Source organism: Streptomyces sp. Y309, from assembly GCF_056712025.1.
On record NZ_CM160048.1, the window covers coordinates 633,249 to 748,591 of the forward strand.

The 115,343-nt window shown below is 70.4% G+C and carries 29 protein-coding genes and 6 pseudogenes (2 of these 35 cut by a window edge); 19 read left to right on the forward strand and 16 right to left on the reverse strand.

The features are described 5' to 3' along the window. The 7 genes from AC0KTA_RS02365 to AC0KTA_RS02395 all read right to left on the reverse strand — a co-directional run. Positions 1–3,783: the 5' portion of a type I polyketide synthase gene (locus tag AC0KTA_RS02365; protein WP_481053392.1), read on the reverse strand. It extends 21,027 nt beyond the left edge of the window; the window shows 3,783 of its 24,810 coding nt (coding positions 1–3,783); its start codon is at positions 3,781–3,783; its stop codon lies off the left edge, out of view. Between the two features lie 78 nt (positions 3,784–3,861). Then, positions 3,862–18,186, reverse strand: coding sequence for a type I polyketide synthase (locus tag AC0KTA_RS02370; protein WP_481053393.1), 14,325 nt, complete (start codon positions 18,184–18,186; stop codon positions 3,862–3,864). A gap of 25 nt (positions 18,187–18,211) precedes the next feature. Continuing rightward, positions 18,212–28,342 carry a type I polyketide synthase gene (locus tag AC0KTA_RS02375; RefSeq protein ID WP_481053394.1) on the reverse strand — a complete coding sequence of 3,377 codons (10,131 nt, stop codon included), beginning with the start codon at positions 28,340–28,342 and terminating at the stop codon, positions 18,212–18,214. A gap of 82 nt (positions 28,343–28,424) precedes the next feature. Beyond that, positions 28,425–43,979, reverse strand: coding sequence for a type I polyketide synthase (locus AC0KTA_RS02380; RefSeq protein WP_481053395.1), 15,555 nt, complete (start codon positions 43,977–43,979; stop codon positions 28,425–28,427). Between the two features lie 262 nt (positions 43,980–44,241). Continuing rightward, positions 44,242–44,448 (reverse strand): ferredoxin, encoded by a 207-nt coding sequence (locus AC0KTA_RS02385; RefSeq protein WP_481053396.1) that lies wholly within the window; start codon positions 44,446–44,448, stop codon positions 44,242–44,244. Positions 44,449–44,579: 131 nt separating this feature from the next. Beyond that, complete coding sequence (locus AC0KTA_RS02390; protein WP_481053397.1) at positions 44,580–45,779, reverse strand: cytochrome P450; 1,200 nt, start codon at positions 45,777–45,779, stop codon at positions 44,580–44,582. A 657-nt stretch (positions 45,780–46,436) separates the two neighbouring features. Further along, the gene (locus tag AC0KTA_RS02395; RefSeq protein ID WP_481053398.1) at positions 46,437–49,409 is read right to left on the reverse strand and encodes a helix-turn-helix transcriptional regulator; all 2,973 of its coding nucleotides are present in this window, start codon (positions 49,407–49,409) and stop codon (positions 46,437–46,439) included. Positions 49,410–49,601: 192 nt separating this feature from the next. Here AC0KTA_RS02395 and AC0KTA_RS02400 point away from each other — a divergent pair, with 192 nt between their 5' ends. Continuing rightward, positions 49,602–52,646, forward strand: a complete 3,045-nt coding sequence (locus AC0KTA_RS02400; protein ID WP_481053399.1) for an AAA family ATPase — start codon at positions 49,602–49,604, stop codon at positions 52,644–52,646. 117 nt (positions 52,647–52,763) lie between these two features. Here the strand turns inward: AC0KTA_RS02400 and AC0KTA_RS02405 are convergent. Next, positions 52,764–53,517 (reverse strand): annotated as a pseudogene (locus AC0KTA_RS02405) (winged helix-turn-helix domain-containing protein); the annotation flags it as partial. A gap of 626 nt (positions 53,518–54,143) precedes the next feature. Between AC0KTA_RS02405 and AC0KTA_RS02410 the strand changes: the two are divergent. Together AC0KTA_RS02410 and AC0KTA_RS02415 are read left to right on the forward strand one after the other, a co-directional pair. After that, a pseudogene (locus AC0KTA_RS02410) lies at positions 54,144–54,248 on the forward strand (transporter); the annotation flags it as partial. Positions 54,249–54,405: 157 nt separating this feature from the next. Then, positions 54,406–55,308, forward strand: coding sequence for an RICIN domain-containing protein (locus AC0KTA_RS02415; RefSeq protein ID WP_481053400.1), 903 nt, complete (start codon positions 54,406–54,408; stop codon positions 55,306–55,308). A gap of 53 nt (positions 55,309–55,361) precedes the next feature. Here AC0KTA_RS02415 and AC0KTA_RS02420 read toward each other — a convergent pair whose 3' ends face one another. From AC0KTA_RS02420 to AC0KTA_RS02455, 8 genes and pseudogenes are all read right to left on the reverse strand, one after another. After that, a complete protein-coding gene (locus tag AC0KTA_RS02420; RefSeq protein ID WP_481053401.1) occupies positions 55,362–58,319 on the reverse strand; it encodes an AfsR/SARP family transcriptional regulator in 2,958 nt (985 codons plus the stop codon). A gap of 204 nt (positions 58,320–58,523) precedes the next feature. Beyond that, the gene (locus tag AC0KTA_RS02425) at positions 58,524–61,454 is read right to left on the reverse strand and encodes an AfsR/SARP family transcriptional regulator (protein ID WP_481053402.1); all 2,931 of its coding nucleotides are present in this window, start codon (positions 61,452–61,454) and stop codon (positions 58,524–58,526) included. A gap of 595 nt (positions 61,455–62,049) precedes the next feature. Continuing rightward, complete coding sequence (locus AC0KTA_RS02430) at positions 62,050–62,823, reverse strand: SDR family NAD(P)-dependent oxidoreductase (protein WP_481053403.1); 774 nt, start codon at positions 62,821–62,823, stop codon at positions 62,050–62,052. Between the two features lie 141 nt (positions 62,824–62,964). Further along, positions 62,965–67,164 carry a type I polyketide synthase gene (locus AC0KTA_RS02435; RefSeq protein WP_481053404.1) on the reverse strand — a complete coding sequence of 1,400 codons (4,200 nt, stop codon included), beginning with the start codon at positions 67,162–67,164 and terminating at the stop codon, positions 62,965–62,967. A gap of 6 nt (positions 67,165–67,170) precedes the next feature. Next, positions 67,171–73,734, reverse strand: coding sequence for an SDR family NAD(P)-dependent oxidoreductase (locus tag AC0KTA_RS02440; RefSeq protein ID WP_481056285.1), 6,564 nt, complete (start codon positions 73,732–73,734; stop codon positions 67,171–67,173). Between the two features lie 82 nt (positions 73,735–73,816). After that, positions 73,817–89,026, reverse strand: coding sequence for a type I polyketide synthase (locus AC0KTA_RS02445; RefSeq protein ID WP_481056286.1), 15,210 nt, complete (start codon positions 89,024–89,026; stop codon positions 73,817–73,819). A 125-nt stretch (positions 89,027–89,151) separates the two neighbouring features. Further along, positions 89,152–96,219, reverse strand: a pseudogene (locus tag AC0KTA_RS02450) (SDR family NAD(P)-dependent oxidoreductase); the annotation flags it as partial. Between the two features lie 416 nt (positions 96,220–96,635). Continuing rightward, positions 96,636–96,908: pseudogene (locus AC0KTA_RS02455) on the reverse strand (FCD domain-containing protein); the annotation flags it as partial. 40 nt (positions 96,909–96,948) lie between these two features. On the opposite strand from AC0KTA_RS02455, the gene AC0KTA_RS02460 reads away from it, so the two are divergent. The 16 genes and pseudogenes from AC0KTA_RS02460 to AC0KTA_RS02535 form a co-directional block, all read left to right on the forward strand. Further along, positions 96,949–97,365: a hypothetical protein gene (locus AC0KTA_RS02460; RefSeq protein WP_481053405.1), complete on the forward strand. Its 417-nt coding sequence runs from the start codon at positions 96,949–96,951 to the stop codon at positions 97,363–97,365. Further along, the gene (locus tag AC0KTA_RS02465; protein WP_481053406.1) at positions 97,304–97,501 is read left to right on the forward strand and encodes a hypothetical protein; all 198 of its coding nucleotides are present in this window, start codon (positions 97,304–97,306) and stop codon (positions 97,499–97,501) included. Before AC0KTA_RS02460 ends, AC0KTA_RS02465 begins: the two co-directional genes overlap by 62 nt. A 90-nt stretch (positions 97,502–97,591) precedes the next feature. Then, positions 97,592–98,575, forward strand: a complete 984-nt coding sequence (locus AC0KTA_RS02470) for a LacI family DNA-binding transcriptional regulator (RefSeq protein WP_481053407.1) — start codon at positions 97,592–97,594, stop codon at positions 98,573–98,575. 313 nt (positions 98,576–98,888) lie between these two features. Then, positions 98,889–99,989, forward strand: a complete 1,101-nt coding sequence (locus AC0KTA_RS02475; protein WP_481053408.1) for a glycoside hydrolase family 62 protein — start codon at positions 98,889–98,891, stop codon at positions 99,987–99,989. Between the two features lie 32 nt (positions 99,990–100,021). Further along, complete coding sequence (locus AC0KTA_RS02480; protein ID WP_481053409.1) at positions 100,022–100,930, forward strand: alpha/beta hydrolase family protein; 909 nt, start codon at positions 100,022–100,024, stop codon at positions 100,928–100,930. A gap of 64 nt (positions 100,931–100,994) precedes the next feature. Next, positions 100,995–102,038: an endo-1,4-beta-xylanase gene (locus tag AC0KTA_RS02485; protein ID WP_481053410.1), complete on the forward strand. Its 1,044-nt coding sequence runs from the start codon at positions 100,995–100,997 to the stop codon at positions 102,036–102,038. 107 nt (positions 102,039–102,145) lie between these two features. Then, positions 102,146–102,445 (forward strand): annotated as a pseudogene (locus AC0KTA_RS02490) (alpha-galactosidase); the annotation flags it as partial. A 90-nt stretch (positions 102,446–102,535) separates the two neighbouring features. Next, the gene (locus AC0KTA_RS02495; RefSeq protein WP_481053411.1) at positions 102,536–102,661 is read left to right on the forward strand and encodes a hypothetical protein; all 126 of its coding nucleotides are present in this window, start codon (positions 102,536–102,538) and stop codon (positions 102,659–102,661) included. Between the two features lie 145 nt (positions 102,662–102,806). Next, positions 102,807–103,781: a glycoside hydrolase family 6 protein gene (locus tag AC0KTA_RS02500; RefSeq protein ID WP_481053412.1), complete on the forward strand. Its 975-nt coding sequence runs from the start codon at positions 102,807–102,809 to the stop codon at positions 103,779–103,781. A gap of 666 nt (positions 103,782–104,447) precedes the next feature. Then, on the forward strand, positions 104,448–105,926 hold the full coding sequence (locus tag AC0KTA_RS02505) for a sugar transferase (protein WP_481053413.1): 1,479 nt from the start codon (positions 104,448–104,450) through the stop codon (positions 105,924–105,926). Positions 105,927–106,008: 82 nt separating this feature from the next. Next, entirely contained in the window at positions 106,009–107,334 is a 1,326-nt protein-coding gene (locus AC0KTA_RS02510) for a nucleotide sugar dehydrogenase (RefSeq protein WP_481053414.1), read from the forward strand. Then, positions 107,291–108,600 (forward strand): annotated as a pseudogene (locus tag AC0KTA_RS02515) (glycosyltransferase family 4 protein). The gene AC0KTA_RS02510 and the pseudogene AC0KTA_RS02515 overlap by 44 nt, the downstream one beginning before the upstream one ends. Continuing rightward, positions 108,597–110,003 (forward strand): Wzz/FepE/Etk N-terminal domain-containing protein, encoded by a 1,407-nt coding sequence (locus AC0KTA_RS02520; protein ID WP_481053415.1) that lies wholly within the window; start codon positions 108,597–108,599, stop codon positions 110,001–110,003. The pseudogene AC0KTA_RS02515 and the gene AC0KTA_RS02520 overlap by 4 nt, the downstream one beginning before the upstream one ends. Beyond that, positions 110,000–111,517 carry a Wzz/FepE/Etk N-terminal domain-containing protein gene (locus AC0KTA_RS02525; RefSeq protein ID WP_481053416.1) on the forward strand — a complete coding sequence of 506 codons (1,518 nt, stop codon included), beginning with the start codon at positions 110,000–110,002 and terminating at the stop codon, positions 111,515–111,517. Before AC0KTA_RS02520 ends, AC0KTA_RS02525 begins: the two co-directional genes overlap by 4 nt. 3 nt (positions 111,518–111,520) lie before the next feature. Continuing rightward, a complete protein-coding gene (asnB, locus tag AC0KTA_RS02530) occupies positions 111,521–113,437 on the forward strand; it encodes an asparagine synthase (glutamine-hydrolyzing) (protein ID WP_481053417.1) in 1,917 nt (638 codons plus the stop codon). Next, positions 113,434–115,343, forward strand: partial view of a bi-domain-containing oxidoreductase gene (locus AC0KTA_RS02535; RefSeq protein WP_481053418.1) — the 5' portion only. Its footprint extends 262 nt past the window's final position; 1,910 of the gene's 2,172 nt are visible here — the first part of the coding sequence; the start codon lies at positions 113,434–113,436; its stop codon lies beyond the right edge, outside the window. Before asnB ends, AC0KTA_RS02535 begins: the two co-directional genes overlap by 4 nt.

Genomic DNA, 115,343 nt, shown 5'->3' on the forward strand with positions numbered 1-115,343 from the left:
GCCGAGTGCCTCGAGTTCCGCGGTGAGTTCGGAAACGCCGTCGGCCGACGGGCCTCGACGGCTCGTCAGCACCAGGTGTTCCGCGCCCTCGCGCACGGCCCAGCGCGCCACCTGGGCGCCCAGGGCGCCGGTGCCGCCGGTGATCAGCACCGAGCCCCGGGGGCGCCACACGCGCTCCGCCGACCCGTTGCCGACCGTGACGCGGGTCAGGCGCCGGGCGTACGCTCCGGATCCGCGTACCGCCACCTGGTCCTCGCCGTCTCCGGCGGACAGTGCCCAGGCCAGTCGCGCGGCGGCGCGCTCGTCCACGGTCTCGGGCAGATCGACCAGACCGCCCCAGATCCGGGGGTGCTCCAGGGCGGCCACCCGGCCGAGGCCCCAGCTCTCCGCCTGCACGGCGCTGGTGAGCTGGTCGGAACGGCCCACCGACACGGCACCCCGGGTGGCGCACCACAGCCGGGCGCGGATGTCCGCCTCGGCCAGGGCGCGCACCAGCGTCAGGGTCAGCGCGAGGCCGCGCGAGACCACCGGGTGCTCGGTGCAGGGCCGCTCATCCACCCCCAGCAGGGACAGCACACCGCCGAGCCCGGACGGCTCGGTGGCTATGTCACGCAGTCGCCCGGCCAGCGCACCGGGGGTGAGATCGGCCTCGTCCGCCACCAGACGAACGACATCGGCGCCGTGCCGCTGGAGTGCGGCGGACACCGAGTCAGCGAACGTGTCGGCGACACCGGACGCGGGAACGACCATGAGCCAGGTACCCGACAGTGTGGCCGCGGGGGTCTCCGAGACCGGCTTCCACGAGATCCGATAACGCCAGCCGTCGACCGTGGCCCGGTCGCGCTGCTGACGACGGTACGAGGACAGCGCGGGCAGCAACTCGCCCAGCGAGCCGCTCCCGTCGACGTCCAGCGCCTCCGCCAGCGCCTCCAGATCCTCACGCTCCACCGCGTCCCAGAACCGCGCGTCCACCGAGTCCACGGCGGCGGAGGCGCCCGAGGCTCCGCCCGTGCCCTCCAGCCAGTAGCGCTGACGCTGGAAGGGGTACGTCGGCAGGTCCACCGTCCGTGCACCGCGCCCGGCGAAGACCTGCTCCCAGTCGACCGTCACACCATGGACATGGGCCTCGGTCAGCGCGGCCATCAGGGCCTGGGCGTCGGGGCGTCCCTTGCGCAGGACCGGCACCACGGCCGGGGCCGAAGCCGCCTCGCCCGCCAGGCAGTCCCGCGCCATCGCCGAGAGCACACCGTCGGGGCCCACCTCGATGTACGCGGTGACGCCCTGGGCCTGGAGGGAGCGAACGCCGTCGGCGAAACGCACGGCCGCGCGCACATGCCGCACCCAGTACTCGGGGGAGCAGACATCGTCGGCCCCGACCGGCTCTCCGGTGACGTTGGAGACCAGGGCCAGGGTGGGAGTCTGGAAGGTCAGGTCCCGCGCGACCGCACGGAAGTCGTCCAGCATGGCGTCCATACGGGGCGAGTGGAAGGCGTGGCTGACGCGCAGCCGACGGGTCTTGCGGCCCTGCTCCGCCCACTGTCCGGCGATCTCCAGTACGGCGGCCTCGTCACCGGCGATGACCACGGCCGTCGGGCCGTTGACGGCCGCGATACTCACCTCGGCCTCACGACCGGCCAGCGATCCGGCGATCTCCTCCTCCGACGCCTGCACCGCCACCATCGCGCCACCCTCCGGCAGCGCCTGCATCAGCCGGCCACGGGCGGCCACCAGCGTGCACGCGTCCTGAAGCGAGAAGACCCCCGCCACATGCGCGGCGGCGATCTCACCGATGGAGTGGCCGATCAGTACATCCGGGGTGACACCCCAGTGCTCCAGCAGCCGGAACAGCGCCACTTCGATGGCGAAGAGCGCGGGCTGCGTGAACGCCGTCCGGTCCAGCAGTTCGGCGTCGGCACCGCCCTCCGCCGCGAACATCACGTCCTTCAGCGGACGGTCCAGTACGACGTCCAGATGCGCGCACACCTCGTCCAGCGCACGGGCGAACACCGGGAACGCCTCGTACAACTCCCGCCCCATACCCAGGCGTTGCGCACCCTGGCCGGAGAAGAGGAACGCCGTCTTGACGGCCGTCCCGGCCACGCCCTGGAGCGCACCGGGAGCGGCTTCTCCGGATGCGACGGCCTCGAGCCCGGCGAGGAGTTCCGCACGGCTCGCGCCCGACACCACCGCGCGGTGCTCGAACATCGACCGCGTCGCCACCAGCGAGTAGCCGACATCCAGTGCGCTCGACTCGACCCGCTCCAGCAGGAACGCCCTGAGCCGCGCCGCCTGAGCCCGCAGCGCGTCCGCGCCACGAGCCGACAGCACCCACGTGGCCACGCCACTGTAGGCGTCGGAAGCCGGACTCTCCTCGGCCTCGGACCCGTCCTCGTCGACCGGCGGGGCCTGCTCGATGATGGTGTGCGCGTTGGTGCCACTCACACCGAAGGCAGAGACACCGGCCCGGCGCGGCTGCCCGGTCTCGGGCCACTCCGTGGCCTCCGTCAGCAGCCGCACCTCACCCGCCGACCAATCCACCTGGCTCGACGGCTCATCCACATGCAGCGTCCGCGGCAGCACACCGTGCCGCATCGCCATCACCATCTTGATGATTCCGGCGACACCGGCGGCTGCCTGCGTGTGACCGAGGTTCGACTTGAGCGATCCCAGCCACAGCGGCAGGTTCTCCGGACGCTCCTGGCCGTACGTGGCCAGCAGCGCCTGCGCCTCGATCGGGTCACCCAGGGACGTACCGGTCCCGTGGCCCTCCACCACGTCCACATCGGCGGCCGACAGACGGGCACTCGCCAGCGCGTCCCGGATGACCCGCTGCTGGGACGGGCCGTTGGGCGCCGTAAGGCCGTTGGACGCACCGTCCTGGTTGACGGCGGAGCCGCGCACGATCGCCAGGACCGGGTGGCCGTTCTTGCGCGCGTCCGACAGCCGCTCCACCAGCAGCATGCCGACACCCTCGGACCAGCCCGTACCGTCCGCGGCGTCCGCGAACGGCTTGCAGCGGCCGTCGGGGGCCAGGCCACGCTGGCGGCTGAACTCCACAAAGGCACCTGGTGTGGACATCACCGTGGCACCACCGGCAAGGGCAAGGTCACACTCGCCCTGACGCAGCGCCTGGACCGCGAGATGCAGCGCGACGAGCGACGACGAACACGCCGTGTCCACCGTCACCGCGGGCCCTTCGAGACCGAAGGTGTAGGAGATACGGCCCGATACGACCGAAGTCGCCGTACCGGTCAGCAGGTGGCCTTCGATCTCCTCGGGGAAACCGACGATGTCCGCCCCGTAGCCCGAGGTGGCGGCTCCCACGAACACACCGCCACGCCGGCCCTTCACCGACCCCGGAGCGATGCCCGCCCGCTCGAAGACCTCCCACGAGGTCTCCAGCAGCAGCCGCTGCTGCGGATCCATGGCAAGGGCCTCACGCGGCGAGATCCCGAAGAAGCCCGCGTCGAACTCGTCCGCGTCGTGAAGGAAACCACCCTCACGGGAGTAGAACGTCCCCGAACTCTCGGGATCCGGGTCATACATCCCGTCCACGTCCCATCCGCGATTGGACGGGAAATCGGAGATGGCATCACCACCGCCGGCCACCAGCCGCCACAAATCCTCGGGGCTCCCCACACCACCCGGGAAACGGCAGCTCATCGCCACAATCGCGATGGGCTCCTGCTCTCCTGCCTCCAGCTCGCGCAGGCGTTGGCGCGCTTGGTGCAGATCAGCCGTTACCCGCTTGAGGTAGTCCCGAAGCCTATCTTCGTTCACCATGAAACCCTTGCCTGTTACGAGTCAAAGAAGACTGAAGAATGAAAGGAGGCCAGAGAACTGCACCTCGGCGCTCACGTTTTAGCTGAGCTCGTTCTCGATGAAATCGAAGAGATCGTCGTCGGACGCCCCGTCAAGCCGCTGCGTAATGCTCTCAGCGTCCTTCGCTCCGCCCTCGTCACCATTCAGTCTGGCGAGGAGTACTTGGAGTCGGGCCGCGATGGCCATTCGCTCGGCATTGTCCGGCTCAGCCGTGGAAAGTGATGCCTCGAGTTTTTCCAGATCCGCGATCAGCGGAGTGGCGGATACCCCTTCGTCGGGCAGGACACCCGCTCTTACATGCTCTGCCAGAGCCTTTGCGTTGGGGTAGTCGAAGACCAGTGTGGTTGGCAGCCGCAGCCCGGTGTCCGAGTTCAGCCGGTTTCGGAATTCTACCGCCGTGAGTGAGTCGAATCCCAATTCCTTGAAGGCTCGGTCGGATTCCACGCCTTCCATACCGGAGAATCCGAGAACCGCCGCCGCGTGACCGCGCACCAGGTCGAGCACAGCGCGCTGCCGCTCGCCCGGAGCCAGCGCGAGGAGCCTTTCCCTCAGGCGCGATCCGTCCTCGGCATGGCTCTCCTCGGCGGCACGGGCCTGCTCCAGGGCCGATACGACCTCGGGCAGTTCACCGAGGAGCGGACTGGGCCGCCCCACCGTGAACGCGGGCGCGAACCGCTCCCAGTCCACATCAGCGACCGTCACCACACCGTCATCACCCGCAACCGCTCCCTGCAACGCCGCAAGAGCCAGACCGGGCGCCATCGGGGGCAGACCACGACGGGCCAACTGACCGCCACCGTCGCCGGCCGCCATACCGCTTTCCGCCCACGGCCCCCAGGCCACAGCCGTACCAGCAAGACCCCGACCCCGACGATCCTCCACCAACGCATCCAGATAAGCGTTGGCCGCACCATAAGCAGCCTGACCACCACTGCCCCACACACCCGCGATCGAAGAGAACACCACAAACGCATCCAGCTCACGATCACCCAGCAACGCATCCAGATGCCCGGCACCCGCCGCCTTGCCCGACACCACCGACGCCGCATCCGCCAGCCCCATGCCCGCAAGCTCCGCCGCCTGCTCCACACCCGCCGCATGGAAGACAGCCCTCAGCGGAAACTCCTCCGGAACCGCCTCCAGCACCGCCGCCAACTGCTCACGATCGGCCACATCACACGCCGCCACCGTCACCCGGGCACCCAGCGCTTCGAGTTCCGCACACAACTCCGGTGCACCCGGCGCCTCAAGACCACGACGGCTGGTCAACACCACATGCTCGGCACCGTTGCCCACCAGCCAGCGGGCCACCCGGCCACCCAGCGCACCCGTACCACCAGTCACCAACACCGTGCCACGCACCCGCCACGACGCCACATCAGCAACAGACGCCGCCGACCGGGCCAGACGACGTACGAACACACCAGAGCCACGCACCGCGACCTGGTCCTCGACAGCCTCACCGGCCCCGCCGGACAGCACACCCACCAACCGCCCCACCGCACGCTCATCCAGCACCTCAGGCAGATCAACCAGACCACCCCACAGCCCCGAGTGCTCCAACCCCACCACCCGGCCCAAACCCCACACCTGCGACTGCACGGTGCCCGCAAGCCGATCCGAACGCCCCACCGACACCGCACCACGCGACACACACCACAACAAGCCCCCGGCACCCACCTCGGCACCCACCTCGACCAACGCCTGCACCAACGTCAACGTCGAAGCAAAACCAGCAGACAACTCCGGATACCCCGGACACGACCCCTCATCCAGAGCCAGCAGCGACACCACACCACCCAACTCCGGCACAGCAGCGAGGACTTCACGCAGCCGCCCGCTCAACACCCCCGACTCAAGATCCCCCTCATCCACCACCAGCGACACCACACCCGCACCATGCCGCTCAAGCCCCGAAACAACCCCCGCCACCAACTCGTCCCCGGCACACGACCCCGGAACCACCACCAGCCACGTCCCCGACAACGACCCACCGGCCACATCCCCAACCGGCTTCCACGACACCCGATAACGCCAACCATCGATCGTGGATTGCTGGCGGTTGCTCCGGTGATATGCGGACAGCGCGGGCATGACCGTACTCAGCGGTGCGTTGCCATCGACGTCGAGCGCCTGGGCGAGCGCTTCGAGATCCTCGCGCTCGACCGCTTCCCAGAACCGCGCGTCCACCGAGTCCGCGGCCGTCGAACCGGAATTCCGGCCGCCGCCGGACGCGGATACCTCAGGCCAGAACCGTTCACGCTGAAACGCGTATGTGGGCAGCTCCACCTTGCTGGCACCATGTCCGGCGAATATCGATTCCCAGCCCACCGTGGCACCGTGTGCATGCAGTTCGGCAAGCGCCGTCATCAAAACCCCTGCTTCGGGTCGCTCTTTGCGCAGCACCGGGACCAGAACCGCCGCCGAGGTGTCCTCGGCGTTTTCCGCGAGGCAGTCCTGGGCCATGGCGGTGAGCACACCGTCCGGACCGACTTCCAAGAACCTTGTCACGCCCAACGCCTTAAGCGAACGAACCCCATCCGCGAACCGAACCGCCTCACGCACATGCCGGACCCAATAATCCGGAGAACACGTCTCCCCCTCCGAGACCAGCCTGCCAGTGACATTGGAAACCAGCGCCATGGTCGGCGGTTCAAAAGAGACCTCACGGACCACTTGGCCGAACTCGTCCAACATACTGTCCATGAGGTAAGAGTGAAACGCATGTGAGACCCGCAAACACCTAGTCTTTCTCCCCTTCGCCGTCCAGGTGTCCGCCATCTCCTGGACCGCTTGCGTGTGCCCGGCGATCACCACTGCCGTCGGTCCGTTGACCGCCGCGATGCTCACCTCGTGCTCACGGCCGGCGAATGAGGCGGCGACCTCCTCCTCCGACGCCTGCACCGCCACCATCGCGCCGCCCTCGGGCAGGGCCTGCATCAACCGGCCACGGGCGGCGACCAGCGTGCACGCGTCCTGAAGCGAGAACACCCCCGCCACATGCGCGGCGGCGATCTCACCGATGGAGTGACCCATCACCACATCCGGTGCCACACCCCACGCCGACAGCAGCCGGAACAACGCCACTTCGATGGCGAACAGCGCGGGCTGCGTGAACGCCGTCCGGTCCAGCAGCTCGGCGTCCGCACCGCCCTCCGCCGCGAACATCACATCCTTCAGCGGACGGTCCAGCAGCACATCCAGATGGGCGCACACCTCGTCCAGGGCGCGGGCGAACACCGGGAAGGCGTCGTACAACTCCCGCCCCATACCCAGGCGTTGCGCACCCTGACCCGAGAACAGGAACGCCGTCTTACCGCCCGACACCGCCTGCCCCTGGACCACACCGGAAGCGATTCCGCTCCCGGCCACGGCCTCAAGACCACGCAGAAGGGCTTCCCGGTCCTCGCCGACCAGCACGGCACGGTGCTCGAACACCGACCTGGCCGCCAGCGAATACCCCACATCCAGCACACCGAGGTCGCCCCGGGCCGCCACATGCGCGGCGAGCCGCCCGGCCTGTGCCCGCAACGCCTCCTGGCTCTTGGCCGAGACCAGCCACGGCACCACTGCCGACGACCCGACGGTCGCGGAAGCGGAAACCGGAGTGGAAGCGGGAGCCACGGCGTCCGATGCCGCGGGCTGCCCGGCCTCCGGCGCCTGCTCGATGATGGTGTGGGCATTGGTCCCGCTCAGCCCGAACGAGGAGATACCCGCCCGGCGCGGACGGCCGGTTTCCGGCCATGCGGTGGCCTCGGTCAGCGGACGCACCTCACCCGCCGACCAGTCCACCTCCCGCGACGGCTCATCCAGGTGAAGGATCTTCGGCAACACGCCCTCGCGCATCGCCATCACCATCTTGATGATGCCGGCGACACCGGCGGCGGCCTGTGTGTGCCCGATGTTCGACTTGATGGCCCCCAGCCACAGCGGCTGCTCCTCGGACCGCCCCTGCCCATAGGTGGCCAGCAGTGCCTGCGCCTCGATCGGGTCACCCAGTGTGGTACCCGTCCCGTGCGCCTCGACCGCGTCCACCTCGGTGGCCGCCAGACGGGCACTCGCCAGCGCCTGCCGGATCACCCGCTGCTGAGAGGGACCGTTCGGCGCCGTAAGGCCGTTGGACGCACCGTCCTGGTTGACCGCCGAACCACGCACGACCGCCAGCACCGGGTGGCCGTTCTTCCGCGCGTCCGACAGCCGCTCCACCAGCAGCATGCCCACACCCTCGGACCAGCCCGTACCATCCGCGGCGTCCGCGAACGGCTTGCACCGGCCATCGGGGGCCAGCCCACGCTGACGGCTGAACTCCACAAAGGCGCCGGGTGTCGACATCACCGACACACCACCGGCAAGGGCCAGGTCACACTCGCCATGGCGCAGCGCCTGCATGGCCATATGGAGCGCCACCAGCGACGACGAACACGCCGTGTCCACCGTCACCGCGGGCCCTTCGAGACCGAAGGTGTAGGAGATGCGCCCCGATACCACGCTGGCCGCGCTGCCCGTGCCCAAGTGGCCTTCGAGGTCGCCCTGGGAGTCCACCCACAATCCGGCGTAGTCCTGGCCGTTCGTCCCGACGAACACACCCGCCCGGGCGCCCCTCAGCGACTCGGGAGCGATACCGGCGCGCTCGAACGCCTCCCACGAGGTCTCCAGCAGCAGCCGCTGCTGCGGGTCCATGGCCAGCGCCTCACGTGGGGAGATCCCGAAGAACCTGGCGTCGAATTGCGGGGCGCCGTAGAGGAAGCCGCCCTCGCGGGCGTAGGACGTGCCGAGCCGCTCGGGGTCGGGGTCGTACAGCCCGTCGAGGTCCCAACCGCGGTCGGCGGGGAATTCGGAGATGGCGTCGGCGCCTTCGGCAACCAGCCGCCACAGGTCCTCCGGTGTGTGGACGTCTCCGGGGAAGTGGCAGCTCATCGCCACGATCGCGATGGGGTCGTGGTCCACGGCCACCGCGTTCGGCTGGGCGGTGTCGAGGGCCGGCTGGGCCGTGCCGAACGCCTCGGCGTCCAGGTAGTCGGCCAGTTCGGCGGCGGTCGGGTAGTCGAAGACGAGCGTCGCCGGGAGGCGCAGGCCGGTCGCGAGGTCCAGCCGGTTGCGCAGTTCGACCGCCGTGAGGGAGTCGAACCCGAGGTCGCGGAAGGCGCGGCCGGGCTCGATCGAGTCCGCCGAGGTGTGGCCGAGCACCGAGGCCGCTTGGCCGCGGACCAGCTCCAGCACGGCCTCGTTGCGTTCGGCCGCCGACAGTCCGGCGAGCTTCCCGGCGAAGGTGGCCGCCTCCGTACCGGCGCCGCCGTCGTCCGTGGCCAGGTGCTTGTGCGCCTCGGGGATGCCGCTGACGAGAGTGCCGCCATGCGCGGCGGCCAGCGACGGGGCCAGGCGCTCCCAGTCGACGTCCGCGACGACGAGCGACGCCTCCTCTTGGCCGACGGCCCAGCTCAGCGCGTCCATCGCCAGCGCCGGGGCCATCGCGGACACCGCGCCACCGCGCACCCGCTCCCCGGCGCGGCCGCTCGCGGCCATACCGGATTCGGCCCACGGTCCCCAGGCCACCGCCGTACCGGCAAGACCGGCACCACGGCGCACCACGGCCAGCGCGTCCAGATACGCGTTCGCCGCCGCGTAGGCACCCTGTCCGGCGCCGCCCACCGCGCCGGCGAACGACGAGAACAGCACAAACGCGTCCAGTTCCAGGTCGGCCGTCAGCTCATGCAGCAGCCGCGCGCCCTCGACCTTCGCCCCCAGCACCCCGGCGAGCTGATCGACGGTCAGACCGTCCAGGACGCCGTCATCCAGCACACCGGCCGCGTGCACCACACCACGCAGCGGGAAGCGCTCGGGAATCCCCGCCAGCACCTCGACCAGCGCATCCCGATCGGAGGCGTCACAGGCCACCACCGACACGGCGGCGCCGAGCCCTTCCAGCTCCGCCCTCAGCTCGGAGACACCCTCCGCCGCGAGCCCACGACGGCTGGTCAGCACCACATGCTCGGCACCCTCACGCACCGCCCAGCGCGCCACATGTGCGCCCAGCGCACCCGTACCACCGGTGATCAGCACCGAGCCACTCGGCCGCCATGCCTCGCCGCCCATCGACGCCGTACGCACCAGCCGCCGGCCGAACACACCAGAGCCCCGGATCGCCGTCTCGTCCTCGCCGCCCTCCGCGGACAGCACACCGGCCAGCCGCGACACGGCGCGCTCGTCCAGCGTCTCGGGCAGATCGACGAGCCCGCCCCAGATCTGCGGGTGCTCCAGCGCCGCCACCCGGCCGAGGCCCCACATCTGCGCCTGCGCGGTGCTCGCGAGCCGGTCGGAACGACCCACCGACACCGCGCCCCGCGAGGCACACCACAGCCGAAGGCCCACGTCCAACCCGGCCGCGGCCTGCACCAGCCGCAGCGTCAGCGCGAGTCCGGCGGCGACCACCGGCTGCCCGGCCATCGGCTCCTCGTCCAGCGCGAGCAACGACAACACACTCGCGTCGGACTCATCGCCGAGCGCACTGAGCAGCACCTCGGCGAGCCCATCGCGGTCCATGTCGCCGTCGACCGACACCGGTACGACGCGAGCGCCGTACTTCTCCAGCCCCTGCGTGATCGTGACGGTGAGCTCGCTGTCCGCGAGCCCGGCGGGCACCGCCAGCAGCCAGGTGCCCGCCAGCGTCCCCGCCGCCGCCTCCGGGACCGGCTTCCAGGAGACCCGATAACGCCAGCCGTCGACCGTGGCCCGGTCGCGCTGCTGACGGCGGTAGGAGGACAGCGCGGGCAGCAACTCGCCCAGCGAACCGCTCCCGTCGACGTCCAGCGCCTTTGCCAGTGTCTCCAGGTCCTCGCGCTCCACCGCGTCCCAGAACCGCGCGTCCACCGAGTCCGCGGCGGAACCGCTCGAAGCCTGCGCACGGTCCTCCAGCCAGAAGCGCTGATGCTGGAAGGCGTACGTCGGCAACTCCACCGTCCGCGCACCGCGCCCGGCGAAGACCTGCTCCCAGCCCACCTCGACACCGTGCACATGGAGTTCGGCCAGCGCCGCCGTCAGCGCCTGAACCTCCGGGCGGTCCTTGCGCAGAACGGGTGCCACGACCGAGGCCGAACCGGCGTCCGCCCTCAGGCAGTCGCGCGCCATGGCGGACAGCACACCGTCGGGGCCGACCTCGACAAACCGGGTCACGCCCAGCTTCTCAAGAGCCCGCACCCCATCCGCGAACCGCACGGCCTCCCGCACATGCCGCACCCAGTACTCCGGCAAGCACACATCATCGCCGCTCGCCGCCTCACCCGTCACGTTCGACACCAGCGCGATCGACGGCGTCTGGAAGGACAGCCCTTCGACGACCTTGCGGAAGTCGCCGAGCATCGCGTCCATGCGCGGCGAGTGGAAGGCGTGGCTGACCCGCAGGCGGCGGGTCTTACGGCCTCGCTCCGACCACTGTTCGGCGATTTCCAGCACCGCGGCCTCGTCACCGGCGATGACCACAGCGTTCGGGCCGTTGACCGCGGCCATGCTCACCTCGGCCTCACGACCGGCAAGCGACGCCGCGATCTCCTCCTCCGACGCCTGCACCGCCACCATCGCGCCACCCTCCGGCAGCGCCTGCATCAACCGGCCACGGGCGGCGACCAGCGTGCACGCGTCCTGAAGCGAGAACACCCCCGCCACATGCGCGGCGGCGATCTCACCGATGGAGTGACCCATCACCACATCCGGTGCCACACCCCACGCCGACAGCAGCCGGAACAACGCCACTTCGATGGCGAAGAGCGCGGGCTGCGTGAACGCCGTCCGGTCCAGCAGTTCGGCGTCCGCACCGCCCTCGGCCGCGAACATCACGTCCTTCAGCGGACGGTCCAGCAGCACATCCAGATGGGCGCACACCTCGTCCAGAGCCTGGGCGAACACCGGGAACGCCTCGTACAACTCCCTCCCCATACCCAGGCGTTGCGCACCCTGACCCGAGAACAAGAACGCCATCACACCCGACGCGTTCGCGACGCCCTGAACCGCTCCGGGGGCCACTTCACCGGTCGCGACAGCCTCGACGCCGCGTAGCAACTCCGCACGGTTGACACCCGCGATCACCGCGCGGTGTTCATGCACCGCGCGGGTCGCCACCAGCGAGTAGCCCACATCCAGCGCGCCCAGCTCGGCACGCTCGACCAGATACGACCGCAGCCGCTCGGCCTGGGCGCGCAGAGCCTCCGCGCTCCTGGCGGAAAGCGCCCAGGGCACGATGCCGTGATCCTCGACCGGGGCCGCCGGGGCGGGCTCCGCCTCGTCCTCGACCGGCGGGGCCTGCTCGATGATGGTGTGGGCGTTGGTGCCGCTCACGCCGAAGGCGGAGACACCGGCCCGGCGCGGCTGCCCGGTCTCGGGCCACTCCGTGGCCTCCGTCAGCAGCCGCACCTCACCCGCCGACCAGTCCACCTGCCGTGAAGGCTCGTCCAGGTGAAGGGTCTTCGGCAGTACGCCGTGCCGCATCGCCATCACCATCTTGATGACACCGGCGACACCGGCGGCCGCCTGCGTGTGACCGAGGTTCGACTTGAGCGATCCCAGCCACAGCGGCAGGTTCTCCGGGCGCTCCTGGCCGTACGTGGCCAGCAGCGCCTGCGCCTCGATCGGGTCACCCAGCGACGTACCCGTACCGTGCGCCTCCACCACGTCCACATCGGCCGCCGACACTCCGGCGTTGGCGAGGGCCTGCCGGATCACCCGCTGCTGCGACGGCCCGTTGGGCGCGGTCAGACCGTTGCTGGCGCCGTCCTGGTTGACGGCCGAGCCCCGTACGATCGCCAGCACCTGGTGACCGTTGCGCTCGGCGTCCGACAGCCGCTCCACCAGCAGCATGCCCACACCCTCGGACCAGCCCGTACCATCCGCGGCGTCCGCGAACGGCTTGCACCTGCCATCGGGGGCCAGCCCACGCTGACGGCTGAACTCCACGAACGCACCGGGCGTGGCCATCACCGTCACACCACCGGCGAGCGCCATCTCGCACTCGCCCTGGCGCAGCGCCTGCGCGGCCTGGTGCAGGGCGACCAGCGACGACGAGCACGCCGTGTCCACCGTCAGCGCGGGCCCCTCAAGACCCAGCGTGTAGGAGATACGACCTGACACGACCGATGTCGCGTTGCCGGTCAGGATCTGCCCTTCCAGCTCCCCGGCCGCGCCGTCGTGCCCGACTCCGTAGCCCGAGGTCGCGGCTCCGACGAACACGCCGATCTGGCGGCCACGTACGGAGGTGGGAGCGATACCGGCCCGCTCGAACGCCTCCCAGGACGTCTCAAGCAGCAGCCGCTGCTGCGGATCCATGGCGAGCGCCTCACGCGGCGAGATCCCGAAGAACCCCGCGTCGAACTCGCCCCCGTTGTGCAGGAATCCACCTTCGCGCGCGTAGAACGTGCCCAGACGCTCGGGATCCGGGTCATACATCCCATCCACGTCCCACCCACGGTTGGACGGGAAGTCGGAGATGGCGTCACCACCACCGGCCACGAGCCGCCACAGGTCCTCGGGGCTTCCGACGCCGCCCGGGAAGCGGCAGCTCATCCCGACGATCGCGATCGGGTCGTCATCGACCGGGACCACCACCGCCGAAGGCACAGCCACCGCCCCCCGCGTACCCAGCACCTCGGCACGCAGATGACCGGCCAGCACCACAGAACTCGGGTAGTCGAAGACCAACGTGGCCGGCAACACCAACCCCGTCTCCGCGTTCAACCGGTTACGGAACTCCACCGCCGTAAGCGAGTCGAAACCCAGCTCCTTGAACGCCCGCCCCGGCTCGACCACTTCGGCACCCGCGAAACCGAGCACCGCCGCGGCCTGGCCACGTACGAGGTCGAGCAGGGTCCGGTCGATCTCGGCCTCGGTCAGCCCTGCCAGACGCCGTCGCAAATCCGTCGAAGTGTCGCCTGCCTGGCCGGACGAGCTCGCGGTGTCGAGTGCCCTCCGAACCTCGGGCAGGTCAGCGAGCAACGGGCTCGGCCGCTCCAGAGTGAACAAGGGGGCGAACCGCTCCCAGTCCACATCAGCGACCGTCACCACACCGTCATCACCCGCAACCGCTCCATGCAGCGCGGCAAGGGCCAGCGTCGGAGGAATGACCGCCAGGCCACGACGGCCAAGCTCCCCTTCCATCCCCTCCGAAGTGGCCATACCGCTTTCCGCCCACGGCCCCCAGGCCACAGCCGTACCAGCAAGACCCCGACCGCGACGATCCTCCACCAACGCATCCAGATAAGCGTTGGCCGCACCATAAGCAGCCTGACCACCACTGCCCCACACACCCGCGATCGAAGAGAACACCACAAACGCATCCAGCTCACGATCACCCAGCAACGCGTCCAGATGCCCGGCACCCGCCGCCTTGCCCGACACCACCGACGCCGCATCCGCCAGCCCCATGCCCGCAAGCTCCGCCGCCTGCTCCACACCCGCCGCATGGAAGACAGCCCTCAGCGGAAACTCCTCCGGAACCGCCTCCAGCACCGCCGCCAACTGCTCACGATCGGCCACATCACACGCCGCCACCGTCACCCGGGCACCCAGCGCTTCGAGTTCCGCACACAACTCCGGTGCACCCGGCGCCTCAAGACCACGACGGCTGGTCAACACCACATGCTCGGCACCGTTGCCCACCAGCCAGCGGGCCACCCGGCCACCCAGCGCACCCGTACCACCAGTCACCAACACCGTGCCACGCACCCGCCACGACGCCACATCAGCAACAGACGCCGCCGACCGGGCCAGACGACGTACGAACACACCAGAGCCACGCACCGCGACCTGATCCTCAACGGCCCCACCGACACTGGAGGCCCCGCCGACCCCGGCAGACAGCACGCCCACCAGCCGCGCGACCGCACGCTCATCCAGCACCTCGGGCAGATCAACCAGACCACCCCAGATCCGGGCATGCTCCAGCGCGGCCACCCGGCCCAGCGCCCACACCATGGCCTGCGCCGGACGGCTGAGCCGCTCGGAACGGCCCACCGACACCGCACCTCGGGACACACACCACAGCAAGCCCTCGGTATCCACCTCGACCAACGCCTGCACCAACGTCAACGTCGAAGCAAAACCAGCAGACAACTCCGGATACCCCGGACACGACCCCTCATCCAGAGCCAGCAGCGACACCACACCACCCAACTCCGGCGCAGCAGCGAGGACTTCACGCAGCCGCCCGCTCAGCACCCCCGACTCAAGATCCCCCTCATCCACCACCAGCGACACCACACCCGCACCATGCCGCTCAAGCCCCGAAACAACCCCCGCCACCAACTCGTCCCCGGCACACGACCCCGGAACCACCACCAGCCACGTCCCCGACAACGACCCACCGGCCACATCCCCAACCGGCTTCCACGACACCCGATAACGCCAACCATCAATGGTCGACTGGTCACGGCTGCTGCGCCGGTACGCCGAAAGCGCGGGCAGAACCGCGCCCAGCGTCGCCTCGTCATCGAAGTCGAGCGTCTTGGCGAGCGATGCGAGATCCTCGCGCTCCACGGCCTGCCAGAACCACGCGTCCACCTCGTCCCGGATGCCGGCATCGACACCGGGTCCGTCGGCGGACTTCTCGATCCAGTAGCGCTGACGCTGGAACGGGTATGTCGGCAGGTCGACCCTGCGAGCTTCGAGACCGTCGAACGCCGGCCGCCAGTCGACAACGGAGCCATGAACATGCAGCCGAGCCAGCGCCGTGGTCAGGGCGACGGCCTCCGAGCGGTCCTTGCGCAGCACCGGCACGACCACGGGCGCCGAGCCGGACTCGGCCCGTTCTGCCAGGCAGTCCTGCGCCATCGCCGAGAGCACACCGTCGGGGCCCACCTCCAGGAAGGTGGTCACGCCTTGCGCGTCGAGCGTCCGCACACCGTCCGCGAACCGCACCGCCTCCCGGACATGGCGCACCCAGTAGTCCGGCGAGCACACCTCCGCGTCCGCCACCTTGCCGGTGACATTGGAGACGAGATCGATGGAGGGCGAGGCGAACGACAGGGCTTCCACGACACGGCGGAAGTCGTCCAGCATCGCGTCCATACGGGGCGAGTGGAAGGCGTGGCTGACCCGCAGCCGACGCGTCTTACGGCCCTCCTGCTCCCACTGTCCGGCGATCTCCAGTACGGCGGCCTCGTCACCGGCGATGACCACGGCCGTCGGGCCGTTGACGGCCGCGATGCTCACCTCGGCCTCACGACCGGCCAGCGATCCGGCGATCTCCTCCTCGGACGCCTGCACCGCCACCATCGCGCCGCCCTCCGGCAGCGCCTGCATCAGCCGGCCACGCGCCGCGACCAGCGTGCACGCGTCCTGAAGCGAGAACACCCCCGCCACATGCGCGGCAGCGATCTCACCCACCGAATGCCCGATGAGCACATCCGGGGTGACACCCCAGTGCTCCAGCAACCGGAACAACGCCACCTCGACGGCGAACAACGCGGGCTGCGTGAACGCCGTCCGGTCCAGCAATTCGGCGTCGGCACCGCCCTCCACCGCGAACATCACGTCCTTCAGCGGACGGTCCAGTACGACATCCAGATGCGCGCACACATCGTCCAGCGCACGGGCGAACACCGGGAACGCCTCGTACAACTCCCGCCCCATACCCAGGCGTTGCGCACCCTGCCCCGAGAACAGGAACGCGAGGGTGTCCTCGATCCGTGCCACACCCTGGACGACCTGAGCCGCGTTCTCGCCGTTGGCCAGAGCCTCCAGATCGCGGAGGAGGCCATCACGATCCTCGGCGACCACGGCCGCGCGGTGCTCGAAAACCGAACGGGTCGTGGCCAGGGAAAAGGCCATATCGGCCGGCGACAACTCCGGATGCGCACTCATGTGGGCATGGAGCTGGCTCGCCTGGGCGCTGAGCCCCTCCGCGCTCCTACCGGACACCAGCCACGGCAGGACGGCGGGCTGCTTCGCCGCGTCGGCCTGGGGGGCGGTTGCCTCATGTTGTTCATCGAGGTCGGCCTCCGGCGTCTGCTCGATGATGGTGTGGGCGTTGGTCCCGCTCAGCCCGAACGAGGAGATACCCGCCCGGCGCGGCTGCCCGGTCTCGGGCCACTCGGTGGCCTCGGTCAGCAGCCGCACCTCACCGGCCGACCAATCCACCTGCCGCGATGGCTCATCCACATGCAGGATCTTCGGCAGGATGCCGTGCCGCATGGCCATCACCATCTTGATGATTCCCGCGACACCGGCGGCGGCCTGTGTGTGCCCGATGTTCGACTTGATGGCCCCCAGCCACAGCGGCTGCTCCTCGGACCGCCCCTGCCCATAGGTGGCCAGCAGCGCCTGCGCCTCGATCGGGTCACCCAGCGTCGTACCAGTGCCGTGCGCCTCGACCGCGTCCACCTCGGTGGCCGCCAGACGGGCACTCGCCAGCGCCTGGCGGATGACCCGCTGCTGGGACGGACCGTTGGGCGCCGTAAGGCCGTTGGACGCACCGTCCTGGTTGACCGCCGAACCGCGCACGATCGCCAGCACCGGGTGGCCGTTCTTCCGCGCGTCCGACAGCCGCTCCACCAGCAGCAGACCCACGCCCTCGGACCAGCCCGTACCGTCCGCGCCCTCCGCGAACGGCTTGCACCGGCCATCGACCGCCAGCCCGCGCTGCCGGCTGAACTCGATGAACGAACCGGGCGACGACATGACCGACACACCACCGGCAAGCGCCAGGTCACACTCGCCCTGACGCAGCGCCTGCACCGCGAGATGCAGAGCGACGAGCGACGACGAACACGCCGTGTCCACCGTCACCGCGGGCCCTTCGAGGCCGAAGGTGTAGGAGATACGGCCCGACACCACGCTGGCCGCACTGCCCGTCAGATAGCCCTCGAGTTCGCCTCCCACCTCATAGAGATGGGTCGCGTAGTCCAGGCCACTCGTGCCGACGAAGACCCCGACCGGCCTGCTGCGCAGGGAGACGGGGTCGATGCCGGTCCGCTCGAACGCCTCCCACGAGGCTTCCAGCAGCAGCCTCTGCTGTGGATCGGTCGCCAGCGCCTCACGCGGAGACATCCCGAAGAACTGTGGGTCGAACTCGTCGGCGTCGTAGAGGAAGCCGCCCTCACGGGTGTAGCTCGTCCCCGGGTTGTCCGGGTCGGGGTGGTACAGCGTCTCGTTCTCCCAACCGCGATCGGTCGGGAACTCGGAGATGGCATCGACGCCATCCACGACGAGTTGCCAGAGTTGCTCGGGGGTGCGCACGCCCCCGGGGAAGCGACAGCTCATACCGACGATGGCGATGGGCTCTTTCGAGGCCGCGACCAGACGCTGGTTCTGTTGCTTGAGGCGGTCGTTTTCCCGCAGAGAAGCGCGCAGCGCTTCGACAACTCTTTCGGAGGACGTAGCCATCAGTAGCTCCACACTTCCAACAACATCAAAGGTCAGCGCCGCCCAGAGCCCTCTGGACGAGGTCATCGACATCCATCGTGTCGACCGCGCTACTCAGTTCTTCTTGCGGCGCCGACTCAGAACCGCTCTCCGATATCTGAGCGAGTTCGAGCAGGGTGTCCATGAGTCCGGCTTCACGGAATCGCGCGAGCGGAATTGAAACCAACGCCTCGCGTATCCGGTCCTCTTCCGAGTCGTTCCGCTCAGCCCCACCACCTTGCGGGAACATGCCCGCTTCCAGGTGCTCGGCCAGGGCGATGAGGTTCGGGTAGTCGAATGCCAAAGTGGTCGGCAGCTCCAGGCCGGTGATCGCGCCCAGCCGGTTGCGCAGCTGAACAGCCGTCAGTGAGTCGAACCCGAGCTCTGTGAACGACCGATCGTTCTCGATGGCGTCCGGGGTCGTGTGCACCAGGACCGCGGCGACGTGCTGACGCACCAGCTTGCGCAGCTGGCGCTGACGCTTCGCCGAGGGCAGCGCCTCCAGGCTTGTGCGCAGCTCGGCCGCCGCCGACTCGGTCGCCGCCGGGTCGGAAGGCGTCAGTGATGCCGTCGGCCGCTGCGTCTCTGTCAGCTCCCTCAGCAACGCTGTCGTCCGGTCCGCTCCCAGCTCGCCCGCGAGCCGCTCCCATGCGGCATCGGCCACGAGGAGGAAGGTTTCGTCCAGGTCCAGAGCACGCTGAAGCGCGGAGATGGCCAGATCCGGGTTCATCGGGGCCATGCCGCCCCGCCTCATCTGCTCTTCGAGCTCCCCGTCAACCGCCATACCGCTCCCGGCCCAGGCGCCCCAGGCGATGGAGGTCGCGGGAAGGCCATCCGCGCGCCGCTGCAACGCCAGCGCGTCGAGATAGGCATTACCCGCCGCGTAACTCCCCTGGCCCGGGCCACCCAACGTGGCGGCCGCCGAGGAGAACAACACGAACGCCGACAGGTCCATCCCGGCGGTCAACTCATGCAGATTCCGCGCCGCATCCACCTTCGGACGCAACACCCCGGCCGCCCGCTCCACCGACAAGGCATCCACCACGCCGTCATCCAGCACACCGGCCGTATGCACCACGGCAGTCAGCGGCAACTCCCGCGGAATCCCCTCCAGCACCACCGCCAGCGCCTCACGGTCCGCCGCATCACACGCCACCACCGACACCCCGGCACCCAGGCCCTCCAGCTCCGCCTTCAACTCGGCGGCACCTTCGGCGTCGAGACCGCGGCGGCTGGTCAGCACCAGGTGCTCGGCGCCACTACGGACCAGCCAGCGGGCCACCTGCCCGCCGAGCCCGCCCGTGCCACCGGTCACCAACACCGAACCACTCGAACGCCACCCATCGACACCAGTGGCCTCAAGCGCGGAAGCCCGCACCAACCGCTTGACGAACACACCGGAGCCGCGCACCGCGACCTGGTCCTCGCCGTCCGCGCCCGCCAGCACCCCGGCCAGTCGCGATACGGCGCGCTCGTCGAGCGTCTCGGGCAGGTCGACGAGCCCGCCCCAGCTCTGCGGGTGCTCCAGCGCCGCGACTCCGCCGAGGCCCCACACCTGCGCCTGTGTGGCGCTCGCGAGCCGGTCGGAACGACCCACCGACACCGCGCCCCGCGAGGCACACCACAGCCGAGCGCGCACGCCCAGCCCCGCCACGGTCTGCACCAGCCGCAGCGTCAGCGCGAGTCCGGCGGCGACCACCGGCTGCCCGGCCATCGGCTCCTCGTCCAACGCGAGCAACGACAACACCCGGACATCGGATTCGCCGTCAACCGCGGCCAGCAGTGCCCGGGCGAGCCCGTCGCGGTCCGTGCCCGCGTCCACCGCCACCGGTACGACACGGGCACCGTACTTCTCCAGCCCCTGCGTGATCGTGACGGTGAGCTCGCTGTCCGCGAGCCCGGCGGGCACCACCAGCAGCCACGCACCCGACAGCGTCCCCGCCACCACCTCCGGGACCGGCTTCCAGGAGACCCGATAACGCCAGCCGTCGACCGTGGCCCGGTCGCGCTGCTGACGGCGGTAGGAGGACAGCGCGGGCAGCAACTCGCCCAGCGAACCGCTCCCGTCGACGTCCAGCGCCTTTGCCAGTGTCTCCAGGTCCTCGCGCTCCACCGCGTCCCAGAACCGCGCGTCCACGCTGTCCACCGCGGCGGAACCACCCGGCACGGAGCCGGCCGACGCCTCCGCGCGGTCCTCCAGCCAGTAACGCCGACGCTGGAAGGGGTACGTCGGCAGGTCCACCGTCCGTGCACCGCGCCCGGCGAAGACCTGCTCCCAGCCCACCTCGACACCGTGCACATGGAGTTCGGCCAGCGCCGCCGTCAGCGCCTGAACCTCCGGGCGGTCCTTGCGCAGAACGGGTGCCACGACCGAGGCCGAAGCCCCGCCCGCGATCAGGCAGTCCTGCGTCATCGCGGACAGCACACCGTCCGGGCCCACCTCGAGGAACGAGGTCACCCCGAGCTTCTCCAGCGCCCGCACCCCGTCCGCGAACCGCACCGCCTGCCGCACATGGCGCACCCAGTACTCCGCCGAGCACACATCGTCCGTGCCCGCTGGCTCACCGGTCACATTGGAGACCAGCGCGATGGTCGGTGGGGCGAACGACAGCCCTTCGACGATCTTGCGGAAGTCGTCCAGCATCGCGTCCATACGGGGCGAGTGGAAGGCATGGCTGACCCGCAGCCGACGGGTCTTACGGCCCTCCTGATCCCACTGCCCGGCGATCTCCAGCGCCGCGGCCTCATCACCGGCGATCACCACGGCCGTCGGACCGTTGACCGCCGCGATACTCACCTCGGCCTCACGACCGGCAAGCGATCCGGCGACCTCCTCCTCGGACGCCTGCACCGCCACCATCGCGCCACCCTCCGGCAGCGCCTGCATCAACCGGCCACGGGCGGCGACCAGCGTGCACGCGTCCTGAAGCGAGAACACCCCCGCCACATGCGCGGCAGCGATCTCACCGATGGAGTGGCCGATCAGCACATCCGGGGTGACACCCCAGTGCTCCAGCAGCCGGAACAGCGCCACCTCGACGGCGAAGAGCGCGGGCTGCGTGAACGCCGTCCGGTCCAGCAGTTCGGCGTCGGCACCGCCCTCCGCCGCGAACATCACGTCCTTCAGCGGACGGTCCAGTACGACGTCCAGATGCGCGCACACCTCGTCCAGCGCACGGGCGAACACCGGGAACGCCTCGTACAACTCCCGCCCCATACCCAGGCGTTGCGCACCCTGGCCGGAGAAGAGGAACGCCGTCTTGACGGCCGTCCCGGCCACGCCCTGGAGCGCACCGGGAGCGGCTTCTCCGGATGCGACGGCCTCGAGCCCGGCGAGGAGTTCCGCACGGCTCGCGCCCGACACCACCGCGCGGTGCTCGAACATCGACCGCGTCGCCACCAGCGAGTAGCCCACATCCAGCGCGCTCGACTCGACCCGCTCCAGCAGGAACGCCCTGAGCCGCGCCGCCTGAGCCCGCAGCGCGTCCGCGCCACGAGCCGACAGCACCCACGTGGCCACGCCACTGTAGGCGTCGGAAGCCGGACTCTCCTCGGCCTCGGACCCGTCCTCGTCGACCGGCGGGGCCTGCTCGATGATGGTGTGCGCGTTGGTGCCACTCACACCGAAGGCAGAGACACCGGCCCGGCGCGGCTGCCCGGTCTCGGGCCACTCCGTGGCCTCCGTCAGCAGCCGCACCTCACCCGCCGACCAATCCACCTGCCGTGAAGGCTCGTCCACATGCAGCGTCCGCGGCAGTACGCCGTGCCGCATCGCCATCACCATCTTGATGACACCGGCGAGTCCGGACGCGGCCTGGGTGTGGCCGATGTTCGACTTCAGCGCGCCCAGCAGCAGCGGGAGACCCTCCGGCCGCTCCTGGCCGTACGTGGCCAGCAGCGCCTGCGCCTCGATCGGATCACCCAGCGACGTACCCGTACCGTGCGCCTCCACCACGTCCACATCGGCCGCCGACACTCCGGCGTTGGCGAGGGCCTGCCGGATCACCCGCTGCTGCGACGGCCCGTTGGGCGCCGTAAGGCCATTCGACGCACCGTCCTGGTTGACCGCCGAACCCCGGACGACCGCCAGCACGGGGTGGCCGTTGCGCCGGGCGTCGGACAGCCGCTCCACCAGCAGCATGCCCACGCCCTCGGACCAGCCCGTACCATCCGCGGCGTCCGCGAACGGCTTGCACCTGCCATCGGGGGCCAGCCCACGCTGACGGCTGAACTCCACGAACGCACCGGGCGACGACATCACCGAGACGCCACCGGCGAGCGCCAAATCGCATTCGCCCTGACGCAGCGCCTGCGCGGCCAGATGCAGCGCGACCAGCGACGACGAACACGCCGTGTCCACCGTCACCGCGGGTCCCTCAAGACCGAGTGTGTACGAGATACGACCGGATGCCACGCTTCCAGCGCTTCCGCTGCCGAGAGACCCCTCGAAGCCCTCGGGAACCTGCCGCAGCCGGGTGCCGTAGTCGTTGTACATCACGCCCACGAACACACCGGACCGGCTGCCCCGCTTGGTCGTGGGGTCGATACCGGCCCGCTCGAACGCCTCCCACGAGGTCTCCAGCAGCAGCCGCTGCTGCGGGTCGGTCGCCAGCGCCTCACGCGGACTCATATCGAAGAAGGCGGGGTCGAATTGGTGCGCGTCGTAGAGGAACCCACCGTTCTGGGCGTAGTAAGTGCCTTCCCGGTCGGGGTCCGGGTCGTACAGGCGCTCAAGGTCCCACCCGCGGTCGGACGGGAACTCGGACATCGCATCCGTGCCCGCCATGACCAACTGCCACAGCTCTTCGGGGGTCCGCACCCCGCCCGGGAAGCGGCAGCTCATGCTCACGATCACGATGGGGTCGCTGTCCACCGGCGTGCCCGGCACGGCTACCGCCGCCGCGCCCGCCGACGAGGCAGCGCTGTCTCCGCCCAGGATTTCGTCACGGATGTGGCCGACGAGTGCCATCGGGGTCGGATAGTCGAAAACCAGCGTGGCGGGCAGCCGCAGACCGGTCTCCGCGGTGAGCCGATTCCTGAGATCGACCCCCATCAGCGAGTCGAAGCCGAGCTCCTTGAACGGCCGTCGTGTGTTGACGGTCTCGGCGGTGGCGTGCCCGAGGGCGGCCGCGGTCTGCACGCGGACCAGCTCCAGCAACATCTGATCCTGCGATGTCTGCGGCAGACCCGCGAGGCGCCGGCGCAGTTCATCGGGAAGGCTCTCGTCCTGCTCCGATCGTGCGACACGGCGCGCTGTCACGGTGGGCACGACGTTGCGGAAGAGGGCGGGGAGTTCGGCGCCCTGCGCACGCAGCGCCGGGATGTCCAGCCGCACCGGAACTGGCACGATCTCATCCGCGACCAGAGCCGCATCGAACAGTTCGAGCCCCTCCTGGGAGGAGAGCGGCACCAGGCCGGAACGCGACACTCGGCGCAGGTCCCTCTCGCCGAGGTGTCCGGTCATGCCGCTGGCCTCGGCCCACAGACCCCACGCCATCGACACACCCGGCAACCCCTGACCCCCCCGCCACGAGGCGAGGCCGTCCAGGAACACATTCGCCGCCGCGTAGCTTCCCTGGCCCGGCCCGCCCAACGTGCCCGCCGCCGAGGAGAACAACACGAACGCCGACAGGCCCATCCCGGCCGTCAGCTCATGCAGGTTCCACGCCGCGTCCACCTTCGCCCGCAACACCGGCTCAACCCGCTCACGGGTCAACGACGTCAGCAGCCCGTCATCCAGCACACCCGCCGCATGCACCACACCGCTCAACGCGAAGCCCGCCGGCAACCCCGACAACACCCCAGCCAAAGCCTGGCGATCCGCCGCGTCACACGCCGCGATCACCACCTCAGCGCCCGCAGCCTCCAGCTCCGCCCGCAACTCCGTCGCGCCCTCGGCCTCCGCACCACGGCGAGACAGCAGCACCAGCTTCCTGACATCATGCCGGGCCACCAGATGCCGGGCCACCAAACCACCCAGAACACCCGTGCCACCGGTCACGAGCACCGCACCAGCGCCGAACACCCCCGACTCCGGAGCGTCACCCGAAGGCAGCACCCGGCCCAGGCGCGGCACCCGCACCGCACCCGACCGCACCACCACCTGCTCCTCGCCCAGAGCCAGCACCCCGGGAAGCAGACCCTCGACTCCGTCCACGTCATCGGTGTCCACCAGCACCAGACGCCCAGGATTCTCCGACTGCGCGGACCGCACCAGACCCCACACCGCAGCCCCAGCCATATCCCGCACACCATCGCCCGCATCGACAGCGCCCCGGGTCACCACCACCAACCGCTCACCCGCAAGATCCCCATCCCCCACCCACGCCTGCACCCGCTCCAGGACCTCAAGAACCCGCCCATACACCTCACTCACCACATCCGAACCACCGGAGACCACCCGCACGACCTCAGTCCCCGACGCCACCCCACCCGCCACCACAACCCCGGGCGCATCCACCCACTCCACCCGGAACAGCGCATCCCGCGCCACCCCGCCCACAGTGTTCAGCTGATCCGCGTCAACCGGCCGCAGCACCAGCGACTCGACCGACGCCACCCCACGCCCCGACTCATCCCCCACCACCACCGACACCGCATCCGACCCAGCACCCGCCGACGCCAACCGCACCCGCAGCGACGTCGCACCCACCGCCTCCAGAGCAAACCCACGCCAGGAGAACGGCAGCAAACTCCCCGAACCACCCGCCAGACCTTCACTCACACCCATCGCATGCAACGCCGCGTCGAACAACGCCGGATGCAGACCGAACCGGCCCGCCCGCTCCCGCTCACCCTCCGGGAGCTCGACCTCCGCGAACACCTCACCACCACGCCGCCACGCACGCCTCAACCCCCGGAAAACCGGCCCGTACCCCAGCCCGTACTCCGCCGCCCGCGCATACTCACCCGACACATCAACCAACTCAGCCCCCACCGGCGGCCACACACCAAAGTCGAAGGAAGCCGCGTCGGCACCTGCCATCGGCGCGAGCACACCACGGGCATGGCACGTCCATGGCGCGTCCTCGCCCTCTGCCTCCTCCCGTGAGAACACGCTCACCTCACGGAAGCCGGAAGCGTCCGCCTCCCCCGCCTCGACCTGGATCCGCACCCCACCGTGCTCGGGCAGGATCAGCGGCGCCTCGAGGACGAGTTCCTCAATCCGGCCACAGCCGACCTGGTCCCCGGCCTGCCCCACAAGCTCGACAAACGCCGTCCCCGGCAGCAGCACGACCCCGTGGACGGCGTGATCCGCCAGCCACTCATGCGTGGCCAACGACAACCGTCCATTCAGCAGCACTCCGCCACCGCTCGCCAACGACACCACCGCACCCAGCAACGGGTGCCCCAGCGAACCCAACCCCACCGAACCCACATCACCCACACCCGCGGGAACGTCAAGCCAGTACCGCTGGCGCTGGAAGGCATACGTCGGCAGCTCAATCTGCCGACCGCCCCGGTCCTCCAGCACGGTGGCCCAGTCCACCTCGGCGCCGTTCACGAATACCTCGGCGGCGGAGGTCAGGAACCGATCCAGGCCGCCCTCGTCGCGCCGCAGGGTCCCCACAACCACGGCCTGGGCATCGGCGGCCTCGACCGTCTGCTGTACGGGAAGGGTGAGCACCGGATGCGGGCTCACCTCGATAAACACACCATGCCCGGTGCCGAGCAGCGTGCGGGTAGCGGCCTCCAGCTCCACGGTCTGGCGCAGGTTGCGGTACCAGTACTCGGCGTCCAGATCGGCCGTGTCCACCAGCCCACCGAACACCGTCGAGTAGAACGGCACTTCGCAGGTACGGGGCTTCAGATCCGCCAGAACCCTCAGCAACTCCTCGCGGATCTCCTCCACATGCGCGGAGTGCGAGGCATAGTCCACCGGAACCCGGCGGACCCGGATCTCCTCACCCTCCAGCCGCGCGACCATCTCATCCAGCGCACCCGGATCACCGGACACCACAACCGAGCCGGGGCTGTTCACCGCGGCAACCGATATCGCACCGTCCCAGGCGGCGATACGCTCCCGCGCCCGGTCGACCGGCAGCCCCACCGACACCATGCCACCACGACCCGCAAGACCGGCCGCAATGGCCTGCGAGCGCAAGGCCACCACCTTCGCGGCGTCCTCCAGCGACAGCGCACCCGCCACACACGCCGCGGCGATCTCACCCTGGCTGTGGCCCATCACCGCATCCGGCTCCACACCCACCGAACGCCACAGCCTCGCCAGCGACACCATCACCGCGAACAACACCGGCTGCACCACATCCACCCGGTCAAAACCAGGCGCACCCTCGCCACCACGCAGCACGTCCGTCAACGACCAGTCCACATGAGCCGACAAAGCCGACTCACACTCACCGACCGCCTCGGCGAACACCGGCGAGGACTCCAGCAACCCCACCGCCATACCCACCCACTGCGCCCCCTGACCCGGGAACACAAACACCGAACGACCGGGAGGCGCGCTCTCGCCCACCACCACGCCCGGAAGAGCGGACTTCTCCGTGACGGCGCCCAGGCCGGACAGCAACTCGTCCCGGTCCCGGCCCACCAGCACCGCGCGGTGCTCCAGCACCGACCGAGTCATGACCAGCGACCGCGCCACATCGGCGGCGCTCAGCTCGGGGCGCTCGGCCACGAACTCCCGCAGCCGTCCGGCCTGCGCCCGCAGCCCCTCCTGGCTACGGCCCGACACCAGCCACGTCACCGGACCATCGGCGACCTCGGCCTCAGCGTCGTCGGCCGCCTCGGCCTCCGGAGCCTGCTCCAGGATCACATGCGCGTTCGTCCCGCTCACACCGAACGAGGACACACCTACCCTGCGCCGCTCACCCGTCTCCGGCCACGGGGTCGACTCGGTCAGCAGCGATACCGCCCCCGCCGACCAGTCCACATGCTCCGACGGCTCCTCCACATGCAGGGTCTTGGGCAACACACCGTGCCGCATCGCCATCACCATCTTGATGACGCCACCCACGCCCGCGGCCGCCTGTGTGTGCCCCACGTTCGACTTGAACGAGCCCAGCCACAACGGCCGGCCGGCTCCGGAGCGCTCCTTGCCGTAGGTGGCCAGCAGCGCTTGTGCCTCGATGGGGTCGCCCAGCGGTGTTCCGGTGCCGTGTGCCTCCACCGCGTCCACATCGGCCGCGGACAGGCCGGCGTTGCGCAGCGCGTCGCGGATCACCCGCTGCTGCGAGGGGCCGTTGGGCGCCGTCAGCCGGCTGCTCGCCCCGTCCTGGTTCACGGCGGCGCCCCGTACCACGGCCAGCACCTGGTGCCCGTTGCGCTGGGCGTCGGACAGCCGCTCCAGCAGCAGCACACCGGCGCCCTCGGACCATCCGGTGCCGTCGGCGGCGTTCGAGAACGACTTGCAGCGTCCGTCCACGGCGAGTCCGCGCAACCGGCTGAACTCGATGAACACCCCTGGTGTCGCCATCATGGCCACGCCACCGGCGAGCGCGAGCGAGCAGTCGCCCTTGCGGAGCGCCTGGACGGCCAGTTGGAGCGCCACGAGCGACGAGGAGCACGCGGTGTCCACGGTCATGGCGGGGCCTTCGAAGCCGAAGGTGTAGGAGATGCGGCCGGAGGCGATACTTCCAGCGCTGCCGTTGCCGAGGTGGCCTTCGAGGCCCTCCGGTATGGCCTGGATGCGGGAGCCGTAGTCGTTGTACATCACGCCGACGAACACGCCGGTGCGGCTGCCACGCGCGGACGCCGGGTCGATGCCCGCCCGCTCGAGCGCCTCCCATGAGGTCTCCAGCAGCAGCCGCTGCTGCGGGTCGGTCGCCAGCGCCTCACGCGGGCTCATACCGAAGAAGGAGGCGTCGAAGCCGTTCGCGTTGTGCAGGAACCCGCCCTCACGCGTGTAGCTCTTGCCCGGCTTCTCCGGGTCGGGGTCGTACAGGTCCTCGTCCCACCCCCGGTCCACGGGGAAGGTGGAGACCGCGTCGGTGCCCGAGGCGACCAGCTCCCACAGGTCTTCGGGCGACTCCACCCCGCCGGGATATCTGCACCCCATGCCGACGATCGCGATGGGCTCCCGGTCCCTGTCCTTGAGTTCCTTCAGCTCTAGACGAGTTTCCTGCAGGCTGGCCGTCGCGCGCTTGAGGTAGTCGCGCAGCTTGGTCTCGCTCACCGTTTCTTGTCACTCCTCTGAGCACCCCGGACAGGGGTGGAAAGCCTTCGGCCGGTAACTTCCGGGGACGGGGGCGTCCGCGTCACGAGAGCTCCTCGTCGAGGAAGTCGAAGATCTCGTCGTCGGTCGCCGACTCGAACGTGTCGGCGGCGGCGACCCCACCATTCGCCGTCTCCGCCTGCTGCCCCGCGGTCAGCTTCGCCAGGACCTGCTGCAAGCGCGAGGTGAGACGTGCCGTGGCGGCTTCGTCCGCCACCACCTCGACGATTGAGCTCTCCAGCTTCTCCAGCTCCGACAGAACCGGCAGCACCAGCGATGCGTCCGGCTCTTCCGCGACAAGCACCTGCGCCAGGTAGCCGGCCAGCGCCCTGGACGTCGTGTAGTCGAACAGCAGGGTGGCGGGGAGCCGCAGGCCGGTCACCGTGCCCAGCTGGTTGCGCAGTCCGACCGCGGTCAGCGAGTCGAAGCCGAGCTCGAGGAAGCCACGGTCAGGGGCGATCATGCGCGGGCTGTCGTGGCCCAGCGCCATGGCCGCGTGCTCCGTGACCAGTTCGAGGAGCGCCTGCTGCCGGGCGGCGGGGTTCATCGAGCCGATACGGCGACGCAGGTCGGCGGGGTTGGCACCGGAGCCGCCCGTGGACGCCTTCGCGGCGCCGCGTCGAGCCGTGGTCCGGATGATGCCCCGCAGCAGCGCCGGGATCGGCCCGTCCTGGGCTCGCCACGCCGCGGCGTTGAGCCGTGCCGGGACCACGGTGGCCGCGTCGATGCCGCAAGCGGTGTCGAACAGGGCCAGGGCCTCCTCGGAGGACATCGGGGTCACGCCTTCGCGGGCGAGGCGCCGCATATGGGCCTCGTCCAGCTTGCCGGTCATGCCGCTGCGCTCCTCCCACAGGCCCCAGGCGAGCGACTGGGCGGGAAGGCCCTCGGCCCTGCGCCGGTGGGCGAACGCGTCCAGGAAGGCGTTGGCGGCCGCGTAGTTGGCCTGGCCGGTGCCGCCGAGGGTCCCGGAGAGCGAGGAGAAGAGCACGAACGCGGACAGGTCGAGACCGGCGGTCAGCTCATGCAGATTGAGCACCGCGTCCACCTTGGGCCGCAGCACACGGTCGATCCGCTCGGGGGTGAGGGCTTCGACGACGCCATCGTCCAGCACTCCGGCGGTGTGCACCACGGCGGTGAGCGGGTGTTCGTCCGGCAGGGAGGCCAGGAGCGCGGCGAGGGAGTCGCGGTCGGCGGTGTCACAGGCGGCGACCACGGCATGGGCGCCGAGGTCCGTGAGCTCCGTCCGCAGTTCGGCCGCGCCGTCCGCGGCGAGGCCGCGGCGGCTGACCAGCACGAGGTGGCGGACGCCGTGCTCGCCGGCGAGGTGCTTGGCGACCAGGCCGCCGAGGCCGGATGCCGCCCCGGTGACCAGGACGGTGCCCTGCGGGTCCCAGGTGACGCCGGTCGTGGCCGACCGCGCGCCGCCCTGCTCGGACGCGCTGCCGCGCGCCGCTACCCGGGCCAGCCTGCCGGCCAGGACCGTGCCGTTCCGGACCACGATCTGTGGTTCGTCGGTGGTGAGCGCCGCGGGGAGGATCCGGCGCGAGCCTTCCAGGTCGTCCAGGTCGGCCAGGACGAACCGGCCGGGATTCTCGGACTGGGCCGAGCGCACCAGGCCCCAGACGGCCGCACTGGCGGGGTCGGCCACATCGGTGTCGTCGCCCGCGGCGATGGCCCCCTGGGTGAGGAACACCAGCCGGGAGGCGCCGAGGCGGTTGTCGGCCAGCCAGCTCTTGAGCAGGTCGAGGGCGTGGTGGCCGGCTTCCCGTACCGCCTGTGCCAGTTCCCGCGTCCGGCCGGTGCGGGACACGTTCGCGGCGAGTACGACGTCGGGCGCGGTCGCGCCCGCGTCGATGGCCTCGGCCAGGGCCGCGAGGTCCGGGTAGGTGTCCATGGTGACATCGGCCGATCCGAGGACGCCGGTCAGCTCGGCCTGGTCGGGTCCGACGAGCGCCCAGCGCCCGGTGGCCGCGCCGCTCGTCTCCGGGGCGGTCGGCACCCATTCGACCTGGTACAGCGACTCGTGCGGCTGGGCGGAGTTGACCTGCTCCGGGGCCACGGGCCGCAGTACGAGGGAGTCGACCGAGGCGACGAGCGCGCCGGAGGTGTCGGTGACATGCAGGGAGACCGTGTCCTCGCCGACGCTCGTCAGCCGTACGCGCAGCGCGGACGCGCCGCTTGCGTGGAGGGTCACGCCGTTCCATGAGAACGGGAGGGTGCTGCCGTCGCTGCCGGACGGCTTGAACGCCACGGTGTGCAGAGACGCGTCGAGCAGCGCTGGGTGGAGACCGTAGCGCGCGGCCTCGCCCTTCTGCGCCTCGGGCAGGTCGACCTCGGCGAAGATCTCGTCGCCACGGCGCCAGGCGGCGCGCAGCCCCTGGAAGGCCGGGCCGTAGGCGAAGCCGACGTCGATGAACCGGTCGTAGAGATCCGCCACGTCGATGGCCTTCGCCTCCACAGGCGGCCACACGGCGAAGTCGGCGGCCACGGACTCCGGTTCCGTGGTGGACGGGTCCCTGTTGAGCAGGCCGGTCGTATGACGTGTCCAGGGGTCGTCCGGCTGGGCGTCCTCGGGCCTGGAGTACAGGTTGAGCGAGCGGGCTCCGGACTCGTCGGGCTCGCCCACGGCGAGCTGGATCTGGACCGCGCCGCGCACGGGCAGGACCAACGGCATTTCGATGGTCAGTTCCTCCACCCGCTCGTAGCCCACCTGCTCGGCCGCGCGCAGGGCCAGTTCCACAAAGGCCGTGCCGGGGAAGAGAACGGTGTCCGCGAAGGCGTGGTCGGCCAGCCACGGCTGAGTGGCGCCCGACAGGCGCCCGGTGAACAGGTAGGTGTCGGTTTCGGCCAGGGCGACGGCGGCGCCGAGGAGCGGATGGTCGGGCGAGTCCAGGCCGGCCGATGTCACATCTCCACTGGTGGTCGGCGCGGCTTCGAGCCAGTAGCGCCGCCGCTGGAACGCGTAGGTGGGCAGCTCCACACGCTGGGCGCCATGCCCGGCGAACACCGCGTCCCACTTCACCGTGGCGCCGTGGACGTGGAGTTCGGCCAGCGCCATGGTCAGCGACTGAAGCTCGGGCCGATCCTTGCGCAGCACGGCTACGAGGGCGGGAGCGACCGCGCCATCGGATTCTGCGGCCGTCAGGCAGTCCTGCGCCATCGCGGTGAGCACACCGTCCGGGCCCACCTCGACGAACGAGGTCACGCCCAGGTTCTCCAGGGTCCGTACCCCGTCCGCGAACCGCACGGCCTCGCGCACATGCCGGACCCAGTACTCCGGCGAGCACACCTCGTCAGCGTCGGCCGGGGTACCGGTGACATTGGAGACCAGGGAGATGGTCGGCGGGGCGAACAACAGCCCCTCGACGACCTTACGGAAGTCACCGAGCACACCGTCCATGCGCGGGGAGTGGAAGGCGTGGCTGACCCGCAGGCGGCGTGTCTTACGGCCCTCTCGCTCCCACTGTCCGGCGATCTCCAGCACGGCGGGCTCGTCGCCCGCGATGACCACGGCCGTGGGGCCGTTGACGGCCGCGATGCTCACCTCGGCCTCACGACCGGCCAGCGACGCGGCGACCTCCTCCTCGGGCGCCTGGACGGCCACCATCGCGCCGCCTTCGGGCAGCGCCTGCATCAGCCGGCCACGGGCCGCCACCAGGGCGCACGCGTCCTCCAGGGAAAACACCCCGGCCACGTGGGCGGCGGCGATCTCACCGATGGAGTGGCCGATCAGCACATCCGGGGTGATGCCCCAGTGCTCCAGCAGCCGGAACAGCGCCACTTCGATGGCGAAGAGCGCGGGCTGGGTGAACGCCGTCTGGTTCAGCAGTTCGGCGTCGGCACTGCCCTCGGCCGCGAACATCACCTCGGTCAGCGGACGGTCGAGCAGCATATCGAGATACGCGCACACCTCGTCCAGCGCCTGGGCGAACACCGGGAAGGCGTCGTACAACTCCCGGCCCATGCCGAGCCGCTGCGCACCCTGGCCCGAGAACAGGAACGCCGTCTTGTGCTCGGCCCGTGCCACGCCCTGGATCAGCGTGGCCGCGTTCCTGCTCTCCGCCAGCGCTGCGAGCCCGGAGCGGAACTGCGCTGGGTCCTCCGCGACCACAGCAGCGCGGTAGGGCAGGGCGGAACGGGTGGTCGCCAGCGAATAGCCGATGTCGGCGACGTCACCGACGTCCGCGGTGCGCACACCGTCGAACTCGCGCAGCCGCCCGGCCTGAGCGCTCAGCGCATCGGCGTTGCTGCCGGAGAGCAGCCAGGGAACCACCGTGATACCGGCCGGCGAACCGGTGGCATCGCCACCCGTCTCCGGCGACGGCGACTCAACGGGGTCGGCCGCCTCGATGATCGTGTGCGCGTTGGTGCCGCTGATCCCGAAGGACGACACGGCCGCCCGGCGCGGGCGGTCCGTCTCCGGCCACGCGGTCGCCTCGTTCAGCAGCGACACGGCGCCGCTGGTCCAGTCGATATGCGGGGAGGGCTCATCCGCGTGGAGGGTCTTGGGAAGGACGCCCTCGCGCATGGCCATCACCATCTTGATGACACCCGCGACACCGGCGGCGGCCTGCGTGTGCCCGATGTTCGACTTGATGGAACCCAGCCACAGCGGCTGGTCCTCGGACTTCTCCTTGCCGTAGGTGGCCAGCAGCGCCTGCGCCTCGATCGGGTCACCCAGCGAGGTACCCGTGCCATGGGCCTCGACCGCGTCCACATCGGCGGCCGACAGACCCGCGTTCTCAAGAGCCTTGCCGATCACACGCTGCTGCGACGGGCCGTTGGGCGCCGTAAGACCGTTGGAAGCGCCGTCCTGGTTGATCGCCGAACCCCGGACGACGGCCAGCACCTTGTGGCCGCGGCGCCGGGCGTCCGACAACCGCTCCACAAGGAGCATGCCCACGCCCTCGGACCAGCCGGTGCCATCGGCCTCGGCGGAGAACGCCTTGCACCGTCCGTCCGGCGACAGCACACGCTGGGCGCTGAACTCGATGAACGTGCCCGGTGTGGCCATGATCGTCACACCGCCGGCCAGCGCCATGTCGCACTCGCCCTGGCGCAGCGACTGGCAGGCCATGTGCAGGGCGACCAGCGACGACGAACACGCGGTGTCCACCGTGACGGCCGGGCCCTCGAAGCCGAAGGTGTAGGAGAGACGGCCGGAGGCGACGCTGGACGCGCTGCCGAGTCCGAGATAGCCCTGCACACCGTCCGGCGCGCTGATCGCCCGGCCGCTGTAGTCCTGATAGTTCGAGCCGATGAAGACACCGGCCTGGCTGCCGCGCAACGCCGCCGGGTCGATGCCGGCCCGCTCGAACGCCTCCCAGGACGTCTCAAGGAGCAGCCGCTGCTGGGGGTCCATGGCCAGGGCCTCACGCGGTGAGATACCGAAGAAGTCCGGGTCGAAGTCGGCGACGTTGTCCAGGAATCCGCCGGTGAGCGCGTAGGTCTTGCCCGGCTTGTCAGGGTCGGGGTCGTAGAGCCCCTCGAGGTCCCAGCCACGGTCGTCGGGGAATCCGGAGATCGTGTCGACTCCGGCGTTCACCACATCCCACAGCTGCTCAGGGGTCCGTACGCCGCCCGGGAAGCGGCAGCTCATCGCCACGATCGCGATGGGCTCGTCGAACGAGTCCGATCGGGTCGGCGTGATCTCGGCGGCGCCACCTTCCTCGGTACCGAACATCTCGCCGTTCAGGAACCGCGCCAGCACCGTGGGCGTGGGGTAGTCGAAGACCAGACTGACCGGCAGCCGCAGCCCGGTCGCCGCGCCGATCCGATTGCGCAGTTCGACGGCGGTCAGCGAGTCGAATCCGAGGTCGCGGAAGGCACGGTCCGAGGCGACCGCGTCCGCGCTGTCGTGAGCGAGGACATCGGCGGCCTGGGCACGCACCAGATCGCGCAGCGCGGCTTCGCGCTTCTCCCGGGGCAGAGCTTCCAGCCGGTCGTGAAGTTCCGCCCGCCCGCGGTCGGCGCTGCCCGGCGTGGACTGCTTCCCCGTGGCCGTGGTCCGCGCGCTGCGCAACTCGCGGAAGAGGGGGGTGTCGAAAGAGTCCGCTTCGAAACGTGTCCAGTCGATGTCCGCGACGGCGAGGAACGTCTCATCGTGGTCCAACGCCTGGTGCAGCGCCGAAATCGCCAGCTCGGGGGACATGGCCAGCATCCCCGAGCGGCTCATCTGCTCTTCGAGCTCCCCGTCAACCGCCATACCGCTCCCGGCCCAGGCGCCCCAGGCGATGGAGGTGGCCGGAAGGCCATCCGCGCGCCGCTGCAACGCCAGCGCGTCGAGATAGGCGTTACCCGCCGCGTAACTCCCCTGGCCCGGGCCACCCAACGTGCCCGCCGCCGAGGAGAACAACACGAACGCCGACAGATCCATCCCCGCGGTCAACTCATGCAGATTCCGCGCCGCATCCACCTTCGGACGCAACACCCCGGCCGCCCGCTCCACCGTCAGGGCATCCACCACGCCGTCGTCCAGCACACCGGCCGTATGCACCACGGCAGTCAGCGGCAACTCCCGCGGAATCCCCTCCAGCACCACCGCCAGCGCCTCACGGTCCGCCGCATCACACGCCACCACCGTCACCCGGACACCCAGGCCCTCCAACTCCGCCTTCAACTCGACGGCGCCTTCGGCCTCCATCCCCCGACGGCTGGTCAGCACCAGATGCTCAGCACCCGTACGCGCCAGCCAACGAGCCACATGGCCACCCAGCGCACCCGTACCACCCGTCACCAACACCGAACCCCGGCTCTGCCAGGGCCCGCGGCCCTCCACGTCCTCAGCCGCCGTGGCCCGCACCATGCGCTTGGCGAACACCCCCGAACCACGCACCGCGACCTGGTCCTCACCCTCCACACCCGCCAGCACCCCGACCAGACGGACCGCCGCACGGCCGTCCATGGTCTCGGGCAAGTCCACAACACCGCCCCAGCGCTGGGGATACTCCGCCCCCACGATCCGGCCCAGACCCCACACCATCGACTGCACCGGGCTCACCAGCCGATCGGAACGACCCACCGACACCGCACCCCGGGTACCACACCACAGCGGAGCCACCACACCCGCATCACCCAGCCCCTGAACCAGCCCCACCAACGCGGCAAGACCGCCCGGCACCACACCGAACGTCGGATGCCCGGCCTCGTCCAGCGCCAGCAGCGAGAACACACCCGCCACGCCCGACGGCTCCACCGCCGCACCGCCAAGCGCCACACGCAGCCGCTCCGCGACCGCCTCGCGGTCATCCGCCGCCCCGACGACCACGGAGACGACATGCGCACCACGGCCGGTCAAGCCATCCAGCACGGCGGCAGCCAGAGCCTCGTCACCACAGGCTTCCGAAACGACCACGAGCCAGGTGCCCGAGAGCGTCGACTCGGACGCGGATGCCAGTGGCTTCCAGACCGCCTTGTAACGCCAGCTGTCCACCGTGTTCTGCTCACGCCGCTGACGACGCCACGACGACAACGCCGGAAGCAACGCCGTCAACGACGACTGCGCCTCCTCACCCTCCACCTCCAGCGTCCGCGCCAGCGCCTCCAGATCCTCGCGCTCCACCGCCTCCCAGAAACGCGCGTCCACCGCGTCCGCGCCCAGAGCGTCGACGGTGGCCGCCACCTCAGCAGCCGAGACGGCGTCCAGCCAGTACCGCTGCCGCTGGAAGGCGTACGTCGGCAGCTCGACCCGGCGGGCGCCACGGCCCTCCAGGGTGACGGCCCAGTCGACCTTGGTGCCACGCGCGAATACCTCGGCGGCGGAGGTCAGGAACCGATCCAGGCCGCCCTCGTCGCGCCGCAAGGTCCCCACAACCACGGCCTGGGCATCGGCGGCCTCGACCGTCTGCTGTACGGGAAGGGTGAGCACCGGATGCGGGCTCACCTCGATAAACACACCATGCCCGGTGCCGAGCAGCGTGCGGGTAGCGGCCTCCAGCTCCACGGTCTGGCGCAGGTTGCGGTACCAGTACTCGGCGTCCAGATCGGCCGTGTCCACCAGCCCACCGAACACCGTCGAGTAGAACGGCACTTCGCAGGTACGGGGCTTCAGATCCGCCAGAACCCTCAGCAACTCCTCGCGGATCTCCTCCACATGCGCGGAGTGCGAGGCATAGTCCACCGGAACCCGGCGGACCCGGATCTCCTCACCCTCCAGCCGCGCGACCATCTCATCCAGCGCACCCGGATCACCGGACACCACAACCGAGCCGGGGCTGTTCACCGCGGCAACCGATATCGCACCGTCCCAGGCGGCGATACGCTCCCGCGCCCGGTCGACCGGCAGCCCCACCGACACCATGCCACCACGACCCGCAAGACCGGCCGCAATGGCCTGCGAGCGCAAGGCCACCACCTTCGCGGCGTCCTCCAGCGACAGCGCACCCGCCACACACGCCGCGGCAATCTCACCCTGGCTGTGACCCATCACCGCATCCGGCTCCACACCCACCGAACGCCACAGCCTCGCCAGCGACACCATCACCGCGAACAACACCGGCTGCACCACATCCACCCGGTCAAAACCAGGCGCACCCTCGCCACCACGCAGCACGTCCGTCAACGACCAGTCCACATGAGCCGACAAAGCCGACTCACACTCACCGACCGCCTCGGCGAACACCGGCGAGGACTCCAGCAACCCCACCGCCATACCCACCCACTGCGCCCCCTGACCCGGGAACACAAACACCGAACGACCACGCACATCGGCCACACCACGAGTCACACCCGAGGCCACCTCGTCGCCGGCCAACGCACCCAACCGCGCCAGAAGCTCCTCACGGCCGGCACCCGTCACCACCCCACGGTGCTCGAACACCGAACGCGACGACGCCAACGAGAACGCCACATCGGCGGCGCCCAGCTCGGGGCGCTCGGCCACGAACTCCCGCAGCCGCCCTGCCTGCGCCCGCAGCCCCTCCTGGCTACGGCCCGACACCAGCCACGCCACCGGACCATCGGCGACCTCGGCCTCAGCGTCGTCGGTCGCCTCGGCCTCCGGCGCCTGCTCCAGGATCGCGTGCGAGTTGGTCCCGCTCACGCCGAAGGACGACACGCCGGCGCGGCGCGGGTGGCCCGACTCCGGCCAGGCTGTGGCCTCGGTGAGCAGCGCGATGTCGCCCGCTGACCAGTCCACGTGTTGTGACGGCTCATCGATGTGCAGCGTCTTCGGCAGTACGCCGTGCCGCATCGCCATCACCATCTTGATGACACCAGCCACACCGGCCGCCGCTTGCGAATGGCCGATGTTCGACTTCACCGATCCGAGCCACAGGGGCTGGTCCGCGGGCCGGTCCTGGCCGTACGTGGCCAGCAGGGCCTGCGCCTCGATCGGGTCACCCAGCGACGTACCCGTACCGTGCGCCTCCACCGCGTCGACCTCGGCGCCCGACAGACGGGCGGTCTTGAGCGCCGCGCGGATCACCCGCTGCTGCGACGGTCCGTTCGGGGCGGTCAGGCCGTTGGACGCACCGTCCTGGTTGACCGCCGAGCCCCGGACGAGGGCCAGCACCTCGTGGCCGTTGCGCCGGGCGTCCGACAGCCGTTCGACGAGCAGCAGCCCGACGCCTTCGGCGAATCCGAATCCGTCTGCGTCATTGCTGAACGCCTTGCACTTGCCATCGGCGGACAGCGCGCGCTGACGGCTGAAGTCCACCAGCCCGGCCTGTGTGGACATCACCGTCGCGCCACCGGCGAGCGCCAAGTCGCATTCGCCCTGGCGCAGCGCCTGGACCGCGAGGTGCAGCGCGACCAGCGACGACGAGCACGCGGTGTCCACCGTCACGGCGGGCCCTTCCAGGCCCAAGGTGTAGGAGATCCGGCCCGAGGCCACGCTGCCCGCGCTGCCGGTGCCGAGATAGCCCTCAAAGCCTTCGGGGGCGTTCCCTTGTAGCCGGGTGCCGTAGTCGTTGTACACAACGCCGACGAAGACTCCGGTCCGGCTTCCCTTCGCCGACTCGGGGTCGATACCGGCCCGCTCGAACGCCTCCCACGAGGTTTCCAGCAGGAGCCGCTGCTGCGGGTCCATCGAGAGCGCCTCACGCGGCGAGATCCCGAAGAACGCCGGGTCGAACTGGTCCGCGTCGTAGAGGAAGCCACCGTTGCGGGCGTAGTACGTGCCCTCGCGCGCGGGGTCCGGGTCGTACGTCGTCTCGAGGTCCCAGCCGCGGTTGGACGGGAGCGAGGCGGTGGCGTCGGTACCACCCATCACCAGGTGCCAGAGTTCCTCGGGCGTCCGCACCCCACCGGGGAAACGGCAGCTCATGGCGACGATCGCGATCGGGTCGTCGTCCGTGTGTGCCGGGGTGTTGGCGGATCCGCCCGCCGCCGGCGCCGCGATGGCCGTGTCCTGCGCCCCGAGGATCTCCGAGCGCAGATAGCCCGCCAGTACGGTCGGGTTCGGGTAGTCGAAGACAAGCGTGGCCGGGAGGCGCAGACCCGTTTCCGCACTCAGACGGTTCCGCAGTTCCACGGCGGTGAGCGAGTCGAAGCCCAGTTCCTTGAAGGGCCGTCCCACCTCGACAGTGTCCGACTTCGCGTGTCCCAAGGCGGCGGCCGCCTGGACGCGGATCAGCTCCTCGAGCAGGAACTGCTCCTGATCCGCCTCGGACATGCCGGCCAGTCGCCGCCGCAGACGAGCGGCGATGTCGTCCACGTCCGCGGCTCCGGCGCCCACGACGCGCCGGACCGTCATCCCCGGCACGACGTTGCGGAAGAGGGCGGGGAGTTCGGCGCCCTGCGCACGCAGCGCCGGGATGTCCAGCCGGAAGAGAACCGGAACAACCGCAGCCGAGATCAGAGCCGCGTCGAACAGCTCAAGCCCCTCGTCCGTGGCCAGTGGTACCAGGCCCGAGCGGGATATCCGCTGGACGTCGTCCTCGCCGAGGTGTCCGGTCATGCCGCTGGCCTCGGCCCACAGACCCCACGCCATCGACACACCCGGCAACCCCTGACCCCGCCGCCACGAGGCGAGGCCGTCCAGGAACACATTCGCCGCCGCGTAGCTTCCCTGGCCCGGCCCGCCCAACGTGCCCGTCGCCGAGGAGAACAGCACGAACGCCGACAGGTCCAGCCCCTCGGTCAGCTCATGCAGGTTCCACGCCGCGTCCACCTTCGCCCGCAACACCGGCTCAACCCGCTCACGGGTCAACGACGTCAGCAGCCCGTCATCCAGCACACCCGCCGCATGCACCACACCGCTCAACGCGAAGCCCGCCGGCAACCCCGACAACACCCCAGCCAAAGCCTGGCGATCCGCCGCGTCACACGCCGCGATCACCACCTCAGCGCCCGCAGCCTCCAGCTCCGCCCGCAACTCCGTCGCGCCCTCGGCCTCCGCACCACGGCGAGACAGCAGCACCAGCTTCCTGACATCATGCCGGGCCACCAGATGCCGGGCCACCAAACCACCCAGAACACCCGTGCCGCCCGTCACCAGCACCGCACCGAAGCCAAACGCCCCCGACTCCGACGGATCCGGCGCCGGCACCCGGCCCAGGCGCGGCACCCGCACCGCACCCGACCGCACCACCACCTGCTCCTCGCCCAGAGCCAGCACCCCGGGAAGCAGACCGTCGACACCATCCACGTCATCGGTGTCCACCAGCACCAGACGCCCAGGATTCTCCGACTGCGCGGACCGCACCAGACCCCACACCGCAGCCCCAGCCATATCCCGCACACCATCGCCCGCATCGACAGCGCCCCGGGTCACCACCACCAACCGCTCACCCGCAAGATCCCCATCCCCCACCCACGCCTGCACCCGCTCCAGGACCTCAAGAACCCGCCCATACACCTCACTCACCACATCCGAACCACCGGAGACCACCCGCACGACCTCGATCCCCGACACCACCCCACCCGCCACCACAACCCCGGGCGCATCCACCCACTCCACCCGGAACAGCGCATCCCGCGCCACCCCGCCCACAGTGTTCAGCTGATCCGCGTCAACCGGCCGCAGCACCAGCGACTCGACCGACGCCACCCCACGCCCCGACTCATCCCCCACCACCACCGACACCGCATCCGACCCAGCACCCGCCGACGCCAACCGCACCCGCAGCGACGTCGCACCCACCGCCTCCAGAGCAAACCCACGCCAGGAGAACGGCAGCAAACTCCCCGAACCACCCGCCAGACCTTCACTCACACCCATCGCATGCAACGCCGCGTCGAACAACGCCGGATGCAGACCGAACCGGCCCGCCCGCTCCCGCTCACCCTCCGGGAGCTCGACCTCCGCGAACACCTCACCACCACGCCGCCACGCACGCCTCAACCCCCGGAAAACCGGCCCGTACCCCAGCCCGTACTCCGCCGCCCGCGCATACTCACCCGACACATCAACCAACTCAGCCCCCACCGGCGGCCACACACCAAAGTCGAACCGGGCCTCGGAGCCGGGCGCGGCCGAACCCAGCAGACCGTGGGCATGCCGCGTCCAGGCGGCACCCTCACCCTCCGCTTCCTCCCGCGAGAACACACTCACCTCGCGGAAGCCAGAAGCATCCGCCTCCTCCACCTCAACCTGAAGGTGCACCCCGCCCTTCTCGGGCACGATCAGCGGCGCTTCCAGGATCAGTTCCTCAACCCGACCACAGCCGACCTGATCGCCCGCCAGTACCACCAGCTCCACGAACGCCGTCCCGGGCAGCAGCATCACCCCGTGGACGGCGTGATCCGCCAGCCACTCATGCGTGGCCAACGACAACCGTCCGCTCAGCAGCACTCCGCCACCACTGGCCAACGACACCACCGCACCCAACAACGGGTGCCCCAGCGAGCCCAACCCCACCGAACCCACATCGCCCACACCCGCGGGAACGTCAAGCCAGAAGCGCTCCCGCTGGAAGGGGTAGGTCGGCAGGTCGATCTGGCGAGCGCCGTGTCCGGCGAACACCTTCCGCCAGTCAACGCTTGCCCCGCTGACATAAAGCTCAGCTGCGGAGGTCAGGAACCGCTCGGGTCCGCCCTCGTCCCGCCGCAGCGTGCCGACGACCACGGCCTGCGCCTCGGCGGCCTCCACGGTCTGCTGCACCGGCAGGGTCAATACCGGATGCGGGCTCACCTCGATGAACACGGTGTGGCCCTCATCGAGCAGGAGGCGAGTCGTGGACTCCAGCTCCACCGTCTGCCGCAGATTCCGGTACCAGTACCCCGCGTCCAGAGCGGCCGTGTCCACCAGCTCACCGGACACCGTCGAATAGAACGGCACCTCCGATGAGCGCGGCGCGATGTCCGCCAGTACCTTCAGCAGTTTCTCGCGGATCTCCTCCACATGCGCGGAGTGCGAGGCGTAGTCCACCGGAACCCGGCGAACCCGCACCTCCTGACCCTCAAGCTCCGCGACCATCTCGTCCAGCGCGCCCGGGTCACCGGACACCACAACCGAACCGGGGCTGTTCACCGCCGCAACCGAGATCACACCACCCCACCGGGCGATGCGCTCCCGCGCCTGGTCGACCGGCAGCCCGACCGACACCATGCCGCCACGACCCGCAAGACCGGCAGCAATGGCCTGCGAGCGCAAGGTCACCACCTTCGCGGCGTCCTCCAGCGACAACGCACCCGCCACACACGCCGCGGCAATCTCGCCCTGGCTGTGCCCCATCACCGCGTCCGGCTCCACACCCACCGAACGCCACAACCGCGCCAGGGACACCATCACCGCGAACAACACCGGCTGCACCACATCCACCCGGTCAAAACCAGGCGCACCCTCAGCACCGCGCAGCACGTCCGTCAACGACCAGTCCACATAAGCCGACAAAGCCGACTCACACTCACCGATCGCCTCGGCGAACACCGGCGAGGACTCCAGCAGCTCCACCGCCATATCGAGCCACTGCGCCCCCTGACCCGGGAACACAAAGACCGAGCGACCAGGTGTTTCGGCGTCCTTCCCCCAGACCACACCGGGGAGCTTCGCCCCCTCGGCCACCGCCTCCAGGCGCTCGAGGAGCTCCTCACGGCTGGTCCCGGTCACCACGGCGCGCTGCTCGAACGCGAACCTGGTCGTCGCCAGGGAGAGCGCCACATCGGCGGCGCCCAGCTCCGGACGCTCCGCCACGAACTCCCGCAGCCGGCCGGCCTGCGCCCGCAACGCGGTGTCGCTCTTGCCCGACATCACCCAGGCCACCGGACCCGCGACGCCGCCGTCGGCAGGCTCCTCGGCAGCCTCGGCCTCGGCCGCCTCAGCCTCCGGAGCCTGCTCCAGGATCACATGCGCGTTCGTCCCGCTCACGCCGAACGAGGACACACCGACCCTGCGCGGCTCGCCTGTTTCCGGCCACGGCCTGGACTCGGTCAGCAGCTCGATCTCGCCCTCGGACCAGTCCACGTGGCTCGACGGGGCGTCGACATGCAGTGTCTTCGGCAGCACGCCGTGCCGCATCGCCATCACCATCTTGATGACGCCGGCCACACCGGCAGCGGCCTGTGTGTGACCGAGGTTCGACTTCAGCGAGCCCAACCACAGCGGCCGTCCCTCCGGCCGGTCCTGCCCGTAGGTGGCAAGGAGCGCCTGCGCCTCGATCGGGTCACCCAGCGACGTGCCCGTACCGTGCGCCTCGACCGCGTCAATCTGGCTGGTGGTCAGCTCGCAGTTCTCGAGGGCCTGCCGGATCACGCGGCGCTGAGAGGGGCCGTTGGGGGCCGTCAGGCCGTTGCTCGCGCCGTCCTGGTTCACGGCGGAGCCGCGCACCACCGCCAGGATCTGGTGCCCGTTGCGCCGCGCGTCGGACAGCCGTTCCACCAGCAGCACACCGATGCCCTCGGACCATGTGGTGCCGTCGGCAGCGTCGGCGAACGCCTTGCACCGGCCGTCGGCGGCCAGTCCACGCTGGCGGCTGAAGGTGACGAAGCCCTTGGGGCTCACCATGACCGTCGCACCGCCGACCAGCGCCATGGAACACTCGCCCTGACGCAGCGCCTGCGCGGCCAGGTGCAGGGCGACCAGCGCCGATGAGCAGGCGGTGTCCACCGTCAGCGCGGGGCCTTCGAAACCGAAGGTGTAGGAGACACGGCCCGAGGCGATGCTGGTGGTGGCGCCGTTGTGGAGGTACGGCTCGATCTCGTCCGGAATCTGCGCGGCCTCGGAAGCGTAAGTGGTGTGCATGGCGCCGGTGAAGACGCCTGTCTGGCTGCCACGCAACGACGCGGGGTCGATGCCCGCCCGCTCCATGACCTCCCACGACGTCTCAAGCAGCAGCCGCTGCTGCGGGTCCATGGCCAGGGCCTCGCGGGGCGGGATGCCGAAGAACGCGGAGTCGAATTGATCCGCGTCGTGGAGGAAGCCGCCTTCGCGAACGTAACTGGTACCCGGATGCTCCGGATCCGGATTGTAGATCCCCTCCACGTCCCAGCCGCGGTTTGTCGGGAAGGGCGAGATGGCGTCCGATCCATCGGCGACCAGGCGCCACAGCGCCTCGGGGGAATTCACTCCACCCGGAAATCGACAGGCCATACCGATGATGGCAATGGGCTCGGTGGCCGAACTGATCAGCTGGCGGTTCTGACGCCGGAGCCGCTCGATTTCCTTGAACGACTTGCGCAGCGCTTCAACGGCTTTGTTCTGGTTGGATGCAGCAGGCATCAGAAACTCCACACTTGACGCGTCGTTCGCTGGAAGAGCGCAACGGACCTGAAAGTTACGAAAACACGCATTGCCAGACGGACACCGGCCACATTAGCTCTGGTTTCGTAAGGGAAACCCTAGAAACCCACTCAGGCATGGTTGACACCTCGGACGTGTTTCCCGGGGATTTGGTTTCAGCGGCGCTTCACCAGCCGTGTGATCCTTGCCACGTTCGCGTTCTCCGCCGGCATTCGTGCCCCCGAAATCTCAGGCCCTGTTTTCACGCGCCAGGGTCTTCTTCGAGCCGGATCGCACCGGTCGGGCAACGGGATACGACCTCGCGCAGAACGTCCAGCAGTCCGGTGTCGGGCTGTGCGTCGAGCAGCACGACGGAGCCGTCCTCGTCGCTCTGGTCGAACAGGTCAGGCGCGATCAACGCGCACTGGCCCGCCGAACAGCACACGTCACGGTCGGCGGTGATCCTCATCGGGTCTCAGTCCTACCTTGTTGTTCGAGATGGGCCGACATGTCTACGTCTTGTGGGCCCTCTTGCATGACGGTGACGGACGGTGGGAGAACATCCCACCGTCCGTCGCATTCACCGCTTGTACGTCTCGCTCAGTCGTCCCAGGTGACGCGAAGCGACCTGGGGCCGTAGTGCACGCAGTCGTCCCGCATCGGGACCTCATCGGCCGGTACGGCCAGTCGCAGCGTGGGGAACCTGTCGAACAGGGCCTCGTAGCCGACGCGCAGGATCGTGCGGGCGAGATGCTGGCCGAGACACTGGTGGACGCCGTGGCCGAGCCCCAGGTGCCCGTGATCCGTACGGCCGATGTCCAGCTGATCGGGGTTCTCGTAGCGCTCGGGGTCGCGGTTGACGGCGGGGAGGGCGACAGTGACCACCTCGCCCTTCTTGATGGTCCGACCGGCGAACTCGACATCTTCGAGCGCCCACCGGCTGGCCCCGAGGTGGGAGATGGTGAGGAAACGGAGGAGCTCTTCGACGGCCGCCCCCATGAGCTCCGGGTCCTCCTGGAGCTTGACCAGTTGATCGGGGTGCTCGAGCAGGGTGTAGACGCCCATGGCGAGCATGTTGCCCGTGGTGTCGAAGGCCCCGGTGATCAACGTGGCAGTCATGCCCATGAGTTCTTGCTCGGTGAGCTGCCCGCCGCGGATGAGGTCCCCGAGCATGTCGTCCCGGGGGTCGTCCATCCGGCTGGGGACGAAGCGGGCCAGGAACCCGCTCATCCCGGACACGGCGGCGAGCGCCGCGGGAACGGTGGAGGAGAGCCGGCCGAGTGTCTCCACATGACGCTGGAGACTCTTCCGCTCCGATTCGGGGACCCCGATCATCTCGCACATCACCCGGGAGGGAACAGATTCGGTGAAGACCTCCACCAGGTCGGCGCCCGGCCCGGCCTTTTCCAGATCGTCGAGTTGCTCGTGCACAATTCGCTCGATCATGGGGGTGAGTTGACGCGTGCGCCGGACCGTGAAAAAGCCGGTGACCAGCTTGCGATACTTGCTGTGGACCGGGTCGTCCGTCTTCGCAAAAGCACCCGGATCGGCCGGACCGTCGTACGCCAGCTCCGTGGGGACGGGGGAGATCAGCCCTTCCTGGCGCGCGCTGAAACTCTTATGGGTGAGCAGTTCCTTCGCTTCGGCATGCCGGGTGATGAGCCACCCGGGCGTGCCGCCCGGATAACTCATGCGCGTTATTCGCTCCTGCTCACGCAGCGGGGTGTAGCCATCCGGAGGATCGAAGGGGCAGCTCCGCTTGGTGGGCAGCGACACAGGGGGGTGCAGGGCGTCGACCAAGACTCCTCCATCGATTCACAGTCCATGCATCGAGGTCGTCGGCGGCTACACCGGCTGGCTCGATCTCGATGTTAGCTTCGCCGTCGACCCGATAACTCACCAAAAGGACTCTGCGGGCGCGTTCTGTGAAATTCCTTAGACAAAAGGCGGGAGCTGTTGACCCCTGCGCGCGAGTGCACTCACCGCGACGTCCGAACGCGTGGCGGCTCCACCTCTCCCCGACCCCGGGCACGCCGGCTCCGGCTGCCGCGTTCCTGTCGGCACCGACATGCGTGGGAGGGGGTCCGTCCGATGCCACCACCGCAGGCTCTCGCGCTGGGCGGACCCGGAGTTCGCGACGGAGAGGCGCAGGGCAGGGCCGACGAGGTGCGGGGCACACACCCCTCCGAGGCGGCTCGGTGCCGTGGCCATGGGCGCGATGGGCGTCCAGCGGGTGCGCACCGGCCGGCAGGTCGGGACGGGCAAGTCCGAGAAGCGGGCCCAGATCACGGCGGTCCTGCAAGGGCCCGATCCGGCTTGTCTGTCTGCCGCACGCCGGCTGCCCGGCCCCCTTCGGTTTTCCCATGTCCCAGGCGCTGGGGCGGTGGACGTCCTGTCGGTGCAATACCCCGGCAGACAGGATCGCAGGGATGAGACCGGGACCACTGACATCGATGTCTACGCCGACAGGCCGACCGGCGAACCCGCGCCATGGCTGGACCGGCCACTGGCTCTTTTCGGCCCCGGCATGGGCGCAGTTCGGGTGCCCGTGGCGGCCGTGTCCTGGGACAGTGGGCCGGGCCGGGTGAGGCTTCCGTTCAGCCAGGCCGCGGTGAGTTCTGTCCGGGAGCGGCAGCCGGTGCGCTGGAACAGCCGTGTCAGGCGCTGTTCCACGGTCTTGTGGCTGCAGGCGAGTTCTGCGGCGATCTGCCGGTTGGTCGCGCCGTTGCTGACCATGCGTGCCAGCCTGATGTCGAGTTCGGTCAGCTTGTCGTTGGGTTGGCGGAGTCTCGGTACAGGGATGTTGCGCAGCTGTGCGACACGGTTGACGGCGCTGCGGAAGGGCCGCCCGAGGGCGAGGTTGTGGGCGTTGCGCATGGCCTCGGTCAGCCAGGAGCGGGGGTCGTCGGCGATGTGCGCCAGGCCCAGGCTGGAGATGACGCTCAGGTAGACGTCACCTCGACTCTTGAGTAATCGGTGAGCGGTCAGCGCGCTGTCCACGTCGTGGTGTGCGATGCCACGTGCCATGAGGAGGGCCTCGTGGGTCATGGGTGTGGCCGCCTCCTCGTGCAAGGTTTCCAGTTCCTCCAGGGCCTGCTCGACCGTCTGCGGTCTGCCCTCGCAGGCGGCGAGCGACAGGATGCGCAGCAGCACACGCTCGACACCGGCGAGCCGGCCGCTCTTTCGTGCCTGCCGCGCGTCGTGCCAGGCCCCCTCCAGCGCCTCGTCCTCTCGGCCCGACCGGTACCGGACGGCCAGCCGTGCTCGCGCCGCCAGCGGATGGGTGACGGTGTCGGGAATCAGGCCGAGCCACACGTGGGCACGTGCGACGTCCCCACGCATGCAGTGGATTTCCGCGGCCAGCGCCCGCGCCAGGTGGGGGACGCCTGCCGCGCCGTGGGTCCGGCTGCGCACCTCGATGCGGCGGGCGCCGACCAGCGCGGCCTCCCAGTCCCCCGCCAGGTAGTCATGCATCATGCCCCGGTACTGGACGGCGATGCTTTCCGGTGCCGCGGTGTACCGGTCACCGAGGACAGCGGCGAGAGCACCGGCCAGGTCTGCGTAGGCGGCGGCGTTGCGCAGCCGGTCCAGGGCTCCCTCGTCGATCGTGCTGGGAGGCAGGCTCTGTAATGCCCGGCGCAGTTCGGTGTGGCTACCCACCGCGGCGGTCATCAGGTGCAGTTCGGCGGGCGAGGGCAACGGTGCACAGCCGAGTCCGGGACCGGTGTCCGGGGCGGGGTTCGCGGTGGATGCCGGCCGGGGCGGCAGCGGGCCGATACCGTAGACGCCGCCGAGTGCTGCCAGTCCGGTCGCGGCGGGAAGCGGTTCCAGCGCCTCACGATAGCGGGGGTCGGTGTCATCGTCGTACGGGGAGCGGTGTTCGTGAACGGCCGCCCACACCCAGGCACTGGCACTGGCACTGGCACTGGCACTGGCACTGGCACTGGCAACAGCCTGCAGGTCCGCCGGTGTCTCGGCGTCCTCGGTGATTTCGGTGTGCTGCAGGTCCAGGCAGGCGAGCAGCGGCTCGCCGAGCGCCAGAAGCCCGCCGGTGTCGCCGTGCCGCAGGCTCAGGCTGCTCGCCTCGTTGAGCACGCCTGGTGTGCGCCCATCCTGCGGCGTGAGCCGGCGAAGTGCCGCAGCGTAGGCGCGGGCAGATCTTGGCCAGTTGGTCCTGGCGTCCTCGCGGGCCGCGGCCAGCAGCAGCGGCACAGCGAGAGCGTCGTCCAGGCGCGGCCCGGCGGCTGCGACGTGGTCGGCCAGCCTCGGGTAGCCACCACCGGCGGCTTCGGCTCCGAGCCGGCCCACCAACGGCGTGACAAGCCGCGCGTGCAAGCACTGCACGCCGCACCGGTCGGACAGAGTCCGTAAGGCGGCCGCGAGCGCCGGGACGGCGAACGACACGCGGCCCTGCTGGTCGATGGTCAGTATCCGGTCCGCGACCAGCCGGTCCAGTGTGCGCTCGATGTGCTGGGCGTCGGCCGACGGCGTCAGCCGGGATACGTCGTCGACGTGGACTTCGGCGTGGTCCAGCCCATGGGCGGCGACGATCGCCGCCCGGACGATCTCGAAGCCCGCGGGCGCGTGGGGCCGGCCGAACCCGAGTAACTCGGCCAGCTCCGTGGTCAACCGCAGATGCTTTTCGGGAAGCGTGAGACACAGCCGGCCGTCGAGTTCCAGCAGGTCTTGCTCGTCCAGTGTGTCGAGCACCGACAGCACGGCCCGCGGGTTGCCCGTCAGTGTGCCCAGCGCCCGCGAGACGGCGTCCGCCAGCGCGGGTTCGGCTGGACGGCCGAACCGCCTGGCGATGTGGCCGCTGACGAGCGTGGCGACGTCGGCCGGCTGCAGTGGCGGCAGTTGGAGAATCTGGTCGGCCGCGGCCGTCAGCTGGGCGCGGCCGGGGTCCGCCGCGGGCTGCGGCCGGCCGGCCATCACCACGGGTACGCCGCGTGGGCGGGAGACCCGCAACAGCAGCACCAATGCTTCGGCGCTGCGTTGCGGCATGCGCTCGACGCCGTCGACGACCAGCGCGAACGGGGTCTGGCGGGATGTTTCGGTCAGTGCCTCGGAGAAGGCGGACAGCCCGGTGAACTGCCCCTTTCGCGCGGCGGCGCGCAACCGTGCCCGGCGGGCGGTGGTGAGAGGCGGCAGGCAGCCGTCGGGGTCCTCGACGAACAGGCCGCGCCCGGAGTCGATGACGATCGCGTTGGGCGTGTCCTCGGTGTCTTCGTCTTTCCAGCCGAGCCGAACAACTACGGCGCCGTCCTGGGCCGCCGCACGCCTCGCCTGCTCCACCACGGCGGTCTTGCCCATCCCGGCCTCGGCGGTGATGAGCAGGACACGCGCCGCGTCACCCGTGGCGCACAGGGCATCGGCTACTTCGCGGACGTCGCCGTCCCTGCCGATGACCGCTCCATGTTGCTGCTGCACAATGCCACCTCACTCGTTTTCATCAACCTGAAAGGAGGATGGCTCCCGGCTGATTTTCGTTTATCGGGGAAGGGGTGGACGGCGTTCCTATGCCGGGAGTTGGCACGTGGGCCCTGGTTGGTTCACCGCGTGGCGGCGACACTCATAATGTCAGCGGGCCAGGTCCAGAAGCGGGCGCAGCCGAAGACGGCCGTGTCCATAGCCAACCTGGGCAAACCATTGAACAAGGGGATGCACTGCACAGTGGCTTCGTGGTCGGGCAACAACCAACTGGTCCGCTGGGGTACGGCCGCGCGAGTGGACGGCACCGACGACTGCCTGCTCGGCCGCGAGCGCGAGTCGGAAGAGATCCACGACTGCCTGAGCGACCCTGACGGCCCGCGTCTGGTGCTCGTGCGGGGCGAACGCGGCGTGGGCCGCAGTACGTTCCTCAAGGCGGTCGGCGAGCGGCTGCGTGCACAAGGGACCGCCGCGACTGCCGTGAACTGTGTTCCGGGCGACGGTGCACGGCCTCTGCTGCTGGCACTGCGGCTGGTCATGGTGCTCGAAGAGCACCCATCCACTGGGGAACGCCGGCGGCCGGCCGGAGGGCTGGTTACTCGGGCACGGTCCGCCGTCGACCGGCGTGACCGGACGGCCATGGACGCATTGCTCCGCGCTGTCCTGGCCCGTTCCGCGCCGGTGACCGTCATGGTCGACGACGCCCAGCATGCCGACCCCGATTCCTTGGCCCTGCTGAGCGGGATCGACGTCTCGCGGCTCGCGCCCGATGTCCGCCTGGTGGTGTCGGCAGTGCAGAATGTCGCACCGAGCGCGGACGGCACGAGAGCCGGCGGCCCTGATGGTGTCGGCGTGGGCACCTCACCCCCTGGGCGGAAGGCCGAGAAGGCCCGGACACCAGGCCGCACGAGTATGCCCGGGACCGTCGACCAGTTGGCCGGTGCCGAAGGGACCCGCACGGTGGTGCTGCCTCCGCTGGGACCGGAAGACACTGCCGCGCTGGTGGCGAGGTGGTTGCAGGCGACGCCCGACGCCGTCCTGGCCCGGCAGACAGGCGAGTTGACCCGCGGTGTCCCGGGGGCGGTCGAGGCTCTGATCACCGGATGGGCTCGGCGGGGCAAGATCCGGGTCGCCGACAGCCACGCCTTCATCGGCGCGAGGACGCCGGTACCCGTTCTGCCGGACGACGACCGGTTCGTCTCGGCGCTGGACGCACTGGGCGAGCCGTACAGTGCGGTGGCCGCAGCGCTGAGCATCCTGTGGCCGCTCGGCCGACCGGCCCTGGAACTGACCGCGACCTGGACCGGCTTGTCCGCCGACACTGTCGTCGACGGCGTGCGCGGCCTGGTCGAGGCGGGGATCGTCGACGAACTGACCGGCCCGGACGACGCCACGGTAGCGGGCTGGACCTTCCGTCTTCCGCTGACAGCGCACACCGTCCGGGAGCGGCTGCGGCCGATGGAACGCGGCCGGCTGTCCGCCACGGCCGTCGAGGTCCTCTGGGCACACGCGGACGCGGAGCGCGCCGGACAGGTCATCCCCTCGGCGCCGGTCCTGCTGGACGAAAAAGAGGCACTGGCCTACCGGGCAGACCGGATCGCGGACGCAGGCGGCCTGGTCGACCGTGACCGTGCGGTGGCCGAACTGACGGACGCCGCCCAGCGGATGCGGCCCGGCACCGATGACCATCCGGTGCTCCGGTGGCTCAAGGCCGCCGCCCACCTGATCGAGCAGCCCAGCCACCGCGATCTTGCCCTGCAGCGGTACGCCACGGCCGCCTACCTGGCGTACGACTACCAAACCGGCCGTGCCGTCGGGGACACACTGCTGCGCAACCCACGACAAGCGCTGACCGCACTCGACCTGCAGGAGGTCGCCTGCCTTGTCGTGGCGGCCATCGCCAACGCACGGGACTGGCCCACGATGTCCCGACTCGCAACGCCCCATTGGTGGGACGAGCTACCGGTACCCGCCCTGGCCAAGGTGACCGGCCAGGCCATGGCTCTGTGCCATCTGGCGCAATGGCGGAAGACGGCGGAACTGCTCGAAAAGACCGAGGCGGTATGGAACACCAGTCCACGCGCACGTGCGGTGCCCGGCCGTTTCAGCGCCATGGCCGAACTGGCAATGGGCCGACCAGAACCCTACCGGCGCGAACTGGCCATGCAAGACGCCCCGGAGTTACCCCCTGGCAAGGTGTACTCGCTGGCCGGCGGCACGTGCGACACCCTGCTCACCGGCTACGACCTCAACGCGGCCAAAACCCTGCTGGAGACAGCCGGCCTGAGCGTGCAAGTGCTGCCCCCGCTCAGCCAGTTCCTCTTCAATCACCTCACGGGCCGGTGGGACCAGGCACTGGAATCGGCCCGCCGGTTGCTGGCCAGCGAGGAGGTCCAGTCGACTCCGGTGGCGGACCGCTCGCCGCTACCCGCTCGCACTATGGCCATCCTTCTCGCCCGAGGCCGCATCACCAGCGCTCTCCAGCTGGTGGAGGGTCTGCGTGGTCCCGAAGGGAGCCCGCCACAGTGCGCACTGCACGCATCGGAAGCAGAAGTGCTCATGACCCTCGGCGACCTGGACGGCGCCGAGAAGACACTGCGCAGCGGACTGGACACGGCACAGGCACACGACCAGATCTACGGCACAGACGAGCTGTGGGCCTTGCTGGCAGAGGTGACAGCCAAGGCGGGGCGCACCGCCGAGGCGATGGCCTGCCTGCAACGCCTGGAGCGGATCACCACGCAGACGGGCACCGACCGGTCCCGCCTGCGGCACCTGCTGGCCTCGGCCCTCACCCTGCGACATGACGCCCCCGACATCGCCCGCCGCAACCTGCGCGAGGCCGTGGACCTCGCTCGCACCCGCAGCCTGCCTTTCGAGACGGCAACCACCCTGGTGGCCGCCGCCGAGATGGGCGCCGGCCCGCCCACGCTGCTCAACGAGGCGTACGAACTGTTCGGCCTGACCGGTGCCACCCTGTGGCGCTTCCACACAAGGACCGCGATGCGAGAGGCCGGGCTCACCATCCCCGGCCGCAAGCAGGCCACCGCCGAGAACGACCACCTGCTGACCGCCCTGCTCGCCGAACAGCTCACCAACCGCCAGATCGCCACCGTCCTGTACCTCAATGAGGACGCGGTCTCCCGGCGACTGTCCCGGCTGTTCGCCCGAACCGGAAAACGCTCCCGCACCGAACTCGTCACCGCCGTACTCACCGGCACGCTTGGCTCCCTCTGACACCGCCGGGCCCTCGACCCGCGAGCCACCCGGCCGCCCACGCGGACCTTTACGCGAGCGCGTGGCTCTCTCGTCGCCGACCTGCCCGTATTCGGCATTGCAGAGGGCATCGCAGGACGGCAGTTGGTAGACGGTGATCCAGTCGTGCTCGGCGACGAAGTCCCGGAGCCCCACTGCACGGTGGATGTGGAGGTTTTCCCATATGAGGATGAATGGGGCGTCGAGCTGTTGGTGGACGGCGCTGAGCAGGTCGCGGTAGTCGGTCCAGGAGAAGCTGCGGCATCCGGCTTTCGCATGGCCGCCGTGGGGGTCGTGGAGGATGTGCCGGCAGATCAGGCGGGACCGCTCGCCGAGGCGGTAGCAGCACAGGGCAGCCACCGATACCCGGCCCCGGGACCGCCTCCTGACCCGTATCACCGGGGTGTGCCCGCGCCGGCACCAGGTGCGGGAGGTGGGCGGCGTCACCGAGAAACCGGCCTCGTCCTCGAAGACGATCCAGGCGTCGAGCGCCGCCGCGGTGCTTCCACCTGGGGCCAGGTCTCCTTCACCCAGCCGGTGACCGCCCCCCCTCGTCCCGCTCCAGCGCCCGCCGGGCCGGGACCTGGTGGCTAAACCCGTGGCGGTGCAGCATCTCCGCGATGGCCGACAGCGAGAGCGCCTTGTGGAAGCGGCGCTCGATCAACGTCTTGATCCTGGCCAGGGTCCAGGTCTGATCTCGCCACCCGTACGCGATCGACCCTCTTGCCAACTCCTGCTCCAGGACCGTGAACAGGGCCTCGCGCAGCTTTGGCCGGGCAGCCGACCCCTTGGAATGCAGAGCCTGCTGCCCGCCGTCCTGCCAGGCGGCGCGCCATCGCTGCACCGAACGCACATGCGCTCCCGAAACACCCGACGCACGGCGAAGCCACTCCCCCGCTGTCTCCGATCAAGCTACAGAGACCACACAAGCCCTGGCCCCCGTACGGCAGTTCAGCGTGCTGTTGTCGTCCAGCCCACGTGGCGCGTATCTGGCTCGACGTACCGTCGTACGCCAACTCGGGGCTTGGGGGCGGCCGGTCGAGGCGGCGGAGCACGTCGTGGCGGAACTTCCGGCTCACGCTGCGGCTCGCGCCGAGCGGGCTGCTGCGGGTGGAGGTGAGCGACGCGTGCGCCGAGCGGCTGCCACGGGCGCCGAGGGGGCGGAGCCGGACGACGAGTCGGGCCGGGGGATCGCCCTGGTGGCGGCGTTCGCGGACCGGTGGGGCACGGAGGTCGGGCCGGAGCCGCACAAGACGGTGTGGGCGGAGCTCGACCGCGTGGGCGCGCCAGGGGCCACAACGGCGCCCTCCACCGCCTTCACCAGGCCAGTCACTGCCAGCCAGTGGAGACCGTTTGGGTATCGCGGGTCCCTCGCACCGACAGCACCGCCTCCTTCGTCATCCCGACAGACGGCCACTGCGAGTGACGACAGCAGCTACCCGTGAGGCGCTCGTTGCATCCCATCCCAAGCCCATGCCCATGCCCGAGCTGAAGTGGGCGGCCGGGTATCCGTTCGCGATTCTGCTGATGGAGGTGGTGTGCGTGAGTCTGTACTTCGTGTTCAAGCGGCGGGGCTGGCTCTAGGCCGCGGAAGTGATTCCTCTCGCTCAAGGAGCACCGGCGGCGCGAGTGGTATTTGTCGGGCGTTGATCAGCTATTGATCGTCTGTTCCTAGCCTCCTCGAGACAGAGACCCGGGTAACAGCACCGGGGTCGCGATGCGAGGCAGAGGACGGGCCACCATGAGGAAGTCGCTGAGGAAGCCGCACATTTGGGGCACGTTGACCCTTGCCGTCATAGGTGTCACCGCCATGCCGTCCACGGCGCAGGCGGCTCAGTTACAGGGGCAGGTCGTCGGGCTCGGGGGCAAGTGCCTCGATGTCCGCGGCGGCAGCACCGGCAACGGCACCCCCGTACAGATTCACACCTGCAACAGCACCGAGTCCCAGAGATGGACGTACAACGAACAGCCCGGTGAGGTCGGTGCCACGATGACCGCGTTCGGCAAGTGCCTGGACGTCGCGTCCAGTGGCACCGCCGACCGCACCCCCGTACAGCTGTGGGACTGCAATGGCTCGGGTGCCCAGAAGTGGGTCCGCTACCAGGGCGACGTCCTCATCAACCCGCAGTCGAGCAAGTGCCTGGACGTCACCGGCGGGAACCCGGAGGACGGCACCCCCGTGCAGCTCTTCACCTGCAACTTCACGGCGTCCCAGGTCTGGAAGTGGGGCTCCGACCAAGGCCAGAAGCCGCCCGCCGGACTGCAGCGGCAGGTGTTCGACCTGGTCAACAACTACCGTGTGCAGCACGGCAAGGCGCCGCTCCAGTACGACGACGCCGTCGCGCGCACCGCGCAGGACGAGGCCGACGAGCAGGCCCGTCGCGGCCAGCAGGGCCACTGGACCTTCGCCAACATGAGGGACTCGCTGAAGAAGTACGGCTACTCCCGCCCGATCGGCAAGACCAGCGAGAACGCGGCCGGTGCTCGGGGCTTCTGGAAGGACGCCCCTTCGGTGGTCGACGCGTGGATCAAGGAGCCGCTGCACGAGAGGAACATCCTGGACGACAGCATCAAGTACACCGGCGTCGGCGTCACGGTCGACTCGAACGGCACCCACTGGTGGGCACAGGACTTCGTGGGCTGAGGAGAGGCCGGCAAGGCCCGGGCACGGGAGGCGTGGCAGGACCCTTCGTGGCGTCAGATCTCCCCGAGATGCCGCGCGACGTCGTCCGCGTCGGGCAGGCCGAGCTCACGGAAGACGCTCTCCGCACGGCGGTAGTGCTCCTGGGCCCGGTCGGCGTCGCCCTGGGCCCGGTGGGCGTGGCCGAGCTGTGCGAGGGCGCGGGCGAGGATGCCCGCGTCGCCGCGCGCCTCGGCGATGTCCCGTGCCCGCGCGGCGTGTTCGGCGGCCTCCGCGGGCCGTCCCGAGACGTTGTGGGCCTCGGCGATCGCGCCAAGCAGGAGGCCCTCGCGGAAGCGGGAGCCCGTCTCACGCCACAGGCGCAGGCTCTCGTGCAGGCTGTCGAAGGCCTCGGACGTCCGCCCGGTCCGCAGGCAGACCTGGCCGAGGTTGTGCAGCGCGTTGGCCCGGCCCGCGACGTCCCCGGTCGCCCGGGTGACGGCGACGGCCTCGCGGCAGCGCGCAAGGCCGTCCTCGGCCCGGCCGGTGGCCAGCAGGGCCAGGCCGAGGAAGCCGAGCGCGTACGCCTCGATGCCGCGGCTGGCCAGGGCCCTGCAGTGGGCCAGCGCCTCGGTCAGCATGGCGTGCGCGGCGGTGAAGTCGCGCAGGGCAAGGGCGCCTCCGCCGCGAGTGATCAGGACGTGGGCGAGCAGCGTCCTGTCCCCGGCCTCCCGGCACAGCTCGATGGCCCGGTCCAGGGAGGGGGCACCGAGCAGCATGGCGAAGCGGTACTGCACGGAACCGCCCAGCATGTACAGGGCGCGTGCTTCCGCGGTGCGGTGGCCGGCGGCGCGCGCGGCCTCGGCCAGGGTCCGGGCGGCGCGTTCGATGCCGTAGGGCTGCGCGCCGAGGCGGCCGAGCGGGTCCGCGGCAAGGAGCAGGTCCGCGCAGACGGTCAGCGACAGGGAGGCGTCGCCCGCCGCCTGCTCGACGAGTCCCAGGAGCGACGTCTGCTCGTCGAGCAGCCAGGCGGCGGCCTCCCGCGGGCCGGTGAAGTCCAGGCCCTCGGAGCGCAGTGCGGCTGCGTGCCCGGGGAACACGTCGTCGGGCAGCGACGCCCGGTGGGCGTCGAGGGCGGTGGCGAGGCAGAACTCAAGGAGGCGGGTAAGTGCGGCGGTTCGCTCGTGGTCCGGCACTTCGGCGAACGCGGTCTGACGGGCGAAGAGCCGGAGCAGGTCGTGGTAGCGGTAGCGGCCGGGGGCGACCGACTCCAGCAGGCTCAGATCGACAAGCGACTCGCACAGCTCCTCCGCCTCCCGCTCCGGCCGGGCGAGCAGCGCCGCGGCGACGGGCACGCCCAGTTCGGGCATCTCGGGCAGGGACAGGAGCCGGAAGGCGCGGACATGCTCGGCGTCAAGCAGTTCCATGCCGAGCCGGAAGGTCGTCTCCACGGCGTTGCCCTCCGCCCTGAACGCCTTGAGGCGGCGCCGCTCGTCCGCAAGGAGCGCGGCGGTCTCCGCGAGCGTGTGATCCGGCCGGGCGACAAGGCGGGAGGCCACGATGCGGATGGCGAGCGGCAGATGGCCGCAGGCATCCAGCACCTCGGCGGCGGCCTCCGGCTCGGCGGACACGCTCTGGCTGCCGACGAGCCGGGTCAGCAGCTCCAGGGACTCCGCCCGCACCATGGGCCGCAGGTCCACCAGGGTGGCCCCGGTCAGGCCGACGAGCCGGGAGCGGCTGGTGAGCAGCACCGCGCTGCCGGGCGCGCCGGGCAGCAGGTCGCGCACCTGGGCCGGGTCGCGGGCGTTGTCAAGGACGACGAGCACCTGCCGGGTGGCGAGCATGGAGCGGTAGAGGGCGGCCCGCTCCCCCGGCAGCGCCGGGAGGTGACCGGCGCCGACGCCGAGGACGCACAGGAAGCGGCCGAGCACCTCCATGGGCTCCGCGGGCCGGAGGTCGGTTCCCCTCAGGTCCGCGTAGAGCTGCCCGTCCGGGAAGCGATGGCGCATCCGCTGGGCCACGTGGACGGCCAGGGCGGTCTTGCCGATGCCGCCCATCCCGCTGATGGAGCTGACGGCGACGGTCCCGCCCCTCTCCAGTGCGGTGCACAGCCGGTCGGCCTCGTCGCCCCGGCCCGTGAAGTCGGCGGTGTCCTGGGGCAGTTGAGTCGACCCGTACGACCGGTCCGGAACGCGGAGCCCGGCCGCGTCGCCCGTCTGCCGCCCGGGTCCTGCGGTGAGGATCTGCTGCTGGAGCCGGTCCAGGCCAGGACCCGGGCGGGTGCCCAGCTCCTCGGCGAGCGCGCGGCGGACGTGCGCGTGGACGTCGAGTGCGTCCGCCTGCCGTCCGGCGTGGTGCAGCGCTGTCATCAGCAGCTCGTGGACCCGCTCGCGCCACGGGTGTTCGGCGGCAAGCACGCGCAGCGGACCGAGCGCGTTGTCGTGCCCGCCCAGCGCGATCTCGGCGTCCCAGCGGGCCTCGACCGCCGACAGGCGCAGCTCCTCAAGACGGGTGCGCTGGGCCTCGGCGTACGGGCCGGGCACGCCGGCGAGCGGCCTGCCGCGCCACAGGTCAAGGGCGGAGACGAGCAGTGACCGTGCCCGTTCGGGCCGGCCGGCGGCCCGGGCCCGCCGCGCCTCGGCCGTACGGAGCTCGAAGACCGTCAGGTCGACGTCCTCCGGGGCGACGCGCAAGGTGTAGCCGTCGCCCGTCGTCAGCAGCGTGCGCGCGGCGGCGCGGGGTGCCCGGCCGGGCTCAAGGAGTCGACGCAGGGTGAAGACGTGGGTGCGCAACGACCCCAGCACGCCGAGCGGGGCCTCGTCGCCCCAGACCGCGGCGATCAGTTCCCGGGCGGACACGGGGGTACGCGCCCGTAGCAGCAGCACCGCGAGCACCGCCTGCCGCTGGGGCGCGCCGACGGGCACCTCGGCCGACCCGTCGTGCATGCGAAGGGGACCGAGAACGGTGAAGCGGTGGGCGGCGGTTCGCCCGGACTCACCGCCGGAGGAGTGGCCGGGCGAGGCAGTGGGGGGCATGGGATGTCTCCGAACGACATGAGGGCCAGGTGGAGTGAGGGCCAGGTGGAGTGAGGGCCAGGTGGGGTACGGACCAGGTGGCGTGAGCGCCTTTTGACGAGAGGTCACAGGAGGTCACGGGAAGGTGGGTCGCCGTGACACCAGTTCCGCCGTGACGGGTTCGGCACGCGAAGAGAGCGGGCCGCTCCCGTCAGAGGGCCGGTGTCAGTTCGACCCGTCCCGGCACCCGGGCCCGGCGCCGAGCAGGGCGAGAAGGTCGTCGGCCTCCGGCATGCCCAGGCGGGCACAGATCTCGTGCGCGGTACGCCGGTGCGTCCGGGCGCCGTCATGGTCCCCGAGTCCGCCGAGGGCCTTGCCGAGCACGGCAAGGGCGTGGGCGCAGCCGCGGTCGTTCCTGACCTCCTCCAGCGTCGCGACCGCGGTCCGGGCCAGCCGGGCGGCCTCCTCGGCGCGGCCGGTGGCGAGCCGGTTCTCCGCGAGCCGGGAGAGGGTGAGCCCTTCCCACAGCCGGTTACAACGAGCGCCGAAGAAGGCCAGCGCCTCGGTGAGGCGTGCGGCGGACTCGGCGGTCCGCCCGGCGGCGCCGAGGACGACGCCCAGTTCGTACAGTGCGAACCCCACCCGCCGACCGTTACCCAGACCTTGATGGAGCACCAGGGCCTCCTCTGCGTCCGCGACCGCCGGGGCCGTCTCGCCCGCCGTCTGGCGCACCCGGCAGCGCGCGCCGAGGGCGTTCGCCTCGCCGAGCCGGTCCGCGTGTGCCCGGAAGACCGCCAAGGCCTCGGTGAGGAGGGCGCGGGTCTCGTCGTGGTGGCGCAGGTGGTACAAGCAGCGGGCCAGCAGCACCAGGGCGTCGGCCATGACGAGCGCGTCGCCGGCCGCGCGGCTCGCAGCCACCGCCTGGCGGTAGACCACGACCAGTTCGCGGAGGCGGGCCGCGTAGTAGTAGCCGTGGCCGAGGGCCAGGTAGGCGCGGCCCTCGCTGCGCCGGTCGCCCAGGCGGAGCGCCGCGGCGACCACCGCCTCGGCCGTCTGCTCGAACTCCGGTCCGGGGCTCCCGCGTTCCAGCAGCTCCTCCGTCATGAGCAGCAGGTCGGCCGCCAGGGCGACGGCGCCGGCGGGGTCCTCGGCCGCCTGGCGCACCGCCGCGAACAGGCACGGCGCCTCCTCGGACAGCCAGGCGCCGGCGTCCTCGGCCGTGGCGAACGACAGTCCGGGGACCGTCGCGGTCACCCCCAGGCGTTCGGCCCTGTCGAGGGCGCCGGGGTACGAGGCCCGCACCGTGGACACCAGGAACTCAAGGAGGCGGCGCAGGGCGGCGGCCCGCCCCTCCGGGGACTCCTCCGCGCCCGCGCGGCCACGCGCGTAGAGGCGCAGCAGGTCGTGGTAGCGGTAGCGGCCGGGGGTGGGGGACTCCAGCAGGCTGACGTCGACCAGGGACTCGCACAGCGCCTCGGCCTCCGGCTCCGGCAGGCCGAGGACGGCGGCCGCGGCGGCGGACGAGACGTGCGGTCCTTCGGGCAGGGCGAGCAGCCGGAAGGCGCGCTGCTGGTCCGGCCGGAGCTGGGCGTGGCCGAGCGCGAAGGCGGCCTCGACGGTCAGGTCGGCGACGCGCAGTTCCGCCAGGCGGTGCCGCTCGTCGGCGAGTCGGCCGTGCAGCGCGCCGAGCGGCCACGCGGGGCGCGTGGCAAGCCGGGCCGCCACGATCCGTACGGCCAGCGGCAGGTGACCGCAGGCCGACACCAGCCGGGCGGCGTCGTCCGCCTCGGCGGCGACGCGGGCCGGGCCCATGACCTTGCCCAGGAGTTCGAGTGCCTCGCCCGGGGTCATGACGTCGAGGTCGACCAGGCGCGCGGACGCCGGCCCCGCGGGCTTGGCGCGGCTGGTGACCAGGACGGCGCACGAGGGCGGCCCGGGCAGGAAGGGCCGCACCTGCTCGGGGCCGTGGGCGTTGTCGAGGAGGATGAGCACGCGGCGCCCGTCCAGCCGGGTGCGGAAGAGCGCGGAGCGTTCCGCCAGGCCCTCGGGTATCGCGGCGTCGTCCACACCCAGCGCCCGCAGGAACGAGCCCAGCACGGTGGCCGGGTCGGCCGGGTGGCCGCCGACGCCCTGGAGGTCCATGTAGAGCTGTCCGTGCGGGAAGGACTCCCGCACCCGGTGCGCGACGTGCACGGCGAGGGCGCTCTTGCCCACCCCGCCGGCTCCGGAGATCGCCACCATGGCGGCGGCGCCGGGGCGGTCGGACGTCAGCAGCGCGCACAGGTCCGCCACGAGCGTGGCGCGGCCGGTGAAGTCGGCGAGGTCGCCCGGGAGTTGGGCGGGCAGCGGCGGCGCGGCCGGGTCCGGGAGCCCGGTGCTGCCGGTGGCGTCCGGCGCCGTGAGCAGATCCCGTGCCTCGGCGAGGTCGCGGCCGGGTTCGAGCCCGAGCTCCTCGCTCAGCAGCAGGCGGGCCTCGTCGTAGACGGCGAGCGCTTCGGCGGACCGGCCGTCACGGTGCAGCGCCTGCATCTGGAGGGCGCGCAGCCGTTCGCGCAGGGGATGGTGTGCGGCCAGGTCGGTGAGCTCCGCGAGGACCGACAGCGGGCCGTCCAGTTCCAGGTCGAGCTCCAGGCGGGCTTCGAGGGCCGTCAGGCGCTGGTCGGCGAGCCGGGCGCGGTGCGCGTCCATGGCCGCGCCGGGGACGCCCGGCAGGGGGCCGTCCTGCCAGAGCTCCAGCGCGAGGCGCAGCCGCGCGCGGGCCTCCGCGAGCTGTCCGGCCGCCCGGGCCCGGCCCGCCGAGGCGACGTGGTCCTCGAACCGGGCGAGGTCCACGGCCTCGCGCGGCACGTGCAGCGCGTAGCCGTCGGGGACGGACACCAGGACCCGGGGGGACTCGCCCGCGGCCCGCTCCGGCTCAAGGAGTTTGCGCAGCCGCGAGGCGTACGTCCGCAGGGCCCCCACTGCGCGGGGTGGCGGGTTCCCGCCCCACAGCGCCTCCACGACGTCGGCCACCGAGGCGGCCCGCTCCTGGCGCAGCAGCAGCACTGCGAGGAACGCCTGCTGCTGCGGGGAGCCGAGCTCCAGCTCCCTGTCGCCGCGCCACGCACGCAGCCGACCGAGCAGCGCGAACCGCAGCCCGGTGTCCCCGGTGACCATCTTCCGCCCCACCCCGTTGATGCCTTCAGGCGCGCATGCCGTTCGGCGGGCCGGCCCCGTCTTCCCCCCGGGCGCTCGGCACGTCGTCCCCCGGCGTGCGCTGCCCTGGATCTTACCTGTGGGCAATCCAGCCTTTAACGTCGCCGGGCTGCCATCGGTGCACCGCACAGGGATGGTCTTGCAGATCAGGGTTTCGTGTGGAGTGTTCCTGCCGATGTACTTCAACCATGGGCTTATCACCGGTTGCCGGGCATCCTGCTGTCGCTGTCTTCCGAGAGCCACTGGGCGGGCGGCCCGTCCCGCTGTTGGGTCCGCGGGTCGATGCCGCGGCGAACTGCCTGGTCAACGGGGGTACGAGCGGTGTACCACCAGGAGACGAAGAACCTTCTGGTGTCGTACTCGACGAAGAAGCTCGGCTTCTTCTAGAGGCACCGACGAAAGGCGCCTGACCTGCGCTTGTGCCCGTCAGGCGCCTACCGCTCAGCGCTGCACGCAGCGCCGGCATCCTCCCGGCGACACCCGCGGTCCGTTCATCATGTTCGAGCCGGACGTTCTGACCTCCGAGATCGCGGGCGTCGCCGCCGCGCCACCCGTCTCAGACCGGCGACGCGATCGGCCCCAGATACATCCCGCCCGAGACGTCGATGGTCCGGCCGGTGACGGAGCGGCCCTGGGGGCTCGCCAGGAAGGCGACGACGTCGGCGACGTCCTCCGGGTCGCCGAGGCGGCCGAGTGCGGTGAGCGCCTCGAGTTCGGCGACCACCTGGGGAATGGCGGTGTAGTGCTCGATCATGTCGGTGCGCACCGGACCTGGTCCCACCGTGTTGACCGTGATGCCGCGCCTGCCCAGCTCGTTGGCCAACGAGGGGGCCAGCGCCTCCAGTGCTGCCTTGGTGACGGTGTAGCCGATCTGTGTGGAGACCGCGAACCGGCTCGCGATCGACCCCATGTTGATGATCCGCCCGCCGTCGTTCAGCATCGGCAGCGCTCGTTGCGTCACGAAGAACGGCGCGCTGACGTTGACGGCGAGCAGCCTCTCCAGTTCCTCCGGGGTGACCTTCGAGATCGGGTTCTCCGAGGAGATCCCCGCGTTGTTGACCAGGATGTCCAATCCGCCGTCCGCCAGCTGCGCCGTCAGGCCCTCGAACAGTCGGTCCACCGCGCCGTCCGCGTCAAAGCTCGCCCGCACGGCGAAGGCCCGCCCACCGGAGCTCACGATCCGCGCCACCGTCTCCGCGGCCGCCGGCTCATTGCTGCCGTAGTGCACGGCGACCTGGGCGCCATCGGCGCCGAGGCGGAGCGCGATCGCCCTGCCTATGCCGCGCGAACCGCCCGTCACCAGTGCCGTCTTGCCTTCCAACGGGCCCATCGACATTCCCCTGTTCGATGCGTCATGCGTTTCGAAGACTGACCGACAGTGCCGGCCACTGACGACACTGCCTCAGTTTCCCCTCACGCACCTGCGCACCGGACCCGCTCTCCGGCCGCTCTCCACCAACTCTGTCCTCGGTTACGAGACTGCGGCTCGTCCGACGGCGGACGGGACACCTGGGACGCTCCGCAGCCAGTCCGCCACCGCACGAGCAGTCCCCTCGACCTGTTCCGTCATCATCGAACAGTGGTCGCCGGGCACCTCCACATAGCTGTCAGCGCCCTTCCAGGTGGAACGCCACTCGCGGTCATCCAGCACCTCGCCGGGCACGCCAGGAACGCACTGGGTCGGCCGTACGAAGAGGGTGGGAGTCCGCACGGGCCTTGGCGACCAGTGCGAGAACTCGTCCATGTAGCGGCGCATGGCGGTGAGGCCCGCGAAGTCCAAGGTCGCGAAGTGTGCCCGGCGGTCCAGTACCTCGTAGTTCATGGCCCGCATCAGGCGCTCCGACATGTCCGCCAGCACATAGGCGTCCAGCAGTACCAAAGCGGCCGGTGGGGTGCCCTCGGCCTCCAGATGACCGGCCACCGCATGAGCCAGCATCCCTCCGGAGGAATAGCCGACAAGGACACACGGTTCGCCGCACAGGTGCTTGCGTACCGCCGCCGCCTGGACCTCGATCATCGTTGCGGTGTCACGCGGCAGCAGTTCACCGCCGTCCGAAAAGCCGGGCAGCGGCAGCGCGGTGACCTCCCCCGCACCCCGGTACGCGGACGCGAAAGCGCCGAACTGCATCGCGATGGGCACGGGGACGAGAGGGGGCAGACACAGCAGAGCGGGCCCGCCGTCGCCGCGAGCAAGCCGTACCGGCCTCAGCCCCTCGAGCAGCGCTGACGTGTCAGCGGTATCAGAGCGCAGTCGCAGGGCCGACCCGACGAAGCGGTTGGCCTCCGCCGTCTTGCCGTTCGCGCGGGCCTGCAGGAACAGGCGACCGAACGGTTCGTCTGCGTCCTGCTGCGGTGCGAGCGCGGGTGCTGGTGAGAGTGCGGGGGCTGGTGCTGGTGCTGGTGCTGGTGCTGGTGCTGGTGCTGGTGCTGGTGCTGGTGCTGGTGCTGGTGAGAGTGTGGGGGCGAGTGCAGGTGCGGATGGAGACGGTCGGGGAGTCTCTCGTCCCGATTCCTTCGTCCCCTGGGCCGACAGCTCGGACCAGAGGTGGTCCACCAATTCGTACGGTGTCGGATACTCGAACACCATGCCCGCGGACAGATCGAGCGCGGTCGCGGCCATCAGTCCGTTCCGGAGCGCCACCGCACTCAGCGAGTCGAACCCGGCATCCCGAAAGAGACAGCCGGGGTCCAGCTTCTGGGGCGTGGAGTAGCCCAGGACGGACGCGGCCTCGGCCAGCACCAAATCCAACAGAGCCTGTCGCCGCTGCTCCTCGGCCAGTTCGGGCACCTGCCAAAGCCGCTCTCGCTCCTCAAGAGGAACGGGCGGAGTCGACTCCCGCGAAGCGACCGCGGGGGCCGTGGCGTCGGCCGAGGCCTGAGCCCGCAGCCAGTACCGCTGCCGCTGGAACGCGTACGTCGGAAGGTCGAAATGACGTCCCCGCGGGATCGGCGTACCCAGCACCGCTTCCCAATCGACAGCCACACCGCGTACGAACACCTCGGCCACGGCGCGCACCACCGACCGCTGTTCCGTTGAACGCCGACGCAACGACGGCACCCAACGTGCCGCCCGCGGACCGGCCACACACTCAGAGCCCATCGCACTCAGCGAAGCATCCCCGCCGACTTCCACACAGACATCCACACCGGCATCGGCCAACTCCCGTACCGCTTGCGAGAAACGCACCGGCTGCCGTATCTGGCGCACCCAGTACTCCGGGTCGCACACCTCCTGCGGCCGCACGGGACTCCCGGTGACCGTGGACACCCAGCCCATGGCAGGAGACCGGAACTCCACCGTCGCGAGAACCTGCCGGAACTCATCCAGCATCGGCTCCATCAACTCCGAGTGAAAGGCATGCGTCACCGCCAGCGGAGTGACCTTGCACCCCCGTTCCCTCCACATCCCCGTCAGCCGGTGAATCGCTTCCGCGTCCCCCGAAACCACCACGGAGGACGGCCCGTTGAGAGCCGCGATCTCCACCCCCGCATCCGCGGACAAGCCGAACTCGGCAAGCCAGGAATCAACGTCCCCACCAGGTATCCGTATCGCCGCCATTCCACCGCCCTGCGGCAACCCATTCATCAATCGGCCGCGAGCAGCCACGAGCCGAGCCGCATCCTGAAGCCCCCACAGCCCGGCCACATGCCCCGCGGCGAACTCGCCGACCGAATGGCCGACGACCCAGGAAGGCGCCACACCCCAGGAACGCCACAGCCGCCACAACGCCACCTCAAAGGCGAAAAGGGCCGGCTGCGCGAAGTCCGTACGGCCGTGCAGCTCCGCCGCCTCGGTGCCTTCCTCAGCGAACATCACCTCCCGCAGCGGGCGGTCGAGCAAGCTGTCCACAGCCGCGCACACCTCGTCCAGCGCCTGGGCGAACACGGGGTACGACTCGTACAGCTCCCGTCCCGTCCCGGCCGCCCGCGTCCCCTGCCCCGGGAACACCAAGGCCACCCTGCCGGCCGCCGAGGCCGCTCCCGAGACCACGCCGGCGCCCGGAACACCCCCCGCGGCCTCCTCAAGACCGGTGAGCAACGCCTCTCGACCTTCCCCCAGCACCACGGCACGGTGCTCGAAGACCGACCGCGAGGACACCAACGCCCCCGCAACGTCCCGGACGTTCACACCTGCGGTCTCCCGGGCCCACTCCGCCAACCGGCCTGCCTGCGCCCGCAACGCCTGGGGCGTATGACCGCTGATCACCCACGGTACGACTCCGGAACGCGCGGGGGCCTCGTCCTCCTGCGGAACCTCTTGCTCCTCCGGGGCCTGCTCCAGGACGACATGCGCATTGGTCCCGCTGATCCCGAAAGACGAGACCGCGGCCCGCCGCGCCCGTCCCACCTGCGGCCACTCACGCGCCTCAGTCAGCAACTCCACCCCGCCCGAGGACCACTCCACATGCGGAGAGCGCTCCTCGGCATGCAGCGTCTTGGGCAACACCCCTTCCCGCAGCGCCATCACCATCTTGATGACACCCGCCACCCCCGCAGCCGCCTGCGCATGACCGATATTCGACTTCAATGACCCCAGCCACAAAGGCCGTTCACGACCCTGCCCATACGTCGCAAGCAGCGCCTGCGCCTCAATCGGATCCCCGAGCTTCGTCCCCGTACCGTGTGCCTCCACCACATCCACCTCAGCAGCCCCCACCCCCGCATCCGCCAACGCCTGCCGGATCACCCGCTGCTGCGCCGGACCATTCGGCGCCGTCAACCCATTCGACGCCCCGTCCTGATTCACCGCCGAACCCCGCACCACCCCCAACACCCGATGCCCGTGACGCCGCGCATCCGACAATCGCTCCACCACCAGCACACCCACACCCTCAGCCGGACCAAACCCATCCGCACCAGCCCCAAAAGCCTTGCACCGCCCATCAACCGCCAACCCCCGCTGACGGCTGAACTCCACAAACGTCGAAGGCGTCGCCATCACCGTCACACCACCCGCCAACGCCAGCGAACACTCCCCGCTCCGCAACGCCCGCACCGCCAAATGCAACGCCACCAACGACGACGAACACGCCGTATCCACCGACACCGCAGGACCCTCAAGCCCCAACACATAGGCCACCCGACCCGACGCCACACTGCCCGCATTACCACTGCCGAGATAGCCTTCGAGATCGGCCGACGGACCGCCGGCCTCCGGCACGTACGCCTGGTGCATCAGGCCCGTGAACACGCCGGCCCGGGTCCCGCGCAGCGAACGCGGATCGATTCCCGCCCGCTCCAACGCCTCCCACGACGTCTCAAGCAGCAACCGCTGCTGCGGATCCATCGCCAGCGCCTCACGCGGCGAAATACCGAAGAACCCCGCATCGAACTCCGCAGCCGCATACAGAAAACCGCCCGCACGAGAATAGGAAGTCCCCGGCCGGTCCGGATCCTCGTCGAACAGCCCCTCCAGATCCCAGCCACGATCCGCCGGAAAGTCACCGATCACATCCACGCCATCGGCAACCACATCCCACAGCCCCTCGGGAGACTCCACACCCCCCGGAAAACGACAACCCATCCCCACTATCGCGATGAGGCCGCGCGATTCCTCGACGAGCCGTCGGTTTTCCTCCCTCAGCTGCCGGGTCTCTTTCAGGGAGTTCCGCAGTGCGTCGATGAGTTTGCTGTCGGCGGGCGCATCTGTGTTCATCAGGACCTCGCTCAAACATCGTCAGGACTCGGTATCGCTGTACGCCAGATGGATCAGGCTCTCGGCGTCGAGAGTGTCGATGATGTCGATCTCATCGGAACTCGGAGCGGAAGTGCCTCGGCTGCCGTTTTCGTCATCCGGACCTTCGCTGTCGGCAGGGCCCGGCAGGAAGCCGAGTTCGGCACACAGGTAGGCCGCGAGGACGCTCGGGCTCGGGTGATCGAAGACCAGGGTGGCCGGCAGTCGCAGCCCCGTGGCCGCGTTGAGACGGTTGCGGAATTCCACGCCCGTGAGCGAGTCGAAGCCGAGGTCCTTGAACGCCCGGTCGGCGCCGATCAGTTCTTGCCCGGTGTGTCCGAGCACCAGGGCGGCCTGGGTGCGCACCAGATCCAGCACGATGTGCTCACGCTCGGCCCGATCCGTCCTGAGCAGGCGGTCCCGCAGGGTGTCCACGTGCTGCCCGTGCCGTCGGTCCGGGTCGGCCGCCTGCGGGGCCGCACCGCGGCGGCGCGGTGTTCCGGCCACCCGGTCGAGGAGCCGCGGTGCCGTTCCGGCCGCGATCTCGGCTGCGAGTCGCGTGGTGTCGAACCGCACCGGTGCCAGCTGGGCTTCGGGCGAGGCCATGGCCGCGTCGAAGAGCGCGAGTCCTTCCTCGCGTCCGAGCGGCACCAGTCCGCCCCGGGAAATACGGGCGACATCCGTGCCTTTGAGGTGCCCGGTCATTCCGCTGCTTTCCGCCCAGAATCCCCAGGCCAGCGAGACGGCCGGAATGCCTTCGGCGGCGCTGCGGGACGCGAAGGCGTCCAGGAAGGCGCTCGCCGCGGCGTAGTTGCCCTGGCCGGGGCTGCCGACCGTGCCCGCGAAGGACGAGAAGAGCACGAAGGCGTCGAGGTCGAGATGCCGGGTGAGAGCGTGCAGATTGACCGTGCCGTCGGTCTTGGGCGCGAGCACCCGGTCCAGGTGTCCTGCGTCGAGTGAGGTCACCACCGCGTCGTCGAGAACGCCCGCGGCGTGGACGACCGCCCGCAGCGGGTGCCGGGAAGGGATGTCCGCGATGACGTCTGCCAGCGCTTCCCGGTCCGTCACGTCGCAGGCGGCGACGGTCAGCGTGGCTCCGTGCTCGGCCAGGGACGCCCGCAGTTCGTCCACGCCGGCCGCTCTCGGCCCCTGCCGTCCGGTGAGGAGAAGGTGGCGTACGCCATGGGTGGCGGCCAGATGTCGGGCAAGCGCCCTGCCCAGGGTGCCCGTACCGCCGGTGATCAGCACGGTCCCTTCGGGGTCGATGGGGCGTGGCACCGTCAGCACCAGCTTTCCCACATGGCGTGCCTGGCTGAGGAACCTGAAGGCTTCCGGAGCGCGGCGCATGTCCCATGCGGTGGTGGGCAGGGCCCGTAGCGTGCCCTCGGCGACACGGTCGAGCAGTTCGGTGAACATCTGCTGGATGCGCTCGGGCCCGGCTTCGAGGAGCTCGAATGCCCGGTATCGCACCTCCGGATGGGCGGCGGCGATCTCTTCCTGGGTACGTATGTCTGTCTTTCCCAGCTCGATCAGCCGACCGCCCGGGGCGAGCAGCCGCAGCGAGGCGTCCACGAATTCTCCGGAGAGGGAATTCAGTACGACGTCCACGCCACGACCGCCGGTGGCCTTGCGTATCGACTCTTCGAATTCGAGGTCCCGCGACGACACGATGTGCGCGGCGTCCAGGCCGAGCGACCGGAGCGTGCCTCTCTTCCCCGGGCCGGCCGAGGCGAAGATCTCGGCACCCGTCAGCTGCGCTATTTGCACCGCGGCCATACCGACGCCACCGGCTGCCGCATGTACGAGAACTCTCTCGCCGGGTTTCAGCCGCGCCAGGTCGGTAAGGGCGTAATGGGCCGTGAGGAACACGATGGAGAAAGCGGCCGCGTCGGCGAACGACCACGGCTCAGGGATGTGGGTGAGCAGTCGGCTGTCGGCCACGACGGTGCTGCCGAACGATTCGGGCATGATGCCCATCACGCGGTCGCCGGGGGCGAGTTCACGCACTCCGGATCCCACCTCGGTGACCACGCCCGCGGCTTCACTGCCCAGCGTCGCGTCGCCCGGATACATGTCCAGGGCGATGAGGACATCGCGGAAGTTGAGACCTGCCGCGCGCACCGCGAGCCTCACCTCGTGGGGCTCGAGCGGCCGGTTCGCATCGGCGCAGGGGACGAGAGCGAGACCGTCCAAGGTCCCCTGGGTCACGCTTTCCAGCCGCCAGGCGCGTGGCGCGGAGACGTCCGGCACAGCCAGTGGGGCCGACGCACCGGTTTCCGTATCGGGGACGGCTCGTACCAAGCGCGGTACGCGCGGTTCGCCTCCCCGTACGGCCAGTTGCTGATGTCCCGATGCCACGGCCGCGGGCAGCACCGCCATCGAGGCCGGGTCGGTGTCGAGGTCGATCAGCTGGAGAGCATCCGGGTGCTCGTTCTGGGCCGAGCGTACGAGGCCCCACACCGCCGCCTGTACGGGATCGGGGCCGGACTCCCCCGCCACCGTGGACACCGCGCTCCTGGTCACCACCACCAGCCGGGCCCCCGGCCTTCGTTCGAGGGCGAGCCAGGCTTGTACGTCCTTGAGTACCGCACCCACCTGGGCACGCACGCGTTCCGGCAGGTCCGTCGGGTCCGTGACGGGAGCGGTCGTGCAGGGAGCCAGCACGAGGTCCGCGTGGGGGGCCGTTGGTGGGGCTACTGACGCGTCGAGAGAGTCGAGGGAATCGAGGAGTGACAGGGAGACACCGGCGTCCCGGAGCGCGGCGGCACACGCGCCGGGCAGGTCGGACCGTGCGTCACACGAAGAGTTCAGCAGGCCCCAGGCGGACGAGGCGGACACGTCGGGGAGAGGTACGGCGGGTTGCCAGGTCACGTGGAACAGGGAGTCTTGGTGCGTGGACACCGCTGCCCGTAGCCGGTCTTGCGACACCGGCCTCATCACCACCGCGTCGGCGGTCAGCACCAGGGTCCCGGCCCCGTCCCACGCGGACAGCGACACGCCGTCCGGACCAGCCGCCGTCAGCCGCACTCGCAGCACGGAGGCGCCGACCGCATGGATCGTCACGCCAGTGAAGGAGAACGGCAGCCGCGAAGTCTCCATGTCGGGCAGCAGATCCGCGGCCACCACCGCGTGCAGCACGGTGTCCAACAGTGCCGGATGCACCAGGTAGCGATCCGCCTGGCCTTCGACCAGCCGTGGCAGACGCACTTCGGCGAAGATCTCACCGCTGTGGTCTCCACGCCACACGGCCTCTAGGCCGCGGAAGGCCGGCCCGTACTCCAACCCGCCGGCCGCCAGCCGCTCGTACAAACCGTCGAACTCGACCGGTACCGCCCCGGCCGGAGGCCACGCCGCGTGGGACTCGATCGCGACGACCGGATGATCGGGAGTCACCGTGGCGCCGGCATGCCGGGGCCAGGGTTCGGCGCCGTCACGGCGAGCGAAGATGTCCACCTCCTGCCGTCCGGTTTCGTCCGGCAGGCCGACCCTTACCTGTACGTCGACTGCTTCTTCGGTGGGGATCACCAACGGGGTGTGCAGGACCAGCTCTTCGACCCGTACGCAGCCCACTTGTTCACCGGCACGGGCGACCATCTCCAGCAGTGCGGTACCCGGCACCACCACGGTGTCACCGACGCGGTGATCCGCCAGCCAGCCGGGGCGGCCGGCGGACAGCCGACCGGTCAGCACCTCCCCGCCGCCATCGGCCAGCGACACCGCCGCGCCCAGCAAGGGGTGACCCACATCGTCCAGACCCAGGGCAGCTGGATCCGAACCGCCCGTCGAGGCTTCCAGCCAGTAGCGCTGGCGTTGGAAGGCGTAAGTGGGCAGGTCTGAGGAGGTGTTCGAGGCGTTCGGGGTGTTGGAGGTGCCCGGTCCGGTGACACTGCTCCAGTCGACGGGCAGGCCGCGGACGAAGACTTCGGCTGCCGAGGCCAGGACACGCTCCAGCCCGCCGTCGTCCCGGCGCAGGGTTCCGGTGGCCACCACGTCGGCCACACCCGTGTCCGCGGCGGTCCCCTCAACACCGATGGTCAGCACGGGGTGGGCGCTGCACTCGACGAAGAACCGGAACCCGTCCTCCAGCAGCCCGCGCACGGCCTCGTCGAACCGCACCTGGCGGCGCAGGTTTTGCACCCAGTACCCGGCATCCAGCCGGCTGCCGTCTATCCAGGCGGCCTCCACCGTCGAATACACCGGCACCCGGCCCGGCCCCGGAGACAACCCCGCCAGCTCCCGCTCCAGCCGGTCGGCGATCTGCTCCACCTGCACCGAATGCGAGGCGTAATCCACCGGGATCCGCCGAACCCGCACCTCCTCGGCCTCGCAGGCGGCCACCAACTCCTCCAACGCCACCGGCTCACCCGACACCACCACCGACGCAGGCCCATTGACCGCCGCCACCGACACCCGCTCACCCAGCGACACACACCACGCACGCACCCGATCCACCGGCGCCGCCACCGACACCATCCCGCCCCGCCCCGCCAACTCCTCACCAATCACCCGACTCCGCAGCGCCACCACCCGCGCCCCGTCCTCCAACGACAACGCACCCGACACCACCGCCGCAGCAATCTCACCCTGCGAATGCCCCACCACCGCACCCGCACTCACACCCAGCGACTCCCACACTGCCGCCAACGACACCATCACCGCCCACGACGCGGGCTGGACCACATCCACCCGCTCCAACGACGCAGCGCCCGCCGCCCCGTTCAGTACGTCCGTCAGCGACCAGTCCACAAACGGCGCCAGCGCCCGCTCACACTCATCAACCCGCGCAGCAAACACCGGCGAGGACGCATACAACTCACGCCCCATCCCCACCCACTGCGAACCCTGACCCGGAAACACCAACGCGACCCCGGCACCAGCCATGTCCGCCGCACCCGAGATCACACCGGCGTCGCCCGGGATTCCGCGCTCGACCTCACCCAGACCGGCAAGCAACGCCTCCCGGCTGTCCCCCAGCGCCACGGCGCGGTGCTCAAACATCGACCGCGAGGACACCAACGCCCCTGCAACATCCCCGACGTTCACATCCGCGGTCGCCCGCACCCACCCCGCCAACCGGCCCGCCTGCGCCCGCAACGCCTGGGGCGTATGACCGCTGATCACCCACGGTACGGCTCCGGAACGCGCGGGGCCCTCGTCCTCCTGCGGGACCTCCTGCCCCTCCGGGGCCTGCTCCAGGACGACATGCGCATTCGTCCCACTCATTCCGAACGACGACACCGCAGCCCGCCGCGCCCGACCCACCTCCGGCCACCCGCGCGCCTCAGTCAGTAGCTCAACCTCACCCGAAGACCACTCCACATGCGGCGACGGCCGGTCCACATGCAACGTCTGCGGCAGCACACCGTGACGCAGCGCCATCACCATCTTGATGACACCCGCCACGCCCGCAGCCGCCTGCGTATGCCCGATATTCGACTTCACCGACCCCAGCCACAACGGATGTTGATCCGACGACCGCTCCCCATACGTCGCCAGCAGCGCCTGCGCCTCAATCGGATCCCCGAGCTTCGTCCCCGTCCCGTGCGCCTCCACCACATCCACATCCGACGGACGCAGACCAGCCGCCGCCAACGCCTGCCGGATCACCCGCTGCTGCGCCGGACCATTCGGCGCCGTCAACCCACTGCTCGCCCCGTCCTGATTCACCGCCGAACCCCGCACCACCGCCAACACCCGATGCCCGTTACGCCGCGCATCCGACAACCGCTCCACCACCAGCACACCCACACCCTCGGCCCAGCCCGTGCCATCCGCCGCAGCCGCAAACGCCTTACACCGACCATCAACCGCCAACCCCCGCTGACGACTGAACTCCACAAACGCCGAAGGCGTGGCCATCACCGTCACGCCACCCGCCAAAGCCAGCGAGCACTCCCCGCTCCGCAATGCCTGCGCCGCCAGGTGCAACGCCACCAGCGACGACGAACACGCCGTGTCCACCGACACCGCAGGACCCTCAAGCCCCAACACGTACGACACCCGACCCGACACCACACTGGCCGCATTCCCCGTGGCCACATACCCCTCGAACGAACCCGAACCATCCCCCAGAACAACCCGGCCATAATCCTGACCGTTCGTCCCCATAAACACCCCGCCCGAAAGCCCCCTCAACGAACGAGGATCAATACCCGCCCGCTCCAACGCCTCCCACGACACCTCAAGCACCAACCGCTGCTGCGGATCCATCGCCAACGCCTCACGCGGCGAGACACCGAAGAACCCCGCATCAAACCCCGCCACATCACCCAGAAACCCACCCGCCCGCGCATAACTCACGCCCGAACGATCCGGATCATCACCGAACAGCCCCTCCAGATCCCAGCCACGATCCGCCGGAAAGTCACCGATCACATCCACACCATCGGCAACCACATCCCACAAACCCTCCGGAGACTCCACACCCCCCGGAAAACGACAACCCATCCCCACAATCGCGATCGGCTCATTGTTCTGTGCTTCGACCCGCTCCAGCTGGTCTTTCGTCTCCCGCAGCTCCGCTGTGACTCGCTTGAGGAAGTAACGGAGTTTCTCGTCGCTCATGATGCGGTGCCTCCCCGATAGGGCGAATGCGAAAGTCTGCCGGTCGATGGATCGGGGGATGCCTTGACAGGCATCCCCCGGTGGCTCAGGAGATGCCGAATTCCTCGCCGAGGAGGCTGAAGAGTTCGTCGTCGGACGCGCCGTCCAGTTCGGTTCCTTCGCGTGTGGCGGCGGGCCGAGGCCCGTCAGGGCGCCACTGAGCAATCAGCACCTGAAGGCGTTCAACGATCTGTTCGCGTACCTCCGGCTCGGGCGGGGCGGAGGTCAATACCTTCTCCAGGCTGCCGACTTGGGCGAGCAGAGAGTCAGCCGTAGGCGCTGCCGCGTCCTTGATGTCAGCGGTTTCCTCGGCGTCCAGCGCGGCGTCGAGGTACCGGGCCAGGGCCGCTGGGGTCGGGTGGTCAAAGATCAGAGTCTTGGACAGGCTCAGGCCTGTGGCGGCGCGCACGCGGTTTCGCAGTCGCACTGCGGTCAGGGAATCGACTCCCAGGTCCAGGAAGCCGCCGGACGGACGTACTTGGTCCAGGTCCTGATGGCCCAGAGCGGCAGCGGTCTCCTTGCGTACCAGGTCCAGCAGAAGACGCTCCCGCTCGGCAGCCGGGACCGCGAGCAGGCGGCGGCGCAGCGCGGTCGCGGCTCCGTCTGCCGTTGACGCGTCGGCAGGTACCCGGGCCTCCGGCCCGTCGGTGCGGGCGGAGGAGAGTTCCTCGAACAACGGCTGGCGCCACTCCCCCGCCTCCTGCTCGAGGAACCGGTCCCAGTCGATGTCGGCGTAGACGAATCCAGCGTCCTCGCTGCCCGCAGCCGCAGCCGAAGCCGCAGTGACTGACGCGAACGCGGTCAGGGCGGTGTGGGCAGGCATGGCCGTCACGCCACGCCGGGCGAGCCCGTCAGCGATCTCGCCCTCCGCCATTCCCGCTCCGGCCCAGGGGCCCCAGGCGATGGACGTGGCCGCAAGGCCCTCTGCCCGGCGCCGCTGAGCCAGGGCGTCGAGGGCGGCGTTGGCGGCGGCGTAGTTGGCCTGGCCCGGGTTGCCCACGGCTCCGGCGACGGAGGAGAAGAGGATGAACGCCTCCAGGTTCCCGTCCCGGGTGAGTTCGTGGAGGTGGATCGCGGCGTCCCCCTTCGGCCGCAGGACTGTCGCCAGGCGCTCCGGGTCCAGTGCGTCGACCACGCCGTCGTCCACGACACCCGCGGTGTGGACGACCGCGGTCAGCGGCGGCCCGTCGGGCAGCGTCGCCAGGAGGTGTTCCGCTGCCGAGCGGTCGGAGATGTCGCACGCGGCGATGGTCACCACTGCTCCGGCGGCCTCCAGTTCCTCCCGCAGCCGGCGGGCACCGGGGGCCCGGTCCCCGCGGCGGCTGACCAGGACCAGGTGCTCGGCGCCCGCCGCAGCCAGCCAGTGGGCGACATGAGCACCGAGCGCGCCGGTGCCACCGGTGACCAGCACCGTCCCCTTCGGCTGCCAAGCCCCCGCGCCTCCGTTTCCGTCCGGGCCCGGGAGGCGGTCCGGGAGGCGCTCCGGGAGACGCTCCGACGCGGCCCGTACCAGTCGCCGTACGAAGACGCCGTTGGGGCGCAGCGCGATCTGGTCTTCTCCTGCCGGGTCGGCGAGCACGGAACACAGCCGGTCGGTGTCCTGCCGGGTGCCCCACGTGACGGGCCCGCTGTCTTCGGGGATGTCGATGAGCCCGCCCCAGCGTTCGGGGTGTTCCACCGCGACCACCCGGCCGAGACCCCACACAGCGGCCTGGGCGGGGTGCACCCGTCGGTCGTCGAAGCCGCCCGACACAGCGCCGGCGGCGGACACCGCCCCGCGCGTCAGGCACCACACCGGAGCCTCAACACCCGTGTCGCCCAAGGCCTGTACGAGGGCCAGCGTCATCCCGATGCCGGACGGGGGCACGGCGGAACTCCCCGTGGTGCCCGTGTCCGTGGCGAGCGCGGCCAGGAGCGAGAGGACGCCACTCGCCGTCCCGCCGTCGGCCGTCATGTCGGCCGCGGTCCGGTGCAGCCGCTGTGCCACGGCGGACCGGTCCGCCGTGCCCGGCTCGATGAACAGCGGGTGGACCTCGGCGCCCCGGCGGCGCAAGCCTGTGAGGCAGGCCTGCGCGAGAGTGCTGTCGGCCTGGTCGGCCGGGACGGCCACGATCCAGTGACCACGCGGGACCGGCAGCCCCAGGGTGGTCCACGGGCGCCATCGCTCGACGTACCGCATGCTTTCCACCGGCGGGTGTTCCGGGGATCCGGAACGCGCGCCGGGCACGGGAGCGGCCGGTCGGCCGCTCTCCAGCCAGTACCGCTGCCGCTGGAAGGCATAGGTGGGCAGGTCGACGGTTCGGGCTCCGCTGCCGGCGAACACCGCGCGCCAGTCCGGTTCCACCCCGTGGATGTGGAGCGTGGCCAGGGCTTCGAGCACGGCGCCGTCCTCGGGCCCGGAGGTGTGCGAGGCGGCGGTGATCACAGCAATCGGTTCCGTACGGGCCGATGGCCTCTCCTCCTGGTCCTGCCGTTCGTCGAGGCAGTCCTGCGCCATCCCCGCCAGCGCGCCGCCCGGCCCCACTTCGACGAACGTGTTCACGCCAAGGGTCGACAACTGCTTGATGCCGTCCCGGAATCGCACCGCCTCCCGGACGTGGCGCACCCAGTACTCGGCCGTGGCGATCTCCTCGGCGGCCGCCACCCGGCCCGTCAGGTTCGACACCAGCGGGATGCGCGGAGCGTGATAGGTGAGGGTCCGCGCCAGCTCGCGGAAGCGCGCCAGCAGGCCGTCCATGTGCGGAGAGTGGAAGGCGTGCCCGACGGGCAGCCGCTTGGTCCTCCGCCCCTGTGCCGCCCAGTGTTCGGCGATCTCCAGGACCACGTCCTCGTCGCCCGAGACGACGACGGACTGCTGCCCGTTGATGGCGGCGACGGCAACCCTGGCCGCACGGTCCCCCAGGTCCCCCCGGTTCCCCCGGTCCTCCGGGTCCCCCCGATCCTCCCGATCCGCGATCAAAGAGGCCATCTCGTCCTCGGTCGCCTGGACCGCCACCATGGCACCGCCATCCGGCAGTTCCTGCATCAGCCTGCCGCGCTCGGCCACCAGCAGGCAGGCATCGGGGAGCGAGAGCACCCCGGACACCTGCGCGGCGGCCAGCTCCCCGACCGAGTGCCCGAGCAGGAAGTCCGGGGTCACGCCCCAGCTCTCGAGGAGCCGGAACATCGCGACCTCGAAGGCGAACAGGGCCGGCTGGATGTAAGCCGTACGGTCAAGGAGCCGGGCTTCCGGAGAACCCGGCTCGGCGAACAGGACATCGCGCAGGGGGGTTTCGGTGTGCAGGTCGAAGTGGGCGCACACCGTGTCCAGCGCGTCGGCGAAGGACGGGTATGCCGCGTACAGCCGACGGCCCATACCCAGGCGCTGGCTGCCCTGCCCGGTGAACAGGAAGGCCGTCCTGCGCTCGGCGTCGGCGACCCCGTACGTGACCTTGGGCGACGGCTCTCCTGCGGCGACGGCGGCCAGTGCCTCGCGTATCTCCTCGGGATCCTCTGCCAGCAGCACCGCACGGTGGTCGAGCGCGGAGCGCGTGACGGCGAGCGAGGAGGCGACATCGCGGGGAGTGAGCGATGGCCGGGCGTCAAGGTGGTTCCACAGGGCTGTCGCCTGGGCGCGCAGCGCGGCCGGCGACTTCGCCGAGAGAATGAAGGGCAGTGCTGCCGGTCCGGACTTGATGTCATCGCCCTGCGGCCGTGTGCCGTTGACGACCGCGCCCACAGCCTCGGGGGTTTGAGGCGCTTCTTCGGGTGCTTTGTCAGGCGCTTCTTCAGGTGCTTCGTCAGGCGCTGCTTCGAGGATGACGTGGGCGTTGGTTCCGCTCATGCCGAACGAGGACACAGCCGCGCGCCGCGGCCGGGGGCCGGTGGCCGGCCACTCCCGGGGCTCGGTGATCAGCTCCACGGCGCCTGCCGACCAGTCCACATGGGGAGAGCGTTCGTCGGCGTGCAGCGTCCTGGGCAGCGAGGCGTGGCGCAGCGCCATCACCGTCTTGATCACGCCACCGATGCCGGAGGCCGCTTGCGCGTGGCCGATGTTTGATTTGAGCGAGCCGAGCCAGAGCGGCTGATCCTCCGGCCTGCCCTGGCCGTACGTGGCCAACAGGGCCTGTGCCTCGATCGGATCGCCGAGCGTGGTGCCCGTGCCGTGCGCCTCCACCGCGTCGACGTCGGCGCTTGTCAGGTCCGCGTTGGCGAGCGCCTGTCGGATCACGCGTTCCTGGGCGGTGCCGTTGGGAGCCGTCAGCCCGTTGCTCGCACCGTCCTGGTTGGTGGCCGAGCTGCGCAGTACGGCCAGCACCGGGTGGCCGTTGCGCCGGGCGTCCGAAAGCCGTTCAAGTACCACGACTCCGGCGCCCTCGGCCCAGCCGGTGCCGTCCGCGTCGGCCGAGAACGCCTTGCACCGGCCGTCCGGCGCGAGGCCCCGCTGCCGGCTGAACTCCACGAACCCGAGCGGGCTCGCCATCACCGTCACACCGCCCGCAAGGGCCAACGAGCACTCCCCGCCGCGCAGCGCCTGCGCCGCCAGGTGCAGGGCCACCAACGACGACGAACACGCCGTGTCGACGGTCACCGCGGGCCCTTCGAGGCCGAGGGTGTAGGCCACCCGGCCGGAGACCACGCTCGCGGCGTTGCCTGTCAGCATCCGGCCCTCGAGCTCCGCCGGCAGGGCTGCGAGCCTCGGCGCGTAGTCCTGCGCCATGGCGCCCGCGAAGACCCCTGTCGGGGTGCTCTTCAGGGAGTGCGGATCGATGCCCGCCCGCTCCAGCGCCTCCCACGAGATCTCGAGGAGCAGGCGCTGCTGCGGATCCATCGCCAGTGCCTCGCCCGCCGAGATCCCGAAGAACGCCGCGTCGAACTCCGCCGCGTCGCGCAGGAACCCGCCCTGCCGGGTGTAGCTCGTCCCCGTCCGGTCGGGGTCGTCGTCGAACAGCGTGTCCAGGTCCCAGCCGCGGTCCGCCGGGAACTCGCCGATCACGTCCCGCCCTTCGGCGACCAGCTGCCACAGGTCCTCGGCAGAGCGTACGTCCCCGGGGTAGCGGCAGCTCATGCCGACGATGGCCAGGGGTTCCGGGGCGGAGGCGGAACCGTCCGATGCGGACGACACTTGTGGAGACAACACGTGGGCGGACGACACGCGTGGGGACGCCCCCGCCTGGTCGACCGCCCTCCCCACGAGCTCGGTCCACAGGAAGTCCGCCACGGCGGCCGGGGTGGGGTGATCGAAGACCACGGTGGTGGGCAGTTGGAGCCCTGTCGCCGCACCGATGCGGTTGCGCAGCTCCAGGGCCTGTGCGGATTCCATGCCTGCTTCCTGGAACCGGCGCGCGCCCTCCACCTCCTCGGCCGAGCCGAACTTCAGGACCACCGCGACCTGTTCCCGCACCAGCTGGCGCAAGAGGCGTCGCTGTTCGGCCTCGCTCTGTCCGCGCAGCCGCCGCGCCCACGGGGCCGCGTCCTGCGCCTCGGTCTCCCCGCTCACGGCCCCGCCGGCGCCCCCGCCCGAGGCCACATCCGTACGCTGGTTCTTTCCCGCGTCATCGGACAGCTCCGCGAAGAGGGCGGCGGGCAGTGCCGCATCGTCGTTCGCCGAACCGCCGAAGTCCCCTACGAGCAGGTGCATTCCGGGCTGATGCTCCGTCAATGTCTGCTGTACGGCGTCGAGTTGGACGCCATTTGCCAGCGACACGGATTTCCTCGCGGGGGTCCAGGCGAGCGACAACGCGGGCAGCCCGCTGCCCGCGCGCTGCTGGACCAGCACCGACAGGAGGGCGTGCGTCACGGCCTCGGTGGTGTACCCCGCCCGTCCCAGGGCTCCCTCCGCCGGGGAGACCAGTACGAAGTCGTCGAGCTTTCGATCTCGGGTGCATTCGTGGAGGTGGAACGCCTGCTGCCGGACGGCCTCGGGCGGTATCTGCCCGGCGGCGGCCACGTACACGACCGCCCGCAGGGGGTGGAGTTCCGATCCGTCGGCCTCGCTCATGAGCCGGGCCACGGCGTCGGGCTCGCCCAGATCGACGGAAAGGGTGCTCAGCTCCACCTCGGGGGCCCGGGTCCGCAGCTCATCACGGAGCCCGGCGGTCTCATCGCCCCGCGTGGCGAGGTCGCGTCCGGCCAGGACGACACGCCCTGCACCCGCTCCGACCGCCCAGTGCACGAACTGCGGATCCGGCATCCCGCCACTCGTGGCGATGACCGCCGTACCGCCGCCCCAGCGCGCAACGGCGGTTGCCGCGGTCCGTTCGCCCGTGGTCCGTTCGCCCGTGGGGTACCGCACCAGGCGCCGGACGAACACTCCCGACGCACGCAGCGCAACCTCGCTGCCGTCCGCGTGGCGGCCGGACAGGACCCCGCACAACCTGCGCAGGATGCGGTCGTCGATGGCCTCCGGCAGATCGATGGCGCCGCTCCACCCCTGCGGGTTCTCGTGGCGCACGGAAAGGACGCGCGCCAACACCGCGGCCTGCGTGGCATCTTGGACGCGATCGGCACGCCTCACGGACATCGCGTCGCTGGTGACATACCAGAGGGGGGCCTGGAGGGAATGGGCCTGGAGGGCACGCGGCAGAGAGAGGGCCAGGGCAGCCCCCGGCTCGGCACTTCCGGCCTGTGCGGTGATGAGGGACAGCACCCCGGCCAGTACCGGGTCCGTGTCCTGGGAGTGCTCCAGCGCCTCGACGATCCGGTGGCCGAGACACTCGTCTTCGGTGTCCTCCTCCGACACGCTGAGCACGACGGCCTCGGCCCCGCCCGCCGCGAGACCGTCCCGCAGCCGTCCGACGAGTTGCTCGTAGGCGGCCGTACGTTCCCGTGGCGCGACCACGAGCCAGGTGCCCGACAAGCGCACCCGCGAAGTTCCGGTCAGCGGCCGCCAGACGAACTGGTAACGGCAGGAATCGACAGCGGACTTCCTGCGGCGCTCGCGACGCCAGGGGGACAGCAAGGACAGCACAGCCCCCAGGGAGTCCCTGTCTTGCGCGCCCTCCGCATCGAGATCGAGCGTCGTCGCGAGGGCACCCATGTCCTCCTGCTCCACTGCTCCCCAGAACCGCGCGTCCACAGGGTCGGTCTCAGGCGTGGTGGGGAGGTGGGTTGCCGGTGCTTCCAGCCAGTAGCGTCGGCGTTGGAAGGCGTAAGTGGGCAGGTCCGAGGGCGCGTTGGGGGCGTCGGGCGTGGTGACGGTGCTCCAGTCGACGTCCGCGCCACGGACGAAGACCTCGGCGGCCGAGGCCAGGAGGCGCCGCATCCCGCCCTCGTCCCGGCGGAGCGTTCCGGCCGCGCAAGCGTCCGGAGTCCCGGCGGCGGCCAGAGTGTCCTCCACCGTGGCCGTCAGGACCGGGTGGGCGCTGCACTCGACGAAGAAGCGGAAGCCCTCGTCGAGCAGTCCGCGCACCGCCTCGTCGAACCGGACCTGGCTGCGCAGGTTTTGCACCCAGTAGCCGGCGTCGAGCCGACTGCCGTCCACCCAGGCGGCCTCCACCGTCGAATACACCGGCACCTGCCCCGGCCTCGGAGACAGCCCCGCCAACTCCCGCTTCAGCCGGTCGGCGATCTGCTCCACCTGCACCGAGTGCGAGGCGTAGTCCACGGGGATCCGCCGAACCCGGATCTCCTCTGCCTCGCAGGTGGCCACCAGCTCGTCCAACGCCGCAGGGTCCCCTGACACCACCACCGACGACGGGCCGTTGACCGCTGCTACGGAGACCCGAGCGCCCAGCGACGCGCACCACTCCCGCACCTTCGCGACGGGCGCCGCCACCGACACCATCCCGCCCCGCCCCGCCAACTCCTCACCAATCACCCGACTGCGCAGCGCCACCACCCGCGCCCCGTCCTCCAACGACAGCGCACCCGAAACCACCGCCGCAGCAATCTCACCCTGCGAATGCCCCACCACCGCACCCGCACGCACCCCCAGCGACTCCCACACCGCCGCCAGCGACACCATCACCGCCCACGAGGCGGGCTGAACCACATCCACCCGCTCCAACGACGCAGACCCCGCCACCCCGTTCAACACATCCGTCAGCGACCAGTCCACAAACGGCGCCAACGCCCGCTCGCACTCATCGATCCGCGCCGCGAACACCGGCGAGGACGCATACAACTCACGCCCCATCCCCACCCACTGCGAACCCTGACCCGGAAACACCAACGCGACCTGGCCGTCCACGCCTGCCCGTCCCCGCACCAGGTTCGTCGCGGCACCGCCGCCGGCCAGGGTCGCCAGGCCATCCAGCAGCTCCTCGCGATCCCCGCCGACCACCACGGCACGGTGCTCCAGCGCCGCCCGTCCGGTCGCCAACGAGTGGCCGACGCTCCCTGAACTCGCCTCACTGTCCTGTCCGTTGATGTGTTCCAGCAGCCGGGCCGCCTGCGCCTCCAACGCCTGGGGCGTGTGACCGCTGACCACCCACGGCACCGCACCCGACTGCGCGAGCCCCTCGCCCTCCTGCGGGGCGGCCTCCTGCCCCTCCGGGGCCTGCTCCAGCACGACATGGGCGTTGGTGCCGCTGATCCCGAAGGAGGAGACCGCAGCCCGCCGTGCCCGGCCGGCTTCAGGCCACTCCCGCGCCTCGGTCAGTAACTCGACCTCGCCCGAAGCCCAGTCCACATGCGGGGAACGCTCCTCGGCGTGCAGCGTCTTGGGCAGCACTCCCTCCCGTAGCGCCATCACCATCTTGATGACACCCGCCACCCCGGCCGCCGCCTGTGTATGCCCGATGTTCGACTTCAACGAGCCGAGCCACAACGGCTGTTGATCCGCCGACCGCTTCCCGTACGTCGCGAGCAGCGCCTGTGCTTCGATCGGGTCGCCGAGCGTGGTACCCGTCCCGTGGGCCTCCACCACGTCGACTTCAGCAGCGCCCACCCCCGCGTCCGCCAACGCCTGCCGGATCACCCGCTGCTGCGCCGGACCATTCGGCGCCGTCAACCCGTTCGACGCGCCGTCCTGATTCACGGCGGAACCGCGCACCACCGCCAGTACCGGGTGCCCGTTGCGCCGGGCGTCCGACAGACGCTCCACCACCAGCACGCCCACACCCTCGGCTGGACCGAACCCGTCCGCGCCGGCCCCGAACGCCTTGCACCGACCGTCGACGGCCAGCCCCCGCTGACGGCTGAACTCGACGAAGGAACTCGGCGTGGCCATCACCGTCACTCCGCCCGCCAACGCCAGCGAGCACTCCCCACTCCGCAGCGCCCGCGCCGCCAGATGCAGCGCCACCAGCGACGACGAACATGCCGTGTCCACCGACACCGCAGGACCCTCAAGGCCCAGCGCATAAGCGACCCGCCCCGACGCCACGCTGCCCGCGCTGCCACTGCCGAGCTGGCCCTCGAACTCTTCGAGTCCCTCGGTGACATGCATCAGCCTGGCGGCGTAGTCGCTGTGCATCAGTCCCGTGAACACACCGGACCGGGTCCCTCGCAGCGAACGGGGATCGATGCCCGCGCGCTCCAACGCCTCCCACGACGTCTCAAGGAGCAGCCGCTGCTGCGGATCCATCGCCAGCGCCTCACGCGGCGAAATACCGAAGAACCCCGCATCGAACTCCGCGGCCTCATACAGAAAACCGCCCGCACGAGAATAGGAAGTCCCCGGCCGGTCCGGATCCTCGTCGAACAACCCCTCCAGATCCCAGCCACGATCCGCCGGGAAGTCACCGATCACGTCCGCGCCGTCGGCGACCACCCGCCACAGGCCCTCGGGAGACTCCACACCCCCCGGGAAACGACAGCCCATCCCCACGATCGCGATGACGTCGTCGTCCTTCCCGGAGGTCACGGGGACCGCCGGGGCGGAAGGTGCACCTTCGGTGAGTGTCCCGGTCAGTTCCGTCTGCAGGAATTCGGCCACTGCCCCGGGATTCGGGCGATCGAAGGCCAGGGTCGCCGGGAGGCGCAGACCGGTTTCCTTGTTCAGACGATTACGCAGTTCCACAGAGGTCAGCGAGTCGAAACCGAGCGACTTGAAGGAGGTCTCCGTACGTACGGAACTCATGGCGTCCTCACGCGCGCCGAGGACCGACGCGACGTGCTTCTTCACCATGCCGAGCAGAGTTTCCCGTTGCTGCTCGGCAGTCAGGGAGCGCAGCCGGTCCACCAGTCCGGTGGCCGACTCAGGGGATTCCGCCGCGGCGCCTCGTCGCCTCGGTGATGACGCGCGCGCGTACGGAGCGAGCAGCGGGGACACCGACCCCTCGGCGGCCCCGGCCAGGCTCCGCGTGTCCAAACGGATCGGTACGACAACCGGCGCGTTCAGCCGCAGGGCCGCGTCGAAAGCCGCCAGACCCGCCGTGGTGGAAAGTGGTGCCACCCCGAGACGGGCCAGTCGCCGTAGATCCAGGTGATCAAGATGACCCGTCATGTCGCTGGCCTCGGCCCACAGCCCCCATGCCATGGACGAGGCGGCCAGGCCGCGCGCACGGCGATGGCCGGCCAGGGCGTCCAGGAAGGCATTGGCGGCGGCGTAGTTCGCCTGGCCGGCGCTGCCGAGCGTTCCCGCCACGGACGAAAAGAGGACGAACGCCGACAGGTTCATGTCCTGCGTCAGTTCATGCAGATGCCAGGCCGCATCCACCTTCGGCCGCAGTACGGATGCCACCTGCTCCGGTGAGAGGGCTTCCAGTACGGCATCGTCCAGTACGCCGGCCGCGTGCACGACCGCCGACAACTGGTGCTCGGCGGGGATTCCGGCCAGCAGCTCTGCCACAGCCGCACGGTCAGCCATGTCGCAAGCCACCACAGTCGCCTCGGCACCGAGCGCGGCCAGCTCCGCCCGCAGCGCGTCGGCTCCCTCGGCCGCCGGGCCCCTGCGGCTCGTCAGGAGCAGCTGCCGCACGCCGTGCTCGGACACCAGGTGACGGGCCATCAGGCCACCGAGCGTGCCCGAGGCCCCGGTCACCAGAACCGTTCCGGAGACATCGATGGGCGGTGTGTCCCGCGCGGGCCGCGTCGATCCTGTGACGCGCATCAGGGTCGGGGTGAACGCCGTCCCGGACCGCACGGCGACCTGCGGCGCTGCCGTGCCGAGAGCCGTGCTGATGACACCAGCCGTCTCGGCGGCGGCATCGGATCCTGGGTCGAGATCCAGCAGTACGAAACGTCCTGGGTGCTCCGTCTGGGCGGTCCGCAGCAGACCCCAGATGGATGCGGCAACGGGATCAGGCGCCTCCCCGCTCTCTCCGACGGAATCAGGTGCTTCCGCGCTGTCTCCCACGGAATCAGGTGCTTCCGCGCTGTCAGCCACGGGAACGGGAACCGCGCCCCGCGTCACCACGACGAGTCGCGAGCGCGAGAAGCGCTCGTCGGCGAGCCATTCCCGCAAGGTGGTGAGGACTGAGGAAACCAGGGCATGCACCCGGCCCGGTACCTCGTCGGACGCGTCGGCCGTGTACACCGGTGCGGGCACCGGCAGCAGCAGTGTGTCGGGCACGTTCTCGTCGATGTCGGGCAGCGACGCGTACGCTCTCGGCGCGTGACCGCCGGCTTCCAGGACGTGCCGCAACCCGAGGGCGTCCTCGCCCAGGAGCCCCCATGGCGCGGAGGCCGACTCGGCAGCCTGCGGCGGCAGCGGCTGCCAGTGCAGGTCGAACAGCGAGTCGTCGGTCCGGGCGCCGATCGCCCGCAGTTCGCTGTGCGCGACCGGGCGCAGTGTCAGCTCGTCGACCGTGGCCACCTGCTCGCCTGCCGCGTCCCAGAGGGTCAGCGTCAGCGAATCGTGGTCCAGGGCAGCCAGCCGCGCGCGTAGTACCGATGCCCCGGCGGCCTGGATCCCGACACCGCTCCATGCGAAGGGCAGCCGCGCCTCCGGGGCCGTGCCGGTGAGCGGCAGGAGGTCGCCCGCCACTACCGCGTGCAACACCGCGTCGAACAGCGCAGGGTGCAGGATGTACTGTCCCGCCTGTTCCACCAGCGGCTGCGGCAGGCGCACTTCGGCGAAGACCTCGGCGTCACCGTGCTCGTCGTCACGCCGCCACACGGCGCTCAGTCCCTGGAAGCCCGGGCCGTATTCCAGCCCCCGGTCCGTCATCTTCGCGTAGACGGTGTCGATCTCGACGGGTTCGGCCCCCTCAGGAGGCCATGCTTGCGGTGACTGGGGAGGCGTGTCGGGAGGCGTGTCGCGGCCCGGGCTCACCGCAGCGTCGGCGTGCGGAGTCCAAGGGCTCTCGGTGAGCGCGGTGTCCGGGCGGGATTGAACGGTCACGGACCGGCAGCCGTCCTCGGCCGCGGCTGTGACCTCGATCTGTACGTCGACTGCTTCGTCGGCGGGGATCACCAATGGGGTGTGCAGGACCAGCTCTTCGACCCCTACGCAGCCCATCTGCTCACCGGCACGGGCGACCATCTCCAGCAGCGCGGTACCCGGCACCACCACCGCGCCGCCGACCCGGTGATCCGCCAGCCAGCCGGGGCGCCCGGCGGACAGTCGACCGGTCAGCACCACTCCGCCGCCATCGGCCAACGCCACCATCGCGCCCAGCAAGGGATGGCCCACACCACGCAAACCCAAAGCCGCCGGATCCGAACCGCCCGCCGACGCCTCCAGCCAGTAGCGCTGATGCTGGAAGGCGTACGTGGGCAGGTCCACGGGGGTGTTGGGGGTGCCCGGTCCGGTGACACTGCTCCAGTCGACGGGCACGCCGTGGACGAAGACTTCGGCTGCCGAGGCCAGGACACGCTCCAGTCCGCCGTCGTCCCGGCGCAGCGTTCCGGTGGCGACAGCGTCCGGTGTCCCGGCGGCGGCCAGCGTGTCCTCCACGGCGGCGGTCAGCACAGGGTGGGCGCTGCACTCGATGAATACGTCGAAGCCGTCGTCGGCCAGGGCGGTGATGGACCGTTCCAGCTGAACGGGCTCCCGCAGATTCCGGTACCAGTACCCGGCGTCCAGCGTCTCCCCCGGCGCCCAGCCACCGGAAACCGTCGAGAAGAACCCAACTCCGGCGGGGCGGGGGCTGATCGGCGCCAATACCTCCGCCAGCCGGTCGGCGATCAGTTCCACCTGCACTGAATGCGAGGCGTAGTCCACCGGGATCCGCCTTACCCGTACCTCCTCGGCCTCACAGGTGGCCACCAACTCGTCCAACGCTGTCGGCTCACCCGAAACCACCACCGACGAAGGCCCGTTGACCGCCGCCAACGAGACCCGCTCACCCAGCGACGCGCACCAGGAGCGCACCTGATCCACCGGTGCGGCGACCGACACCATCCCGCCCAGGCCGGCCAGTTCCTCGCCGATGACCTGGCTACGCAGCGCCACCACCCGCGCGCCGTCCTCCAACGACAGCGCACCGGCGACCACCGCGGCCGCCATCTCTCCCTGCGAGTGCCCCACCACCGCACCGGGACGCACACCCAGCGACTCCCACACCGCGGCCAACGACACCATCACGGCCCACGACGCGGGCTGGACCACATCCACCCGCTCCAACGACGCAGCGCCCGCCGCCCCGTTCAGTACGTCCGTCAGCGACCAGTCCACAAACGGCGCCAGCGCCAGCGCACACTCATCGATCCGCGCCGCGAACACCGGCGAGGACGCGCACAACTCCCGCCCCATCCCCACCCACTGCGACCCCTGACCCGGAAACACCAACGCGATCCGACCGGCGACGTCTGCCTGTCCCCGCACCAGGTTCGCCGCCGCGTCGCCGCCGGCAAGCGCCGTCAGACCGTCCCGCAGCTCCTCGTGGTCCTCCCCGACCACCACGGCGCGGTGCTCCAGGACCGCCCGCCCGGTCGCCAGCGAGTGCCCGACACCTTCCGGACTCGCCCCGGACTGCCGCCCGTTGAGATGAGCCAGCAGCCGACTCGCCTGTGCCTCCAACGCCTCGGGCGTGTGCCCACTGATCACCCACGGCACCACCCCCGAACGCGCGGGGGCCTCACCCTCCTGCGGGACCTCCTGCCCCTCCGGGGCCTGCTCCAGGACGACATGCGCATTGGTCCCGCTCATCCCGAACGACGACACCGCGGCCCGCCGCGCCCGACCCACCTCCGGCCACCCACGCGCCTCAGTCAGCAACTCCACCCCACCCGAAGACCACTCCACATGCGGCGACGGCCGATCCACATGCAACGTCTCCGGCAACACCCCTTCCCGCAGCGCCATCACCATCTTGATGACACCCGCCACCCCCGCAGCCGCCTGCGTATGCCCGATGTTCGACTTCACCGACCCCAGCCACAGGGGCTGTTCACGGTCTCGCCCATACGTCGCCAACAGGGCCTGCGCCTCAATCGGATCCCCCAGGCGCGTCCCCGTCCCGTGCGCCTCCACGACGTCCACCTCAGCAGCGCCCACGCCCGCATCCGCCAGCGCCTGCCGGATCACCCGCTGCTGCGCCGGACCATTCGGCGCCGTCAACCCACTGCTCGCCCCGTCCTGATTCACCGCCGAACCCCGCACCACCGCCAACACCCGATGACCGTTACGCCGCGCATCCGACAAACGCTCCACCACCAGCACACCCACACCCTCGGCCCAGCCCGTACCATCCGCCGCAGCCGCAAACGCCTTACACCGCCCATCAACCGCCAACCCCTGCTGACGACTGAACTCCACAAACGAACTCGGCGTCGCCATCACCGTCACACCACCCGCCAACGCCAGCGAACACTCCCCGCTCCGCAACGCCCGCACCGCCAAATGCAACGCCACCAACGACGACGAACACGCCGTATCCACCGACACCGCAGGACCCTCAAGCCCCAACACATACGACACCCGACCCGACACCACACTGGCCGCATTCCCCGTGGCCACATACCCCTCGAACGAACCCGAACCATCCCCCAGAACAACCCGGCCATAATCCTGACCGTTCGTCCCCATAAACACCCCGCCCGAAGTCCCCTTCAGCGAACGAGGATCAATACCCGCCCGCTCCAACGCCTCCCACGACGTCTCCAACAGCAACCGCTGCTGTGGATCCATCACCAACGCCTCACGTGGCGAAATACCGAAGAACCCCGCATCGAACCCCGCCACATCACCCAGAAAACCGCCCGCCCGCGTATAACTCGCCCCCGGCCGGTCCGGATCCTCGTCGAACAACCCCTCCAGATCCCAGCCACGATCCGCCGGGAAGTCACCGATCACATCCACGCCATCGGCAACCACATCCCACAAATCCTCCGGAGACTCCACACCCCCCGGAAAACGACAACCCATCCCCACAATCGCGATCGGCTCGTGGCTCTCTTCCTCGACTTCTTGCAGACGACGGTTGGCTTGTCGCAGGTCAGCCGTCACGCGCTTGAGATATTCGAGCAGCTTCTCCTCGTTCGTACTCATCCTTCATCCTCCTCGAATATCAAGAAAAACACGCGCAGACTGAACGCAGGCCAGACGCCAAATAGACACCGGTCAGACACCGGTCAGAGTTTGCCGAATTCCTTGTCGATGAGATCGAACATGGAATCCGCACTTGCCGATTCGATGTCGACGACACCCGAAGACTCCGACCCGAACTCGGTGCCCGTATCGCTTCCCCATTGCTTGAGCAGCTCCTGGAGTCGCTGGGTCACATGGGCTCGTACCGTCTCGTCGTCGATTGTTTCGAATCGTTCGGCCATCTTGCCGATGTCCCGGCTGAAGGATGTGACGACGTCCTCGCGGCTCGGCATGAGCTGGGTGGACAGGTATTTCGCCAGTGCACCCGGTGTGGGGTAGTCGAAAATGGTGGTCGGCGGCAGCGGGAGCCCGACCATCGTGCCGAGCCGGTTTCGCAGTTCCAGGGCAGTGAGCGAGTTGAATCCCTGGTCCAGGAATCCACGGTCGAGGGCCACCGCACCGGGGGTGTTGTGGTTGAGCACTGTCGCTGCCTCTTCACGGACCAGTTGCTGCAGTGACTGTTCCCGCTCCTGATCGGTCATGGCCGCGAGGCGGTCCTTGAGCGTGCTGCCGCCCGACGGGACCGCCTTGCGTCCCCCCGCCGCCGGCGGCATCGCCTGCTTGCGCGCATATTTCTTGAGGAGCGGCGTGATGGGCGCGGTGCTGCTGTCCGTGAGGTTTCGGGTGTCCAGGCGGACCGGCAGCAGTACCGGCTCGTCGAGTGCGAGTGCGGTGTCGAAAGCCGTCAGGGCGTCGGAGGTGGACAGCGGAGCGATACCGGTACGGGCCAGGCGCAGCAGGTCCGCCTGATCCAGTTGTTTGCTGATGTCGCTGCGTTCCTCCCACAGGCCCCAGGCGAGCGACAACGCGGGGAATCCCGCCGCCAGGCGCTGTTGCATCAGTGCGTCGACACCGGCGTTGGCGGCCGCGTAGTTCGCCTGCCCCGCGTTTCCCCACCACCCTGCGGCGGACGAGCAGGTCACAAACCATTCGAGATCCAGGCCGCGCGTCAGCTCGTCGAGACAGGCCACGGAATCGGCCTTCGCCCGCAGCACCTTGTCGACATCATCCGGTGTGAGTGCGTGGACGACCGCGTCCTCCACGACACCGGCAGCGTGGATCACTCCACGCAAGGGAAATTCGCGCGGCACCCGCGCGAGAACTCCCGCCAACTGGTCCCGCTCGGCGGCGTCACACGCTTCGACGGTGACCAGAGCGCCCAGTTCACGCAATTCCGCCGCCAAAGCTGCTGTACCGGCTGCCTGCTCGCCTCGGCGGCTGAGCAGCACGACGTGGCCCACTCCGTGAACGGCCACGGCGTGCCGCGCCAGTGCCGAGCCCACGACCCCGCCCGCCCCCGTCACCAGCAGCGAAGCGGCACTCCACCGGTCCTCCGCCTGAGTACGCGGGGCGCCTCGCGCGTCGTTCCGCGTGTCGGCGGTGCCTGCTCGTACGAGGCGCGGCACGTGGAGTTCGCCGGCGCGTACGGCGATCTGCGGTTCCTGCGAGCGCATCGCCGCAGCCACCGCCGCGACCGACGCCGGATCTTCGTCGAGATCCACCAACTGAAAGATCCCCGGATGCTCTGTCTGGGCCGATCGCACCAGACCCCATATCGCGGCCTGCACGGGGTCTACGTCCTCGCCCTGCCCGGCCGCCACTGCCCCGCGTGTCACCAGCACCAACCGCGCACCGGCCGGGTGTTCACCTGCCGACCACGACTGCACCGCCCGTAGTGCCGTACCCAGACCGGCCCGCATCCGCTCCGGCAGTGGTCCACCGGCAATTGCACCTGTCGGTGGCTCTTCGGCCGCCACGCCCGTGCCGGACAGCTCCCCGGCCAGTCCGCCTCCGGCCATCACCACACACCGGCTCTCCGGCTCCATGGCGTCAACTGCCGTGGATTCCTGGGGCTCCCACACCACCCGGAACAGGACGTCCCGGCCGGCCGACACCGCCGCTCGCAGCCGCTCGCCCGGAACCGGTCGCAACACCACCGTCTCGGCGGCGACCACCGGATCACCGGCCGCGTCCCACGCCGACAACGACACCGTGTCCGCGTCGACAGCCGTCAGCCTCACCCGCAGCTCGGAAGCACCGACCGCACGGACCGTCACACCGGAGAAGGCGGACGGCAGCCGCACTCCCCCATCGGCACGAGGCGGCACGTCACCCGCGAACGCCGCGTGCAGAAGGGCCTCGAACAGCGCCGGGTGCACCAGATACCGGTCCGCCTGATCAGCCGCTTCCTGGGGCAGGCGCACCTCCGCGAAGACCTCGCCGTCGTGCGCGCCGCGCCAGACGGCCTCAAGACCGCGGAAGGCCGGGCCGTACTCGAGGCCGCCGGCCGCCAGCCGCTCATGGACGCCGGCCGGCTCGACGGGCACCGCTCCAACAGGAGGCCAGCTCTCCAGCCGCTCATCCGGGACGGTCGGCACCGGAGCCAGCACACCCGAGGCATGCCGTTCCCACTCGTCCTCACCCGCACGCCGGGCCAGCAACTCCAGGCATCGCCGGTCGGGCGTGCCGCCCGCTCCCACCCGGACCTGGACATCCACCGCGCCGTCGGGCGGGATGACCAACGGCGCGTGCAGGAGCAGTTCGTCCAGTCGCGGGAAGCCGACCCGCACACCTGCACGGAACGCCATCTCCGCCAGCCCGGTGCCGGGAACCACGACTGCCCCGCCGACCCGGCAGTCCGCGATCCAGGGCACGCTTCCGGCGGACAGCCGTCCCGTCAGCACGGCGCCGTCGTCCAGGGGCAGAGCGGCGCCGAGCATCGGGTGGTCCACCGGCTCCAGGCCCGCTGACTCCACATCGCCGGCAGGGGACCCCTGCTCCAGCCAGTACCGCTCGTGCTGGAAGGCATAGGTGGGCAGTTCGGTGCGGCGTGCGCCCGATCCGGCGTAGAAGGCGTGCCAGTCGACGGCAGCGCCCGCCGCGTGCAGTTGCCCGAGTGCCAGACTCAGCGTCATCCGCTCGGAGCGGTCCCGCCGTCCTGTCGGCACGACCAACTGGCCCGTCGTCTCAGGGCAGTTCTGGGCCATGGCGGTCAGCACACCGTCGGGTCCCAGCTCCACGAAGCAAGTGACGCCCTGCTCCCGGAGGTACCGCACACCGTCGGCGAACCGCACGGTCCCGCTGATGTGCCGCACCCAGTGATCCGCCGATCCCAGCTCCTCCACCGGGAGCGGTGTCCCGGTCAGATTCGATACGACCGGGACAGCGGGCTCGGAATAGGTCAGCCCCTCGGCCGTGTGCCGGAAGGCGTCGAGCATCGGGTGCATCAAGGGCGAGTGGAACGCGTGGCTCACCGAAAGCCGCCGCGTCTTCCGCCCCCGCGCCTCCCAGCGCCGCGCCAGTTCGCGTACGACACCTTCGTCGCCCGACAGCACCACGCCATCAGGGCCGTTGACGGCTGCGATGCCGACCCGGTCGGTGAGCATCGGCCGTACCTCGTCCTCGGCGGCCTGCACCGCCACCATCGCACCGCCGTCGGGCAACTCGTCCATCAGCCGACCACGAGCAGCCACCAGGGCGGCCGCGTCCGGCAGGGAGAACACACCGGCGACATGCGCGGCCGCCAACTCGCCGATCGAGTGGCCGGTCACGAAGTCCGGCCGAACGCCCCAGGACTCCAGCAGACGGAACAGCGCCACTTCGAAGGCGAACAACGCGGCCTGGGTGTGGACCGTACGCTCCAGCAGGGCGGCGTCCTCACCCCAGATCACCTCGCGCAGCGACCGGTCCACGTATCGGCCGAGACGCTGGTCCAACTCCGCCACCACAGCGTCGAATTCACGGGCGAAGACAGGGAACTCGTCGTACAGTTCCCGCCCCATGCCGAGCCACTGAGCTCCTTGGCCGGTAAACATGAACGCGATCCGGCCGCCGGAACGGGCCTGCCCCCGCACCAGGTTGACCGCGGCACGGCCATCGGCCAGGGCCGCCAGACCGCCCAGCAGCTCCTCGTGATCCCCTCCGGCCACCACGGCGTAGTGCTCCAGGGCGGCCCGCCCGGTCGCCAACGAGTACCCGACGTCTTCCGGCCTGGTCCCGGGCTGCTGCTCGTTCAGGTGAGCCAGCAGTCGGCCCGCTTGCGCCTCCAGTGCCTCGGGCGTGTGGCCACTGACCACCCACGGCACGACTCCCGAACGCGCGGGGCCCTCGCCCTCCTGCGGAACCTCTTGCTCCTCCGGGGCCTGCTCCAGGACGACATGCGCATTGGTCCCGCTGATCCCGAACGACGACACCGCAGCCCGCCGCGCCCGGCCCACCTCCGGCCAGGGCTGCGTCTCGGTCAGCAACTCGGCCTCGCCCGAAGCCCAGTCCACGTGCGGGGAACGCTCCTCGGCATGCAGCGTCTTGGGCAGCACTCCCTCCCGTAGCGCCATCACCATCTTGATGACACCCGCCACCCCGGCCGCCGCCTGCGCATGCCCGATGTTCGACTTCAACGAGCCCAGCCACACAGGCCGTTCACGACCCTGGCCGTACGTCGCGAGCAGCGCCTGCGCCTCGATCGGATCCCCGAGCTTCGTCCCCGTCCCGTGCGCCTCCACCACATCCACATCCGACGGACGCAGACCAGCCGCCGCCAACGCCTGCCGGATCACCCGCTGCTGCGCCGGGCCATTCGGCGCCGTCAGCCCGTTCGACGCCCCGTCCTGATTCACCGCCGAACCCTGCACCACCGCCAACACCCGATGCCCGTTGCGCCGCGCGTCCGACAGGCGCTCCACCACGAGCATGCCCACGCCCTCGGCCCAGGCGGTGCCGTCGGCGTCGGCCGAGAACGCCTTGCACCGCCCGTCCGCCGCAAGGCCCCGCTGCCGGCTGAACTCCACAAACATCGAAGGCGTGGCCATCACCGTCACGCCACCCGCCAACGCCAGCGAGCACTCCCCGCTCCGCAATGCCTGCGCCGCCAGGTGAAGGGCCACCAGCGACGACGAACACGCCGTATCCACCGACACCGCAGGGCCCTCAAGCCCCAGCGCATACGACACCCGACCCGACACCACACTGCCCGCGCTGCCGGTCAGCATGTGGCCGGCCAGGTTCTCCGGGGTTTCGCGGAGTTGACGGGCGTAGTCGCCGGCCATGGCCCCGACGAAGACGCCGCTGCGGCTTCCCCGGAGCGAGTGCGGATCGATGCCTGCCGCCTCCAGCGCCTCCCACGAGGTCTCGAGGAGCAGCCGCTGCTGCGGATCCATCGCCAACGCCTCACGCGGCGAAATACCGAAGAACGCAGCATCGAAGTCACCGGCGTCGTACAAGAAACCGCCCTGGTGGTCCAGGGTGTCCCAGCCGCGGTCGGCCGGATGGTCCCCTATCGCGTCGGCGCCTTCGGCGACAAAGCGCCACAGGTTCTGTGGTGACCGTATTCCTCCGGGAAGGCGGCAGCTCATTCCGACGATGGCGATGGGGTCATCGGAGAGAAGTGAAGCCACTTCCGATACCGCTTCTGCGCCTGCCGCCTCTACGCCAGTCGCTTCTGCGTCTTCGTGGACGGAGCTCCCGCCACTCGTCAGCTGTGCCTGGATTTCCGTCGCGAGCGCGGCGGGCGTCGGATGGTCGAAGGCCACACTCGTCGGCAGGTTCAGAGACGTGACGGCATTCAGACGACGACGAAGTTCCACGGCCCTGACGGAGTCGAAACCGAGGTCCTTGAAGGTTCGGTTGGTGTCCACCTCGTCAGGCGATACGTGGCGCAGCACCACGGCCGCCTGGGTGCGGACAAGATCGAGTACGGAGACATCAGGCTGCTCACCCTGGACGGACCGGCCGGCCATGGCCGGAGTGACATGGCCGAAGCGGTGGTGGCGCTGGTGCTGGAATGCGTAAGTGGGCAGGTCCGCGGGGGTGTTCGGGGTCCCGGTGACGGCGCTCCAGTCGACGTCCGCGCCACGGACGAAGACCTCGGCGGCCGATGCCAGGACACGCTCCAGCCCACCCTCTTCCCGGCGCAGCGTTCCGGTGGCCACCACGTCGGGCACGCCCATCTCCGCGGCGGTCTCCTCGACGCCGACGGTCAGCACCGGGTGAGCGCTGCACTCGACGAAGAACCGGAACCCCTCCTCCAGCAGCCCGCGCACCGCCTCGTCGAACCGCACCGGCCGACGCTCGTTCTGCACCCAGTACCCGGTGTCCAGCCGACTGCCGTCCACCCAGGCGCCCTCTACCGTCGAGTACATCGGCACTCTCCCGGCCCTTGGAGACACTCCGGCCAGCTCGCGCTCCAGCCGCTCGACGACCCGTTCCACCTGCACCGAGTGCGAGGCGTAGTCCACCGGGATCCGTCTTGCCCGTACCTCCTCGGCCTCGCAGGTGGCCATCAGTTCGTCCAGCGCCCGCACTTCACCGGACACCACCACCGACGCAGGCCCGTTGACCCCTGCCACGGACACCCGCTCACCCAGCGACGCACACCACGAGCGCACCTGATCCACCCGCGCCGCCACCGACACCATGCCGCCCCGGCCGCTCAGCTCGCGGACCACCTGGCTGCGCAGTGCCATCACGCGTGCGCCGTCCTCCAACGACAGCGCACCGGAGAACACCGCGGCAGCGTTCTCCCCCATGGAATGCCCCACCACGGCACCGGGACGCACTCCCAGCGACTCCCACACCGCGGCCAGTGCCACCATCACCGCCCACGAGGCGGGCTGAACCACATCCACCCGCTCCAACGACGCAGACCCCGCCACCCCGTTCAGCACGTCGGTCAATGACCAGTCCACGAACGGCGCCAGCGCCCGCGCACACTCATCGATCCGCGCGGCAAAGACCGGCGAGGACGCGTACAAGTCACGCCCCATCCCGACCCACTGCGACCCCTGCCCCGGAAACACCAACGCGACCTTGCCCGCCACGGAGGCCGCACCCGAGATCACACCGGCACCCGGCACACCCCGCTCCACCTCGCCCAAGCCGGCGAGCAGAGCCTCCCGGTCGCTGCCCAGCACCACCGCACGGTGCTCGAACACCGACCGCGACAAGGCCAACGTCCCCGCGACACCCCGCACATCCACACCTTCGGAATCCCGCACCCACCCCGCCAACCGGCCCGCCTGCCCCCGCAACGCCTGCGCACTGCACCCACTGATCACCCACGGCAGGACGCCCGAACCGTCCACACCGTCCGCGGGGACCACGGCCTCCGTGACGCCGATGACGGCAGTGCCGTCGTCGAGGCGGGCGGTGTCCCAGGAGTCGGACACGTTCACGGGCGTCCTCACTTTCCGTCAGTCTCGAGGAGAGAGCGGCTGCCGCGCACAGCTCCTCCGAGGTGCGGGGTCGGCTGTCTGCCGGTGAGCGGGCGTCGTCCGGCCGATCACGCCTGCTTCCGGGTTCTGGCGACTGCCTCGATACCGACGGAGCACACGGTTCCGGGCAGCTCGTCCGCCACTCTGGCGAGGCCCGCTCGCAGAGACCTCGCACGTCGGCAGAGCCCCTGGTGGCTGAGGTTGTCGGCGATGCCGGTGAAGTACGCCTGGTGCGCTGACGTGACCGCCGCGCCCGCCCGTCACCTCCGCGCTGTCGTCCCGACGGGGTGGGGTTCGCCTGAGCGCAGGTGTTCCCTCAGCCACTGCTCGGTGTTGCTCACGTGCAGCAGTGAGGCGGCCTGGCTGAGGGCGGCGTCACGGGTGAACAGCGCGTTGAAGATCGCCGCGTGCTCGGCGAGAGTGCGGCCCGCGGCCTTGTCGTCGACCAGACCGCGCCAGATGCGGGCGCGCAGGGTGCGGCCGGAGATCCCTTCCAGGAGGGTGAGGAGGGACTCGTTGCCCGTGGCCGAGACGGTGCGTGGGTCGGGCGGCAAGAACAAGAATCGTCTGCTCATGCTGCCCACCGAGGTCTGCACCCCGGGCCGGCGGCTGATGGACAACCTGGCCATCACCATCAAGTCGCTGCGCGACACCTTCGTCGCCCAGGGCATCCCCGTCGTCCTCGGCGAGTACGGCCTGCTCGGCTACGACCACGGTCCCGGCGCGGTGGAACGCGGCGAGATGCTCAAGTACTTCGAGGCGCTCGGCCACGCGGCCCGCACCAACAAGGTCACCACCGTGCTGTGGGACAACGGCTCCTTCTACGACCGCGGCAAGCTGCGCTGGAAGGACGCGGGGCTGTTCCGCCAGATCAAGTCGAGCTGGACGACGCGCTCGGCGCATCCAGGTCCTCACCCACGACACCCCGGTGCAGTCGGCCACGACCGGGACGGCCTCGTCGTTCCGCATCCCCACACAGTTCCGGGGTGACGTGCTGGCGACGATGCGGGCCACCTACGCCGACGGCAGCAACGCCGGCCCGACCAGCTGGACCCCGTACCAGCAGTTCAACGCCGCCTTCGCACCGGACAACGCCAAGAAGGCCATCCGTCGGGAGGCACGGTGACCGGCACGACTGCCTGAGCCGAGGCCGGTGTCCGCCCGGGAGTGTCAGAATGACGGCTCGCAGGCGGTGTCGATCGGGTGGGTGGCGTACATGGCGTCGGTGAAGATCGCGCATATCGCCGAGTTGGCGGGCGTATCGGTGCCCACGGTGTCGCGGGTGCTCAATGGCCGACCAGGGGTGTCCGGCGAGACCCGGGCCCGAGTCCAGGAACTGATCAACGAGTACGGATACCGCAAGTCCGCGGACAACAAGCAGAGGTTCGTGGAGCTGATCTTCCGCGAGCTGAAGAGCATGTGGGTGGGGGAGATCATCCGCGGTGTCGAGGAGGTGGCCCGCAGGAACCGCGTCGGCGTCGTGGTCTCCAAGTTCGGCCTGCACGATGCCGACGCCTCGGTCGACGACACCGTGGGGCGACGCCCGTTGTGCGTGCTGTCGGTGTTCCAGCTCCCTGAAGCGGAGCGGGAGCGACTCAAGGCGCGGGGCATCCCCTACGTCGTCTTCGATCCGATGGACGACGTTCCCGACGGTGTTCCCTATGTCGGCGCCACCAACTTCAAGGGGGGCCAGTCCGCGACGCGCCACCCGATCTCCCTCGGCCACCGGCGCATTGCCATGATCGGCGGCCCCGATCACGCGTTCTGCCTGGCCCGGGCGGCGGGCTACCGGTCCGCTCTCGAGGCGGCCGGACTCCCCGTGGACCCGGATCTGACGGTCCATGCCCAGCTCACGCGCGAGGGCGGCCAGGCCGCGGCACGCACCCTGCTCGGCCGGCCTGATCGGCCCACCGCGATCGTCACCGCGAACGACATGCAGGCACTCGGTGTCTACCAGGCGGCCCGCGAGGCCGGGCTGCGCATACCACAGGACCTGAGTGTGGTCGGCTTCGACGACATGCCGGTCGCGGTCTGGGCCGATCCCCCGCTGACGACGGTGCACCAGCCGTTTAGCGAAATGGCCGCCTCCGCCACCGAGTTGGCCCTCGCGCTCGGCCGCGGCGAAAGGGTGCCGCAGCACGGCCTGGAGGTCGCCACGAAACTCGTGGTCCGCCAGAGCACGGCCCCGCCGAAGGCCTGAGCGCGGCTCCGCCGGCGAACTGAGGGCGGTGTCCGGCGCGACCCAGGTGTGCCCTGGTGTGCCCTGGTGCCCTCCAAGTCGCCTGCTCATCACAGGTGTTGGAACTTTCACGCAAGACTTTCGGGCAAAGGGCCGAAAATATCGCGCGCAAGGCGTTGACCGGACCCTGTCAAGCGCCCACTATTCCTACGTCCGGACATCCGGCTGCCGTTCGAGATATCGACCAAGCCTCGGGCTGGTCCGGCTCAGGCCCTGCAGTCGGCCAATCCGGCTTCACCGCATGCGCACCAGTCGAGCCGTCATGGAGTTGCCCATGCCCTTAACTCATCGCCTCCGCCCCCGCCCCCGCCCCCGTCGCCGCCAGGCCTACGCAGCCCTGCTCATCGCCCTGCTGGCGGCCTTCTACGCCGTGCCCGCCGAGGGAGCGACACCGGCGGGCGCCCCCCGGCAGGACCTGCCAGGCAGTTTCCGGTGGTCGTCCACTGGACCGGTGATCTCACCGCAGCAGGACGGCAGTAACTCCGTCGCCGTCAAGGACCCGTCGGTGGTTCAGGACAAGAACGGCAAGTGGCACGTCTTCATGACCACCGCCGCGCGTGGCTCCGGCGACTGGAGCCTGGCCCAGACCAGCTTCTCCGACTGGTCCCAGGCCGCCGGTGCGAAGCAGACCCACCTGGAGACCGCCTCCAAGATCGGCCCCGGCTACCGTGCCGCCCCGCACGCCTTCTACTTCGCCCCCAAGGACGAGTGGTACCTCGTCTACCAGACTGGCCTGCCGTCGTACTCCACCACCAAGAACATCAACGACCCGACCAGCTGGTCCGCGCCGAAGAACCTCATGAGCAGCATGCCCGACATCGTCCGGGAGAACATCGGCAACGGAAACTGGCTCGACTTCTACGTGATCTGCGACGACGCGAAGTGCTACCTGTTCTCCGCGGACGACAACGGCCACGTGTACCGGTCCGAGACCACCGTCGCCAACTTCCCGAACGGCTTCGGCAACACCCAGATCGTGCTCCAGGACTCCAAGTTCGCCCTGTTCGAAGGGGGCGCGGTGTACCGCGTCAAGGGCACCGACACCTACCTGCTGATCTGGGAGGCCATCGGCGGCGACGGCAACCGGTACTACCGCTCCTTCACCTCCAAGGGCCTGACCGGCAGCTGGCAGCCGCTCGCCGCCACCGAGGCCAACCCCTTCGCCCGCTCCACCAACGTCACCTTCCCCGGCGGCGCCTGGACGAAGAACATCAGCCACGGCGAGCTGATCCGCGCCGCCAACGACCAGACCATGACCATCGACCCCTGCCGGCTCCGGCTTCTCTACCAGGGCCGGGACCCCAACTCCGGTGGCGAGTACTCGCAGTTGCCCTACCGGCTCGGCCTGGCCACCCAGGCCAACTCCACCTGCTGAGACCTCCCTGTCCCCCACGCAAGGAGTCACTCATGTCGTTGAGTCGACGTGCCTTCCTCGGCCTGACCGCGGCCGCGACAGCGGGTCTGAGCACCCCCCTGCTCAGCTCCACACTGCACCACGCCTCCGCTTCCGAACTGTCGGCGCCCGCCGCGCAGTTCGCCATCGGGGTGCGCCAGTTCAACTGGAGCCGCGGTGCCCGCTCGCTGTTCACCAAGGTCTTCTACCCCACCCCCGGCGCACCCGGCGGGGCGCCCGTTCCCAACGCCCCTCTCGCCGACGGCGTGTTCCCCGTCGCCGAGTGGAGCCACGGCATGGGCGGCAACTCCGACTCCTACGCCTCGCAGACCCGCGCGATGGCGTCCGCCGGCTTCATCTGCCCCGCCCCCTCGTTCTCCGACAACACCAACCTCGGCTCCGTCTACGGAGGCGAATGGTCGAAGGACGTCTCCGAGGTCATCACCCGGACCCTGGCGCTGGGCGACGCCGCGGGCGGCCCCTTCGCCGGGCACATCGACACCGCGGCCGGCGTCGGCGTCTCCGGGCACTCGATGGGTGGCATGACCACCCACGGCCTGGTGACCGCCTGGCCCGACGACCGCATCGTCGCCGCGGTCCCGGTCGCCTGCGTGGACATGGGCAGCCCCGCCGCCTCGGTCGGTGCGGGCGTGCTGTTCATCCACGGCGACAGGGACCCGACCTGCGACTACGCGCTTGCCCGGCGGGCGTACGGGGAACTGCGCGCGCCCAAGGCGTTCCTCACCCACCTCGGCGCGGACCACGCCGCGTACCTGAATCCGGGGTTCCCCACCTTCGGCCGGACCCAGAACACCCTCGTGGACTGGCTCCGCTGGCGTCTGTACGACGACACCGCCGCCCGCGACCGCCTCCCCGCCGACGCCACCGGCGACGGCACCCGCTGGGAAGCCGCCCTGGCCTGACGGCCGACGACCGTCGATTCCAGGCCCCGCACTGCCCCGCCCCCCCACCAGAGAGGGACACGCAATGACCGACGGATCCTCCAGCAGGCGCGCCCCGCGACGCGCCTCGCGACGCACCCGGTCGGCGATCACCGTCGCGGCGACCGGCGCCATGGCGGCAGTGGCCGTCCTGGCGTTCCCACCCACCGCTCAGGCCGCCGACACCCTCGGCGGCGCGGCCGCCCAGAGCGGCCGGTACTTCGGCGCCGCGGTCGCCCCCCACCTCGGCGAGGCGGACTACGAGTCCACTCTCAACCGGGAGTTCTCCAGCGTCGTCGCCGAGAACGCGATGAAGTGGGACGCCACCGAGCCGAACCCGAACCAGTTCAACTTCAGGGGTGGCGACGAACTCGTCGCCTACGCCCAGCAGCGCGGCAAGTCCGTACGCGGCCACACCCTGGTCTGGCACGCCCAGCAGCCCGGCTGGGTACAGGGACTGACCGGCGACGCCCTGCGCCAGGCGATGCGCAACCACATCTCCAAGGTCGCCGGCCACTACGCGGGCAAGATCGACTCCTGGGACGTGGTCAACGAGGCGTTCGAATGGGACGGCAGCCGACGTCAGTCCAACCTCCAGCGGCAGCTCGGCAACGGCTGGATCGAGGACGCCTTCCGCACCGCGAAGGCAGCCGACCCCAAGGCCAAGCTCTGCTACAACGACTACGGCACCGACGGCATCAACGCCAAGAGCGATGCCATCTACCGGATGGTCCAGGACTTCCGCGCCCGGGGCGTACCGATCGACTGCGTCGGCTTCCAGAGCCACCTGGCCTCGAACTCCAACCTCAGCACCTACCGGCAGAACCTCCAGCGCTTCGCCGACCTCGGCGTGCACGTGCAGATCACCGAGCTCGACGTCGGCGGCTCCGGCTCGGCACAGGCCAATGTGTACCGTCAGGTCACCCAGGCGTGCGTGGCCGTCGCCCGGTGCAACGGGATCACCGTGTGGGGCGTCACCGACAAGTACTCCTGGCGCGCCCAGGAAACGCCGCTGCTCTTCAACGGCACCTATCAGAAGAAGGAGGCGTACGGCGCGGTCCTCGCGGCGCTGAACAGCGCGGCGAGCTGAAGCCGGCCGGGGCCCGGCAGCCGCTCGGCCGGGCCCCGCGTCCGTACGCGACGTGTGGCCGTTCGTGGTCCGCAGGCATGGCGTCCCCTTCCGGTAGAGGAGCCCCGATGTCCAGACGATCAGGCAGCCGCCTGCTCCGCCTCCTCGCGGCGGCCGCGTTGACGGTCACCGCTTCCGTGACGGCCTCCGCGCACTCCACCGCCTCGGCCGCGCCCGGTAGTCCGGCGCTCACCCCACCGTTGGGCTGGAACAGCTTCGGGTGCGGGATCACCGAGGCTCAGGTTCGCCAGGCCGCCGACGCGATGGTGTCCTCGGGAATGCGGGACGCGGGCTACGAGTACGTGGTGGTCGACGACTGCTGGTTCGCCCCGCAGCGGGACGCGGCTGGCAAGCTGCTGGCCAATCCGCGCGCTTGACGCCGATCCAGGCGGAGGAGTCACGCAGCAGCGCGAGTCCTGCACGGTCGCCGTCGCCGGTCATGTGTGACGCGGGTGGTGATGGTCAACGGGCCGGCCATGGACTGGCGGTTCTTCATGGGCCACCGATTCGGCCTCTTCAACCACGCCACGCAGGCGCTCGGCAGTGCGGTCCGCGTCCTGCGGTTCGAGCCGTCAACGCCCTGACACCGTCCCACGGGACCTCGTAGGGAGCGCTCCCATCACTCCCAACGCTCCTGCCCTTCCCCGCCGTCCTTCCGACGTATCCCTGTCAGAAACCCGAGTCCGAAAACCGACTCAGAAACCCGAGTCAGAAACCCGAGGTAACGTCATGCACCGCAGACTGCTCGCCCTGCTGGCCGCGCTCTCCTCGCTGCCGCTGGCGCTCGCCACCGCACCGTCCGCCCACGCGGCCGACCCGACGACCATGACCAACGGGTTCTACGTGGACCCCGACTCCAGCGCGAAGCGGTGGGTCGCCGCCAACCCCGGTGACGGCCGCGCGCCCGCGATCAACGACTCCATCGCCAACATCCCGACGGCCCGCTGGTTCGGCCCCTGGAGCGGCCCCATCGGCACCGCCACCGGCGCGTACGCGGGCGCCGCGGACGCCCGGGACAAGCTGCCCCTCCTGGTCGCCTACAACATCTTCAACCGCGACTACTGCGGCGGGCACTCCGGGGGCGGAGCCTCCTCGCCGTCCGCCTACGCGAACTGGATCGCCCAGTTCGCGGGCGGGATAGCCCACCGCCCGGCCCTCGTCGTCCTCGAACCGGACTCCCTCGGGGACTACGGCTGCATGACCCAGGACCAGATCGACGAACGCGAGGCCATGCTCACCGGCGCGCTCGCCGAGTTCAACCGCCAGGCTCCGAACGCCTGGGTCTATCTCGACGCCGGCAACCCGGCCTGGGCGAGCGCGGCGACCATGGCCCGGCGCCTCCACGAAGCCGGCGTCCGACAGGCCCACGGCTTCTCCCTCAACGTCTCCAACTACCTGACCACGGCCGAGAACACCGCCTACGGCAACGCCGTCAACAGTGAACTGCGCGCCCGGTACGGCTACACCAAGCCGTTCGTCGTGGACACCAGCCGCAACGGCAACGGCTCCAACGGCCAGTGGTGCAACCCCGCGGGCCGCCGCATCGGCGCCCCCACCCAGCTGGGCGGAGGCGCCGAAATGCTGCTGTGGATCAAGGTTCCCGGCGAGTCCGACGGCGACTGCGGCGTCGGAACCGGCTCCTCGGCCGGACAGTTCCTCCCCGAGGTCGCCTATAAGATGATCTACGGCTGGACGAGGCGTTGAACCAGGCGCTCCAGTAGCCGACCGCGGGGGCGGAGGCGACCTTCGGAGCGTCGGGTTACTCCGCCCCCGCTGCTCCCCCTGGAGAGGGCGTCAACGGGGCCTGGGCACCGCCCAGTTGCCCGTGCCGGGACGCCTCGGATTGTCGGTGCCGGCGGCCCAGAGAACTCCCATTGCCACAGGTCACAAGGCACGTCTTCGCCGCCAAGGCGGCCGTGGGCAGTCAGCGGTCCGTGGACCCGGCATCAAAGCTTGCGCACAAATTGCACACATCCCCTCTTCATCTTGGCCACGATGGTCTAGATTGACCGTGCTTCAGCCGCTCGGGCACGGAGCGTCCAATGACGGTGGAGCCCGCGAGGGGGGCCTTGGGTGCGGGGAGCACCCGAGGCATCGACGGGTTCCCCGCACCTCGAAAGTCCGGCAGGACATGCAAGTCCGCTGCCGCCGGGGTGGGTTGTTCAGCAGCACCAGGGTGGGTTGTTCAAGTAGCGCTGAAATAGCCGGGATGTCATGCGCGGGAGGCGGGGGCCTCCCTGGGGGAGAAACAGCGCGGCGCGGGGGGCGAGGGCCTCCCGAGGGGAGGAACAGCGCGGCGCGGGAGGCGGGGGCCTCCCGAGGAACAGTGTTGGGCGAACACGTCGAACCACTGGCGACCTGGGGGGTCCTGTGCAGCAGGGGGAATTAGTCGACCCGTTTCCGTCGGCACGCGGGCGTCTGGCGAACGGGGCAATCAGCCGGCCCGCGATCGACTGGGAGCAGCGGTACCGCCGTACCGTGATCACCAGCGATACCGTGGCGACCGCCTTCGTGGTGGCGGCGATCGGCATCTTCTTCGGGGCCCGGGACGCGGCCAACTGGCACGAGAAGTGGGGAATTCTCGCGTTCGGCACCGAGCTGCTCGTGCTGGGAGCGCTTGCCGTGAACCGGTCGTGGGTTCCGGCCGTGCTCGGCCAGGGCGCCGAGGAATTCCGCCGGCTCGGACGCTCACTGTTCACCGCGGCCGTCGTACTGGCGCTCGGCGGGATCGCCCTCACCTCGCGCAACATCAAGCTCTGGATCTTCGTCGCGATCCCCGCGATCGCGATCGTCACCATGACCGAGCGGTATCTGCTGCGTCTCCGGCTGCACAAACAGCGCAAGGAAGGACGGTGCCTGCGCCCGGTGCTCGCTGCCGGGAGCCCGGCCACCGTACGCGACCTGATCACCCGGGCCCGCAAGTTCCCGCACCTCGGCTGGCGGGTGGACGCGGTGTGCACGACGGACGGTCTCGGGCTCGACGGTGACCAACTGGACGGAGTGCCGGTCGTCGGCCGGCTGGCGGACGTCGCGGGCCACGTCCGCCGCGACGGCTACCGCGTCGTCGCCGTCACACCGGACCCGCACTGGTCACCGGACCGGCTGCAGCGGCTCGCCTGGAACCTCGAAGGCAGCGATGCCGAGATGGTCGTGGCCCCCGTCCTCATGGAGGTGGCAGGACCGCGGCTGCACGTCGACGCGGTGCTCGGGATCCCGCTGCTTCGGGTCAGCATGCCGACCTTCACCGGGGGCCGCCGGGCGGTGAAAGAGGTCGTCGACCGGATGGGCGCGGCGATCCTGCTGCTGCTGTTCGCGCCGCTGATGGTGCTCGTCGGGCTGCTCGTGCTGGTGGACAGCCGGGGTGGGGTGTTCTACCGCCAGCGCAGGGTCGGCAAGGAGGGCCGCGAGTTCACCATCTTCAAGTTCCGCACCATGGTCGCCGGGGCCGACGGGGCACGTGCCGAGCTGGCCGACCGCAACGAGGGCGCGGGCCTGCTGTTCAAGCTCCGCCGGGATCCGCGGGTGACCCGGGTGGGAGCGGTCCTTCGCCGGTACTCGCTCGACGAGCTCCCGCAGCTCTTCAACGTGCTCACCGGATCGATGTCGCTCGTCGGCCCGCGGCCTCCGTTGCCGGAGGAGTCCGCCGCGTACGGCCCGGACATCCGGCGGCGGCTGCTCGTCAAGCCGGGGCTCACCGGCCTGTGGCAGATCAGCGGGCGCAGCGACCTGCCGTGGGAGGAGGCGGTCCGCCTCGACCTGCGGTACGTGGAGGACTGGTCGCTCGCCCTGGACACCGTGATCTTGTGGAAGACGCTGCGTGCGGTGCTCCAGGGGCAGGGGGCCTACTGATGCGCGGGGGGCCGCGACTCGACGGGCCGGCCGGGGCACGGACCGCAGGCCGAAAGGGCCTGCCTGGGGAGGGGAACGCGTCATGAGGGTCAGCGTCTTGGGGCTCGGCTATGTGGGCTGCGTGTCGGCCGCCTGCCTGGCCGGCCAGGGGCACGAGGTCATCGGGGTGGACGTGAACCAGGTGAAGGTCGACCTGGTCAACGACGGCAAGGCACCGGTGGTCGAGGAGCGGATCGGCGAGCTCATCGCCGAGGTCGTACGGACCGGAGCGTTACGCGCCACCGGCGACGTCCGCGAGGCGATCATGGGCAGCGAGGTGTCGCTGGTCTGCGTGGGCACGCCGTCGGAGCCCAACGGCAGCCTGTGCACGACGTACTTGGAGCGGGTCACCGAGCAGATCGGCGCCGCGCTGGCCGAGCGGGGCGGGCCGCAGCAGCGGCACACCGTCGTGTTCCGCAGCACCATGCTCCCGGGCACCTGCCTGAACCTGCTGGTGCCGATCCTGGAGAAGTCCGCCGGCGGCACGGCCGGGGTGGACTTCGGGGTCGCGGTCAACCCGGAGTTCCTGCGCGAGGGCACGAGCGTGCGGGACTTCTTCGATCCGCCCAAGACCGTCATCGGCGAGCTCGACCCGGCGAGCGGCGACGCGGTGGCGGCGCTGTACGGCGGCTTGCCCGGCGAGGTGTTCCGGGTGCCGGTCCCGACGGCCGAGGCGATCAAGTACGCGGACAACGCGTTCCACGGCCTCAAGATCGGCTTCGCGAACGAACTGGGCGCGGTGTGCCAGGCGCTGGGCGTGGACTCGCACCAGGTGATGGACGTGTTCCTGGCCGACCGCAAGCTGAACATCAGCCCCGCCTATCTGCGGCCCGGCTTCGCCTTCGGTGGCTCCTGCCTGCCCAAGGACCTGCGCAGCCTGGTCCACGCGGCGCGGCGGGCCGACGTCTCGGTGCCCATCCTCTCCCACGTGCTGCCCTCCAACTCCGACCATCTGCAGCGGGCGGTGGAGCTGGTCGAGCGCACCGGCAAGCGCCGGGCGGGCCTGTTCGGTCTTTCCTTCAAACCCGGCACCGACGACCTCCGCGAGAGCCCGCTCGTCGAACTGGCGGAGCGGCTCTTCGGCAAGGGGTACGACCTGAAGATCTACGACGCCAACGTGAGCCTCTCCCGGCTGATCGGCGCGAATCGCGAGTACATCGAGACCCGGCTTCCGCACCTCGCGCTGCTGCTCGCGGATTCCGTCGACGAGGTACTCGAGCACTCCGAGGTGTGCCTGGTCGGGACCAGGGATCCGGCCGTCCTGTCGGCGCTGCCCCATGGCGACGGACCAGTGATCGTCGACCTCATCCACCTTCCCGACGCCGATGCGCGTCGGACCGAACCGGGGTACGTGGGCCTTGCTTGGTGACGCAATGGGTGACGCAGACAGCGGCGACCGGCGAGGCCGGCGCGCGCTGATCCTCGTAGAGAACCTGTCGGTGCCCTTCGACCGGCGGGTGTGGCAGGAGTGCACGACGTTGCGCGACGCGGGCTGGACGGTGCACGTCATCTGTCCCCGGGGGGAGAAGCGGGACACGGAGCCGGAGGCGGAGATCGACGGGGTGCGGATCCACCGCTATCCGTTGCGCGCGGCCACCGGAGGTCCGGCCGGCTATCTGCGGGAGTACGGATCGGCGTTGTGGCACACGGCCCGCCTTGCCCGGAAGGTCGGCCCGGTCGACGTGGTGCACGCCTGCAACCCGCCCGACCTGCTGTTCCTGCCGGCCCTGTGGCTGAAGCGGCGCGGCGCGCGGTTCGTCTTCGACCAGCACGACCTGGTGCCCGAGCTGTACCTCTCCCGGTTCGACCGCGGCGAGGATCTGCTCTACCGCGCCGTGTGCGCCCTTGAACGGCTGACGTACCGGGCCGCGGACGTCGTGCTCGCCACGAACGAGAGCTACCGGGACGTCGCGGTGCGCCGTGGCGGTCGGCGCCCCGCGGACGTCTTCGTGGTGCGCAGCGCGCCCGACATCGACCGGTTCCACCCGGTGCCGCCCGAGCCGGAGTTGAAGCGCGGCAAGCCTCATCTGCTGTGCTACCTCGGCGTCATGGGACCGCAGGACGGCGTCGACTACGCCTTGCGGGCCCTCGCGAAACTGCGCGACGAACTCGGGCGGACCGACTGGCACGCGGTGTTCGTCGGGGCCGGCGACGCCTTCGACGCGATGGTCGAGCTGTCCCGGCGGCTCGGACTCGACGGGCAGGTGCAGTTCACCGGGCGCATTCCGGACGCCGACCTGGTGCGCTACCTGTCCACCGCGGACGTGTGCCTCTCCCCCGACCCGCGCAATCCGCTCAACGACGTGTCGACCATGAACAAGGTCCTGGAGTACATGGTGATGGGCCGGCCGATCGTCTCCTTCGACCTGAAGGAGGCGCGCGTCTCCGCCGGTGACGCCGCCGTCTACGCGCCCGCCGACGACGAGGCCGAGTTCGCCGGGCTCATCGCGCTGCTCCTCGACGATCCGGCGGAGCGGGCCCGGATGGGCAAGGTCGGCCAGGAGCGGATCGGCGGGCAGCTTTCCTGGCGGAACTCGCAGGCTTCGCTGCTCGCCGCCTACGCCGCTGCCTGCCGTGACCGCGCTCCGGTGCGGCGGGCGTCCCGGTCCGGGCGAGGAGGAGGCAGCGCCGTTGAGCGATGACACGATACGCCTGGTCACGATCGGGCGGATTCTCCGCCGGCGCCGACGGCTTCTCGCCACCCTCGCCGTGGTGGGCGCGCTCGTCGGCTACGGCGCCTCAGTGCTGTTTCCGCCGCGGTACACGACGTCGGCATCGGTCCTCCTTCCGGGGCAGTGGGAGGAGCGCGAACTGCTGACTCAGGCGGAGATCGCGACCAGTTCGGCGGTGGTCGACCGCGCGGCCGCCGCACTCGGCCGGCCCGGGGGCAGCGGCACCGGGCTGCGGGACCGAGTGAGCGCCAGGGCCGCAGACGGGAACATCATCAAGATCTCGGGTACGGACGACACCCCGGAGGGTGCGCAGCGGCTCTCCGACCAGGTGGCCAAGGAATTCGTCACCTTCACGGCGCGGCTCGCAGGTGACAACACCGACTCCGAAGCGGCCACGGAGCCCGAGGCACTGCGGCAGAAAGTGGTGGAGACCAACCGCCGCATCTCCGACCTCGCCGACGCGGCCGATCCGGGGCGGACCGTGGAGAGCGTGCAGGCCCGCACCGAGCTCGAGAAGCTGCGTACCACGCTGCAGGAGGCCATGAAGAAGCTGGACGACGCCGACCAGGCGACCAGCAAGGCCGGCATGGTCGTCATGGGTCCCGCGGCCCGGCCGACCGGCGAGGCGCCGCCGACGAGGATGCAGCTCGTCGTCGCCGGGGCGCTGCTGTTCTTCCTGCTCGCGGTCGTCGGCCATCTCGCCGCCGCACGGGTGAATCGGCGACTGCACACCGAACCGGAGATCGCCGCGGCGCTTGGCTCGGTGCTCCTCGGCACCGTCGACGTACCTGATGAACGGCCCGCGCACCGGCCCAAAAGCCGTGGCGCGCGGGCCTGGATCCGCCGACTGCTCAGCATCGACACCCGGTGGGACATACCGACGCCGCGGAGGTCCGGCGACGAGGCGAGCAGGCGGATCCGCTACCGACGGGTGTGCGCTCGCCTCCGCAACCAGCTGCCGGCCCCGCGGCGCCTCCTTGTTGTCGTACCGGACGGCGACGAGATCGCCCGCCGGGCCGCCGGGCAGCTCGTCGCCGAGGCCGCGAGCGATCCGTCTCCAAGCTCTCAACTGCGTTCGAGCAGGGGAGACCCCATGCTGCGGGTGGTGGACGTTCCGGTGTCCCAGCCGCTGGTGCCGGACCGCGACACCGAGTCCGGTGCCCTGGTCGTACTCAGCGCGGGCAGCTGGACCGCAGGGGAGCTCGTCGGCATCGCCGAGGCGTGTGCGGACGCAGGACATGAGGTCGTCGGCATCGTCGTCGCCGACACGGTCCGGGCCCGTCCGGCGCGGACTGCCGGCCGTCCTCCCGAGAACGCCACCCCGGCGCTCGCGACGCGCGGCCACGCGACGGGAGGTTCAGCGTGACGACGAGCACGACGCCGGAGCCGTCGGCAGCCGCTCCGCTCCTCGACCTGCGGACGCTGGTGGTGGCGGTGCGCAGACGCCGCCGCCTCTGGTGCTCCCTGGCGCTGCTCGGGCTCCTGGTCGGCGCGGCGGTGGCGGTCCTGCGGCCGCCGCCGCCGACCGCGGTGACCAAGGTCCTTGTCGCGCATCAGGAGGACCAGCCGAACGACACCGGCACGCTGATCCGCACCGACGTCGAGCTCCTCGGCACCACGCGGATCGCCGGCAAGGCCCTGCAGGCCCTCAAGTCCCCGGAAAAACCGGAAGACTTCATGAAGGACTACCGGGGCACCGGCCTGACCAACAACCTGCTGCAGATCGATGTGACAGGCGACAGCGACGCGGAGGCGGTGGCCCGGGCCAAGGCGCTGGCCGACGCATTCGTCGCGGACCATGTGCGGCGGATGCGGGAGGCCGCGAAGGCCGAGGCCACGTCCCTCCTCGACCAGCGTGACCGCATGCGGGACGAGCTCGCCAAGGTCAACAAGGCGATCGGGGACCGATCGCCGGAGAGCGACCCGAAGGCGTCGGCGAGCATCGAGTCGCTCTTCGCCCGCCGGGCCGAGCTCACGTCGCGGATCGCCGATTTCGGCCGGCGCGCCGAGGAGGCGCGCGTCGGCACGCCCAAGGTCGTCGCCGGCACGCAGATCGTGGACGCCCCGCGCGCGGTGCGGCACTCCCTGCCCAAGGCCGCCGCCACGAACGCCGCGATCGGGCTCGTCCTCGGCCTCGTCCTCGGCCTCGCGCTGGCCGCGGTCGGCACGGTGGTGGCGGACCGCCCCGTGCTGCGCCGGGACATCGCGGCGAACCTGGGCGCCTCGGTCATCGCGGAGCTGCGCCGGCCGGCCGGGCCCTGGCAGCGCCGACGGACCCGGGTGGCACGCGAACGACTCACCGCGACCCTGGCCCGCACCGTGCGCGGCTCCGCGGAACCGGTGTCGCTCCTCGAACTGGGCTGTGCGCGCGGCACGAGCGTGCTCGCCCTGAACGTCGCCAGGGCACTGGCGGCGGACGGGCCGGTGGTCATCGTCGACGGTCTGCCAGGACCGGAGCTCGCCAACAGCCGCCGGCAGCCAGGAGATCCGGCCGTGGTCAGCGGCGAGCACGCCGCGGGCGCCCCGCATCAGGCGCGCCGCCTCGGCGTCGGCTCGGTCGCGCCCGGCACGGCGTGGACCGACCTCCAGTACCTCGGCAGCCAGGCCGTGCTCGTCGTGCGCGCCGGGCACGGCAGCGCCGCATGGCTGCACACCGTGGCACGGCAGCTCTCGGACCAGCGCATTCCGGTGATCGGTGTGGTGCTGATCGACCCCGATCCGCGGGACAGGACCGACGGCACGCTGTGGGACGGGCCGCACACCGCGCCGCGCGGCCCTCATGAGCGGGCGGCCCGGCAGAACGGGACGGGCCGGCCGCGGACGGAACGGCCGTCGATGCCGGCCGCACGGGTCCCGTACAGCGACCAGGAGGTGCGGTAGATCATGTGTGGCATCGCAGGCACGTACCGATGGCCGGACGGGAAGGTCGTGACCGACCGGCTCACCGATGTCCTCGCCCACCGCGGCCCGGACGGGGCGGGCCGGTACAACCACGCCGCCGGTGACGGCGAAGTGCACCTCGGGCACCGCCGGTTGGCCATCATCGACCTGTCCGAGACCGGCGCCCAGCCGATGGTCTCGGACGGCCTCGCCCTCACGTACAACGGCGAGCTGTACAACGCGCCCCAACTGCGTGCCGAGTTGGCGACCGCAGGGGTGCGCTTCCGCGGTACCTCCGACACCGAGGTGCTGCTGCAGGCCTGGCGGCGCTGGGGCACGGACTGTCTGCCCCGGCTGCGCGGCATGTTCGCGTTCGGGATCTTCGACGAGCGCACCGGTGAACTGGTGCTCGCCCGCGACCAGTTGGGCATCAAGCCGCTGTTCCTGCTCCGGCGCGGTGCGGGCCTGATGTTCGCCTCCGAGCTCAAGGCGCTCGCCGCCGTGACCGGCGGGACGCTGGAGGTGGACCACGCGGCCCTTGTGGCCTCACTGCTGTACTACTGGGTGCCGGACTCGCGGTGCGCGTTCCGCGAAGCGGAGAAGCTGCCGCCGGGGAGCTGGATGAAGTTCCGGCCCGACGGCCGGGTGGAGCGGGGCCGGTACTGGCACCTGAAGGACGTCGCCGCCGAGGGCCGGGAGCGGGCCCGCTCCGGCGAGCAGCCGGACCTGGCCGCCATCGTCGAGGAGTCGACCCGGCAGCACCTGCTCTCCGACGTACCCGTGGCGACGTTCCTCTCCGGCGGTCTCGACTCCAGCTACCTGACCGCCCTCGCGGCCCGCGACCGGCCCGGAATCTCCGCTTACACGATCGGATTCCGCGCCGAGGACGCCAAGTTCGAGGCGATGCCGGACGACCTGCGCTACGCCCGGCAGGTCGCCGAGCGGTTCGGCGTCGACCTGCGGGAGATCGAGATCGCTCCGAACGTGCTCGACCTGCTGCCGCAGATGACGTACCACCTGGACGAGCCGATCGGCGACCCCGCCGCGATCAACACGTACCTGATCTGCTCGGCCGCCCGGGAGGCCGGGGTCAAGGTGATGCTCTCAGGGATGGGCGCCGACGAGCTGTTCGCCGGCTACCGCAAGCACCTGGCCAACCTCCTTGCCCTGCGCTACCAGCGCGTTCCGCGACCGCTGCGGCGCGGTGTGTCCGCGGCCGTGGGCCGGCTGCCGGTCGCCACGGCCCGCCGCGGTTACCGGTCGGTGCGCTTCGCGAAACGGTTCCTGTCCTTCGCCGAGCTGCCGGAGGAGACCGCGTTCCGGCGCAGCTACACCATGTACGACCAGGACGAGCTGCTCGCCTTGATCAACCCGGACTTGGCCGGGACGGTCGACGACGTGCTCACCGAGCATGCGGACATCTACGAGGACAACGACCTCGACGACTTCGTCAACCGCATGTGCCTGGGCGACGCCCGGATGTTCCTGCCGGGTCTGAACCTCGCGTACACGGACAGGTCGAGCATGGCCGCGTCGACCGAGGTGCGGGTGCCGTACGTGGACGTCGAGGTGGTCGAGGCGGCGTTCGCCGTGCCCGGCGATCGCAAGATCGTCGGACGGCAGGGCAAGGCCGTTCTCAAGGAGGCGGCCTCCTCCATCCTGCCGCGGGAGATCGTGTACCGGCCCAAGGGCCTGTTCAGCGCCCCGCTGCGGGCCTGGATGAGCCGCGATCTGGCACCGCTGGTGCGCGAGGTGGTGCACGACGGCGTGCTCGTACGTGACGGATTCCTGCGCCGCGACGCGCTGGCGCGGATGGTCGCCGAGGACGCCGCCGGGCAGCGGGACTTCTCCAAGCATCTGTGGCATGTGCTGACCCTCGAGTACTGGTATCGCGGCGCGACTTCTGAGGAGCTTGGGTGAAACAGGTAGTGCAGAACTACAAGAGCGGCGAGTTGGCGCTGCTCGACGTGCCGGCGCCGGGGTGCAAGCCGGGCGGTGTGCTGGTGCGGACCGCGTACTCGCTGATCTCCACCGGGACCGAGCTCATGAAGGTGTTCGAGGCCGGCCTGTCGATGGTGGGCAAGGCCCGCTCCCGGCCGGACCAGGTGGCCAAGGTCATGCAGAGCGTGGCCACCAACGGATTGCCCGCCACCTACCGCAAGGTGGTCAACAAGCTCGACTCCTATACGCCGTTGGGCTATTCGCTGTGCGGGGTGGTCGAGCAGGTCGGCAGCGGGATCGACGATGTGGCGGTCGGTGACCTCGTCGCCTGCGCCGGCAATGAACACGCGTTGCATGCCGAGCTGAACTGGGTGCCGAAGAATCTCTACGCCCGGGTGCCGGACGGCCTCGCGCCGCGGCACGCGGCCTTCGGCACCGTCGGGTCGATCGCGATGCAGGGCGTCCGCCGCGGCGAACCACAGCTCGGCGACGTGGCCCTGGTCATCGGCCTCGGGCTTGTCGGGCAGCTGGTGGTGCAGTTGCTTGCCGCCTCGGGGGTCCGCGTCGTCGGGGTCGATCCCGACCCGGTGCGCTGCGAGCTGGCCGAGCGTCTGGGCGCGGCGGCCTGCGGCGATCCGGCGTCCGCGGCAGTGGAAGCCGCCGTCGCCGAGCTCACCGGCGGTCACGGCGTGGACCAGGTGTACCTGGCCGCCGGCGGCGGCAGCAATCAACCGGTCGAGCTGGCCGCCCGGTTGAGCCGGGACCGCGGCCGGGTCGTCGACATCGGCAAGTGCCGCCTGGACCTGCCGTGGAACGCGTACTACGAGAAAGAGCTCGACGTCCGGTTCTCCCGCTCGTACGGCCCCGGGCGCTACGACCCCGCGTACGAGCTCGAGGGACGGGACTATCCGATCGGCTACGTGCGCTGGACCGAGCGCCGCAACCTGGCGTGCTTCCTCGATCTCCTCGCCCGCGGCCGCGTCGACGTGCAGCCCCTGGTCTCCCACATCGCCGACTTCGACGACGCCGTCGAGACGTACCAACGCCTCAAGGACGGCGACTTGAAGGCCGTGGCCGTGCTGTTCCGGTACCCCGAACACGCGAGGGAAGCGGGGGCCCCGGCGGTGGCCGTGCCCGCCGTGCACGTGCGGCGCAGTCCGGCCCAGGCTGCCACGACTCCGGTGCGCCTCGCGTTCGTCGGCGCGGGAAACTACGCGACGTCGATGCTGCTGCCCCACCTGGCACAGCGCGACGGCGTCGAGTTGTCCACGGTCGTCACCACGACGGCGCTGTCCGCGGCCAACGCGAAGCGGAAGTTCGGCTTCGCCGAGGCGACCACCGACCTGGACGCCGTGCTGGGCGACAAGTCCATCGACGCGGTGTTCGTGGTCACCCGGCACAGCTCGCACGCAGAACTGACCCGAAAGGCACTCCTCGCAGGCAAGACCGTGTTCGTGGAGAAGCCCATGGCCCTCTCCGAGGACGACCTGGCAGGCGTGCTCGCGGCGGTGGAGGAGTCCGGCAACGACCGGCTGCAGGTGGGCTTCAACCGCCGGTTCGCGCCGCTGCTGCAGGAGGCCAGGAAGCGGTTCGGCGCCCGGACCGGTCCGGCGAGCCTGCGCTACCTGGTCAACGCGGGTCGCCTCGATCACGGCAGCTGGTACCTGCGGCAAGGCACCGAGGGCTCGCGGTTCGCGGGCGAGGGCGGGCACTTCATCGACACGGCGAGCTGGCTGCTCGCGGCCGACCCGGTCTCGGTGTACGCGACCGCCACGCCCGGCAACGAGGACCTGCAGGTCGTGCTGCGCTACCCGGACGGGTCCACCGCCACCATCAGCTACGTCACCACCGGCGCGGCCGGCTTCCCCAAGGAGACGCTGGACCT

Excerpts from the sequence above, each read along its gene's own strand:
- AC0KTA_RS02370 (WP_481053393.1), bottom strand. The coding sequence starts at position 18,186 with ATGGCTACGTCCTCCGAAAGAGTTGTCGAAGCGCTGCGCGCTTCTCTG.
- AC0KTA_RS02380 (WP_481053395.1), bottom strand. The coding sequence starts at position 43,979 with ATGCCTGCTGCATCCAACCAGAACAAAGCCGTTGAAGCGCTGCGCAAG.
- AC0KTA_RS02385 (WP_481053396.1), bottom strand. The coding sequence starts at position 44,448 with ATGAGGATCACCGCCGACCGTGACGTGTGCTGTTCGGCGGGCCAGTGC.
- AC0KTA_RS02415 (WP_481053400.1), top strand. The coding sequence starts at position 54,406 with ATGAGGAAGTCGCTGAGGAAGCCGCACATTTGGGGCACGTTGACCCTT.
- AC0KTA_RS02420 (WP_481053401.1), bottom strand. The coding sequence starts at position 58,319 with ATGCCCCCCACTGCCTCGCCCGGCCACTCCTCCGGCGGTGAGTCCGGG.
- AC0KTA_RS02425 (WP_481053402.1), bottom strand. The coding sequence starts at position 61,454 with ATGGTCACCGGGGACACCGGGCTGCGGTTCGCGCTGCTCGGTCGGCTG.
- AC0KTA_RS02430 (WP_481053403.1), bottom strand. The coding sequence starts at position 62,823 with ATGGGCCCGTTGGAAGGCAAGACGGCACTGGTGACGGGCGGTTCGCGC.
- AC0KTA_RS02460 (WP_481053405.1), top strand. The coding sequence starts at position 96,949 with ATGCTGCCCACCGAGGTCTGCACCCCGGGCCGGCGGCTGATGGACAAC.
- AC0KTA_RS02470 (WP_481053407.1), top strand. The coding sequence starts at position 97,592 with ATGGCGTCGGTGAAGATCGCGCATATCGCCGAGTTGGCGGGCGTATCG.
- AC0KTA_RS02475 (WP_481053408.1), top strand. The coding sequence starts at position 98,889 with ATGCCCTTAACTCATCGCCTCCGCCCCCGCCCCCGCCCCCGTCGCCGC.
- AC0KTA_RS02480 (WP_481053409.1), top strand. The coding sequence starts at position 100,022 with ATGTCGTTGAGTCGACGTGCCTTCCTCGGCCTGACCGCGGCCGCGACA.
- AC0KTA_RS02485 (WP_481053410.1), top strand. The coding sequence starts at position 100,995 with ATGACCGACGGATCCTCCAGCAGGCGCGCCCCGCGACGCGCCTCGCGA.
- AC0KTA_RS02495 (WP_481053411.1), top strand. The coding sequence starts at position 102,536 with ATGGTCAACGGGCCGGCCATGGACTGGCGGTTCTTCATGGGCCACCGA.
- AC0KTA_RS02500 (WP_481053412.1), top strand. The coding sequence starts at position 102,807 with ATGCACCGCAGACTGCTCGCCCTGCTGGCCGCGCTCTCCTCGCTGCCG.
- AC0KTA_RS02510 (WP_481053414.1), top strand. The coding sequence starts at position 106,009 with ATGAGGGTCAGCGTCTTGGGGCTCGGCTATGTGGGCTGCGTGTCGGCC.
- asnB (WP_481053417.1), top strand. The coding sequence starts at position 111,521 with ATGTGTGGCATCGCAGGCACGTACCGATGGCCGGACGGGAAGGTCGTG.